Annotated in this window: 71 protein-coding genes, 5 tRNA genes, 4 pseudogenes and 2 other annotated features (1 of these 82 cut by a window edge); of the genes and pseudogenes, 65 read left to right on the plus strand and 15 right to left on the minus strand. The window is 34.1% G+C overall.

The genetic code is table 11. The features are described 5' to 3' along the window. Positions 1–1359, plus strand: partial view of a cardiolipin synthase gene (gene cls / locus GX308_08560; GenBank protein NLK22109.1) — the 3' portion only. 63 nt of this gene lie to the left of the window's left edge; only the last 1359 of its 1422 coding nucleotides appear in the window; its start codon lies beyond the left edge, outside the window; it ends in the stop codon at positions 1357–1359. Between the two features lie 90 nt (positions 1360–1449). Here the strand turns inward: cls and GX308_08565 are convergent, their stop codons facing one another. Then, a complete protein-coding gene (locus GX308_08565; protein NLK22110.1) occupies positions 1450–2163 on the minus strand; it encodes a 1-acyl-sn-glycerol-3-phosphate acyltransferase in 714 nt (237 codons plus the stop codon). Positions 2164–2303: 140 nt separating this feature from the next. Here GX308_08565 and GX308_08570 point away from each other — a divergent pair, with 140 nt between their 5' ends. Further along, positions 2304–2723, plus strand: a complete 420-nt coding sequence (locus GX308_08570; protein ID NLK22111.1) for a hypothetical protein — start codon at positions 2304–2306, stop codon at positions 2721–2723. 54 nt (positions 2724–2777) lie between these two features. Here the strand turns inward: GX308_08570 and GX308_08575 are convergent, their stop codons facing one another. Then, a complete protein-coding gene (locus GX308_08575) occupies positions 2778–4241 on the minus strand; it encodes a nicotinate phosphoribosyltransferase (protein ID NLK22112.1) in 1464 nt (487 codons plus the stop codon). A gap of 364 nt (positions 4242–4605) precedes the next feature. Beyond that, positions 4606–4822, plus strand: a binding site (T-box leader). Positions 4823–4867: 45 nt separating this feature from the next. Here GX308_08575 and GX308_08580 point away from each other — a divergent pair. The 4 genes and pseudogenes from GX308_08580 (at position 4868) to GX308_08595 (ending at position 12178) form a co-directional block, all read left to right on the plus strand. Further along, positions 4868–7984, plus strand: coding sequence for an isoleucine--tRNA ligase (locus GX308_08580; GenBank protein ID NLK22113.1), 3117 nt, complete (start codon positions 4868–4870; stop codon positions 7982–7984). Between the two features lie 126 nt (positions 7985–8110). Then, entirely contained in the window at positions 8111–9403 is a 1293-nt protein-coding gene (locus GX308_08585) for a M18 family aminopeptidase (protein NLK22114.1), read from the plus strand. Positions 9404–9478: 75 nt separating this feature from the next. Beyond that, a complete protein-coding gene (locus tag GX308_08590) occupies positions 9479–11926 on the plus strand; it encodes a glycogen/starch/alpha-glucan phosphorylase (GenBank protein NLK22115.1) in 2448 nt (815 codons plus the stop codon). A 153-nt stretch (positions 11927–12079) separates the two neighbouring features. Beyond that, positions 12080–12178, plus strand: a pseudogene (locus GX308_08595) (DUF4212 domain-containing protein). Positions 12179–12720: 542 nt separating this feature from the next. On the opposite strand, the gene GX308_08600 reads toward GX308_08595, so the two are convergent. Then, positions 12721–13827, minus strand: a complete 1107-nt coding sequence (locus GX308_08600) for an HD-GYP domain-containing protein (GenBank protein ID NLK22116.1) — start codon at positions 13825–13827, stop codon at positions 12721–12723. 194 nt (positions 13828–14021) lie between these two features. Between GX308_08600 and GX308_08605 the strand changes: the two genes are divergently transcribed. The 19 genes and pseudogenes from GX308_08605 to GX308_08695 all read left to right on the plus strand — a co-directional run bounded on the left by GX308_08605 (position 14022) and on the right by GX308_08695 (position 43343). Beyond that, positions 14022–14576: a rubrerythrin family protein gene (locus GX308_08605; protein ID NLK22117.1), complete on the plus strand. Its 555-nt coding sequence runs from the start codon at positions 14022–14024 to the stop codon at positions 14574–14576. Between the two features lie 357 nt (positions 14577–14933). Beyond that, positions 14934–15192 (plus strand) — a binding site (T-box leader). A 72-nt stretch (positions 15193–15264) separates the two neighbouring features. Beyond that, positions 15265–17223, plus strand: a complete 1959-nt coding sequence (locus GX308_08610) for a class I tRNA ligase family protein (GenBank protein NLK22118.1) — start codon at positions 15265–15267, stop codon at positions 17221–17223. Positions 17224–17470: 247 nt separating this feature from the next. Next, on the plus strand, positions 17471–19177 hold the full coding sequence (locus GX308_08615; GenBank protein NLK22119.1) for an SGNH/GDSL hydrolase family protein: 1707 nt from the start codon (positions 17471–17473) through the stop codon (positions 19175–19177). A 25-nt stretch (positions 19178–19202) separates the two neighbouring features. Next, complete coding sequence (locus tag GX308_08620; GenBank protein NLK22120.1) at positions 19203–22631, plus strand: DUF4982 domain-containing protein; 3429 nt, start codon at positions 19203–19205, stop codon at positions 22629–22631. A gap of 119 nt (positions 22632–22750) precedes the next feature. Then, positions 22751–24529 carry a LysM peptidoglycan-binding domain-containing protein gene (locus tag GX308_08625; protein NLK22121.1) on the plus strand — a complete coding sequence of 593 codons (1779 nt, stop codon included), beginning with the start codon at positions 22751–22753 and terminating at the stop codon, positions 24527–24529. Positions 24530–24619: 90 nt separating this feature from the next. Beyond that, positions 24620–25048, plus strand: a complete 429-nt coding sequence (locus GX308_08630; GenBank protein NLK22122.1) for a universal stress protein — start codon at positions 24620–24622, stop codon at positions 25046–25048. Positions 25049–25393: 345 nt separating this feature from the next. Further along, positions 25394–27133, plus strand: a complete 1740-nt coding sequence (locus GX308_08635) for an ABC transporter ATP-binding protein (GenBank protein ID NLK22123.1) — start codon at positions 25394–25396, stop codon at positions 27131–27133. Then, positions 27133–28923 carry an ABC transporter ATP-binding protein gene (locus tag GX308_08640; GenBank protein NLK22124.1) on the plus strand — a complete coding sequence of 597 codons (1791 nt, stop codon included), beginning with the start codon at positions 27133–27135 and terminating at the stop codon, positions 28921–28923. The genes GX308_08635 and GX308_08640 overlap by 1 nt, the downstream gene beginning before the upstream one ends. Positions 28924–29090: 167 nt before the next feature. Then, positions 29091–30026 carry a MoxR family ATPase gene (locus tag GX308_08645; protein ID NLK22125.1) on the plus strand — a complete coding sequence of 312 codons (936 nt, stop codon included), beginning with the start codon at positions 29091–29093 and terminating at the stop codon, positions 30024–30026. 21 nt (positions 30027–30047) lie between these two features. Further along, positions 30048–31157, plus strand: a complete 1110-nt coding sequence (locus tag GX308_08650; GenBank protein NLK22126.1) for a DUF58 domain-containing protein — start codon at positions 30048–30050, stop codon at positions 31155–31157. Then, positions 31154–32458, plus strand: a complete 1305-nt coding sequence (locus GX308_08655; protein ID NLK22127.1) for a hypothetical protein — start codon at positions 31154–31156, stop codon at positions 32456–32458. The genes GX308_08650 and GX308_08655 overlap by 4 nt, the downstream gene beginning before the upstream one ends. Continuing rightward, entirely contained in the window at positions 32455–33372 is a 918-nt protein-coding gene (locus GX308_08660) for a transglutaminase domain-containing protein (GenBank protein ID NLK22128.1), read from the plus strand. The genes GX308_08655 and GX308_08660 overlap by 4 nt, the downstream gene beginning before the upstream one ends. Positions 33373–33480: 108 nt before the next feature. Continuing rightward, the gene (locus GX308_08665) at positions 33481–33969 is read left to right on the plus strand and encodes a QueT transporter family protein (GenBank protein ID NLK22129.1); all 489 of its coding nucleotides are present in this window, start codon (positions 33481–33483) and stop codon (positions 33967–33969) included. A 241-nt stretch (positions 33970–34210) separates the two neighbouring features. Then, on the plus strand, positions 34211–35854 hold the full coding sequence (locus tag GX308_08670; GenBank protein ID NLK22130.1) for a PAS domain S-box protein: 1644 nt from the start codon (positions 34211–34213) through the stop codon (positions 35852–35854). Positions 35855–36062: 208 nt separating this feature from the next. Beyond that, the gene (locus GX308_08675) at positions 36063–36896 is read left to right on the plus strand and encodes a sulfide/dihydroorotate dehydrogenase-like FAD/NAD-binding protein (protein NLK22131.1); all 834 of its coding nucleotides are present in this window, start codon (positions 36063–36065) and stop codon (positions 36894–36896) included. Next, positions 36889–38277 (plus strand): NADPH-dependent glutamate synthase, encoded by a 1389-nt coding sequence (gene gltA / locus GX308_08680; GenBank protein NLK22132.1) that lies wholly within the window; start codon positions 36889–36891, stop codon positions 38275–38277. The genes GX308_08675 and gltA overlap by 8 nt, the downstream gene beginning before the upstream one ends. 167 nt (positions 38278–38444) lie before the next feature. Next, a pseudogene (locus GX308_08685) lies at positions 38445–39650 on the plus strand (N-acyl-D-glucosamine 2-epimerase). Between the two features lie 15 nt (positions 39651–39665). Beyond that, complete coding sequence (locus GX308_08690; protein NLK22133.1) at positions 39666–40853, plus strand: glycosidase; 1188 nt, start codon at positions 39666–39668, stop codon at positions 40851–40853. 30 nt (positions 40854–40883) lie between these two features. After that, positions 40884–43343, plus strand: a complete 2460-nt coding sequence (locus GX308_08695) for a glycoside hydrolase family 2 protein (protein ID NLK22134.1) — start codon at positions 40884–40886, stop codon at positions 43341–43343. A gap of 40 nt (positions 43344–43383) precedes the next feature. On the opposite strand, the gene GX308_08700 is transcribed toward GX308_08695, so the two are convergent. Beyond that, positions 43384–44454 carry a diguanylate cyclase gene (locus GX308_08700; protein ID NLK22135.1) on the minus strand — a complete coding sequence of 357 codons (1071 nt, stop codon included), beginning with the start codon at positions 44452–44454 and terminating at the stop codon, positions 43384–43386. Between the two features lie 210 nt (positions 44455–44664). On the opposite strand from GX308_08700, the gene GX308_08705 reads away from it, so the two are divergent. Then, positions 44665–44736 (plus strand) — tRNA-Gln (locus tag GX308_08705). Positions 44737–44745: 9 nt separating this feature from the next. Next, positions 44746–44829 (plus strand) — tRNA-Leu (locus GX308_08710). Between the two features lie 174 nt (positions 44830–45003). Here the strand turns inward: GX308_08710 and GX308_08715 are convergent. The 7 genes and pseudogenes from GX308_08715 to GX308_08745 all read right to left on the minus strand — a co-directional run bounded on the left by GX308_08715 (position 45004) and on the right by GX308_08745 (position 49738). Then, complete coding sequence (locus GX308_08715) at positions 45004–45528, minus strand: hypothetical protein (protein NLK22136.1); 525 nt, start codon at positions 45526–45528, stop codon at positions 45004–45006. A 118-nt stretch (positions 45529–45646) separates the two neighbouring features. Beyond that, positions 45647–45916: pseudogene (locus tag GX308_08720) on the minus strand (DEAD/DEAH box helicase family protein). Positions 45917–45989: 73 nt separating this feature from the next. Next, the gene (locus GX308_08725) at positions 45990–46997 is read right to left on the minus strand and encodes a virulence RhuM family protein (protein ID NLK22137.1); all 1008 of its coding nucleotides are present in this window, start codon (positions 46995–46997) and stop codon (positions 45990–45992) included. Between the two features lie 22 nt (positions 46998–47019). After that, positions 47020–47445 carry a DUF5301 domain-containing protein gene (locus tag GX308_08730; protein ID NLK22138.1) on the minus strand — a complete coding sequence of 142 codons (426 nt, stop codon included), beginning with the start codon at positions 47443–47445 and terminating at the stop codon, positions 47020–47022. Positions 47446–47573: 128 nt separating this feature from the next. Continuing rightward, positions 47574–48056, minus strand: coding sequence for a hypothetical protein (locus tag GX308_08735; protein ID NLK22139.1), 483 nt, complete (start codon positions 48054–48056; stop codon positions 47574–47576). A gap of 322 nt (positions 48057–48378) precedes the next feature. Then, the gene (locus tag GX308_08740) at positions 48379–48885 is read right to left on the minus strand and encodes a helix-turn-helix transcriptional regulator (protein ID NLK22140.1); all 507 of its coding nucleotides are present in this window, start codon (positions 48883–48885) and stop codon (positions 48379–48381) included. A 212-nt stretch (positions 48886–49097) separates the two neighbouring features. Further along, positions 49098–49738: pseudogene (locus GX308_08745) on the minus strand (type I restriction endonuclease subunit R). Between the two features lie 101 nt (positions 49739–49839). Between GX308_08745 and GX308_08750 the strand changes: the two are divergent. The 4 genes from GX308_08750 to GX308_08765 all read left to right on the plus strand — a co-directional run bounded on the left by GX308_08750 (position 49840) and on the right by GX308_08765 (position 55504). Continuing rightward, positions 49840–50571 carry a hypothetical protein gene (locus tag GX308_08750; GenBank protein ID NLK22141.1) on the plus strand — a complete coding sequence of 244 codons (732 nt, stop codon included), beginning with the start codon at positions 49840–49842 and terminating at the stop codon, positions 50569–50571. A gap of 245 nt (positions 50572–50816) precedes the next feature. Next, positions 50817–52133, plus strand: a complete 1317-nt coding sequence (gene xylA, locus GX308_08755) for a xylose isomerase (GenBank protein NLK22142.1) — start codon at positions 50817–50819, stop codon at positions 52131–52133. A gap of 64 nt (positions 52134–52197) precedes the next feature. Beyond that, positions 52198–53685 carry a xylulokinase gene (gene xylB, locus GX308_08760; GenBank protein ID NLK22143.1) on the plus strand — a complete coding sequence of 496 codons (1488 nt, stop codon included), beginning with the start codon at positions 52198–52200 and terminating at the stop codon, positions 53683–53685. A gap of 130 nt (positions 53686–53815) precedes the next feature. After that, entirely contained in the window at positions 53816–55504 is a 1689-nt protein-coding gene (locus GX308_08765; GenBank protein ID NLK22144.1) for a methyl-accepting chemotaxis protein, read from the plus strand. A 15-nt stretch (positions 55505–55519) separates the two neighbouring features. Here the strand turns inward: GX308_08765 and GX308_08770 are convergent, their stop codons facing one another. From GX308_08770 to GX308_08785, 4 genes are all read right to left on the minus strand, one after another. Further along, positions 55520–56218 carry a L,D-transpeptidase family protein gene (locus tag GX308_08770; protein NLK22145.1) on the minus strand — a complete coding sequence of 233 codons (699 nt, stop codon included), beginning with the start codon at positions 56216–56218 and terminating at the stop codon, positions 55520–55522. Positions 56219–56314: 96 nt separating this feature from the next. After that, the gene (locus GX308_08775; GenBank protein ID NLK22146.1) at positions 56315–57310 is read right to left on the minus strand and encodes an ATP-binding protein; all 996 of its coding nucleotides are present in this window, start codon (positions 57308–57310) and stop codon (positions 56315–56317) included. Positions 57311–57315: 5 nt separating this feature from the next. Then, on the minus strand, positions 57316–58404 hold the full coding sequence (locus GX308_08780) for a DnaD domain protein (protein ID NLK22147.1): 1089 nt from the start codon (positions 58402–58404) through the stop codon (positions 57316–57318). Between the two features lie 244 nt (positions 58405–58648). Further along, entirely contained in the window at positions 58649–60091 is a 1443-nt protein-coding gene (locus tag GX308_08785) for a UDP-N-acetylmuramate--L-alanine ligase (GenBank protein ID NLK22148.1), read from the minus strand. Positions 60092–60387: 296 nt separating this feature from the next. Here GX308_08785 and purR point away from each other — a divergent pair, with 296 nt between their 5' ends. The 34 genes from purR to GX308_08955 form a co-directional block, all read left to right on the plus strand. Further along, positions 60388–61197: a pur operon repressor gene (gene purR, locus GX308_08790; protein NLK22149.1), complete on the plus strand. Its 810-nt coding sequence runs from the start codon at positions 60388–60390 to the stop codon at positions 61195–61197. A gap of 190 nt (positions 61198–61387) precedes the next feature. Continuing rightward, positions 61388–62665 (plus strand): glucose-1-phosphate adenylyltransferase, encoded by a 1278-nt coding sequence (locus tag GX308_08795; GenBank protein ID NLK22150.1) that lies wholly within the window; start codon positions 61388–61390, stop codon positions 62663–62665. After that, complete coding sequence (gene glgD, locus GX308_08800; GenBank protein ID NLK22151.1) at positions 62662–63771, plus strand: glucose-1-phosphate adenylyltransferase subunit GlgD; 1110 nt, start codon at positions 62662–62664, stop codon at positions 63769–63771. Before GX308_08795 ends, glgD begins: the two co-directional genes overlap by 4 nt. Before the next feature lie 147 nt (positions 63772–63918). Beyond that, positions 63919–64227 (plus strand): septation regulator SpoVG, encoded by a 309-nt coding sequence (gene spoVG, locus GX308_08805; protein ID NLK22152.1) that lies wholly within the window; start codon positions 63919–63921, stop codon positions 64225–64227. A gap of 126 nt (positions 64228–64353) precedes the next feature. Further along, positions 64354–65727, plus strand: coding sequence for a bifunctional UDP-N-acetylglucosamine diphosphorylase/glucosamine-1-phosphate N-acetyltransferase GlmU (gene glmU, locus GX308_08810; protein NLK22153.1), 1374 nt, complete (start codon positions 64354–64356; stop codon positions 65725–65727). 258 nt (positions 65728–65985) lie between these two features. After that, positions 65986–66939 carry a ribose-phosphate pyrophosphokinase gene (locus GX308_08815; GenBank protein NLK22154.1) on the plus strand — a complete coding sequence of 318 codons (954 nt, stop codon included), beginning with the start codon at positions 65986–65988 and terminating at the stop codon, positions 66937–66939. A 91-nt stretch (positions 66940–67030) separates the two neighbouring features. After that, complete coding sequence (locus GX308_08820; GenBank protein NLK22155.1) at positions 67031–67603, plus strand: aminoacyl-tRNA hydrolase; 573 nt, start codon at positions 67031–67033, stop codon at positions 67601–67603. Positions 67604–67607: 4 nt separating this feature from the next. Continuing rightward, positions 67608–71141, plus strand: coding sequence for a transcription-repair coupling factor (gene mfd / locus GX308_08825; GenBank protein ID NLK22156.1), 3534 nt, complete (start codon positions 67608–67610; stop codon positions 71139–71141). A gap of 58 nt (positions 71142–71199) precedes the next feature. Then, positions 71200–72207 (plus strand): hypothetical protein, encoded by a 1008-nt coding sequence (locus GX308_08830; protein NLK22157.1) that lies wholly within the window; start codon positions 71200–71202, stop codon positions 72205–72207. A gap of 143 nt (positions 72208–72350) precedes the next feature. Then, positions 72351–72902, plus strand: a complete 552-nt coding sequence (gene spoVT, locus GX308_08835) for a stage V sporulation protein T (GenBank protein ID NLK22158.1) — start codon at positions 72351–72353, stop codon at positions 72900–72902. Positions 72903–73018: 116 nt separating this feature from the next. Next, the gene (gene mazG, locus GX308_08840) at positions 73019–73810 is read left to right on the plus strand and encodes a nucleoside triphosphate pyrophosphohydrolase (protein ID NLK22159.1); all 792 of its coding nucleotides are present in this window, start codon (positions 73019–73021) and stop codon (positions 73808–73810) included. Positions 73811–73891: 81 nt separating this feature from the next. Beyond that, a complete protein-coding gene (locus GX308_08845) occupies positions 73892–74167 on the plus strand; it encodes an HU family DNA-binding protein (GenBank protein NLK22160.1) in 276 nt (91 codons plus the stop codon). Between the two features lie 87 nt (positions 74168–74254). After that, positions 74255–74494 carry an RNA-binding S4 domain-containing protein gene (locus GX308_08850; protein ID NLK22161.1) on the plus strand — a complete coding sequence of 80 codons (240 nt, stop codon included), beginning with the start codon at positions 74255–74257 and terminating at the stop codon, positions 74492–74494. A gap of 142 nt (positions 74495–74636) precedes the next feature. Continuing rightward, the gene (gene yabP / locus GX308_08855) at positions 74637–74924 is read left to right on the plus strand and encodes a sporulation protein YabP (GenBank protein ID NLK22162.1); all 288 of its coding nucleotides are present in this window, start codon (positions 74637–74639) and stop codon (positions 74922–74924) included. Between the two features lie 12 nt (positions 74925–74936). Further along, positions 74937–75458, plus strand: a complete 522-nt coding sequence (gene yabQ / locus GX308_08860) for a spore cortex biosynthesis protein YabQ (protein ID NLK22163.1) — start codon at positions 74937–74939, stop codon at positions 75456–75458. Positions 75459–75548: 90 nt separating this feature from the next. After that, a complete protein-coding gene (locus GX308_08865) occupies positions 75549–75854 on the plus strand; it encodes a hypothetical protein (GenBank protein ID NLK22164.1) in 306 nt (101 codons plus the stop codon). Between the two features lie 57 nt (positions 75855–75911). After that, positions 75912–75988, plus strand: a tRNA-Met gene (locus GX308_08870). Between the two features lie 4 nt (positions 75989–75992). Next, positions 75993–76069 (plus strand) — tRNA-Met (locus GX308_08875). Between the two features lie 3 nt (positions 76070–76072). Next, positions 76073–76145: transfer RNA gene (locus GX308_08880), tRNA-Val, on the plus strand. Between the two features lie 270 nt (positions 76146–76415). Then, entirely contained in the window at positions 76416–78812 is a 2397-nt protein-coding gene (gene spoIIE / locus GX308_08885; GenBank protein NLK22165.1) for a stage II sporulation protein E, read from the plus strand. Positions 78813–79402: 590 nt separating this feature from the next. Continuing rightward, on the plus strand, positions 79403–80791 hold the full coding sequence (gene tilS / locus GX308_08890; GenBank protein ID NLK22166.1) for a tRNA lysidine(34) synthetase TilS: 1389 nt from the start codon (positions 79403–79405) through the stop codon (positions 80789–80791). A 32-nt stretch (positions 80792–80823) separates the two neighbouring features. Continuing rightward, complete coding sequence (gene hpt / locus GX308_08895) at positions 80824–81348, plus strand: hypoxanthine phosphoribosyltransferase (protein ID NLK22167.1); 525 nt, start codon at positions 80824–80826, stop codon at positions 81346–81348. Between the two features lie 128 nt (positions 81349–81476). Further along, positions 81477–83303, plus strand: a complete 1827-nt coding sequence (gene hflB, locus GX308_08900; protein NLK22168.1) for an ATP-dependent zinc metalloprotease FtsH — start codon at positions 81477–81479, stop codon at positions 83301–83303. Between the two features lie 95 nt (positions 83304–83398). Beyond that, the gene (locus tag GX308_08905) at positions 83399–84379 is read left to right on the plus strand and encodes a biotin--[acetyl-CoA-carboxylase] ligase (GenBank protein ID NLK22169.1); all 981 of its coding nucleotides are present in this window, start codon (positions 83399–83401) and stop codon (positions 84377–84379) included. 9 nt (positions 84380–84388) lie between these two features. Beyond that, on the plus strand, positions 84389–84745 hold the full coding sequence (locus GX308_08910) for a hypothetical protein (GenBank protein ID NLK22170.1): 357 nt from the start codon (positions 84389–84391) through the stop codon (positions 84743–84745). Between the two features lie 215 nt (positions 84746–84960). After that, the gene (locus tag GX308_08915) at positions 84961–85560 is read left to right on the plus strand and encodes an ECF transporter S component (GenBank protein NLK22171.1); all 600 of its coding nucleotides are present in this window, start codon (positions 84961–84963) and stop codon (positions 85558–85560) included. A gap of 59 nt (positions 85561–85619) precedes the next feature. Further along, complete coding sequence (locus tag GX308_08920) at positions 85620–86387, plus strand: type III pantothenate kinase (protein ID NLK22172.1); 768 nt, start codon at positions 85620–85622, stop codon at positions 86385–86387. Positions 86388–86396: 9 nt separating this feature from the next. Then, positions 86397–87359 carry a tRNA dihydrouridine synthase DusB gene (gene dusB / locus GX308_08925; protein ID NLK22173.1) on the plus strand — a complete coding sequence of 321 codons (963 nt, stop codon included), beginning with the start codon at positions 86397–86399 and terminating at the stop codon, positions 87357–87359. A 118-nt stretch (positions 87360–87477) separates the two neighbouring features. Beyond that, positions 87478–88425 (plus strand): hypothetical protein, encoded by a 948-nt coding sequence (locus GX308_08930; protein ID NLK22174.1) that lies wholly within the window; start codon positions 87478–87480, stop codon positions 88423–88425. A gap of 114 nt (positions 88426–88539) precedes the next feature. After that, a complete protein-coding gene (gene greA / locus GX308_08935; GenBank protein NLK22175.1) occupies positions 88540–89016 on the plus strand; it encodes a transcription elongation factor GreA in 477 nt (158 codons plus the stop codon). Between the two features lie 27 nt (positions 89017–89043). Further along, on the plus strand, positions 89044–90543 hold the full coding sequence (lysS, locus tag GX308_08940) for a lysine--tRNA ligase (protein ID NLK22176.1): 1500 nt from the start codon (positions 89044–89046) through the stop codon (positions 90541–90543). Between the two features lie 194 nt (positions 90544–90737). Then, the gene (locus GX308_08945; protein NLK22177.1) at positions 90738–91955 is read left to right on the plus strand and encodes a putative glycoside hydrolase; all 1218 of its coding nucleotides are present in this window, start codon (positions 90738–90740) and stop codon (positions 91953–91955) included. Positions 91956–92140: 185 nt separating this feature from the next. Continuing rightward, positions 92141–92602, plus strand: a complete 462-nt coding sequence (locus tag GX308_08950; GenBank protein ID NLK22178.1) for a hypothetical protein — start codon at positions 92141–92143, stop codon at positions 92600–92602. Further along, a partial coding sequence (locus GX308_08955) for a hypothetical protein (GenBank protein NLK22179.1) occupies positions 92556–93288 on the plus strand: 733 nt, incomplete at its 3' end. The genes GX308_08950 and GX308_08955, both read left to right, overlap by 47 nt.

A 93288-nucleotide genomic window follows, 5' to 3' on the forward strand; every position in this document is an offset into this window, starting at 1 on the left:
AACCCTTCTGTTACTTGGGCATGGCTTATGATTTTGTTTTTTGTACCCATTTTAGGTTTTTTATTATATCTTTTTTTGGGGCAGGATTTAAGGAAGAAAAAGCTCTTTGCCCTAAAAGAAGAAGAGGATCAAATAGAGAGAATGGTCCATAGGCAGGAGGAAATATTAAGCCAAAAAGACATAGAGCTGGACTATCCTAATATCAAAGAATGTAAAGATATAATATACCTTCATTTGGTCGGACATAATGCTTTATATACTCAAAAAAACAATGTACAGATTTTTAATAATGGTAATGATAAATTCAAAAAGATGATTAAAGATATAAAAAAAGCAAAAAAATTCATTCATATTGAATACTATATCATCAGAAATGATTGGCTAGGTAGAAAGATTGTGGAATTACTAACCCAAAAAGCAAGGGAAGGGGTAGAGGTAAAACTACTTTACGATGGTATGGGATGTATTTGGCTTCCTAAGAACTTTTTTAAATCTCTCATAGAAGCCGGGGGACAAACCAGCTGTTTTTTTCCACCATTTTTGCCCTATATAAACCTTAGGGTAAATTATAGGAATCATAGAAAGCTTTGTATCATTGATGGGCAAATATCATATGTTGGAGGAATAAATATAGGAACGAAATACCTCGGGTTATCTAAAAAAATGGGATTTTGGAGAGATACCCATCTAAGGATATGTGGCAGTGCTGTTGATAACTTAGAACTTAGGTTTTTATTAGACTGGCGATTTTCTACAAAGGGTTCAAAAATTATCGAGAAAAAATATTTTCCAGATAAAAATATCAATGGTAATACAGGAATTCAGATAGTTTCTAGTGGACCCGACTCTAAATGGAGTTCCATAAGAAATGGCTTTTTAAAAATGATAAGCTTAGCAAAGGAAAAGATATACATTCATACACCTTATCTTATTCCTGACGATAGTTTATTAGAGGCTCTTAAAATTGCTTCCTTGTCGGGGGTAGATGTAAGAATAATTATTCCCAATAAGCCAGATCATATGTTTGTATACTGGGCATCCCTATCTTATGTAGGAGAACTTCTCCAAGCAGGGATTAAATGTTATACCTATGAAAAGGGATTTATGCATAGTAAAATGGTCTTAGTAGATGATTTCGTCAGTACCATAGGAACTGCTAATTTTGATATTAGGAGTTTTAAAATGAATTTTGAAGTGAATGCATTTATATACGATAAATCAACAAATATTAGATTGCAAAAACAATTTATAAGAGATTTAGAGGATAGCAAAGAAATAACCCTAGAAATTTATAAAGACAGATCCTTTGGAGTTAAGTTTAAAGAATCGGTATCAAGGTTATTATCGCCAATGTTATAACTTAATAAAACCTTTATCATTCTGAGCGTAGCGAAGAATATTATACCTTATAGGCACTTTAGGATTCTTGCTACAATCAGAATGATAATATTAATTTCTTAATGCTTCAACCTTATCTTTAACGTACCCAGCCAAGTCCTTCTTATCTTCAACCTTAAGTTCATCTAAAACGATAGGCTCCCCTATATTAACGGTTATATCCCTAGCCTTAACCCAAGGAAACTGGGTTTCTAATATCCTATAGGAATTCCCAACATAAACAGGAATGATGGGCACATTAGATTTCGTGGCAAGCTTTAAGCTTCCCTTTTTAAATTCTCCTATTTCTTCCCCGATTATTCTTGTGCCTTCTGGAAATATTAATAAGGACTGGCCCTTTTTAAGAAGTTCAATTCCTTCTGTGATGGATTTAAGGGACTGCCTTATGTCATTTCTATCCATAAAGATACAATTGGTTTCTTTCATCCAAAAGGATACAATAGGTGTTTTTTTTAGTTGTATCTTTCCGATAAAAGATATAGGGACATTGATTATACTGACTAATATAGGAATATCAAAAATGCTTTTATGATTACCTACAAATAAAACCGATTGATTTTCTGGGATATTTTCTTTTCCTTTTACGCTAAGTTTGGCCCCCGAAAAAAACATTATTCCTTTAGATAAAGTTTGGAGCCAGCTATAGGCATATTGCAATTGTTTTTCCCTTGTACCGTATTTTTTTAAATAAACAAATTTTACCATGAAAAAAAGAGAAAAGAACCTATGAATACAAATATATAAAATACAAAAAAATGACCTCATAAAGTCCTCCTTTAATTAAAGTCAATACTATACTTCAATTATTATATCATATTATTTTGTTTCTTTACCAAAAAACATACAACATTTTTATTTTAAATAGAGAAACAATAATATTGAAACTAATAAAAGGAGGTATTACTATGAAAAGAACAATACAAGTGACTTTCATTGGTTTATTAGCTGTATTAACTTTACTTGCAGGTTGTGCTAGCAACAGATATACAAGAAATATGGATGATGGCATATTAGATAATGGTACAAACAATCTTGATGGAAATCGTATAACAGGAAGAACCTATAATGACAATATCAATGATGGGCTATTTAGAAATGATACAGCCTATGATAGGAATCTCATGCCTGGAAATGATAATATCTTAGATAGAGACTACACCATAAGAGAAGATAATGTAAGAAGAGGAATAACAACTCAACTTCCAAGCACAACCCTCCCTAACTTAACAAATAATAACACAACAGGAAATGTAACAAGGGGAAATACCCAAGATCAAGTTAGAACAAATACCAATAAAGCAGCTGGAAAAGTAAATACAAGATAAATAGAATAACCTCCCATAAGGAGGTTATTCTATTTACAATGTTTTGACAAGGATTTAATCTAAATTGCTGCCCCTAATATCATCAATCATTTGTTTTTTTAAATCATATAATTCTTTAGATAAATCCACGGGTATAATATGTGGATTGGTTAATCTTTTTGATTCATCCCATAAAGTATTTAATTCTCTTTTACAATAATCCCTTATGTCCATGACTGAAGGAAATTTATATACACATTCACCTTTGATAAAGACAGGAAGTAGTAATTCTCTTAAGGTATAAGTATTGGGTTTTAAATTCATTTGTTTCCATGTATTAATAGGATCAAACAATTTTAAGGGTTTATTTTCATCGAATTCTTCATCTTCTAAGGAAATTAAATCAGCCTTGATTTTACCTGAGGTTTTATCATAAACCCTAATAATTTTTTTGATACCTGGATTTGTTACTTTGTCAGGGTTTTCGGAAAGCTTTATTTTTGGAATAAAGCCGCCCCTACCATCGGATTCAGCAGCTAATTTATAAACCCCACCAAAGGAAGGACAGTCCTTAGAAGTAATAAGGCGTGTACCGACTCCCCACATAGTAATTTTGGCACCTTGACGTTTGAGATCCGCGATAAGATATTCATCAAGGTCACTAGAGGCACTGATGATTGCCTCTTTAAACCCTGCCTCATCCAGCATTTTTCTTGCTTTTTTAGAAAGATAAGCTAAATCTCCGCTATCAAGACGGATTCCTATTAACTTCGAGTTTATATTTTTTTCTTTTAATTCCTTAAATACCTGAATAGCATTAGGGACCCCAGACTTTAAAGTGTCATAGGTATCCACAAGAAGAATACAGGCATCGGGAAATATTTTTGCATATTCCCTAAAGGCACTCAATTCATCGGGAAAACTCATAACCCAACTATGAGCATGGGTGCCCTTAACAGGAACATTAAACAATTTACCGGCAAGCACATTGGAAGTTCCACTGCATCCACCAATTATTGCAGCACGAGCTCCATAAAGTCCTGCATCAGGTCCTTGTGCCCGCCTTAACCCAAACTCTAACACAGAATCTCCTTCTGATGCCCAATATACTCTAGCTGCCTTAGTGGCAATAAGGCTTTGATGGTTTATGATTGTAAGAAGGGCGGTTTCTATAAATTGGGCCTCGAAAATAGGAGCTCGAACCCTAAGAAGAGGTTCCTTTGGAAATACTACGGTACCTTCAGGGATAGCATAAATATCCCCTGTAAACTTTAAATATGATAATTCATCAATAAATTCATTACTAAAAACATTGATACTTCTTAAATAATCCAAATCCCCTTTAGAAAACCTTAGATTTTTAATATAATCGACTGCCTGTTCAAGTCCTGCAGCTATAGAAAACCCACCATTAGAAGGATTGGAACGATAAAACAAATCAAAAACTACTTCGTTATTTTTTACATTGGTTTCTTTATATCCTTGCATCATTGTCAGTTGATACAAATCAGTAAGCAAGGTTAAATTACGTTCATCCATAGTATAAGTCCTTTCCATTTTATTTTGAAACCATTATACCACAAACTATAAATATAAATAAAAATAAAAAGGATAGTTAAATCATCTATCCTTTGAGAAAAGCTTAATAAGTTCTTCACCTTTTTTAATAGAATGGCGCTCATACTGAGAGGAGAGAAGAAGAACAGTTGATAAAGAAAATAAAGAGACAAATATAACCGCTATAGTTTCCATAAAACTCCCCCTTTATGAATTTAAAATTATGATATATACTTTAAAAATATGATGGGGATCAAATAAAATGCTAGATAAATTCAAAAAACCCTTTACAAATTCAAAAAATCTTTCTATAATTATATATTGAGTTGTATATTGGGATATTTGCATAAACACGAAGAAAAGGACAAGTATGTATTTTTGGAATCTATAGCGAATTGGGGATGGTGGAAGCCCAAGATAAGGAAAATACAGAAGATCACCTTGGAGTGGCAGACTGAAAATAAAGTAGGCTCTGACGGCATTCCACCGTTAATAGGGAGACATATAAATGTATGTAATAGGTTTTCAGGTGGTATAGCGAAAGAAGCCCTTTCGTCCTGTTAAAGGATGAAAGGTTTTTTTATTTATATAAGAATGGAGGAAATACGGTGTATAACAAAGTCTCGACGGACCTTAATTTTGTGGAACGGGAAAAACAGGTATTAAAGTTTTGGAAGGATAACAATATCTTTGAAAAAAGTATTTCATCAAGGGAGAAAGGAACAACTTTCACATTTTATGATGGGCCCCCAACAGCTAATGGAAAACCTCATATAGGACATATCTTAACCCGTGTTATGAAAGATATCATTCCTAGATATAAAACCATGAAGGGATATAAGGTTTTAAGAAAAGCAGGTTGGGATACCCATGGGCTTCCCGTGGAATTAGAGGTCGAAAAAATGCTCGGTATCAGTGGTAAGCCACAGATAGAAAGCTATGGGGTAGAGCCGTTTATTAAAAAATGTAAAGAAAGTGTTTGGAAATATCAAAGTGAGTGGGAAAGAATGAGTGATAGGGTAGGATACTGGGTGGATATGGAGGAACCCTATGTAACCTATCATAATAATTATATAGAATCGGTTTGGTGGTCCCTAAAGAAAATATGGGATCAAGGATTATTATATAAGGGACATAAGATAGTGCCTTATTGTCCAAGATGTGGAACATCCTTGTCAAGTCATGAGGTTGCCCAGGGCTATAAGGATGTTAAAGAAGCTTCTGTTTATGTAAAATTTCCGGTAAAGGATCAAAATGGGGTTTTCCTAATGGCATGGACTACCACCCCTTGGACTTTGCCATCTAATGTTGCCTTAGTTGTAAATCCCAAGGAAACCTATATACGAGCTAAATGTGCTGATGAAGTGTATGTTTTGGCAGAAGCTTTAGCTTCCACAGTTTTAAATGAAGAATATGAAGTTTTAGATACAATGGTTGGGCAAGATTTAGTGGGATTAGAATACGATACAATATTCGACTTTGCTCAAATAGATAAAAAGGCATATTATGTTGTAGCAGATGATTATGTAACCTTAACTGATGGAACAGGTATCGTTCATACTGCCCCTGCCTTTGGGGAAGACGATGCCAGGATAGGTCGCACCTATGATCTTCCATTTGTGCAGTTAGTTAATGAACAAGGGAATTTTATAGAAGCGGTAACTCCATGGAAGGGTGTATTTGTAAAAGATGCAGATCCACAGATTATAAAAAATTTAGACGAAAGAAATCTCCTCTATAAATCTCAGGATTATGAACACTCCTATCCCTACTGCTGGAGATGCGATACACCCCTTTTATATTATGCACGGGATACATGGTTTATAAAAATGACAGAAGTAAGGGATAGATTACTTAAAAATAACAAAAAAATCAATTGGCTACCTGAAAATATCCGTGACGGTCGATTTGGTAAATTCTTAGAGAATGTTATAGATTGGGGCTTAAGTCGTGAAAGATACTGGGGAACGCCTTTGCCTATTTGGGAATGTAACTGCGGTCATCGCCATGCCATAGGAAGCATAGAAGAATTAAGGCAAATGGGTAAAAACGTTCCAAAAGATATAGAGCTTCATAAACCTTATATTGATAATGTGCATCTTACTTGCCCTAAGTGTAATGGTGAAATGAAAAGAGTATCAGAGGTAATCGACTGTTGGTATGATTCGGGTTCCATGCCTTTTGCACAGTGGCATTATCCTTTTGAGAACAAGGAGATTTTCGAAGCTAATTTTCCTGCTAATTTCATCAGTGAGGCAGTGGACCAAACTAGGGGATGGTTTTATACCTTGCTTGCTATATCCACACTTTTATTTGATGAGCCGGCATATAAAAATGTAATTGTTTTAGGGCTCGTTCAAGATAAAGATGGCTTTAAAATGAGTAAACATAAAGGGAATGTAGTAGATCCATGGACTGTTTTAGATAATCAGGGGGCTGATGCAGTTAGATGGTATTTCTATACTAACAGTGCTCCATGGCTTCCAAGTAGGTTTTATGGAGATGCAGTAAGTGAGGCCCAAAGAAAATTCATGGGAACTCTTTGGAATACCTATGCTTTTTATGTGCTATATGCAAATATTGATAGCTTTAATCCAATAGAATATAAACTTGAATATGATAAATTGTCATTGATGGATCAATGGATTTTATCCAAGCTCCATTCATTGATAGAAATAGTAGATAAAAATCTTGGTAATTATAAAATCATAGAATCCGCAAGGGGATTACAGGATTTTGTAAGTGATTTAAGTAATTGGTATGTAAGGAGAAGTAGGGAGCGCTTTTGGTATAAGGATATGCCACAGGATAAAATCAATGCCTATATGACCCTTTACACCGTACTAATAGAACTGACAAAGATAGTAGCTCCGTTTACTCCGTTTATGGCAGAAGAAATCTACCAAAACCTTGTGGGTAATGTGGATAAGTCTGCTCCAGAAAGTGTCCACTTATGTTCTTTTCCACAAGTAAATACCGAATTTATAAATAAGGACTTAGAAGAAAACATGAATGAAGTGCTTAAAATAGTGGTTCAGGGAAGAGCCTGCAGAAATACTGCAAATATCAAGAACAGACAGCCCATTGGAAAAATGTATGTAAAATCCTCTAAGGAGCTACCGGAATTGTTTAAAGATATAATTGCCGAAGAATTAAATCTAAAAGAGATAATATTTACAACAGATGTGGCGAATTTTACAACCTATTTATTCAAGCCACAACTAAAAACCGTAGGTCCAAAATATGGCAAATTAGTGGGCAAAATCCGCAAAGCCTTAGAGGAGCTTGATGGCAATAATGCTATGGATGAACTTAAAAGTAATAAGCCACTGACCTTTGATTTTGATGGAGAAAAGGTAGAGTTATTCGAAGAGGACCTTCTAATAGAGACCCAGCATAAGGAAGGATATGTAGCTGAAAGTGAAAAAGATATAACGGTAGTATTAGACACAAATCTTACAGAGGAACTTATAGAGGAAGGATTCGTAAGAGAAATCATCAGTAAAATCCAGACGATGAGAAAAGAAGCTAAGTTCGAGGTACAAGATAATATTAACGTTCACCACTGGGGAAATGAAAAATTAGCCAAGATTATAGAAAGAAACAAAAATGAAATATCTGGAGAAGTATTGGGCAAAACAATAGCAGAAGGAGAAAAGACAGGCTACCAAAAAGAATGGAAAATAAATAAAGAGGATATTAATTTAAGTATAGAAAAGGCATAAAAAGCAGGGGGCATTGCTCCCCACTTTTTTTAAATTCTTAAAGTTAAAGTTATAAATGTAATGCTTTTGTGTTACAATAGTAGAGCATTTATTGATGGATTCAAAATCTTTAAAAAGGAGGAAACCATGGATAATACCTTGGCAAAGGAACTGATTTCTTTCATAGATAATAGCCCGTCGCCATTCCATGTGGTAGATAATATAAAAAGAACCTTAAAGGACAATGGATTTATTAGCTTAGATACAAGGAACCGCTGGGAAATCCAAAAAAATGGACGATACTTTGTAACTACTAACGATTCCGCAATTGTTGCTTTTGATGTAGGAGAAGGCAGTGTGGAAGAGCAGGGATTTAAAATAATAGCCGCCCATACTGATAGTCCTACATTTAGGATAAAACCTACACCTGAAATGAGGGTGAAAAACTATATAAAACTAAATACAGAAAGTTATGGAGGACCCATATTACACACATGGCTTGATAGACCCCTATCTGTAGCAGGAAGAGTAGTACTAAAAAGTAATAATATTTTTAAGCCTGTTGTTAAGCTAGTGGATTTAAAAGACCCCATTGTAATAATTCCTAGTCTTGCAATTCATATGAATCGCAAGGTCAATGAAGGAATACAAATAAATAAACAAAAAGACACACTTCCACTTCTGGGAATTGTAAAAGAGGATTTAGAGAAAAACAATAGAATTGTTAACCTATTAAGCCATGAGCTGGAAAACGATACAAAAGAAATCATAGATTTTGATTTGTTTTTATATACTGTTGAGAAGGGAACAATTATGGGTATGAATAGGGAATTTATATCTTCGCCCAAACTGGACGATTTAGCCATGGTTCATGGGGGGCTTAAGGCTATCGTTCATACGAAGCCCAAATCTGGTATTAATGTTTTAGTTTGTTTTGACAATGAGGAAGTGGGAAGCGCCACAAGGCAAGGGGCAGATTCTCCAATGCTTTATAATATATTAGAAAGAATATTGATTTCCTTGGGGAAAGATAGAGCAGATTATTTTAGGGCATTAGCTCATTCTTATATGATTTCTGCAGATATGGCCCATGCTCTTCACCCGAATTATGAGGAAAAACAAGATCCGACCCACCATCCATTAATAAATGGAGGACCAGTTATTAAAATCAGCGCAAATCAAAAATACACCAGTGATGCAATCACAAGTAGTATTTATGAACAAATATGTAAAGAAGCAGGGGTTCCCGTTCAACGATTTGTAAATCGTTCTGATGAAGCAGGAGGCTCTACCATAGGACCGATAATCTCAACACAGCTAGGAATACAATCGGTAGATATAGGAAGCCCTATGCTTTCTATGCATTCGATAAGAGAATTAGGGGGAGTACTAGACCATGAGTATATCATAAGATCCTTTGAAAGATTCTATTGTTCATAATATATTTGTAGCTATAAGATTTATGCTATCCATAACAAATAGCTGCAAATTTATAATACAAATGGAGGGATTTAATTGAATTTTATTTTTAATAAGGAAGAATTCAAAAAAGAAGTCATTGAGAATATCAAGACCTTATCAAGGAAGACAATTAATACAGCTTCAAAGCAAGAAATTTATCAGGCGGTTGCCTTTGTGCTTAGGGATCTAATTGTGGATAGATGGATTGCTACCCATAAGGCTTATGAAGAACAAGACGGCAAGGTGCTTTATTATTTATCTATGGAATTTTTGATGGGTCGCGCCCTAGGAAATAACATAATTAATATAATGGCAAAGGAAGAAATAAAAGAAGTCCTAGAAGAATTAGGTATTGATTATAATGATATAGAAGAAGAAGAACCTGATCCAGGTCTTGGAAATGGAGGACTTGGAAGGTTAGCTGCATGTTTTTTAGACTCCCTTTCTACTTTAGGGTATCCGGCTTATGGCTGTGGAATAAGGTATAGATATGGCATATTTGAGCAGAGAATTATAGACGGATATCAGGAGGAGTATCCCGATAATTGGCTGGAATACGGCAATCCATGGGAAGTGATGAGACCAGAGTATTCCTGTGAAGTAAGATTTGGGGGTAATGTTAGGGTAGAAAAAAAGGAAAATGGAGAAGACAAGTTTATTCAAGAAAATTATCAATCGATAATCGCCATCCCCTATGATATACCTATTACAGGCTATAATAATTATACGGTAAATACTTTAAGAATATGGGATGCTAGAGCAGTTAATAAATTTGACTTAAAGAAATTTGAGCAGGGAGATTATCAAAAGGCAGTAGAAGAACATAATCTGGCAGAAACCATAGTAAAAGTATTATATCCTAATGATAATCATATAAAGGGAAAAGAGTTAAGGTTAAGGCAGCAGTACTTTTTTATATCTGCCAGTGTGCAACAGGCGGTTAAAAAGTTCAAAGTAAACCATACCGATCTTAAAAAAATGCCGGAGAAAGTAGCCATCCAAATGAATGACACTCATCCGTCTATGGCAGCGGCAGAACTTATGAGAATTCTCTTGGATGAGGAGAACCTATCTTGGGGTGAAGCATGGGAGATTACCCAAGGAGTTTGTGCTTATACCAATCACACCATAATGTCCGAGGCCTTAGAAAAATGGCCTATTGAATTGTTTGAAAGACTTCTGCCAAGGATTTATCAAATAATAGAAGAAATTAACCGAAGGTTTTGCCTTAAACTTATGGAAACTTACAAATTTGATTCCGAAAAAATAAGAAGAATGGCTATTATCGCCGATGGGCAGGTTAAGATGGCATACCTTGCCATAGAGGGAAGTCACTCCGTAAATGGAGTAGCAGCCCTTCATACCGAAATCTTAAAACATCAAGAATTAAAGGATTTCTATGAGATATACCCTCATAAATTTAATAATAAAACTAATGGAATTACACAAAGAAGATGGCTACTAAAATCCAATCCAAAATTGGCAGATTTGATTACCAATACCATAGGAGATAAGTGGATTACAGATTTATCAGAACTAAAGAAACTTATGATTTATAAAGAAGATGAAACCTTTAGAAAAGAGTTCATAGAAATAAAAAAACATAACAAAATAAAATTGGCTGAATACATAAAAAAACACAATAACATAGATATTGACCCCGACTCTATTTATGATATCCAAATAAAAAGACTTCATGAATATAAAAGACAGCTTCTTAATATATTGCATGTTATGTATTTGTATAATAAACTTAAGGCTAATCCTAATATGGATTTTCATCCCCATACTTTCATATTTGGGGCAAAGGCATCCTCTGGTTATAGAAGTGCAAAATTAGTCATTAAATTAATTAATACCGTGGCAGATATTATTAATAATGACGTAGGCATTGGAGGTAGAATAAAAGTAGTATTCATAGAAAACTATAATGTATCCAGTGCAGAGAAATTATTCCCTGCAGCCGATATTAGTGAACAAATATCAACTGCAAGCAAAGAAGCATCCGGTACGGGGAATATGAAATTTATGTTAAATGGAGCTGTTACTATAGGAACCCTTGATGGAGCCAATGTAGAAATAAAAGAAGAAGTAGGGAGCGATAATATATTCATATTTGGTCTAACAGCTGAAGAAGTAATAAAATATTATAAGAACGGTGGGTATAACCCCTGGGATATTTATAATAGCAATGAAGATATTAGATTGGTATTGACTCAGTTGATTAATGGATTTTTATGCAAGGAAAATCCAGAACTCTTTAGAGAGATATACGATAGTCTTTTAAATAATGGTGATTATTATTTCATATTAAAAGACTTTGAAAGTTATGCTGCTACTCATAGAAGGATGGCTGAAGTTTACAAGGATAGAAACCAATGGGTAAAAATTCAAATAGCAAATACAGCCTCAAGTGGAAAATTTTCTAGCGATAGAACCATAGAGGAATATGCGAAGGAGATATGGAATCTAAGGCCTATTCCAATAGAATATGATAATTAAATCCCCTAAATTTTAGGGGGTTTTTTATTGCTTCTATTATTAATATGAACCAAACGGGCCAAAGGGCATATATTATTATTGGATACAAAACATATATAAAGGAGGATAAAGAATGTCCCAAGAATTTGAACAAGATAGAGTAAATTGTAAAGAGCAAAAGGCGGTGCAGCAACCGATGATGCAGCAACCGATGATGCAGCAACCGATGATGCAGCAACCAATGATGCAGCAACCGATGATGCAGCAACCAATGATGCAGCAGCCAATGATGCAGCAGCCGGGTATGCAGTGCCCGTCGACACATCAAGGAGCATGTCCTAATATGCATCAAGGAATACAACAGCCGATGATGCAGTGTAATATGTCTGGTATGGACGATTTAGATGAAAGAGATATGGTATATATGAAGAAAATGTATCCTGAATTATGTCAAAGGATACAAGGATATGTAGAAGGCGAATGTGATAGGATGGATTACAGTGGAAGTCCTATGTATGAAGACTATCCTGACCAAGAGAGTGTAGAACAGATGGTAGATAGGGTATACGAAAGAATAAAAAGTGAAATGCCAGAAGTTCTAAGCGAAGGGGATATGGATAGACAGGGCGTTCCAAGAAATAGGTTAGTTCGTTCATTAGCAGGTGCATTATTACTTACAGAGTTATTTGGAAGAAGAAGGGGGTATAGGAGAAGGTATCCTTTTTATTATGGAACCGGCTATGGTTATCCATATTATCAATATCCCTACCCATATTATTAAAAATTACGGGCGGTTTTAGACCGCCCGTAATTAATTATAATTTCATTGCCCTCAAAATGGATGGATTGTTTATATATTCTTCTGAAATTAATTCCCTTTGTATTGTTATTGTATCATTTAGAATCAAATCTACTCTTTTAAAAACTTCTCTTTGACTTCCCAAATCATATATAACTCTTACAACCGGCTGGGTGATAGATTCTATTCTATTTTGTTCAACAATTGCAATGGTATTATCAGATAATAAGACGGTTGTACCTACAGGATAATAGCATATAATGCTTCTAAATATCTTAAATATATCCTCATCTAGATGATTTTTTGTCATTCGTTCCATTTCATTAAGAGTATCCACTATGGTAAAAGGGTCCCTATAAATTCTTTTACTGGTCATAGCATCAAAGACATCACAAATAGCACAAATTCTGGCCCCTTCATGAATTTGTTCTTTTGATAATCCAAGGGGGTAGCCTTCGCCATTTAACTTTTCATGATGCATAAGAATCATAACCTTACTTATTGGTGTAAGCTGGGGGTGTTCTTTGAAAATTTGGTATCCCTGAAAGGGGTGCTGCTTGACAATGCTGAATTCATCGTAGGACAATTCTGTTGGCTTACTTAGTATTTCATCAGGGATTAATATCTTCCCAAAATCATGGAGGAGTCCCCCTAAGGCCAACTTTTTCAAGTAAGGCCTATCTGCCCCCATTTTTCTTCCAAGCATCACGCATAATACCGCCACATTGACACAGTGAGCATAAGTATAATCATCTTTTGATTTGATATCTACCATATCATAAAGAAGATCTTTATGGTCTAAGATATCTTCTATTATATTAATAACGGATACTTCTAATCTATCTACATCTATTTGCTGGGTTGTTTTAAACCTTGATAGGGTATCTTTTACTAAATCAATAGTTTCTAATCTGACTTTTTCCGAGATGACATCCTTTACTTGAATCCCTTCAGAGAGGTTATCGGCAATGTATATCTGATCAATTCCCCTATGTTTTAGTTTTTGTTTATAATATATTTTAAAACTTGTATTCGTCGCTAAAAGCCTACTGCCACTTTCATCAGTAACAGTTTTTGCTATGATTTCTCCACCTTTTAAGCAATCAACCGGGATTAAGCGCATATATATATGCCCTCCGTTTCATATATAGCCTTTTTATGATAATTAATATTATTATAAGATAAAAGTGCCCTATTTTCCACATATTTAGCCGAACTTAATAAAATTTGTTTAAAAAGATACGTATAAAATAAATAGTATTGCATAAAATAATCAAGTCAAGGTATAATAAGGAAGGCAAAAGAAGGAGGATTTTTATGGTTAATAATGCAATGACTGCTGATTATTTACGTTCTGCTTATGGGGGAGAAAGCATGGCCCATATGCGTTATCTTATTTGGGGGGAAGCCGCAGAAAAAGAAGGCTTTAAAAATATAGGTATTCTTTTTAAAGCTATAGCTTATGCTGAATATGTTCATGCTAATAACCATTTTGAGGTACTAAAAGAACAAAAGGGTGATTACACTGTTCCGGCAGGGGGAGTTTTTGGACTTACCAATACTGTAGAAAATCTCCAAGGAGCAATTGATGGAGAACTCCATGAAATTGAACAAATGTACCCAGTCTATTTAAACACTGCCGAATTTCAAGAAGAAAAAGGAGCAAAGCGTTCCTTCCATTATGCGTTGGAGGCTGAGAAAATTCATGCTAAAATGTTCAAGGAAGCCCAAGAAGCAGCAAAAGCGGGCAAGGATTATGATCTTGAAGCTGTTTACATATGCCCTGTTTGCGGGTATACAGTATTGGATGAAGCACCGGACAAATGTCCAGTCTGCGGAGCTAAAAAAGAAGTATTTAAAGAGTTTAAATAACTTAAACAATTAAAGGGCGGTCTATTGATATGGCCGTCTTTTTGTGTGTCTAGAAATAATATGTCTTAAAACCCAAATAGGATAAGGCCTAAGGGTACAGTCCATAATAATTTATAGCAATGTTTAAGTAGGATATCATAAAAAAGTATTTTTATTATTTTTTCTGAAGGGGAATAAAAATGGCTTCAGCTAAACCAATTATTAGACAGATTAGCTGTATTGGAAGAATTTCCAGATAGTGGAATGACTAAAAAGGGATTAAGGATGATAGAAACAGTAAAGAATATATAAGGACTACCGTATGAATATTATTTACAATACGTATACATTATGATATTATAATAAGCATAAATAATCATAAAGGCTATGAAAAGAAGAGTAGTAAATTATTCTTTTAAAGAGAGCTCCATTAGGTGAAAAGGAGTAAAGAGTAATTTGTCGAACCAAGACTTGGAGCCGCATACGGATTTTTATAATTTTTTATAGAATGATGATATGTCGGGAGTTCCCGTTATAGAACTAGGGTATAAGTATACAATACCGTACCCAAAAGATTAATATGGCAACATATTAGTAAAATAAGGTGGCACCACGAAGCAGCGCTCTCGTCCTTAAGATGATAAATCTTGGACGGGGGCTTTTTTATTCTTGAGATTTTTTACAATTAATATAAAAGGAGATAGATATAATGAAAAAAGATATAACCAATACAACAAGGCCTACATTTCCCAAAAGAGCTATAATCACCGGGGGAATGCCCTATGGAAATAAGGAGCTGCATTTTGGACATATAGGAGGAATGTTTGTCCATGCCGATGTATTTACAAGATTTTTAAGGGATCGTATAGGAAAAGAAAATGTTATATTCGTTTCAGGAACAGACTGCTATGGTTCCCCTATATTTGAAAATTATCGTCGTTTGATAAAAGAAGGTGAATTTACGGGCACCATCGATGAATTTGTAGAACAAAATCATAAAAAACAAAAGGAAGTATTAGATGCATATGATATTTCTCTAAATTTTTATGGGGCTTCAAGTTTTGGTGATGCTGCTGATATTCATAGAGAAACCTCTGATGAATTTATTAATACTTTGTATAGGAATGGGTATTTATCCAAAATTACAACCTCTCAATTCTATGATTCGGAATTAGATGTTTTATTAAATGGCAGACAAGTAATAGGACAATGTCCTATAGAAGGCTGTTCTTCGGAAAAAGCGTATGCCGATGAATGTTCCTTAGGTCATCAATACATGCCAAAGGATTTGATTAATCCCAAAAGTACATTAACAGGGAAAAAGCCTGAGATGAGAGATGTGATTAATTGGTACTTTAATCTAGAGGATTTTAACGAAAATATAAAGGAATGGATAGATGAGATTAAGAAGAAACCTAACACCCGTAAACTATTGATAAAGGCCATAGAAGAATTTATTAAGCCCCCTATGATTTATGTAAAAAAGGACCAAATAGATGAATTAAATGCTATTACGGATATGCCTCCGTACACCCTGTCGGAAGAAGGAAAAAGCTCTGTTACCTTAATTTTTGATAATTTAGATGATAGGGATAAGGCATCTCAGGCTTTATCGGATAAAGCAATCCGCTTTAGAACAGGAAAGACCCTAGTGCCTTTCCGTCTTACAGGAAACATAGAATGGGGAGTGCCTGCTCCAGCTATCGAGAACATAGAAAACTTAACCTTCTGGGTATGGCCTGAATCCCTTTGGGCGCCCATTTCTTTTACTAAAGCTTATTTAAACCAATCCGATAAAGATTTAGGCAGCTGGGAAGATTGGTGGTGCTCTAAGGATTCATCTATTTATCAATTTATAGGGGAGGACAATATCTATTTTTATGGTCTTGCAGAAATAGGTATGTTTATGGGGATGAAAAAAGAGCTCAATCTTCCCATATTGGTCCCTAATAGCCATATCCTATTTTTAGATAAAAAGGCAAGTAGCAGTGGTAAAGTAAAACCTCCTATGGCAGGAGAATTATTAGATTATTACACTGCTGAACAACTAAGAGCTCATTTTATAAGTTTAGGCCTTGCTAATAGAAGTGTGGGATTCCAACCAAAACCCTTAAATCCAAAGGCCACAGAAAAAGATAGCGATCCAGCTCTTAAAGAGGGTAATCTCCTTACTAATGTATTCAATAGGGTTATTCGTTCTAGCTTCTATACGGTTCAACAACACTACGATGGGAAAATACCCGTAGGAGAAGTTAGTAAAGAAGTATTAGAAGATGCAAAAAATATCATTCTTGAATATGAAATGCTGATGTACAAATACGAATTCAATACTCTAACCTACTCAATGGATATTTATATCCGTAATATTAATAAATATTGGGTAAAAAACATAAAGATAGCAGAACAAACCAAAGACAGCGAATTTCATAAGCAGGTAATAATAGATACCTTCCATATGATTCGAACTGCAGCAATCCTTATGCATCCTATCGCCCCAGAAGGCACAGAAATGCTTAGAGACTACCTTAACTTCGGTGAGGAATTTTGGAGCTGGGATAGAATATTTGATACCATATACAATTTTATGGAAGACAAGGAAAATCACCCCGTAAAATTCTTAGAACCTAGGGTAGACTTTTTCGAAAAACATCCAAGTCAGCTAGGATAGATTAAAATCTAATAGTACCTCTTTCAAAGGGGTGGGTATACCTTTTGGGATTTAGAATTTTAAGCTGGTAGCAGTAACTCTTTTGCTATGGTATTTAATAATAAGGCTATTGATGAATGATGTTCATCAATAGCCTTATTAATTATATTATAAAGTGTCAGTATCAGTTGATATGTATTTGGGTCTAATATATTATTGTATTATAGGAGAACAATTTTTAAGTAATTTTTCATAGGAGGAATTGAGAATGGATAAAGGACCAAAAGCACCAAAAGACCCAGTATCAAAAAGAAATGGATTTTATATTATGGTAGATACGATTGTCGAGGCAACAGAAAGACAAAAGACAAGACCATCCCAAGAGATTTATTTAGATGATGGAAGACTTATTAATAAGGCTCAGATTGTGGGTGGCATAGAAGATGAAAATATCCTAGAGCTTTTAAAAGATTGTAAGGGATTTCGCCAATTGGTTCATAGTATAGGGGTATCTGTAACAGCCTCTAAGGATACAAAGTCAATAGAATTTGTGTTTCATAACTATGGGGAAACCAATAAATATGATGGGGGTACAATGATTCGTATTCCCTGTAGTAATAATGGAGAAGAAATAATTATTCCCCTAGGGGATATAAATTGGTCAGAGGATGATAATATTCCCGGAAAACTTGCTTTTGAATTTTTAAATCCTGGTGAAAGTGCCAAAGTAAGTGTAAAACTATATTTACATGATGGATACAAGGTTCCCGAATTTAATATTGATCCTCCAATTGACTTTGAAGACTTTCAATATAAAGAAATGATTACTAAGTCCCTTATGAATATGGGTAATAATTTAAGATTAAAAAGGGCCATAAAAAAGGCCAAAAAAGGTGAAGACCTCACAATAGCATATATCGGAGGCTCTATAACTCAAGGAGCTGGGGCTAAACCTATTCATACGAATTCCTATGCATATAGGTCTTACCTAAGCTTCAAAAAGATATTTGAAAAAGAAGGGGCAAATAATGTTCATTTTCTAAAGGCAGGGGTAGGTGGAACTCCTTCAGAATTGGGTATGATAAGGTATGAAAGAGATGTTCTTAGGGATGGAACAGTATCCCCAGATATAGTTATAGTAGAATTTGGAGTTAATGATGATGGGGATGAAACAAAAGGAGAGTGCTATGAGAGCCTTGTACTCAAAATTCTAAATGCTCCCAATAAACCTGCCGTAATCTTGTTATTTAGTGTATTTGCTAATGATTGGAATTTACAAGAACGGCTTAGTCCCGTCGGAAAATTATATAACTTACCTATAGTTAGTGTGCTAGATGCAGTGGTAGAACAATTTTCCCTAAAAAGAGGGGAAGGCAATGTAATAACAAAAAGACAGTATTTTTATGACACATATCACCCAACCAATGATGGACATAGGATAATGGCTGATTGCCTTACTTATCTTTTTAAAAGAGTGGATGAAACAAAATTAGATGAACAGGATATTATAATAGATAAAAACCCTGTAATAGGTAATGCTTTTATAGAAGTTAAACTTCTTGATAGAAAGGATTTTACAAAAGATATAGAAATAAATTCAGGTAGTTTTTCAGATGTGGATAAGGAGCTTCAAATGGTTGAAATAGATAAGGAGCCTAAGCCAGTTCCACAATTTCCATATAATTGGATGCACACCCCTGCAACAGGTACAGATAGTTTTCGCATGAAAATCAAAAGTAAAAATCTCCTTTTGATATATAAGGATTCAGGTAGGGAAGACTTTGGTAAAGCAGATATATATGTGGATGGAAAGCTAGTGCTGACAGCTAACCCCCATATTAATGGTTGGACCCATTGTAATACAGTTATATTATATAAGGAAGATATCTCAAAAGAACATATGATAGAAATAAAAATGACAAAAGGCAATGAAAATAAGTATTTTACAATATTAGGATTTGGGTATACCCTATAATATTAAAAAAGCGAGGATATCTAAAATGAATAAAAAAATACTTTTTAATGATGGATGGGAATTTTCAAAAAGCGAAGTAGAGCTTAATGAAAATAAGGATTTGATTTTTGAACCTATAGATATTCCCCATGATTGGTTAATATATAATACCTTAAACCTTTATGAAAACAGTATAGGATGGTATCGAAGAAAATACAATTATATAAATTTAAAGAAACAGATTTTTTTATATTTTGAAGGAGTTTATATGGATTCTTCCCTATATGTTAATGGGAAACTTATAGGGGAATGGAAATACGGATATTCTTCTTTTGAATATGATATAACCAAAGCATTGATTGAAGGGGAAAATGAAATCCTAGTTAAAGTAATTCACCAAAGTCCTAATAGCAGATGGTATTCGGGAGCAGGGATATATCGTAATATTTGGCTAAAAGAAAGAAACAAAAACTATATCATAAGTGATGGCATATATATAACAACGAGGAAAAAAGAAAAACAATGGGAAGTTGAAGTTGATACAACAATAAAAATTAATCAAAGGGTAGAAATTTCTCATATCATAATGGATAAGGATGCGATTATTTCATCTTCTAAAAATATCATAGAAGTAGAAGATGCCAATATATATTCTCGTACTGATAGACAAAAACTCCTAGTAGAAAACCCCTTATTATGGAGTACTGATAAACCTAATTTATATAAGATTATTACTATACTATCCCTAGTTGGTGATGAGGAAAAGGTCGAGGAAATCGAAAGAATAAAACAAAACCTTGGTTTTAAGGAAGTAATTCTAGATCCAGATGAAGGTTTTATTTTAAACGGTAAAAAGACAAAATTAAACGGAGTTTGTGAACACCATGACTTAGGTGCCTTAGGCTCTGCTTTTAATAGGTCTGCTTTAATGAGGCGTTTTAAAATACTTAAAAATATGGGGGTTAATGCCATAAGAACAGCCCATAATATGCCCGCAGTAGAATTTATGGATTTAGCTGATGAGATGGGTTTTCTTATTATTTCAGAAGCATTCGATATGTGGGAAAGATCAAAAACTACTTATGATTATGCAAGATTTTTTAAGGAATGGGCAGAGAAGGATATAAAAAGTTGGATAATAAGAGATAGAAATCATCCAAGCCTTCTTTTATGGAGTATAGGTAACGAAATTTATGATACCCATGCAGATAAAAGGGGACAAGAACTTACGAGAATGCTTATGGATTATGTATCAAAATACGACCCAAAACAAAATGCTAGGGTTACCATAGGTTCCAATTATATGCCTTGGGAAAATGCTAGAAAATGTGCTGATATTGTAAAAATTGCAGGATATAATTATGCTGAAAAATATTATAACCAACATCATAAAGAGCATCCTGATTGGATAATCTATGGCAGTGAAACGGCCTCTGTGGTACAAAGTAGGGGGGTATATCATTTTCCCTTCGAAAAGCCTATTCTAGCCGATGATGATGAGCAGTGTTCAGCCCTTGGTAATAGTTCAACCAGTTGGGGAGCAAAATCACCAGAAGCATGTATTATAGCCGAAAGAGATACCCCATTTTCTCTAGGACAATTTATTTGGACAGGATTTGATTATATAGGAGAACCAACTCCTTATCATACGAAAAATTCTTATTTTGGACAAATTGATACTGCTACATTTGAAAAAGATTCATATTATATATATAAAGCAGCTTGGACTGATTATAAGACAGACCCAATGGTGCATATTTTCCCTTATTGGGATTTTAATGAAGGACAGATGATAGATGTAAGGGTATGCTCTAATGCCCCAAGAATTGAATTATTATTTAATGATAAACAAATAGGAGCATATGATATTGACCATAAAAATGGGACACAGCTTTTAGGTTGGTGGAAGATACCTTATAAAGAGGGAGAATTAAAGGCTATAGCCTATGATGAAAATGGCAATATAATTGCAACGGATATAAGAAAATCTTTTAAAGATGCTAGGAAAATTTGTCTTGATTGTGATAAAGATAAGGTTATGGCTAATGGCTTAGATTTGGCATTTTTAGAAATTACGGTAGAAGATGAGAATGGTAATACAGTAGAAAATGCAAATAATAGGATCCATGTATCGGTTACAGGTGAAGGCCGACTTATTGGTCTTGATAACGGAGATAGTACAGATTATGATCAATATAAGGGATTAAGTAGACGACTTTTTAATGGAAAGTTAATGGCAATCATAGCACCAACCTTAAATTCAGGTAAAATCCAAATAGAGGTTACGGGAAAAGGTCTAGAAAGTGAAAAATTACAACTAGAAGCCATAAAGTCAGAAGACAAAGAAAACAAAGGAATTATAGTCCATACTAAAAATAAAGAAATGCCTTGTACTATGGGAAGTTATGATGAGATACCCCTTAGAAAAATTGAGATTATTTCCAAAGAAAGGGAGTTTAATAAGTTAAGAAAAGAGATAAATGTACAGACAAAACTATATCCCGAAAATACCACCTATAAAGAACTAGAATGGAGTGTAGTAAATGATATAGGAGTTGCATCAAATATTGCCAAAATAGAAGCAAAGGGGGATAAAGCTAAGATAATAGCCTTAGGAGATGGTGTATTTCGAGTTCGTTGTATGAGTAAAAACGGTACCGATAAAATTAAATTAATTTCAGAACTAGAATTTAAGTCAACAGATCTTGGGATAGCCTATAAAAACCCTTATGAGTTCATTTCTGCGGGACTTTATGATTATAGTAAAGGTGAAATTGGAAACGGTAATGAAAGGGGAGTAGCTACGGCTAGGGATGGGGAAACCCAGGTAGGTTTTAGAGGAATTGACTTTGGTCCTTATGGTTCTGATAGTATAACCATTCCTATTTTTGCCCTGTCTAGTGAAGCTTATGATTTACAAATTTGGGAAGGCATGCCCGAGGAAGAGGGAAGCATGTTATTAGCTGATGTTATTTACCAAAAAGAAACTAAATGGAATGTGTACCAAGAAGAAACTTATCAATTATCAAAGAGGCTTAAGGGTATTACTTCAATTTGTTTCATACTTAATCAAAAAGTTCATATTAAAGGTTTTTACTTTGAAAAGAAAAACAGAGCCTTTGGTAAGAATATGGCTTTAGAATGTGAACATATATATGGAGATACATTTACAATAAAAGATGATTGCGTTAAAGGCATAGGGAACAATGTTTCTCTCGAATTTAATGAAATGGATTTTACTGATAAGGGAATTAAAAGAATTAGGATTTTTGGTAAATCTCCTATTGATAAAAATACGATTCATATTAGATTTAATGATGGAAAGGTTGATAATAGTCAAATAGTAGAGTTTATGTACTCGGATGATTATGAAGAACAAGTTTTTGATCTGGAAAAAATAACTGGGGTACAAAAGGTGACATTCGTATTTCTTCCCGGCTCTAATTTTGATTTTGGATGGTTTAGATTTGAATAATAACTTATGGATAAAAATACTAAAGGTGTATAAGTTTCTTTCTTCTTTCCATAATAAGAATATAAGTAAAAAAACCACTTTAAATAAAGTGGTTTTTTTATAGAGAAAGAAGGGAAAAAGTGAACTGGGATAAATATAAACAAAAACTTATACACGAAAATGGAGAATATCATCTTATATTTTATTTACCGGAAGATGTTGAGTTTTCTAGGGAATTTGATGAAATTCCTATAGAAAAAAAGAAAATAAGTATACAGCTTTATATTCAAAAAGCATATCCAAGTATTAAGATTGCATCAGTAAAACTTATGGTAGGTTCTATGGTACTAGGCACCCTTGTCCTTCAAAATCCAAATTCTGATGTTTATGGAGCCCTAACTAGTAAGACAAATCCTATTCAAATTCGTATAAATAATCAATATGTACAATCTGATACCTCCCCAGTAATAGAAAACGGTCGGGTCTTAGTTCCCATCAGAGTAATAGGGCAGTCCATGGGAGCTTTTGTCCATTGGGAAGAAAAAAATAAGGTTGCTATAATTAAAAAAGAAAATACAACTATTTATCTTCAAGCTAATTTAAATCAGGCCTTTGTAGATGGGAGGCTTCACTTTTTGGACACCCCACCAAAGATTATTAACGGTAGGCTAATGGTTCCTATTCGTTTTGTTTCAGAATCTTTTAACACCCCTGTGAATTGGGATAATAAGTCAAAGACTGTCTTAATAAATAGCACTCTACCTACAGTTTCTGATTATGTTGTAAAAAAGGGGGATACCCTGCTTGAAATAGCCCTGAAGTTTAACACATCAGTTTTAGATTTAAAAAAATGGAATAATCTTAAAACAGATATGATTTATGTAGGACAGCTTCTTAGGGTTATTCCCCCTTCAGCAATTATTGAGGGGCCTTCTATGGAAGAGATAGAGGTTATTCCTTATAAATTTGATACGGTTTTAGGGTTTACTGTTAAATATTATGAAGGTCATAATAGCTCCTATAATTCATTGAGGGATAATAATAAAAAAATAACAGATATATCAACCTTTAGTCATGGTATAACAAAAGAAGGAACTTTAGAGTCAGATTATTCCCATATAGATATGATAGGTTTTTCAGATAAAAACAATATAGATTCATTTATGTTGATTCATAATGCCCAAGGGGGTAATTTTGATAAAAACTTGGCTGAAGATGTATTGGAAAACCCCATTCTTAGAAGAAAACTGATACAAAGCATATTAGAGGGGGTGGAGCAATATGGGTATAAAGGAGTAGAGATAGACATAGAAGGGTTAAGCTCCGATGTTAGGGCTGAATATAGTTCTTTTATTAAGGAATTAAAAGCAGAATTAGGTCCTAAGGGGTATCTGGTTTCAGCAACTCTTCCCGCCAAAAGCTTTGATAATCCCAAGGATAACTGGGTTGGGGCTTATGATTATAAGGCTATAGGTGAGTATGCAGATAGGGTAGTTCTTATGACCTATGACGAACATTGGGCCGGGGGAGATTCAGGGCCCGTAGCGTCTTACGGCTGGGTGGAAGGGGTAATTGATTATGCGGTAAAAGAAATTCCCCCGGATAAATTAGTTATGGGTATCGGTGCATATGGTTATGATTGGCCAACAGGAGAAAAAGGGGGAAAGGCCGTTACGGTTTTTGAGATAGATGGATATCTCAAAAAATACGGGGGTAAAATTTTATGGAATGATACCTATAAGGCTCCTTATTATAGGTATAAGGATGATAAGGGAAAGAACAAAATAGTCTGGTTTGAAAACGAAAAAAGTGCCCAGTATAAATACAAATTAGCAAAAGCAAGGGGACTTCAGGGTATAGCGATATGGCGCCTTGGCCTTGAGGATAATAATTTTTGGAGTGGGATATCTTACAAATAAATTTAAAAGACTAATCTATAGTAAATTAAAATCACCTATGGTATAATAAAATAGGGTAATAAGGATTATATCTCCAAAGGAGGGGATTTGGTGTCAGAGAAAGTACTAGCTTGCATTACGATCCAGCAGAATAGTCGAAGGCTTATTAAAAAAGGTGCGCAATTAGCATCACAAATTGGAGGGGAACTCCATGTACTACATGTCGAACATGGGAATAATATTCTATCCCAAAACAACACGGCAGAGCTACTGCAAGAATTGTTTGACTATGCCTCGGATATAGGTGGGGAAGTCCATGTAGTTTGTGACGATAATGTACCGGAGCGGATAGTAGAGTTCATTAAGGAAATGGACATCACCCAGTTAGTGTTAGGGGAAACCATGAGAAATAAAATCCATAGACTTATTGCCAAAGATATAGAAAACTATATTACATCAACAACCCCGGAAGTAGAAATTATGGTTCTAGAAAGAGAAAAGAAATTAAATATAAAAGACAAAGAAGCATTTTCTTCATAGTAGAAACTTATATTAAGATTTGATTACATTCCTTGACAAATTTCTAGGAAAAAACTATCCTACAATAGGAAACAAAAATTTTGAAAAGGAGGTAGGACTATGTTTTTAAAAAACATTAATATTCGATTTACCAAAATTATTCAACTTAATATGGATTTTCATAACAATAACCCTACCTCAAATGAATATGCCGCTCACTAATGGTGCATTCATTTTCATATAAAGATTAAGGTCATGGGTAGTGTTATCCATGGCCTTTTTATGCTTTCCAATAGATTTCTAATTGATTTATTGCATAAAACGTCATGGCCTTCATGGCGTTTTTAGGTTATTAGGAGGAAAATTATGAGACGTTTATTTGTATATGTTAAAAGATATGGAAGTATTTATATTCTAGGGTTTTTTATTATGTTATCTGCTTTAATACTTGATATGTTTAATCCCCACTTAACTAGGCTCATCATTGATGATGTCATTACTGAGGGTAATCTTGGAATTTTTAAGCAAGTACTTTTAGGATTGATTGCGGTGACAATCGGTAGAGGGATTTTGGGTTATGGTAAGGAAATTGTATTTGATATAGTTAGTGCAAGAGTAGTAGTTAACATAAGAAAGGATTTATTCGATCATATTCAAAGCCTGTCCTTTTCATTTTTTGATGGCATGAATACAGGGGAACTAATGTCTAGGATTAAAGAAGACGTGGATAATATATGGAGAGCATTAGGCTTTGGTATTATGCTTTTTTTAGAACAGATATTTTACCTTATTATTGCCTCTTTTATGATTTTTACTCTTAACTGGAAGCTGGCTATTGTTACTTTAGCCCTTATGCCGTTTATTGGGTACATTGCCTTTAAACTAGAAAAAAGAATAGGAAAAACCTATGGAAAAATCAGTGACCAAGGGGCAGTACTTAATACTACGGCCCAAGAAAATATCGCAGGGGTTAGGTTGGTTAAAGCTTTCGGAAGGGAAAAATACGAGATTCAAAAGTTTTTAAGACAAAATGAAAAGAATTTTGATTTGAACCTCGATCAGGCATATATTTGGGCAAAATATAACCCTATGATTGAATTTTTATCTAATCTAGTTGTTGTAATCGTAACAACTATAGGTGGAATATTTGTTATCCAAGATAGGATGTCCATAGGAACCTTAGTGGCCTTTAGTAATTATGTATTCATGCTTATATGGCCCATGAGAATGTTAGGATGGCTTACAAATCTTGTGGCCCAAGCCTTGGCATCTACTAAGAAATTAGAAAAATTATTTAGGGAACAAGCTGTAATAAAAAATCCTGAAAATCCTATAATCCCAAAAGAAATAAAAGGACATATCATCTTTGATAATATAGGTCTAGAATTCGGAGGCAGTAAAGTTTTAGAGGGAATCTCCTTCGAAGCTAAGCCGGGGGGTACTATTGGGATTATGGGGGTAACCGGTTCAGGTAAGAGCTCTATTATAAACTTAACAGGAAGATACTATGATAGTACCGAGGGAAGGATTTTGATAGACGGAATTGATATAAAGAAAATGGATATTAAAACCCTAAGAAAAAGCCTGTCTGTTGTTATGCAGGATACATTTCTATTTTCTGATACAATTAAGGAAAATATTAAATTTGGAAATAAAAAGGCTTCTGACGAGGAATTAATAGCTGCAGCTAAGGATTCAGATGTTCATTCCTTCGTGATGGAGATGCCGGAAGAATATGATACTGTTATTGGTGAAAGGGGTATCGGCTTATCGGGGGGACAAAAGCAAAGAATTTCTATTGCCAGGGCTCTTCTTAAAAACAGCCCGATATTAATCTTAGATGATGCTACATCGGCCCTTGACATGGAAACAGAATATCAAATTCAAAAATCCATAGAAGAAAGGGAAAATATCACTAAGATAATCATAGCCCATAGAATTTCAGCGGTAAAAAATGCCGATGAAATACTAATACTAGAAGATGGCAAGGTAGTAGAAAGAGGTAGTCATAAAGAACTCTTAGAAAATAGAAAGGAATACTACAATATATACCAAGAACAGTTTAGAGGGCTTGAAAATGCAGCAGTTAAAGAGGTGATAGGTTAATGGCAAGGGATAATTATAAAAAAGATGAAGTATTAGAAGAACAATTAAATACAGAGATTATAGCTAGGCTACTGACTTATTTGAAACCATATAAGGTAGAGGTTTTAAAAACCTTATTCTTCATGGTGATAGTTATAGCGGTAGAACTGCTAAATCCCTACTTTCTAAAGAGGGGAATAGATTATTATATTGTGGAAAGAGATAGTGGAGGATTAATTTTACTAGGGATTTTAATGGTTATTATAAATATAGTAGCTATGTTTTGCAGTAGAAAGAGAATAATAGTTATGGCAAAGGTAACTAATCAAATACTTTTAACCATAAGGCAAGAGCTATATACCCATATCCAAACCCTATCTTTCTCATTTTTTGATAATAGACCTATAGGAAAAATATTAGCTAGGATAATAGGTGATGTAAATTCTTTGAATGAATTATTCACCAATAGTGTAACAAATCTTATTCCTGACTTTGTCAAAATAGTGGCAGTTATACTCATTATGGTAACGATGAATTTTAAACTAGCTCTCATTTCCCTTACAACCCTGCCCTTTTTACTTGTTGCTATGTTTATTATCCAGGGGATATCACGAAAAAGATGGCAGCTCCATAGAAAGAAAAATTCTAATATGAATGCCTATACCCATGAGGATTTTTCAGGAATCAAGGTGGTCCAAAGCTTTACTCAGGAGAAACATACAAGTACCATTTTTAAGGGTTTACTAGAGGAAGTAAGAAAAACCTTCGTTTCTGCCATTATGATGAACAATATGTTTTGGCCTTTGGTTGAACTTTCTTGGGGAATCGGTTCAGTAATCGTATTTTGGTATGGTGTTAAAATGTTAAATAGCGGGGATATTACTGTGGGGCTCTTGGTTGCTTTTACAGGATATGTTTCGATATTTTGGCAACCTATTATGAACATCAGTAATTTTTATAATGTACTCATAACCAATATGGCAGGGGCAGAAAGAATTTTTGAAATAATGGACATAGAACCAGATATAAAAGATAAGGAAGGAGCCAAAATACTTCCTAAAGTTAAAGGAAGGGTATCCTTTAGGGATGTATCTTTTGCTTATGACGATAAAAATCTTGTTTTAAATGATGTAACTTTCCATGTAGAACCTGGAGAAACTATTGCCCTAGTCGGTCCGACGGGAGCAGGTAAAACAACTATTATTAATTTAATCAGTAGGTTTTATGAAAATCAAAAAGGAAAGGTATCTGTTGATGGTTATAATGTTAGTGAAGTAACCCTAGAAAGTTTAAGGGGACAAATGGGCATCATGACTCAAGATACCTTTATGTTTTCAGGAACTATAAAGGATAATATTAGATATGGTAAATTAGATGCTACAGATAAAGAAATTATAAGCGCGGCTAAGGCAGTCTGTGCCCATGATTTTATTATGAAGCTAGAAAAGGGTTATAATACGGATGTAAATGAAAGGGGGTCAAGATTATCTGTAGGTCAAAGACAGCTTCTTGCTTTTGCAAGAGCCCTACTAGCTGATCCTAGGATACTAATTTTAGATGAGGCAACGGCGAGTATCGATACACAAACAGAAAGGCTCATCCAGAAAGGAATCGGAAAGCTTTTGTCAGGAAGAACCTCCTTTGTCATTGCCCATCGTCTTTCCACTATCCAGAATGCCGATAGGATTATGGTGATAGACGATGGGAAAATAAAAGAAATAGGGAGCCATGAAGAATTAATGGAACAAAAGGGATTATATTATGAACTGTTTAATGCCCAATTTAAATTTTTGGCTGGAGAGGCAATCTAGATCTACAATAGTCCTTCTAATACAATTTTCTGAAGAAGAAGGAAGTATTTAAGCTTTATGCTTAGATACTTCCTTTAATTTTATAAATTCAAAAGGTAATATCATATTGTTATTATCAGACAATAACTATATAATTGAAATCAGAATATACAGAGGGAGTATTGTTTATGTATACTATTATAAATGATGTGATTGAGTCTGTGGAAAAGGTGATTATAGGAAAAAGAGAAGTAATAGAAAAGCTTTTGGTTGCTCTTTTAAGTAATGGTCACGTATTAATTGAGGATATTCCGGGAGTGGGAAAAACTCAACTGGCAGCAGCCCTAGCCCGTTCCCTAAATGGGGATTTTAATAGGATTCAATTCACACCGGATGTTATGCCTTCGGATATTACAGGGTTTTTCATGTATAATCAGGATACAAAGAAGTTTTATTACCATAAGGGGGCTGCTATATGTAATTTCCTTTTGGTAGATGAAATCAACAGAACATCTCCAAAAACGCAATCAAGTCTTTTGGAGATTATGGAAGAGTTTCAGGTAACGGTAGATGGTAAAACATTTCCTCTGCCTAAACCATTTATGGTATTGGCAACTCAAAATCCCATAGAAAGTTCAGGAACATATCCACTGCCAGAGGCACAAATGGATAGATTTTTTCTAAAAATATCTCTTGGTTATCCCAGTAAAGGTGAGGAGAAAAAGATATTAGATAGATTTGAAATAAATAATCCTTTACAGGATTTAAATGGGGTGGTAACAACAGAAAACATTTTAAATCTACAAGAGGAAGTAAAGGGAGTAAAGGTCCACGATGGTTTGAAAAATTATATTGTAAGCATTGCAGAAGCTACCCGAAATAGCCCCCATGTAGTTCTTGGAATAAGTCCAAGGGGAAGTATAAATCTTCTAAAGGCTTCTAAGGCGTGGGCATTTATTAAGGGGAGGAGATATGTTATACCGGATGATATTAAGGAAATAGCTCCCCATGTCCTATCCCATAGAATTATTACAAAGCCTGGGAAAAATATTAATGGGGAAGAAATTATAAGACAGATTATAAATAGCATTACGGTACCGGTATTTCAAAGAGATATTATATAATTAGTTTTAAGGATGTATATTATGAAAAATTTTATGGCATTTCTTACTATGATTTTTTGTATTTACACATATGCATACATTTTTAAGGAAGAAACGGCTATATTGCTCTTATTTATGTTTATGACAGCATTTCTTCTATCAATAATATCTATTTTAATACCTCTTAGGAAACTTTCCATCTCCTTTAAAATTCCCGAGGGGGAAGTAGAAAAAAAAGAAAATCTAAATGTTGATGTACATATTAAGAATAATTCATTTCTACCCATTCCAAGGTTGGATATAATATTTCTAACGGCTTCTAATCTTAAGGAACTGTCATCTACTCATTTAAGATTATCACTAGGTCCGATGCAGGCTAAAACTGTTTCTATGGGATATATGAGCAAGACGAGGGGGAAAGTCTATCTTGGAATAGATACTATTGTAGTACGGGATTACTTAAACTTCATAAAGATGGAGCCCCTTAAAAATATAGAGGAAAGTGATTATAGAAAAACCTTGCTAATCATTCCAAGGATTTACTATAAGGATGAGAATTTTAATAGTAAAGGCTTAACCGAGGATACAGGATATCTTGACGGAAGATTTACTTATATTGTAGAACCCGGATATGAATTAAGAGATTTTGTTGGTGGGGATTCCCTTCAAAAAATACATTGGAAGTTATCAGCAAAAAAGGGTAAACTCATGGTCAGAAAAGATGAGTATATAGCTGATTTAAGGCCGTGTATTGTGGTAGATTTTATCCTTCCCCAAAAAAACATTATAATAGAAGAGAATATACTAGAAGCAGTACTGGCTACGGCCTGGGGCTTGGCTAAACAAGGAAAAGAATTAGAAGTATGGCTTTTTGAAGGTAGTAATTGGAATATGTACTACATAAATGATAGGCAGGGAGTTGTAGAACTACAAAGAATATTTGGGGAATATGAGTTTATGTCTGCTAAGAAGTGGATAGAGATTGAAAGACTACCCATATCTCATATGAAAAGACAGAATTTAAACCTAAGCGATAGGGAATTTGTTGTTTTTACGGGATGGCATGATGATGAGTTATCTAAAATAATGGGTGCATGTAGGCAGAAAAAGATAGCGATAGATATGGTTTTACTGGAAGGCGATGAGATATGAAAAATATCATACAGCAACTAAAAAATGAAGGAATAGCCTGTTTGTTTTCTATCTTATTAGTATATTGGATGATGGGTATACTTTGTGATAAATATAAATTAATAGGTTTATTTTTGGTTGCTATGATTCATATTGTATTATTTGCATTTTTTTTATACTGTAAGTGGCAAAAAGAAGTAGGCAATAAAGGTGTTGAAATATTATTCGTCTTTGTATTTATAGTTTATATATCCATAGCGATTTTTATAATAAAGACTACTTCCCTTGCTAAGGGAAGTAGCTATGGGTTATGGTTTATATATGGGTCAAATACGGGTAATATAGATATAGGATATTGGGTGGGAAGCATCCTCTTGGTATCTTTTTTATTTGGAGGAACTGTTTTTTACTTCACAAATATAAGATTTAGAATATGGGTTATTTTACTCTTATCTATGATTGTATTCATTATGGAAACGACAAAGGGAAGCCTAGGAATAACATTCGATTTTATTATTTTTTGTTTCTTGTTTTTTATATTATATACAGAATACGAAAATAAAATGAAGGGGAATAGTATACTTTTTGTTTTTATTACTTTAGGAATTACTTTAATAATACCAAAACCTGATGTTCTTCCTCAAATTCCAGTGATGGATGCTATTATTTATGGAACGGTAAAAACCTTAGGAGGTAATGTACAAATCCTAACTGGGGGAAACGGTATCAATAGGCTAAATGGATCTATTCTTACAACAAAAAGATTTATTAATGGTGGTTTGGTTCCTGATGGGAAGGAAGTTCTTTTCGAAGTCGAAGGTAAAGAACCTCTTTATCTAAGAATGCAGAGCTTTGATCAATATGAAAAAAACTATTGGTACACAGGGGAAGGAAGTCTAGATAATGGGGGAATTTTAAAAAAAGAATACTATAAAAGAAATGCTCAAAAATTTAATACTATTATTAGCATTCTTGATAAGCTAAAAGATGAGGGATGGATGGAGGAGAATTTTTCAAATATATATAAATATCTTGAATATCCCTCCTACCCCCAAAGAGTTAACCGTGCCCAAGTAATATTGAAAAATCACTATACGAAGTCATTTTTTAACCCATTAGGGGTTTTTGGTATCAAGGAGATGGGAAGGGAGAGAAATATATACATATCACAAAGCACCATATGCTTTTTAGGTATGGGGGAGTCCATTGATCTTAATTCTAAATATTACATAGATTATATTTCCCAAGGGATTACCCCCAATTCAAGAGAATTTGGGGTAATGACACAAATGAATAAAAAACTTTTAAAGATATATCCATGATGCTTTCAAAGAAAATTAATTCCTTAACAGAATATGAGCAAGATACATTATCTATAGCTGCTTTAGAAATGAAAGATGCTTATGACTATTATACAAAACTAGATAAAAATACATCTTTAGGGGTATATGAGTTGGCACAGGAAATTACAGATGGAAAGGATACAGACTATGATAAAGCCCTAGCTATACAGAACTTTTTTCATAATTCTAGCTTTATCTACACTAAACAACTCCCAAGGGTACCAAGAGATATTGATTATAACGAATACTTTATATTCGAAAGCAAAAAGGGGATTTGTGTTCAGTTTGCTTCTGCTATGGTAATTTTGGCAAGAGCATCAGGGCTTCCGGCACGGTATGTGGAAGGATATGTAGTCAATGAAAAAGACCTTAATACTGATAGATACCTAGTTAGAAGTGAACATGCCCATGCTTTTCCGGAGGTTTATATAGCAGGATATGGCTGGATGACCTTTGAACCAACGGCGGGTATAATAGAGGAAAATAAAGAAGGAGTAGGTTTATTTAAAAAACTTTTGGAAGACTATTTCTCAGTACTGGTATATATTGCAGGTATATTGGTATTTGCCCTTATAATTTTGATTGCCCTTAAATATCTAAGGGAAGTATATTGGAAAAGGAAAATCAAAAGAATTAATAAAAGCCAGGCAGTTCACGATATCTTACAAAGAACTGCTAAGAATCTAGATAAAATAAAACTTGGCAAAAAAGACTATGAAACTATGATGGAGTTTCTTACCCGTATCCATGAGATAACAAAGATTCCTATGATGGACTTAGGAAAAGTATTTGATCATGCTATATATGGGGAGACGGAGCCAAAAAAAGAAGATATAGAAAAGGCAATGGCTGTATATGAAAAGATAAAGGTATTTATTAAAAAGTATAAATAGATTACTAAATTTTAAAATAAGGCTTTTACTTATACAAAAAATATGTTATATTACAAACTGAGTCAGTTCGAAACCATCCTGACTATAAATAAAACTAGGAGGAGAAAGATGAATAAGAAGATTTTATTTTTGGTGCAATCAGCACTTATTGCTGCAATTTATGTGGTACTAACCCTGCCCTTTGCCGTAATCAGTACGGATTACTTGCAGGTACGTATTTCAGAAGCTCTAACCGTACTGCCGTTTTTCACCCCAGCGGCAATACCAGGATTATTTATTGGATGCATGATATCCAATATCTTTATAAGCAAATTTGGTATGGCAGATATTGTCTTTGGCAGCTTAGCTACATTACTGGCGGCTTATCTATCCTATAAAATGCCAAAAAAGATATTGGTTCCAATTCCACCAATCATTGTTAATGCCGTAATTGTGGGATTGCTTATTTACTATGGAACCTTTGGCAATATCAAGTGGAACCTAACCCTTCTTATATTTATGGGAGGAGTGGGATTAGGACAGCTTATATCTTGTTATATATTTGGGTATCCGTTAATGTTAGTTTTGGAAAAATATAAAAAATATATCTTTAAATAAAAAAGAACAAGAAAAACTTCTTGTTCTTTTTATATTGTGCGATTAATATGGAGCAAACTAATCAGCAAAGGTCTATTATGGAGGCTTATAGTGTTAATATTAACTTAAGATAGGGGTTTTTAATTATAATCATACCTATGGATTAAAAGTTGTTTGAAGATTCTCTCGAAAACGTGTATAATATTATTATTAAAATTAAAACCTTAATAAACTAATTCTTAAAATTTTTAGGAGAGATAGTATGGGTGTAGATGATTATACAAAAGATATTTTCTTAAATGAAAGGGACAAGGTAGAAATATTTCTTGAACTAGCAATACAAGGATCTAATGATGGAATTTGGACATGGGACATTACCGATAATAAGATATATTATGCTGGAACCCTCAGAAGTTATTATGATGCTGACAGCTCCCCTGCACATATCCCCTATGATTTTTTGGCAGAATTTATTTGCCCCTTAGACATTGATGCATTTTACAATTATTTAAAAAAATATTTAGAAAAGGAAATTCCTCATTTTAAAGTGGAGTGTAGATTTGGAAATTCCCCTGAATATGAACCAGTTTTAGTTCAAGGTAAGGCAATGTGGAATGAGAAAGGTGAGCCCTTGCTTATGGCTGGCTCTTATACCTTAATTGCAGATTTTAAAAAAACAGCAAATGAACACAATAATGTAAAGAACAGGTTAAAGGAAACATCAGCCCTTTTAAATGTTATATTTGATAATATTCCAGATCCAATATGTATAAAAGATATTGAAGATAAAATCCAGCAGTGCAATTCGGCAGCCCTTTCATTCTGGGGTAAATCAAGGGGAGAGATTATAGGAAAGACATGTGAAGAACTGGAAATATGCAGCGACCCCTGCAAAGAATCCGCAACAAGGAAGGCCCTTAAATATAAAAAACCAATAAAGATTCAAAAATATATATATTTACAAAGCAAATGGGTGGATATAATGGCATACCCAGTACTGGATGAAAACAATAATGTTAAAAGCGTTATTGAACATATTAAAGATATTACGGAACTTAAAAGGGTAGAGATGATTCTTCAAAAGAATATAAAATCTCAAAAGGAACTTATTAAAGACGCAGAGAAATATGATAAAATAAAAACAGAGTTTTTTGCAGATATATCTCACGAAATAAAAACTCCATTAAATGTTATCTTATCCAGTCTTCAGCTTCTAGAAATTTATTATACATCGACGGATGCTGTGGCAAAATATATAAAAGTTATGAAACGAAACTGCTATCGACTTCTAAGGCTTCTGAATAATCTTATCGATATAACAAAAATTGAATCAGGATATTATAAGCTTCATTTACAAAATAATGATATTGTAGATATTATAAAACAAATTACCTCCTCTGTTAGCCAATATATAGAAAATAAGGCTATAAGATTTGAATTTCAAAGCAAAGTAGATAAGAAGATTATGGCATTTGATACAGAAAAAATTGATAGGATTATGTTAAATCTTTTATCCAATGCTGCTAAGTTTACTCCGCGAGGGGGAAAAATTATGGTAAACATAGAACAAAAGGGCAATTCCATTATCGTATTTGTAGAAGATACTGGAATAGGCATTCCCCTCGAAAAACAAAAGGTTATTTTCGAGAGATTTGGACAAGTCGATTCTGAGGAAACAAGGGAGAATGAGGGCAGTGGTATAGAATTATCCCTTGTAAAATCTTTAGTAGAAATGCATGGAGGTACAATCGGATTTAGCAGTATGGAAAATAAGGGAAGCAAGTTTATAATTGAACTTCCTATTAAGGTCGCAGACGAGGAGATTAACGAAAGCAGTATAAACGATACGAAAAAAATAAAGAATATTGAAACCTTGAATATAGAGCTTTCAGATATTTATTCATAACTATATGTATTAATTAATGCCTAGTTTTTGTTTTTATGATTTTTTATTCAATAAATTAATTCAGATTATAAGAAATGTAGGGCATAACGCCCTACATTTCTACTTAAAATTGATTTTTCAATTTGGTTTGTATATAATATAAAGATGTAAAATTTGAGCTATGGGAAAAGGCTTATTATGGATTGATTATTTGAAAAGGAGAGGGACAATGTATCAAATTATAGATAAAAAAAGGTTAAACGAGGCTGTAGAGCTTATGGTAATTCATGCCCCTTTTGTTGCGCGAAAATGCGAGCCGGGACAATTTGTTATTCTTAGGGTAGAAGAAAAAGGAGAAAGAATTCCCCTAACCATAGCAGATTATGATAGAAAAAAACAGACAGTAACCATCATATACCAAATAGTAGGGTATACCACAAAACTTTTAAGTACAAAAAACATAGGAGAGAGCATTTTGGATTTTGTTGGTCCTTTAGGAAAACCCTCCGAATTAAAAAAATATAAAAGAGTTTTAGGAATAGGCGGAGGAGTTGGAGCTGCCCCTTTATACCCGCAGATTAGGAAACTTAAAGAAATGGGTGTTGAGGTAGATGTAATACTAGGGGGAAGAAATAAGGAATTCATTATATTGGATAGAGAATTTGAAACAATATGCGATAATGTTTATTATGCAACTGATGATGGTACTAAGGGAACAAAAGGTTTTGTAACTGATGTGCTTAATAGGCTCCTAGATGAAGGCGGGATATACGATGAAGTAATTGCTATAGGTCCCCTTATAATGATGAGAGCCGTAGTAAATATTACAAAGCCTAAAAACATTCCAACTGCTGTATCCTTAAATCCTATTATGATTGATGGAACAGGGATGTGTGGGGGATGCAGAGTGACCGTTGGGGGAGAGACTAAATTTGCCTGCGTAGATGGGCCGGATTTTGACGGTTTTCTAGTGGATTTTGATGAATGCATGAGAAGACAGGGAATATATAAAGAAGAAGAACATTCCTGTCGTATTGGACTAGGGGGGGAACATCATGCCTAATATGAGCATAAAAAAAGTAGCAATGCCTGAACAAGACCCCAATATAAGAAATAAAAATTTTAGGGAGGTAGCCCTAGGATATACAAAGGAACAGGCTATAGAAGAAGCTAAAAGATGTCTTAATTGTAAGCATAGGCCCTGTGTAACTGGATGTCCTGTGAATGTACCAATACCGGAATTTATAAAAGAGGTAATAGAAGGAAACTTCGAGAAAGCATATGAATTGATTTCTTCAGAAAATAATCTCCCAGCAATTTGTGGAAGGGTATGCCCCCAAGAAGAACAATGTGAAGGGAAATGTGTTAGAGGAATAAAAGGTGAATCTGTGGGAATTGGAAGACTTGAAAGATTTGTTGCTGACTATCATATACAAAAAGAGGAAATCAAAGAGTCAAGGGCGAAAAAGAACGGGATTAAGGTGGCAGTAGTAGGGGGAGGGCCAGCAGGGCTCACCTGTGCTGGAGATCTAGCCAAACTAGGATATGATGTTACGATATTTGAAGCCCTACATGCATTAGGGGGGGTACTCATGTATGGTATTCCGGAATTCCGTCTTCCAAAAGATTTAGTTGAAAAGGAAATAGAAACTATAATCAACCTAGGGGTCAAGATAAATAAAAATGTAGTGGTAGGTCGTTCTATTACCATTGATGAGCTTTTTGAAGAAGGCTATAAGGCAGTTTTTGTAGGCAGTGGTGCCGGTCTTCCTAAGTTTATGGGTTTAGAAGGAGAAAGTTTAAATGGAGTTTATGCAGCCAATGAATTTTTAACAAGGGTAAATCTTATGAAAGCTTATGATTTTCCTAATAGTTCTACCCCAGTAAAAGTAGGGAAAAAAGTTGCCGTGATTGGTGGGGGTAATGTGGCAATGGATGCTGCAAGAACTGCAAAAAGGCTTGGGGCAGAGGAGGTTTATATAATATATCGTCGTAGTGAAGAAGAACTGCCCGCAAGGAAGGAAGAAATACATCATGCAAAAGAAGAGGGTATAATATTTAACCTTCTTAATAATCCCAAGAAAATCCATGGAGAAAATGGCTGGGTAAAACAAATAGAGTGCGTTAAGATGGGTCTTGGTAAAGAAGATGAAACAGGAAGAAAAAGACCTATAGAAATAGAAGGAAGTAACTTTATTATGGATATGGATACAGTGATTATTGCCATAGGACAAACACCAAATCCATTAATTCGTCAAACGACCCCCGGGCTTAAGGTCCATAAATGGGGGGGGATTATAGTAGAAGAAGAAACGATGCATACTAGTAAGGAAGATGTTTATGCAGGGGGAGATGTAGTGACTGGGGCTGCAACAGTTATTTTGGCTATGGGAGCAGGGAAAAAGGCAGCAAAAGCAATTCATGAAAAACTTCAAATCAAATAGGCGAAAAAGACCGTATCTTATTAGGCATGAGATACGGTCTTTTGTATAATCAGAAACCTTTAGAGTTTATCTATTAATTATATTGACATATTAATTAAGCATAAGTATAATTAAATATAAGCTAATCGTTTAAGTAAATTAATTAAAAAACTTTTGGGGGGGATAAAATGATTGATATCGATATTGAAAGAGTTCTCAAAGAAGAAGCAGAGGAAGAGGTTAGACAAAACATCCTTAGATTTTGGCAAAGTCGCGGTGTGGATAAAGAAAATGGTGGATTCTTTGGATATATAGATAATGATTTAGGAGTAGACAAAGAGGCTCCTAAGGGCGCTGTATTAAATGCGAGAATCCTTTGGACTTATTCTAAGGCGTACAATATTTTCAAAGAAGATGAATATCTTAAGATGGCAAATGTAGCTTATGAATACATTAAAAACTATCTATGGGATAAAGAATTTGAAGGTCTTTTTTGGCTGGTAGACTATAAAGGGGAGCCCCTTAATACAAAAAAGCAAATATATGCTCAAGCTTTTGGAATATATGCCTTAGTCGAATACTATAGGGCGGCTAATAGCAAGGAAAGCCTAGATATAGCAATAAAGCTATACAATCTAATAGAAAAGCATAGTTATGACATAGATTATAAAGGATATTTTGAAGCTTGCTCGAGGAATTGGGAACCTACAGAGGATTTACAATTAAGCGAAGTGGATATGAATGAAAAAAAATCTATGAATACTCATCTACACGTTTTAGAAGCCTATACTAGTCTTTATGGGGTATGGAAAAACAAGGATTTTAAGCTAAGATTTAAGGAATTAATTGAAATTACCTTAGACTATATAATAGATAAAAGTAGTTTTCACTTTAAATTGTTCTTTGATGAAGCGTGGAATTCGAAGTCAAAGGTTATTTCCTATGGTCATGATATAGAAGGGAGCTGGCTTTTAGTTGAAGCAGCGGAGACTTTAGGGGATAAAGATTTATCGAACTATATAGAAAAAATATCCATATCAATGGCTCAAAAGGTATATGAAGAGGCTATAAATAAGGATGGCTCAATAATAAATGAAATGACACAAGAAGGAGATTTGGATAAAACTAGGGTTTGGTGGGTACAGGCAGAAGGGGTGGTAGGATTTTTAAATGCCTATCAATTAACTAAAAAACAGTACTTTTTAGAAGCGGCATATAATACCTGGAAATACATTAGGGACCACATTGTAGATAAAAAAAAGGGAGAATGGTTTTGGGGACTTTCAGAAAATAATGAGATAAAAAATGAAAAACCTAAAGTGAGTCCATGGAAATGCCCTTATCACAATAGTCGGACCTGTTTTGAAATAATTAAAAGAACAATGAAAGGCAATACTTCGGAGATTAATATGAATCCTGGAAAAGAATTCGATGAAAGATTAAAAAAATTATTGCGTCAATATGAAAAATTAATAAATTGTCAGAATGAAAAACTAGAAGATACGAATGGCGTTTTTTTCCGTTATAAATATCCCGTCCTAACTAAAGACCATACGCCAATTTTTTGGAAATATGATTTAGATATGGACACCAATCCTTATTTGATGGAAAGGCTAGGAATCAATGCGGTATTTAATGCAGGGGCAATTGAACTTAATAATAAATTTTATTTAGTTGCTAGGGTTGAGGGTAATGATAGGAAATCATTTTTTGCTGTGGCAGAAAGTGATACAGGTATAGATGGCTTTAGGTTTTGGGATTATCCCATATTGATGCCTGAGACAAAGAATCCAGATACAAATGTTTATGATATGCGTTTGGTAAAACATGAGGATGGATGGATTTACGGTCTTTTTTGTACTGAAAGAAAAAATCTTAATGTCCCTCTTGGAGATACTTCCAGTGCCATAGCCCAATGTGGCATAGCAAGAACAAAGGACCTAAAGCATTGGGAAAGACTTCCGGATTTAGTAACCAAATCTCCACAGCAAAGAAATGTAGTTTTGCACCCTGAATTTATTAATGGTAAATATGCATTTTATACAAGACCACAAGATGACTTTATAGAAGCCGGCAGTGGCGGGGGGATAGGCTTTGGATTTTCAAAGAGTATGGAAAATCCTATTATTGATGAGGAAAGAATTATCGATGAAAAAGTATATCATACAATAAAAGAAGTGAAAAATGGCCAGGGGGCAGCACCTATTAAAACGGCCAAGGGGTGGCTTCATATTGCCCATGGTGTTAGGAATACTGCTGCAGGCCTTAGGTATGTGCTATATGCCTTCTTAACCGACTTAAAGAAGCCTGATGAAGTAATAAGCGCTCCCGGAGGGTATCTTATAGCCCCAGAGGGAGAGGAAAGAATCGGGGACGTGTTAAATGTAGTATTTTGTAATGGGGTTATTGCAAGAAAGAGTGGAGAAATATACATATATTATGCTTCTTCTGATACACGCACCCATGTGGCAACAACAACAGTAGATAGACTTTTAGATTATGTACTTAACACACCGTCTGATCCGCTTTATTCCTATGCCTGCGTAAAGCAAAGGTATGAATTAATAGATAAGAACCTTAAGCTTATGAAGAGTTAGACGGATTAAATATTTATTGGGGGGAAAATTATGATTGAAATGACTTTAAACGGACAATGGTTAATGAAAAAAGTTGATGATAGCAAATGGATGGGGGGCGAAGTACCCGGCTCCGTTTATAAAGATTTTTTAGATAATGGTATAATACCTGACCCCTATTACAGAGATAATGAAGAAAGCATTATGAAGCTTTCTGATTATGACTATGAATATAAGAGAAATTTCAAGATTGATTGCGATATGCTCTCTTATGATAAAGTTTATTTATCCTGTGATGGTATTGATACTCTAAGTACCGTGGAGATTAATGGTAAAGAGGTATTAAAGACAGATAATATGCATAGTCAATATGAAATAGAGATAAAAGATTTTTTGATAGTAGGTGAAAATGAAATAAGGGTGGTTATATATTCTCCAACAAAATATATAAAGTTAAAAAACAAAGAACAGTTCCTGTGGAATACGTCAGATGCTCTAAAAGGCATCGGACATATCAGGAAAGCCCATTATATGTTTGGATGGGATTGGGGACCAAAGCTTCCTGATATGGGAATTTGGAGAGATATTAGCCTTAAGGCATATTCCAAAAAAAGAATAAAAGATATATATATAACCCAACACCATAAGAAAGAAAAAGTAATATTAGATTTGGATATTTCATGTGAAAACTGGGAAAACAATTTTAATGACATTACTATACAAGTTACTTCTCCTGATGGAGAAAGCATAGAATTTAAAAAAGAAAATATGAGTAATAAAGATAAGATACAGATAGATATTTTAGACCCTAAATTATGGTGGCCTAATGGATATGGGGAGCAGCCACTATACAAAATCGAGGTAATCTTAAAAGAAAATGCAAGAATCCTAGACAAAAGATTCTTAAGAATTGGTCTTAGAACCCTAACCATTAAGCAGGAAAAGGACAAATGGGGTGAAAGTTTTGCCTTTGAAATTAATGGGATAATGATATTTTCTAAAGGGGCAAATTATATCCCAGAGGATAATATCCTTGGGCGATGCAATAAAGAAAGAACAAAAATGCTCATAGAAGACTGCATTGATGCAAATTTTAATACCATAAGGGTATGGGGTGGAGGAATATATCCAGAAGATTACTTTTATGATTTATGTGATAAATATGGTCTAATTGTATGGCAGGATTTTATGTATGCTTGCACAGTTTATGATTTGAACGGGGATTTTAAGAAAAGTATAGAAAAAGAGACTATAGATAATGTAAAGCGGATTAGGCATCATGCTTGTTTAGGATTATGGTGTGGGAATAATGAAATGGAATCCGCTTGGGTGGAATGGAATTTTCCTAAAACCCCAAAATTAAAATGTGATTACATTAAGCAGTTTGAGGTATTGATTTTCGATATAGTAAACGAATATGACCCTAATACCTTTTATTGGCCTTCATCTCCATCTTCAGGGGGGAATTTTGATAATCCTAGTTCGGAAGCAAAAGGAGATATGCACTATTGGGGGGTATGGCATAGCAGGGAACCTTTTACGGCATTTAGGAAGCATTACCCTAGATTTATGTCTGAATTCGGTATCCAGTCCTTTCCGGGAATTAAGACTATAGAAAGTTTCACACTACCGAAAGATAGGAATATTTTTTTCTATGTAATGGAATCCCATCAGAAAAATCCTACAGGAAATGAAAAGATATTTTATTACATAGCACAAAACTTTAAATATCCCAAAGACTTTGAATCCGTTTCTTATACTTCCCAATTGGTTCAGGCTGAAGGAATAAAATATGGGGTGGAACATTGGAGAAGGAATAAGGGAAGGTGTATGGGGGCTATTTATTGGCAGCTTAATGATTGTTGGCCTGTAGCTTCTTGGTCTAGCATCGATTACTATGGTAGATGGAAGGCCCTACATTACTATGCAAAGAGATTTTTTAATCCCGTGCTGATATCTGCGAAAGAAGAGGGTACCTTAGTAAAGCTTCATATTGTAAATGATAGGTTAGAGGATATTAAAGGAAAAATCAATTGGAAATTAAGGGATAATAGATTCAACATTTTAGAAGAAGGAATAAGGTCTGTGGAAATCCCTAGGAATAGTACGGGTATGTATGAAGAATTGGATTTTAGAAAGAGTTTAAGTAACTTTAATCAAAAATCAAAAACATATTTAGAGTATGAATTAATCATTGATAGAAAAATAGAAAATGCAGGAACCTTTTTATTTGTTCCGCCAAAGCACTTTGAATTATTAGATCCTGCCATCAAATGGGATATAGAAGAAACTACAGATGAATTTATTTTTAGTATATATTCTATAGCTTTTGCAAAGGCTGTAGAGATTGATACTAAGGAAATAGATATAAAAGTAGAGGATAATTATTTTGATATATCTAGTGGTAAGGTTTACAAGGTAATTTTACAAAAGAAAGACATTTCAAAACCGATATCCATGAAAGAATTAAGAAATAAAATAACGATAAAAAGCTTATTTGATACATTTTGATAAATATCTTCCCTCATTTTAAAACGCAAAAGAGCCCCATCTATGATGCGGGCTCTTTTGTGTTATATATTTTCAAAGGAAGGTTCACCCTGTTTCTTCCAAATTTTTTAGCCTTATAAAGGGCATCATCGGCAGATTTTATAAGGTCGCCTTTATTTTTTGCTGTATCGGGATAAACGGATATTCCTATGGAAACAGTAATATTAACAGGGGGGCCAATGTCGATATCAAAAGGATTTTCTTGAACAGCTATACGAATTTTTTCCGCCATATCATAGGTTTTAGACATGGAAGAATTAAAAAGTAAAATGCAAAATTCTTCTCCGCCTATTCTAAAGACATTTTGGGGGGAACAGTTATTTTTTAATATAGATGCAAATTGTTTTAATATTTTGTCCCCAGCAGGATGACCATAGGTATCGTTTATATGTTTGAAATAATCAATATCCAGCATTATAAGAGAGAGTTTTGCATTTTCTTTAGAAACAGATGAAAATGCCTTTGAAAATTTCAGGTGAAATTGTCTAGTATTATTAATCCCTGTTAAAAAATCTTGGGTGGCTTGGGTTTTAAGATGAAAAAACAAATGATAGTTTTTCCTTATTATATTTAGAAGAATATATATATAAGAACTTAGTAATATACAAATGATAATAAAAAGATATAAGGGAGGGGATATGGATTTCGAATAAATAAAAAATGTTATAAAACAAGAAACATTTAAAAATATCCACTTTTTTAATAGAGAGAAAGGAAGTCTACCGATAATTGTGCAGAAAGCTATAATAAGTATACTTATTATAGCTTCTTCAAAGGAAGGGGTGGAAATAAAACGAAATCCAAGAAGTATAACTCCCCCTATTAAAGAAGAAATATAGCCACCTAATAGGCTTAAGGGGGAAAGAATCGTCCATAAAATGCCTAAGTACAATAAGGAATTTGCAGGGAAATTAGGATAAAAAAGCAAGAATATTCCGGTAAATCCTCCTACTAGGCCGAGAGTTTGTTTTTTATATTCATTTTCCTTAAACCAATAATCCTTAAATAAAATACTGCCAAGGGTTACAACAGAAGTAACCAAAAGTAGTTTACTTAAAATTTCATAGGGCATATGAATTCCTTCTTTTTCATAATTTAGAATTATAGCTGTATAATACTATTATAAGTATTTTCACATAAAATACAAATAGAAATGGTTCGAAATTACTACAAAGATATAATATTATCGGATTAGCATGAAGGTTTTAGATATTTATTCCTACTGGACAAGTGGTAGATTCTATGTTAAAATAAGTTGTTGTTTGGACAAGTAAATAAGTGATGGGTAGTTGCCAAGCGGTAAGGCTCAGGATTCTGACTCCTGCATGCGAAGGTTCGAATCCTTCCTACCCAGTCATCGCGAGCGGGTGTGGCGGAATAGGCAGACGCAGCAGACTCAAAATCTGCCGGTGGCAACACCGTGGGGGTTCGACTCCCTTCATCCGCATTAAATAAAGTAGAGTACATATGTACTCCACTTTTGCGTTGGTTGCCAAGATTGTTCTATAGGCTTTACGGCTATTCTAATGCATTTTTACCCTATAATATCTTTTAGAGAGCAATAGATAGCAACCTTTATGACCATCTTAAAGTTTACCCCCAAATAAAGCCAAGAAAAATTTTAATTGTATTTTCCTTTTATCTCTAAAAAGCATTCTGGTATCTCTTCGTTTATTAGATACATCATATGAGCCAGTTGGTTACTTGCCTCTTGGTTTTCTGCCTTATTATAATCAATGCTCGCTTGAAGTTCGTCGATGTAGGGGATGACATCTCTTTTAGAGGGCTCAAATTGCTCTAAGGATTTAGCCAATATTTTACCGTCTACGCCCCAAGTTTTTGCAAAATTGGCTGTTTCCTTTTTGACCCTTGCTCGTTTCCAATTTTCAAAGTCTTGGTCAAAATCCAATTCCGCTCTTATATGCCCGGTCAATAGTTCAGTTTCCACAAACTCTTTAAGCAGTTTAGCCTGTTCCGCCTGACCCATATCACTTAGTTCCTGTATTTCTTCATAAATTAGCCTAAGAGTTTCATCGTCTACGGTTTTAAAACCCTTCTCGTTCTTTATTCTAGAGCCTATAAGGCTTAATATATGCTCATCCATTTTAAATCGCTCGTTCTGCCACACATATTCATAGTACTGCATAACAGTCCCCAGTTGTTTAGAAGTATCCACAAAACATAAAATAAAATACTCCTTTGCTTTGGCATCAGATTTTAGACTTTCCCATTGCTACTATATCCTCAAAATATGCTTCTTTGCCTTCCATAAGCTCTTTGACTAAATTGTTAAGTTTAAAGGTTGTGGTTACTATGATGCCTCTCTTTGGTGATATTAGTTGCTTCTTTAGCTGGTAGGTATGTTTAGTATCATCAACTGATACGGCTTCATAGGCGGAGTAAGCTTTAAAGTTTTCACTAGTACTTTTATCCAGTTCATTTCTGTCTACTAGGAAGATAACCTTATCAAAACCACCACGGGTAGAGAGAAAGAGGGCGGTCTTAAAGCTGGTAATTGTCTTGCCCGAACCTGTGGCAGAATAAGTACAGCTGTAAATGATAAACAAGGATTTACACCTATAGCACTATTATTATCTTAATAAAATCCTATTTTTTATCTTCTACACTTTGCAACTTAGTTTCCATATCCTCCAAGGCCTTGATATAATCCTTTTCTACTTTTGAAATATCATCGATGTATAGTTCCTTATATTTTTTATATTCTTCCTTTGCCTTAAGCTCAGCTGTTTTAGCACTAATCTTTCCAGCATGAGTTAGAATTTCATGCTTGGACAGTTTAAGAAATCCATCCAAGGTCTCAATCCAATCTAACATATACATAGGTATTCTTCTTCTTGCTTGCATTTCAGCAAATTCAAGATAAGCAGAAACTATGCTATTTAGTGCAGATAATTCCTCTTCTGTACAATAGTTTTTTGCAACTAATGCATCCGCTTGTCTTGGTTGTTCTCCTTTAAAACTTAGCATTCCCATATAAGGCTTGTCTGCATCTGCTGAGTAATATATCTTTTCTGCAGCAGTTTGCCCATGAGCTGCCCAATGCATTTTGTTCTGTACTGTTTTAAAAAACAAAGTTGATTCACCAGTTTTAGGGTTATAGTCAACACTTGTTGCATAAATATCAAGTATTTTTCTCCAGAATACCTTTTCTGATGAACGTATATCTCGAATACGTTCTAACAACTCATTAAAATAGATTCCGCCACCATTATTTTTAAGAAGATCATCATTTAGGGCAAACCCTTTTTTCATATATTCCTTTAAAACATTGCTGGCCCAAATTCTAAACTGTGTACCTCGCAGAGATTTCACACGATAACCCACAGAAATAATAACATCCAAGTTATAATAGTCTACTTGGTATGTTTTTCCATCGGTTGCAGTTGTTGCAAAATTTGCAACAACTGAATCTCTTATCAGCTCACCCTCATTAAATATATTTTTTATATGCCTCGAGATAGTAGATTTATCACGCTGAAATAATTCAGCCATCTGATCTATAGAAAGCCAAACCGTATCATCCTCAAAAGTCGTTTCTATTTTAGTCAAACCGTCTTCTGTTTGGTACATTATAATTTCAGAGCTCATATTCATACTCCTTACATGATTTTATTTTTTATTTCAATGGTTCAATATAAGAAAGGAAGTCCACTAATCCTTTTTTTAGTTCATAGACCCCAATATAAGGCTGCTCTATATACCACATTGAATTTTTATTATAAATAAATATTCTATATACCCAATCCTCACTCATTGTATTGAGGTTAAGAGTATAGTAATCTCTTACCATGGGCCTATCATGTACTGTCATTATTCTTGTAGGTTTCGCACCTGATAGAATGTTTAATATTTCTGTAATTTCTTCATTATTTGTATACTTTACTAGAAGATTATCCTTATCTATTTCTACAACATTAACCTCATTTGCTAGGGGTAATTTTATAGGTTTGGCTAAAGGAAAAGTATTTATATAAATCACTGATACACTAATAATTATAATAAAAATAACAACTATACCAATACGTATTATTCTTTTCTTCAAATTCTTCTCTCCTAACTTTTCGATTAAGGAACCTGGTACTTTACAAAAAGTTTTTAATTAGAACTACCCTTCTTTGATTTCCTTGTCCGAATAATCAACCAGAGTTTTCCTACATTTCTTACAAAACCTTACATAATAGTTGGATCCGCCGCATACCATGTTTGAACTTCATTTGCTTCATTACGTCCCTTTATCCAAGCTACTCCAAAAATAAGTTTTTGTGATTTTGTGGTTGGAAGTATGTGATATCCCAAACCATTGTGAAGGTTAACGCTATCGTAATCATAACTACTAATCCTTTTACCATCTACGTAGATAGTATCAGCTGCAATTCCAATGGATAATTTAATGTCATCTTGATAAAAAGCTTTACATTCCAGCCCTTCTCCTGACTCATCATAAGATTCAATACTACTAAAATCAATTCCTTCCAAGGTACAATAAATTAGTTGAGGAAACATATCATTTTCATATTCTACAATTATCTTATATCTACCATCGATATCTGGAAATATATTTGAATTGCAATCAAGTTTAACTATCTTATATTTTATTTTGTTAGCATTATTATATATAGCTACAACTCCTAATGGTGTTATTAGTTTTTCCATTTAATCACCTAACCTTTAGTTCATGGATATTTGCTACATATTTATCTACATATACGCAACTGATTACCATTTCAAATATATTTATACTATATAATCTTAAATGATTAAAGAACAAGCTCCTACCTCATGCACTACTTACAACAATTATACCTAATTCCTCTAAGCAATGCATGGATTATTTTCAATAAAAGCCTCTGAAGCCCTTGATATTAAAGCATCTATGCACTCTGTCACTATTATGACACGAGCCCCGGTGGCAAAATAAGAGCTAGATTAAACAATCTAGCTCTTATTGGAAGTATTGTATCTATTGGTTATTTTTCTATTTGGATTTAAGAACTCTTTTCTTAAATGAGCTGAATTTTGAAATATATTTACTGGTATATAATAGAGCAATTATAAGCATTCCAAAAGCTAACCCCAAGCAAAAATCTGCAATATTTTTAGTAATACCAAGTCCAACTAAATCAGTATATTCCAAAATCATAAAAACAATAAAACTCACTACACCAATCCAGGAAAAAACATGTAATTTCCTCATCAGTTTTATTTTTTCATCATTAGTAAAATCAGCAACTTTCAATACAGTTTCTTTTAATTCTTCATTCATTTTTTCACTTCTCCTTTCCCCATCTAATAATTCTTCGAGATCCACATTATAATAATCTGCCAATTCAATAATTATGCATATATCTGGCAAGTTTGAGCCGGTTTCCCATCTGGATACGGTTCTATTGGATACACACATAATTTCTGCTAATTGTTCTTGGGTAATACTTTTCTCTCTACGAAGTTCTTTCATAAATTCGCCTATCTTCTTTTGATTCATTAATTTTTCCTCCTTTCTTTTTTAGGCTAAGGGAAATAAGTGAGATTTAACAGGACATAGATAAGGAAATAGCTTGTATTTCATAACTGGACACAAGATGTCTAGCTATTTTATTTGTACCAGTTCCATATGCTTCTATCGGTATCTGCCAGTTAGCATATGATATTACAAGTTTCTTAATCTTTGCTTTTGTAATTCTATGCAAAACCAAGTTAACTTTTAATAATAGTTCCTGAAGCCCTTGATACTAAAGCATTTATGCACCCTATCACTATTATGACACGCTCCTCTGTAGTATGCCATACATAGCCACCATGGGGGATTTTATCTTCATTGTCAAGACCAAAGGCTGCCAATTCCACTGCTTGCAGGGCATATACCTGATCGGGTCGCATTATCATATGTTTGCTGTTTTCTTCGTCTTCGTCGATAATTAAGTAGTCACCAACTAGCTGGTGAGCCATTGGTATCATTAGAAAACTGGCTATAACCTCTTTCCAATCGTTGATGGGTTATTGTCTCTATCTGCCCAGCCAAAGACAAACTTTGGATTAAAGTCATTTATAGTCTTTGGAGTTGCAAAATACCTTGTGGCTACTTCTGAAGTGACAACCATTATTTAGGAAAAAGCCATAAAGTTATTGGTATATTCGCCATCTCCATAGTATCTTTTAAACTGATAAAATGCCTCTGTTAAGGACTTGTCCGTTCTCTTTTGCTCAATATTAATTAAGGGTAAACCATTGATTAAAAGGACTATATCAAAACGGTTACCATTAGGTGTAGATACTTCACGGGCTATGGTATAGCTGGAATCACCACCGCTGACCTGTGCCTTTTTAAATATAGTCACTTAGTGTAAAATGATTGTAGGAAAAAAATAAAAGAGAATAACTCCTTATGTTATAATGCAAGTGCCAAAACCCACAAATAACAAAGAAAGGAATCATTCTCATGAATACTATTGTACATCAAATTATCGAAAAAATCATTAGTGGAAGTAACGAAAATTTAGAAAGTCTTTTTAAAAAGGATAAAGATATATCAACCTATATATTAAACACAAAAGGAATGTTAAATGGAATAGGGACAGATCTTGTCAAGATGGCATTAGAAATGGCAGATGAAATAGTCAAAGAATCAAGCAGCAGAAAAGAAAACTGGAATGTTCAAAGAAAAGCTGATGAGAAAGTATTATTAACACTGTTTGGAGAAGTTAATTATAAGCGAACCTATTATAAACATAAGCACAATAAGGAATATAGCTATCTATCAGATGAGATACTTTGCCTATCCCCTCATGAACGAATGGATGCTTCTCTTGAAGCAGAATTAATCACAAAAACCACCGATTTATCTTATGAAAAAAGTGGGAAAAGGTCAGCAACAAATTTACGTATTAGTAAACAAACAGTAATGAACAGTATTAGAAACTTAGGAGCGCTAGATTATGATGCATTGATCCCAACTACTAATTTGAAAGATCAAAAGAAGGTCAAAATTATATATATAGAAGCAGACGAAGACCATGTTGCTATGCAAGATGGTAGTAATAGACAGGTAAGATTAATCTATGTTCATGGAGGAAGAAAAAAACAAGCTCAGGGCGTACGCCGTGCAATAGTAAGTTCATCCGCATTGAAGTACGTGGAGTACATATACTCTACTTTTGTATATCGTGCATAATTTTCTAAAACACGGGGATAACTATGGAGAAGAGCATACTCCAATCCTAAATAGGAAATGACCTATTTAGGATTCTATCTAAGAATAGGTAAAACAAGGAATCCACACGAAGAATGGAAATAGTATTAAAGGTAATTTAAGATTTTAAGAAACAACTTATTAAAATGGGTTGAAAAAGTTCTAAGAAGAGTATATAATTAAGATGAAGTTATTAAAATGCATTTAAAAAGTTTAGGAGGGATCTTATGAAAGAATATTTTGAAGGTGTAAGTAAGATTCAATATGAAGGACCAAATTCTACTAATCCTTTAGCATTTAAATATTATGACCCAAATAAAGTAGTGGCAGGAAAACCAATGAAAGATCATTTTAGATTTGCCATGAGTTATTGGCACACTCTAACAGCTATGGGTACTGACGTATTTGGTGAAGGAACAGCCCAAAGACCTTGGGCGGGCAAAGAAGGAATGGAATTAGCTAAGGCAAGGGCTGAGGCAGGATTCGAATTTATGAGTAAACTAGGCATAGAGTATTTTTGTTTTCATGATCTTGATATTGCCCCAGAAGGTAACTCATTAGAAGAAAAATTTGCTTACTTAGATGAGATTTCCGATTATATTTTAGAGTTAATGCAAAAGACAGGTATAAAATGCTTATGGGGAACAACTAATGCATTTGGAAACCAAAGATTTGTTCATGGGGCATCTACCTCTCCTAATGCCGATGTATTTGCTATTGCTGCTGCACAGGTTAAAAAAGCAATGGATATTACCAAAAAGCTCGGTGGAGAAAACTATGTATTTTGGGGTGGAAGAGAAGGTTATGAAACCCTGCTTAATACGGATACAGCCTTGGAGCAAGATAATTATGCAAGATTTTTGCAAATGGCAGTGGATTATGCTAAGAAAATAGGTTTCACAGGACAATTCCTAATTGAGCCTAAACCAAAAGAGCCTACAAAACATCAATACGATTTTGACGTTATGACTGTTTTAGGTTTTCTCAGAAGATACAATTTACAAGATTATTTTAAGGTGAACATAGAAGCTAATCATGCGACATTGGCAGGCCACACATTCCAACACGAACTTAACTTTGCTAGAATCAACGGTGTATTGGGAAGTATCGATGCTAACCAAGGAGATGTAATGTTAGGCTGGGATACGGATCAATTCCCAACTAATATTTATGATGCAGTTTTAGCTATGTATGAAGTACTTAAAAATGAAGGTATAGCTCCGGGAGGATTTAACTTTGATGCTAAGGTAAGAAGGGGTTCCTTTGAGGTAGAAGACCTATTTATCGGATACATTGTTGGAATGGACACCTTTGCTAAGGGACTTATGGTAGCGGATCAAATGCTTTCTGATAAGGCATTAGAAAGTTTTGTAGAAGAAAGATATAAAAGTTACACAGAGGGTATCGGAAAGGATATCGTAGAAAATAAAGTTGGGTTTGAAGAATTAACAGCTCACGCTCTTAAAAATGATAAAGTTGTTAATAAATCTGGTAGGCAGGAAATGTTAGAAGATATCGTTAACAAATACATCTACACTGTATAATCCATTAAACATAGGGTCGTCTTCCATGGCGGCCCGTTTTATATCAAAGGTGAGGAGGAATATAATGATATTTTTGGGGATTGATTTAGGTGCTTCTTCTGTAAAGGTATTGGCAGTAGACCAAGAAGGAAACATTCTAGGAGAAGCATCAAGGGAATATCTGGTACATTATCCTAAAAGCAATTGGGCGGAACAAAACCCTGAGGATTGGTGGGTTAATACCAAAGAAGCAATAAAAGAATTAATAAGTAAAAGCAATATCCCGTCTGATAAAGTCCGCTCCATAGGCTTTAGTGGTCAGATGCATGGATTGGTAGCTTTAGATGAAAGTAATAATGTGTTATTTCCTGCTATATTGTGGTGTGACCAAAGGACCACAGAAGAATGCGAGGATATTACCAATCATTTTGGACAGGAAAAATTAACAGAACTTGTAGGAAATAAAGCCTTAACTGGCTTTACTGCTCCTAAAATATTATGGGTTAAGAAAAATAAACAAGAGCTTTTTGAAAAAATTCGCCATATACTTCTTCCTAAAGATTATATTCGTTTTAAATTGACAGGAGATTATGCAACGGATGTTTCTGATGCCTCGGGAATGCTTCTTTTGGATGTTGAAAACAGAACTTGGTCCCAGGAAATGATAGAATACATGGGAATTGATAAGGATTGCCTCCCCAAATTGTATGAATCCTATGAAATAACAGGGAATCTCACAAAAGAGGTTAAAGAGGAACTAGGGTTAAGTGGAGATGTGTTAGTTGTTGGTGGGGCTGGAGATAATGCTGCTGGTGCTATAGGAACGGGGACTGTAAAAGAAGGGACTGTAATGGTTACCTTAGGAACATCTGGGGTTGTATTTGCCGCCCATGATGAGTATGCAGTAGATAGTAAAAACCGACTTCACGCTTTTTGTCATTCCAATGGAAAATATCATTCTATGGGGGTTATGCTTTCGGCAGCTAGTTGCCTTAAATGGTGGGTGGAAGAAGCAAATAAAGGAATGGATTTTGATGAACTTTTAAATGAAGCGGCGCTATCTAAGCTGGGATGTGACGGTGTAATATTCCTTCCCTATCTGATGGGAGAAAGAACCCCATATGCGGACCCTAATGCCAAGGGAACATTTTTAGGACTCTCTATGACGAGTACAAGGGGGGATATGACAAGGGCAGTTTTAGAAGGAGTTGCCTTTGGACTTCGAGATTCCCTTGAAATTTTGAAAGATATAAAGGTGAATATATCACAAATAATTGCCATTGGAGGGGGTTCAAAAAGCCCTCTTTGGAAACAAATTCTTGCAGATATTTTCGGTCAGACCATAGAAGAAATAAATACAAATCAAGGAGGAGCCCTAGGGGCTGCCATACTGGCAGGAGTAGGAGCAGGGGAATTTAAGACTATTGAAGAGGCCTGCACAAAGTTCATAAAGGTTGTTGGTTCGGTTAAACCTATAGATGAAAATGTAAAAAGATACAATAAAATTCATAAGATTTATACCAAAGCTTACGAATCCTTAAAGGATTGGTTTGAATTAAGTGCTAATATATAAATATAAAAGAAGATGATTTTTAAATCATCTTCTTTTGCTATAAATATATATTTGTTGAGTATCCAAGGTATGCTATAATTTAGTTATAACAAAATATCAATCACATAAACAAAACTTGGGGAGGAATAGTATGAAGGGCTTTCAATTTAGAATAAGGGGAAAGATGACTGTTTTTTTTGCCGCTCAGTTGTTGCTATCAGGGATTATAATTTTTATGTTTATTTGGAATGGCATTAATGAATTAAATGATTACAATATGAATAAACAACTTCAATCTATTATTGACTTAGAATACAAGATATTTTCCCGTCAGTTTGAAGGGGAATGGAATATAAAGAACGGTAACCTTTATAAGGGAGATATTCTTTTAGAAGGAGATAGCGAAGTAGTAGATGCTGTAAGTGGTGCTACAAAATATTCGGTTGCCCTATTTTCAGAGGATAAGGCTATAGTAACTTCCATTAAAGACTCTAGGATTTCAGGAAAAACCTTAGAAGAATTAGGAGCAAAAAGGGAAACTGTAATGGAAGAAGTTCCATTAGAAAACGGCACATATCAGGCAATGCATAAACCTATTTTTGATGGAGAACAAAATTTAATAGGGACTTTTAGCATATGGGTTTTAAAAGAAGATGTTACAGATATAAGTCGTAGGATATTAATGAAAATTATGATGATTACTTTAGTAACGATTCTTATAGTTATTACTGCCGCATTTGCCTTTGGAACTATAATTAATAAATCTCTTTCTAGGGTAATTAGGGATGTTTTAAAAATATCCAATGGGGATTATTCGATAGATACTAAAAAATATAATACCAGCAAAAGAGATGAGGTAGGGGATTTATCCCGAGCTATTGTAGAGATGAAGGAAAGACAAACTAATATATTGATAAATATGTCAGAAAATGCAGAGAAGATGAATACTTCTTCAAAAAATCTCCATGAAACTGCTGAAGTTATTACAGCCCAGGTAGAAGAAATTACTTCTTCTACAGAAGATATAGCCTCTGTTATGGAAGAAATTGATGCCTCTGTTATGGAAGTCAATAACACTAGTGCAATGGTTACGGATAATATTAGAAATTTAGCAGAAGACATAAAAGAAAGCAATTTTACAGTAGAACAGATTAAAGGCAGAGCGGAAAATATGAAAGAGGCATCACAAAGATCTCAGGAAGAGACCAGTATTATATACACACAAAAGCAAGAAAAGATTCTAGAAGGAATCAGAAAAGGAGCAATAGTAAAAGAAATAAAAAATATGGCCCAGCTTATTTCAAGCATTGCTCAGCAGACAAACCTTCTTGCCCTAAATGCCAGTATTGAGGCATCAAGAGCAGGGGAATCTGGTAGGGGATTTGCCGTTGTAGCGGAAGAAATTCGAGTTTTAGCAGAGCAATCAGCAAAAACGGTTACCAATATAGATATTATAATAACTGAAGTATATGAAGCTTTTGAAAGCCTTTCAAGTAGTGGTAAGGAAGTATTAGAATTCATCAATGAAAGGGTTATAAAAGATTATAATTTGATGCTTGAAACCAGCATACAATATCAATCAGACTCTAAATTAGTCGATGAATTGGTACAAAATTTCATACAAACTACACAGGAGATAGCTGCTTCAGTTGAACAGATAAAAGGACAAATACAAAATGTATCCCAAGCAATATCAACAGCTACTCACAATACCCAAAGCATTTCTTTCGGGTTGAGGGAGACCACTGCAACCGTAGAAGGTATAGAATCCGTTGCGGCAATGCAAGCAGAGCTAGGAGATAAATTAACAGCAATCTTAAGTGGATTTAAAGTGAATTAAGAAAAGGGTTTATACCTACTCCATAGGTATAAACCCCATTTTTTCATACATTGCATAGCTAATCTTATTGCTAATGGGAAGTTTATTATCCTTTTGGAACTTATGGATTGCCCCTTTCATTCCATCACCGTATTTCCCATCGCAATAGCCATTATAATAACCCAAATCATTTAGCCTTTTTTGTATCATGAGTACATCAGAACCCGCATCCCCAGGTTCTAACACCCTAAAGTAGTCCCCAAAGGGTCCTAGTATCCCCTTTACTATAGTAACTTTTGTCCCATGGGGAATCGTTTTTTTGAGTTCTTTTGCATCTTTATTTTTCATACGAATGCAGCCATGGGACATAGGTCTGCCAATAGACCAAGGCTCATCCGTACCATGAATACCATATTTACCCCAGGGTACATTAAATCCCATCCAGGTTCCTCCAAAGCCTTCTCCCCAATCGGCCTTAGATATAATGGTCCAGGTTCCAAGGGGAGAAGGGGTACTTTGTTTCCCGCCTGACACAGGATAAACCTTTATTACTTCTTGGTTTTTAAATATATACATTTTATAGTAATCTAAATCGATGTGAATGGAGTATGTGTTTTTGTTTTGCTTAGAAAGAGCATGATAAAGATGAGTATAATTATAACGGTAATACACCATGTCACATAAAATCAAGCCCAAAATTAAGACTGGTAAGATCTGTCTTAGCAATGACTTCATAAAATTCCCCCTTAATTTGGGTAAGGTTAAACATTATATGATATGAAAAAAGGGGGATGGTATAGAACCAAAAAAGACCAAAGTTTAATTTGGTCTCTAAATGTATTTCTTAACTATTCTTATATCTTTTCCAATTAGTTTTAATGCTTTGTAATTACCAAATACTCTAGAAACAATTCTTTCTGAATATTGATTTTGCCAGTTGTTTGGAGAGAGATTGGTGGAAATGATAGTATGTTTTTTGTCTAAAAGCCTGACGTTTAGGCAGTTGAATAATTCCGCTCCTGTAAGGGCTGTGGAAAATTCTGTGCCCAAGTCATCGATTATAAGTAAGTCAACCGTAAAAATCGAATCCAAATAGGCTTTAGAATCTTCTGTTTCTTTATCTTTATTAAATCTTGCCTGTTCAAAAAGTTTAAAAAGCTGGAAGGCTGTCAGATATATTACAGTCTTTCCCCTGTCCAAAAGGTCCTTGGCAATACAGTTACATAGGAAGGTTTTTCCAAGGCCGGGATCTCCATAAAATATAATATTATTAAATTGCTCGTCAAACTGTTCTACAAAGCGAATGCAGTGACTAAAAATCTGTCTTATGTTTTCCTGTGGGGATATACCCGTTTTAGGATCAATCTCCCTAGGGTAATATTCAAAATTAAAGGTATCAAAATTCTCTATGGACAAAATATCTTTTAAATTGGATTGGTCGTAGGCCATGTTAATAAGAGTTTGTTTTAGACAACTACATGGAATAGTATCAATATAGCCAGTATCCTTACAGGAGGAGCACTCATAAAAGGGTTTTAGATAGTTTTTATTGTATCCATTAGTATGTAGTAACTCTGCTTTTTCAATAATTAAATCTAGATTTTTTTGTTCAAGGGATTTTAGAAGTTCTTCAGCCTTTTCAGGATTTTGCAAAATTGTCTTGGAAATTTCTATTCCTGTAGAAGCTAAAACTTTATCAATTTGAAAGATGCGGGGGATTTTATTATAGATTTCTTCCTGTCTAAGTTTAAGTTGCTTAAGAGAATTATCTCTTTTAATTTCATAATTTCTTAAGATGTTTTTATATTGATTTTCTTTTATAGTCATTTATATTATCCCTCCCCAGAAAGCTCTTTCTTTAGATATTCCCTTTCTAATCTTTCCAGCTCCTCAAAATCCCATTCTCTTTGTTTAAAATTAACAAACTTACTAGGCTTATTGTAGTATGCCTTATTTTGTGTATTGTTTGAAGAAATATCAATTTGCATATTTTTCTTTTGCTGATACGCATTATCCAATATCCCTATGTCTTCTAGGGTTTTTACATTATTTTTATTCCAGCTTGTTATTATAGAATCAGTATATTGAAAACTTGGCTTTTGGGTTTGGGAAATTGTTCTTTTGCAGGCTTCTAGTATAATTTCCATTGGGGTATTTAAGTTTTTTATCCATTTATCCATAAGCTCTATTTCCAAAGGTGCAGGATCCCTATTAAGCCCAAAGGATTTCATTATTTGTCTATAATCTTTATTGAAAATCTTCATTCTATTTTTTGCTTTTTCAACCGTATTAATGCCTTCCTCGGCCCAAGTGATAGCTACCTTTTCGATATATCTAACGCTTCTATGGTTATTGGATATACAATGTTCAAGAACTAGTTCAATAACATCAAGGGGAAGTCTTAACCAATCATAAAGGCTATACAATACCCTTAAATCATTATGATTTAACATACGCCCAAGATACCTTTCTGCAATTTTGAAAAGTCTTGAGATTTCGGGGTTTTTCATATATATGGTTAATTCCTCAGGACTATAGTTTGGTTTTGTTTCAAGACGAATATGTACATTTGTATTTTCTGGGATAGTCTTGGATAAATCCTTCTTAAAATCTTCCTTGTTAGAGGTTTTAGGCATTTGATAAACAATATAGATAGTATCATCTTCGTTCCATTCAAATTCCATTAACCCTTGTTCTTTCCAATACTGGAATGCATTTATTACATCAGATTCTAAGAGGTCCAATCTCTCTGCCATTTCCTTTGAGGTAAGGGTTTGCTTTTGGTGATAACAAAATCTATATCCGTATAAATAGACCTTAACAAAGTTCCCATTGGCTTTAGGCATATAGCTATCTATAAATTCATTTGATATTGGAGTTGTAAATAAATCTAAGCTGTTTTTTATATTTAGAATTGCCACCACCATGCTCCTTTCTAAGGGGTAGAATTGTATTGATATTATAACACATAGTTTTAGTATTGTTTACAAAAGAAAATTTAGACTTTTAAAAGATTCATTAACAAAGATTATGTTAATAACTATGTGGATAATGTGGATAAGTATAAAATAAAATCTCTATTCATAGATAAAACTCCCAAAAGGCAGACCTTTTGGGAATTGAAACCAATGTAAAAATATGGAATGAAGGTATTTTGTTAAAAAGTTATTCACAAGAACTTATTTGTTTTTCTGTTGAAAACTTTGTGGATAATGTGGATAAGTTTAATCCTAGAAGGTCATCCCCAATAGTATTAACATCTCCAGCCCCCATAGTTATCAACAAGTCCCCGGGGACACAATTTTCTAAAATAAAGTTTTCTATATTTTCAAAGTCGGAAAAATAATAGGCTTCTTTACCAAGGATTTCTAATTCATTTAGTAAATCTTTAGAATGGATTTCACCCAAATCTTTTTCTCTAGCGGCATAGATATCAGTTAAAATTATTTTATCAGCTTCTTTTAAGGCTACGGCAAAATCTTTTAGAAAGGCCTTTGTTCTTGTATAAGTATGAGGCTGAAATACACACCAAAGAGTATTGTGAGGATAATGATTAGCAACTGCTAGGGTAGCTTTAATTTCAGTAGGATGATGGGCATAGTCATCTACCACAGTTACTCCTTTTAGGTTTCCTTTTATTTCGAATCTTTGGCAAGTCCCTGTATAGTTTTTTAAACCTCTTATAATATCTTCTATAGAAATATTTAGTATATATGCAGCGGCACAGGCAGCTAAGGCATTATAAATATTATGAATACCGGGAACACTTAAAGAAACTCTACCCATACATTTCCCGTCATAAAACAAGTCAAAACTTCCCCAAGCTTTTTCAGTATATTCGATATTAACGGCAGTCCACATTACCCTATTTGAATCCGTACCAAAAGTTATGATTTTGCAATTAACTTCATCTAGGATAGAATGAAGGTTCTCGATATCTCCGTTTATAATCAAGGCTCCACTTTCTGGTATTCTCTTAGCAAAGGTTATAAATGACTCTCTGATATGATTTATATCTTTAAAATAATCCAGATGATCTTCATCAACATTTAATATAATTCCTATATAAGGGTGAAGTTTAAGAAAACTATCATAATATTCGCAGGCTTCCGTGATAAAATATTCAGAGTTGCCAGTTCTTATATTTCCCTTTATAACATCTAAAATTCCACCTACAGATATGGTAGGATCCTTTTTAGCTTGTAATAAGATATGGGAAAGCATAGATGTAGTAGTAGTCTTTCCATGAGTTCCAGAGACAGCTATGCTATATGGAAAGTTTTTCATGATTTGCCCAAGAAGTTCAGCTCTATCTAATACCTTAAGATTTCTTTGTCTTGCTTCGATTAATTCAGGGTTATCGTCTTTAATAGCGGCAGTATGTACTACAAAATCTATATCGTTTTTAATATTCGAAGCTAAATGTCCTAGATGGAAATTCACCCCCACTTCCTCTAGGTGGTTGATTATTTTAGAATTCTTCATATCAGAGCCTGAAACCTTAAAGCCTTTTTTTAGAAGAATTTCCGCTAGGCCACTCATGCTAATACCGCCAATGCCTATAAAATGAACCTTTTGATTGACTTTATCAAAATTAATGTCTATCATAATATCCTCCATTCTGCCGCTGTGGCATAAATTCAAGAAATAGAATCAAAGATGAATAATTAAGTCTTCGAACTGTGAACCCTGTAATAAAATATATTTCAATTCCCAAACATATTATATGCTTTTTAAAGAATTCTATAAATACTTATAAATTTATATTATACTATATTCCCAAGAAAGAAAAAAGCAATACCCCAAATCTGAATATTTTATGGAAAAGGGTTTAAAATATTCGATATATTGGTGTATAATATATTAAAGGATTGTTTTCCTTTATAAATGGAAGGAGTATGAAAGTGAACCGAGTTCATAAGAATGAAAGAATAGGAACAATAATTAAAGTTCTTACAGAAAACCCCCAGAAAATATATACCTTAAATCAATTTGGGGATATGTTTCAATGCGCTAAATCTACTTTAAGTGAAGATATCGATATCATAAAAAGCCTATTTGAAAGATTCGAGTTAGGTGAAATTGAAACAGTTGCTGGGGCAGCCGGAGGCGTGCTTTATAAACCGGTTATGGCAAAGGAGCAGATTAAGGACTTTTGTATAGAACTTTGTGGGAACATTAATCAAACGGATAGAATTATCCCAGGGGGATATATATATCTTAACGATATTCTTTATTCACCGGACGTAAGTTATAATATAGGAAGGGCATTAGGTAGCTTTTTTCAAAATCAAACCTTTGATTATATTGTTACCATTGAGACAAAAGGCATACCCATTGGACTTATGACTGCTAGAGTATTAAATAAACCCCTAGTTGTCATAAGAAAGGAAGGGAAATTAACGGATGGGACAGCAATACATATGAATTATCTAAGTGGCTCATCTAAGAGGATTCAAACTATGTCTTTGGCAAAAAGGGCCATACCTAAGGGGTCTAAAGTTATTTTTATTGATGATTTTATGAAGGCTGGAGGAACAGCTAGAGGAGTTATTGACTTAATGAAGGAGTTTGAAGCGGAGGTAGTTGGGGTAGGTGTTCTAATGGCAACTAAAGAACCTGAAGAAAAACTCATTGAAGAATATGTAAACTTGTTAATCTTGGAAAAAGTAGACGAGGAGAAAAAAGAAGTTTTCGTACAATCTTATTTATAAGGCTACCATTTAGGCTGCCTTTTTATTTTTTTACTGCAGAGATATATAGAAATATAAAGTAAATTTGGATTGTTAAGATATAACATATTATGGTATTATATATATACATTAAAAATTTACAAATATAGATTTTAAATTGCTTCATTTAATGTTTAAAATCTATAAATAACAAGCAGAGGAAGTGGGGGCTATGCGTAAAAAGGAATTTATTGCCATGATACTAGCGGGGGGGCAAGGGAGTCGTTTAGGAATATTGACTAAAAATATTGCAAAGCCGGCGGTAACTTTTGGGGGTAAGTATAGGATTATCGATTTCGCCCTAAGTAACTGCATCAATTCGGGAATTGATACAGTCGGCGTTTTAACCCAGTATGAGCCATTGCGTCTAAATCAGCATATAGGAATTGGAATTCCCTGGGACCTAGACAGGAGAACAGGGGGGGTTACAATTTTATCTCCTTATGTAAATGAACAACAAGGGGCTTGGTTTTCTGGGACAGCCAATGCGATTTATCAAAATATAAAATTTATTGACGACTATAACCCAGAGTACGTTTTGATTCTTTCAGGAGATCATATATATAAGATGGATTATAGTAAGATGCTTGATTATCATAAGAAAAACAAATGTGATGCAACTATTGCAGTTTTGGAAGTACCCCTAGAAGAAGCTAGCCGTTTTGGGATTATGAACACAGGGGAAGGGGACCGCATTGTTGAATTCGAAGAAAAACCTAAGGAGCCAAAGAGCAATCTAGCTTCTATGGGGATTTATATATTTACTTGGAGTAAATTGAGGCAAGCTCTCATTGAAGACAATGCATGTAACCCGGACAGTGATTTTGGAAAGCATATCATTCCCCGAATGATAAATAATGGAGATTCACTTTTTGCTTATCGTTTCAAGGATTATTGGAAAGATGTAGGGACAATAGAATCCTATTGGCAGGCGAACATGGAGCTTATAGAAACCCTGCCTAGTTTTAATTTATACGAAGAATTCTGGAAGTTCTATACAAACCTAGATCACCAACCACCTCAATACATAGGAAGTGAAGCAGATATTCAAAGGAGTATTTTATCCGAAGGTTGTGAAGTTTACGGAGGAGTTTATAATTCTGTATTAGGCCCTGGGGTTGTTGTCGAAAGCGGCGTCGTTATAAAGGATTCCATTGTAATGGCCAATACCATAATCGGGAAAAACTCTACCCTTAATCATTGTATTGTGGCGGAAGATTGTATAATTGGTGAAAATACAAAAATTGGCGAAGGCGAAAATATTCTTAACCGAGATAAACCTAATATATATAGTACGGGTATTAGTGTTATTGGCGAACATACTAAGATTCCAAAGGAGACCTGGATCGGAAAGAATTGTGTAGTATACGGTAATACTAACGAAAACCATTATACAAAGGGAAGATTAGAAAGTGGATATTCTCTTGTTCTGGAAGGGGTGGAAGCATGAGAGCTATCGGAATAATACTAGCAGGGGGCAGAAGTGAACATCTAAAGGGACTAGCCACCAAGAGAGCTATTCCGGCTATGCCCATAGGAGGGTGTTATAGAACGGTAGACTTTAGTATGAGTAATATGTCTAATTCAGGGGTAAATAAGGTAGCAGTTATTACCCAATACAGTTCCCGTTCTCTTGTAGATCATTTATCCTCGGCAAAATGGTGGGATTTAGGGAGAAAACAAGGAGGACTTTTCGTATTTTCTCCTTACATTACCAGTGATAATCCCTTTGGATATAGAGGTACCGCTGATGCCATTTATAAAAATATAAATTTTTTAAAGAGAAGTAATGAGCCCTACGTGATTATTGCCTCTGGAGAGCATGTTTACAAGATGGATTTTGATAAAGTTTTAGAATACCACAAGGAAAGACAGGCGGATATTACGATTGTTTGCAAGGATATGAGGGATGAGGATATTTCAAATTATGGAGTAATGACATTAGATGAGAATAATAGATTAAAAGAATTTGAAGAAAAACCAATAGACCCCCAGACTAGTACCATATCCCTTGGTATTTATATTATACAAAGGACATTACTCATTAAGCTTTTGGAAGATATAAATTCTGAAAGTCGCTATGATTTTGTAAGTGATATTATCATACGATATAGGAGAAGACTTAGGATATATGGATATCCTTTCGAGGATTACTGGAGAAGCATAAGAACAATTCAAACATACTTTGATGCAAATATGGATTTCTTAAAGAAGGGTGTAAGGGACTTATTTCTAAAGCAGTATCCTTATATTACATCTAAAGTAAAGGATGAACCCCCAGCAAAGTATAACTACAGTTCTTCCGTAAGGAACAGTTTGGTGGGTGGAGGTTCAATTCTGAATGGATATGTAGAAGACTCGGTTTTGTTTAGGAAGGTTTTTACAGGGACAGATTCTACAATTAAAAATTCTGTCATAATGGAAGGAACATATATTGGAAATAATTGCAGGATAGAATATGCTATTTTAGATAAAGAAGTGGTGGTTTCTGACGGAAGGGAATTAATAGGAACTAGGGAAAAGCCTGTTATTTTGGAAAAGGGGAGCGTTATATAATACGCCATATATTATTTTGTAAAATTAGAATATATAAAACATATTGATATTTGGATAAATATGTTTTATAATAGTAGCATAAATTCCAAACGGTATCCGGGGGGCTACTCTAGGACTGCATCATGTTACAGAGAGGGGTTTACAAAAATGGAAATCACAGATATTCGCGTACGCAAAATCAACAAGGATGGTAAAATGAAGGCGGTTGTTTCTGTTACTTTTGATAACGAGTTTGTTGTACATGATATCAAAGTAATCGAAGGAGACAAAGGCCGTTTCATTGCAATGCCAAGTCGCAAGACTATGGATGGAGAATTTAGAGATATCGCTCATCCAATTAACTCCACAACAAGAGACAAAATCCAAACAGCAGTTTTGGAAAAATATGAAATGGTTCTTCTTTCAGAAGGAGAAGATATGGCAGGAGAAGAAATTGCTGCCGATATCGAATTGTAAGTAGTATATAGAATGGTGCCAGGCACTGCAGTTATGCAGTACTTAGCACCATTTATTTTTTTGTTGAAAAAATTTATTAAACGTGAGAGAATAAATAAGATACTATGAATCAAGGATGGGATATAAATGAAAAATTTAGAAGCAAAAGAATTATCAGCTCTTATTTTAGCTGCAGGTGAAGGAACTAGAATGAAATCTAAAAAATCAAAGGTTTTGCATAGGGTCTTGGGGAAAAGCCTAGTACAACATGTAATAGATGCTGCAAAATATGCAGGGAGTGGTAAAGTTTGCGTAGTGGTTGGATACAAAGGGGAAGAAGTTAAAAAAGAGATTGATGAGGCAGTAGAGTATGCCATACAAAGTGAAAGGTTAGGAACAGGCCATGCTGTAATGCAGGCTGATTCTTTTATCAAGGAGGATGGGGATATTCTTATATTATATGGGGATACTCCCCTTATTACAGGGGAAACCCTTAAAAATTTAATAGAAATTCATAGAAAGGAAGATAACGGGGTAACAATTTTGTCTGCATTGGTTGATGACCCCACGGGATATGGAAGAATTATAAGGGACAAAGATGGAAACTTTATAAAGAATGTAGAGCATAAGGATGCTACAAAAGAACAATTAAAGGTAAATGAAATCAACGGAGGCATGTACTGTTTTAAGTCTAAATTACTAAAAGAGGCCCTAGCAGAACTTACAAATGATAACACTCAAGGGGAATACTACCTAACAGATACTCTCCATATTATTCTTTCTAAGGGATATGGGGTAAATGCGGTAGTAGCTCAGGATAATAATGAAATACTAGGGGTTAATTCAAGGATACAATTAAGTGAAGTAACTCAGATTATGAAAAGGCGTATTAACAAAAGACATATGGAAGCAGGGGTTACTATCATAGACCCTGAAAACACTTATATAGAACCCGATGTAATTATCGGAATTGATACAATAATAAATCCGGGAAGTAGCCTTCAAGGAAATACCGTAATAGGTGAAGATAGTATTATAGGACCCAATACAAGGATATACAACTCTAAAATCGATAATAATGTCAATATTGAATCCAGTGTTATATTAGAAAGCAGTGTAGAATCAGAGACTACCATAGGGCCTTTTGCTTATATTAGACCAAATAGTAAGATAGGAAGTCATGTGAAAATAGGGGATTTTGTTGAAATAAAAAATGCAACCATAGGAGACAATACAAAGGTATCTCACCTAACTTATATAGGAGATGCAGACATAGGTAAAAAGGTTAATTTTGGATGCGGTACAGTGGTTGTAAACTATGATGGAAAAGATAAGCATAGAACCATTATACATGATGGAGCTTTTATAGGTTGTAATACCAATTTGATTTCACCGGTTACAATTCATAAAGAGGCATTTACTGCAGCAGGATCTACAATTACTGATGATGTACCTGAAAAAGCTTTGGGTATCGCTAGGGCAAGACAGATTAATAAAGAAAATTGGTTAGATAAAAAATAAAACCATAAAAGAATAATGTATAATGTATGAGAAATACACAAAAATAGAGAATGTCCTTTTTTAGTTCAAAAAGTTATGATATAATTGAGCCGAAATAATGAAGAGAAGCATCGGCAAAAATGGATAGATGCACTCAATGTATAAGGCTTCTCTTAGATAGATTCCAGTAAGATTAGTAACATTTATTAGGCTTTATAGGTGAGAATTTATAGGGGGCGCAGTATAAGGATTATTAATCTAAGGAGGATTTTTTGAAAAATGAGGAGTAGCAACAGTGAAATTAAAATTTTTTCGTGTAATGCCCATCCTAGTTTGGCGAGGGAAATCGCAAAGGAATTGGGATTGAAATTAGGGGCTTCAGAGGTTGGAAGATTCAGCGATGGAGAAATTTCTGTACGGATTGATGATAAGGTAAGAGGAGCGGACGTATTTATTATTCAGCCTACTTCTACTCCGGTGAATGAACATTTAATGGAACTGCTTATAATGATAGATGGATTAAGACGAGCTTCGGCGGGAAGAATTACTGCAGTTATACCTTATTATGGATATGCAAGACAGGATAGGAAAGCAAGGGCAAGAGACCCTATTAGTGCAAGATTAGTGGCGGATTTAATCCAAACTGCAGGGGCAGATAGGGTGCTCACAATGGATTTACATTGTGCCCAAATCCAGGGATTTTTTACTATCCCCTTAGACCACTTAGTGGGAATGCCTTTATTAACAAAGTATTATCTAGAAAAATATGAGAGTTTAGATGATTTTGTTGCAGTATCTCCGGATCTTGGGAGTGTAGGAAGAACACGAGCTTTTGCTACAAAATTAGATATACCTATAGCTATCATTGACAAGAGAAGACCAAAGGCTAATGTATCAGAAGTTATGAATATTATCGGAAATATAGAAGGGAAAAAAGTTATATTAGTAGATGATATGATAGACACTGCCGGGACGATTACAAATGCAGCCAATGCCCTAAGAGATAGAGGGGCAACAGAAGTGATGGCTTGCTGCACCCATCCGGTACTTTCAGGTCCTGCCATAGAAAGAATAGAGGATTCAGTTATTTCTGAGTTGCTTGTACTTAATACAATCAATCTGGTAGAAGAAAAAAGAACCCCCAAAATAATGGAAATTTCTGTTGCCGCAATTGTGGCAGATGCTATTAATAGAATTCATGAAGATTTATCAGTTTCGAAATTATTCGATTAAAACACCCTTACATTCAAGCCCTAGTATTACTAGGGCTATTTAATATTTAATAATATTAGAGAATTCATTTTTTATCACACGGAGGTGCACAATGTTTGCAATTATAGGTTTAGGAAATCCAGGGATGCAATATGCAGCGACTAGGCATAATGTTGGCTTTGAAGTTATTGAACGGTTTGCATATGAAAACAGTATTGATATAAATAAGAAAAAGCATAAGGCCCTAATTGGTGAGGGGCTAGTAGGAGGAAAGAAGGTAATCCTTGCAAAACCCCAAACCTATATGAATTTGAGTGGTCAAAGTGTTATAGAAATCATGAATTGGTATAAGGTGGAGAGAAGTCATATAATTATAATATATGATGATGTAAGCCTCCCCATAGGAAATATAAGAATCCGAACAAAAGGCAGTGCAGGGGGGCATAATGGGATAAAAAGTATTATAACCCATTTAAATTCTGATGAATTTTTGAGGGTGAAAGTAGGTGTAGGTGAAAAACCGCCAGGATGGGATTTAGCAGATTATGTACTAAGTCGCTTTGCTAAAAATGAAATAGGAGAAATAGTGGAGTGTGTTAAAATGGCATCTGAAGCCACTGATGCTATTTTAAAAGAGGGTATTAATAAGGCAATGAATAAGTATAATCAAAAAGCAAGGGAGTGATGGCTTGAATAATGCTAACTTTAACGGGATTATAGAACCACTTCTTGAACTGGATGTATATCAAAAGTTATTAGACAGCTTAAATAAACGGAAAACTCCTGTGCTTGTGACGGGGGTATTGGATTCCCAAAAGATACATCTTACTTACTCTTTGCAAAGTCATAGTAAAAGACCTGTCATTATTCTCACATCCGATGAACTTAAGGCAAAACAAATATACGAAGATATGCAATTTTTTTTAAAGGATAAAGTGCATTTATATCCTGCAAAAGACATTCTTTTTTATAGTGCAGATGTCCATAGTACAGATATAATAAAACAAAGGTTATATATCCTAAAGGAGTTAATAGAAGGGAAAAAGCCTATTATCATTTTATCTATTGAGGCTATGCTAGATAGACTGGTCAAAAAAGATATATTTAAATCATTTATCTTAAAACTAGAAGTAGGAAATATCATAAATATTAAAGAATTAACAAGACAACTGGTCTTAATGGGTTATGAGCATACAGAATTAGTAGAAAATCCTGGTCAATTTGCCCTTAGAGGGGGGATAGTAGATATTTACCCAGGGATATCCTCGACCCCTTTTAGAATGGAATTTTGGGATGATGAAATAGATTCCATAAGGGAAATGGATGCCCTTACTCAAAGGTCAATAGAAAAACTAAATAAAATAGAAATATTTCCGATGAGGGAATTGGTATTTACCGAGGAAATAATCGACCAAGGGATTTTTTCTATTGAGAAAGAAGCAAAAAATACATTTAAAAGATTAGAGGATAAGGGGTTTAGAGAACAAAAAGAAGCTCTTACTAAGACGATAGCAACCCTTATTGAGAAGTTGAAAAATCAGAAGTCTTTTCAAGGGATAGAAGGGTATATTAGATATTTTTATGAAGAAACGGTTACTATATCAGATTATCTGGATAAAGAAACAATTTTTATAATAGACGAACCTATTAGAATAAAGGAAAAGTCTAAAAAGGCTATACAAGAATTTGAGGAAAGTATGAAAGGGAGATTAGAAAAGGGGTATATTTTGCCCCTTCAACTAGAGGCCATTTTTGGGTATGAGGACATATTAAGCTCCATAGAGAAATTTGATATCGTTTTAATGAGTATGCTCACCCATACTATAAGGGATTTTAATATAAAGAATAATCTTCAGTTTCCTGTTAAATCTATGAATTCTTTTTATAGACAATTGGATGTTCTTGAAAAGGATATATTATTTTGGAAGCAAAAAAAATTTAGAATAATAATTCTCGCAGGACCCAAGAGTAAGGGTGAGAGACTTCAAAAAGAGCTATTAGAAAGAAATATTTTATGTAGCTATAGAAATGATTTATCAGACCCTATTGAAAAAGGAGAAATAGTTATTTCCCGTGGTAGCCTCCATAGGGGGTTTGAGTATGGGATGTTGGATTTTGTAATCATATCAGATAAAGAAGTTTTTGGCGAAGACAAGAAGAAGAAAAAGATAAAAAAGAAAAATAAATCGGCAAAGATAGAGAGATTTACTGATCTTTTGGTAGGGGACTATGTCGTTCATGAAAATCATGGTATTGGTGTATACCAAGGGATAGAGAAAATTATAACAGATAATATAAGCAAAGACTATCTAAAAATTCGTTACTCCGATAATGGAAATCTTTATGTGCCTATTAACCAGATGGACATAGTACAAAAATATATAGGGGCAGAAGGAAAAGGGCCCAAGATTAACAAACTTGGGGGAAATGAATGGTCAAAGGCAAAATCAAGGGTTAGAAGGGCTGTAGAAGAGTTAGCAAAAGAGCTTATAGTCTTATATGCCAAAAGACAAAATGAGAGAGGTCATAAATACAGTTTTGATACAGTTTGGCAGAAGGAATTTGAAGATATGTTTCCCTATGAGGAAACGGAAGACCAAAACAATGCTATAGAAGAAGTAAAAAGGGATTTGGAGAGTGAAAAAATAATGGATCGCCTCCTTTGTGGGGACGTTGGTTACGGCAAAACGGAAGTAGCAATAAGGGCAGCTTTTAAAGTGGTTCAGGATGGTAAACAAGTAGTATACTTAGTACCCACAACAATATTGGCACAACAACATTATAATACTTTCATGCAAAGAATGAAGGACTTTCCAATTAAGGTAGGACTATTATCCCGTTTTCGCACCCAAAAGGAGCAAAGGAAAACCATAGAAGGCCTAAAGAGGGGCATGGTTGACATAGTTATAGGGACCCATAGGCTTTTATCTAAGGATATAGTTTTTAAGGATTTAGGTATGTTGATTATAGATGAAGAACAGAGGTTTGGAGTAGCTGCCAAGGAAAAACTAAAGCATCTAAAAGAAAATGTAGACGTATTAACCCTAACAGCCACCCCAATTCCTAGGACCCTTCATATGAGTCTTATAGGTATTAGGGATATGAGTGTTTTGGAAGAACCGCCAGAAGAAAGATATCCGGTTCAAACCTATGTGATGGAATACAATCCAGAATTTGCAAAGGATGCCATTCGCCGTGAAATAGGAAGAAATGGACAGGTATATTATTTGCATAATCGTGTAAAAAATATTGATAAGGTAGCTGCTAAAATTCAAGAGTTAGTTCCGGAGGCAGTTGTAGCCTTTGCTCATGGACAGATGAGCGAAAGGGAATTAGAAAATATAATGATGGATTTTATAGATGGGGAAATAGATGTTTTAGTCTGTACCACCATTATAGAAACCGGTCTTGATATATCTAATGTCAATACGATTATCATTCAGGATGCAGATTATATGGGACTATCCCAACTTTATCAATTACGGGGAAGGGTAGGTCGTTCTAATCGAATTGCCTATGCCTATTTAATGTACCGAAAGGATAAAGTATTACAAGAGGGAGCAGAAAAAAGGCTTCAGGCAATCAGAGAATTTACGGAGTTTGGCTCGGGATTTAAAATAGCTTTACGGGACTTAGAAATAAGGGGGGCAGGCAATTTGCTTGGTTCTGAACAACATGGACATATGGATGCCGTAGGATACGACTTATACTGCAAGCTCCTAGAAGAGGCAGTAAAAAGAGAAAAGGGAGAAAAAATTAAAGAGTCTTTTGAAACTTTTATAGATATTAATATAGATGCTTATATTCCGATTAAATATATAAAAGATGAGTTGCAAAAACTAGATATATATAAAAAAATTGCAGCGATACAAGGGGAAAAGGATTATTATGATATTCAGGAGGAGATAGAAGACAGATATGGGGATTTGCCAAGAAGTGTACAGAACCTACTAGAAATATCTCTCATAAAATGGGAAGCTCATAATCTAGAATTATTATCTATTTCCCAAAAGAACCAAAACATTTCATTAATCTTCAAAGAGGATGCCCGAATGAATCCTATTAAAATTCCTGAACTCCTTAAAAAATACGGTAAAAGGCTTAGTTTTGCTGCAGATAAAAATCCGTATTTTGTATACCGATTGGTAGATGATAAAAGGGAAGAAGTTATCAGACATATTAAGAGTTTATTACAGGATTTGAAAGATTTGAAGTTAGTCTAGAAGTACATTATAATAAACATAGGAGATTTTAGTTTATAAAAGGGATGAGGTTGAAGTCATGAGTTATAAAAAGCAAATGATGGCTATATTATCCGTAATAGTGGTTATAGGTTTTTTCTTCACAGGATGCCAAAGATTCAATTTAAGCAAAGAAGAATATGTGGCGACTATCAACGGTGAAAAAATAGGCATAGAAGAGTACAATATCTACCTATGGAAAATCAAACAAGTATACCAAAGTGTCGGACAAGAAGATATTTGGGAAACCAAATTCGATGGGAAGCCAGCGGAGGAAGTTGCAAAAGAAAGGGCATTAGAAACTATTAAAAATATAAAAATTCAAGTACATGAAGCCAAAAAAATCAAACTATCTCTCACTGAGGAGGAAAAAAGTCAAGTAAAATTAGGTACAGATACATTAATAACTCAAGTTGGCGAAGAAGAAATGAATAGATTAGGAATTTCAAAACTGACCGTTGAAAAGGTCATGGAAGAAAATGTACTATGTGAAAGGTTATTTGTAGAGCTTACAAAGGATTTTGTAGGAAACAAAGAAGAATTTGAAAAGTTTTTCGAAGAAAATGGAGAAAACTTTAAAAAAGTGAAGGCAAAGCATATATTACTTAAGACCCATGATATAGTAGATGGGAAATTAACGACTCTCTCAGAAAAGGAACAAAAAGATGCGAAAAAGAAAGCAGATGAAGCCCTAGAAAGAGCGAAAAGTGGAGAAGATTTTAGTGATTTGGTGCAAGAATATTCCCAAGATGAGGCATCCCTTCCTACTAACGGGGAGTACACTTTTGGAAAAGGCGAAATGGATAAGAATTTTGAAGATGCTTCCTTTGCCTTGAAAACAGGGGAAATAAGTGATTTGGTAGAAAGCGCCTATGGATATCACATTATAAAATTAGAAGAGGAAATTGAACCTGATAAGGATATTATTGAAGACAATTATTATGAGATAAAAAAAGAGGAATTTTATAATTCAAGGGTACAAGAATGGGTAAATGATGCGGATCTTGAGATTAATGAAGAAGTATGGAAGACCATAAAAATTAAATGACAAATAAAAAAGCAGCTAAAAACTGCTTTTTTATTTGTCATTTTTAAAACAGAATAAAAATGGAAAACATGCATAAAAAAGTAATAATACATTCATACTACTAATGATATTATGAATGCTAGAAAACAAGGGAGGAATAGAATTTGAAAGCTACTGGAATCGTAAGAAGGATAGATGACCTAGGTAGAGTTGTTATCCCAAAAGAAATAAGAAGAACTCTTCGTATTAGGGAAGGAGATCCTCTTGAAATTTTTACTGGTCATGACGGACAAGTCATACTTAAAAAATATTCTCCGATAGGAGAACTGGGTACCTTTGCAAAAGAATATGCAGAAGCTTTATCCCAAACTACGGGGCTTATTACATGCATCGCTGATAAAGACCAGATTATTGCTGTTTCTGGGGGATCTAAGAAGGAATTCCTAGATAAAAATATTAGTCAGTCCCTAGAAAAGATTATTGATGAAAGAACAGTATTTGTTGCAACTAGGGATGAAGACAAATTTGTCCCCATAATAGCCGATGAATCTATGGGAAGTTATAACTCAGAACTTATATCCCCTATCATTGCAGAAGGTGATGTGATAGGAGCAGTAATATTATTATCCAATGAAAAGAACATGAAAATGGGAGAGGTAGAAACAAAAGTAGCACAATCGGCATCGGGTTTCTTAGGAAAACAAATGGAACAATAATGCAGATAGTAAATCTATCTGCATTTGCAAAAAGCCTGCAATTAAGACAATTTTACTATTTTCCTATTTTTTATTTTATGATATACTCATTTTAAAACCAAATGGAATGGTGAGAAATGCAGAAAAAAGAAAGATATAGTTATGATGATTTGCTGGAAATTATTAAAATTTTAAGAGGCAAGGACGGTTGTCCATGGGATATGGAGCAAACTCATGAAAGTCTTCTTTCTAATCTTCTTGAAGAAACCTACGAAGTAATAGACGCTATAAAAAAGAAGAATAAGGAAGCCTTGAAAGAGGAATTAGGGGATTTATTGCTCCAAGTCATATTCCATGCCAGAATTTCAGAAGAAGGTAATGAATTTAACATGGAAGATGTAGCTGATGGAATTTGTAAAAAGCTGATTCTGCGTCATCCCCATATTTTCGGTGATGTGGTTGCAAAATCCACAAAAAAGGTCTTACAAAACTGGGAGCAAATAAAGAAAGTAGAAAAAGGATATAAAAGCCAAACAGAAGTTTTAAAAAGTGTTCCAGAAGTGTTGCCGTCATTACTTAGGGCATATAAGGTTCAGTCTAAAGCAGCCCATGTAGGATTCGATTGGGATGATATTAAGGATGCTCTAGAGAAGGTAAATGAAGAATGGAATGAACTTATGGAAGCATACAAAAATGGAAATAATAACAATATAATAGAAGAATATGGTGATTTATTATTTTCTTTTGTAAATATTGCAAGATTTTTAAAAATAAATCCTGAATTCGCCTTGACAAATACAACAGAAAAGTTTATAAATAGATTTGAATACGTTGAAAATACTGCAATTTCTAAGGATAAAAGATTAGAAGATATGACTCTTGAAGAAATGGACAATTTGTGGGATGAGGCTAAACTCATATCTCCGTGAAAAGGTAGTATTTTGACTATAATATTTATTTACAAGAGTTTCATTGCATTATTTTAAAAAGAAATATGAGGAGGAAGGATTATGAACAAATCCGAATTAGTAACAGCAATGGCTGCGAAGGCTGAAATGAGCAAGAAAGACACAGAAAAAGTATTAAAAGCATTTGAAGAGGTAGTAACAGAAGAACTCGCTAACAATGGAAAAGTTCAACTGGTTGGATTCGGTACTTTTGATGTAGCAGAAAGAGCAGCAAGAGAAGGTAGAAATCCTCAAACAGGAGAAGTTATGCATATACCAGCTTCTAAAGCACCAAGATTTAAAGCTGGGAAGGTATTAAAAGACGCCGTAAATAAATAAAAACGCTCGCTGAGTTATTAGAATACATACTATAATTAAAAATCTACACTTTTATGAGTGTAGATTTTTTATATTAGGAGGATTGCTATGAGATTGGATAAATATCTTAAAGTTAGTCGGTTGATAAAAAGGAGAACCATCGCTAATGATGCCTGCAATTCCGGGAGAGTTTCGATTAATGGGAAAGAAGCAAAAGCTGGAACCCCTGTAAATGTGGGAGATATAATAGAAATAAGATTTGGAAGTAGTATTACAAAGGTGGAAGTTTTAGATGTGAGGGAGCACATAAGAAAAGAAGAAGCAGGTAATATGTATAAGCATCTATAGGTTTTTATCATCTTTTAATACAACCCCCAATATATATAAAGAGAAAGGATTATGAACTTTAACCTTTTATATACAAGGACACTACCTATAGTTAGGTTGATGAATATTATTAGGGATTATAAAAAAGATGGGGGTATGTAAGATGGATGATAAAATGAACAATACAAAAGGGCATAATATTATTATGCGGGATAGGCAAGGTTTATCTATTACGGGGGTAGTTGATGTATTGTCTTTTGATGAGGAAAACGTAGATATTGAAACAGAAATGGGTATGCTCGCGATAAAGGGCACTGATCTTCAAGTAAATAAGCTTAATTTAGAAAAAGGGGAGCTAGAAGTTGAAGGAGAAATAGAAAGCTTGGCTTATAGTGACGGGGAACTTTTTTCAAAGAAGGGAACCTCAATTCTTGGAAAACTCTTTAAATAGGAGTTGATATCTTTGATTGTATCTATTAGTGAGCAGGCACAGATATTTCTTGTTTCAATTCAAGCCGGAATGGTGATAGGGGTTTTTTATGATATGTTTCGGATAATAAGAAAGATAATTCCCCATCCCGATTGGTTAATTCATTTAGAGGATCTAATCTACTGGATAATCGTATCGAGTTTTATGTTTTTTGTACTTTTTAGTAAGAATTATGGAGAGATTAGAGGATTTGCCCTTCTAGGGGCGCTCCTTGGAAATGTATTTTATTTTTTCACCATTGGTATTTTGGTTATGAAGTTTTCAGATTGGATTATTAACTTAATTAAAAAAATTATCCATATCATAATAAAAATTATTTTTATCCCTATAAAATTTACACTTAAAATTTTATATTATCCATATAAGTGGATTTCTTTTCCCTTAAAAGTAATAAGGGTAAGAACTAAGATAGTAATGAATAAATCAAAGAATAGGATAAAAAGAAAGACAAAACAAACCCTAAGGGAACTATATATAATGTATAAAAAGATTTAAAATTATTTCTAATAAAAAGGGTATATGATTTGCATGTAGAATATTATAGATATAATCGATGTTTGTCTACAATTAAAGCGGGGGATTAAATTGATTAAAAGAAAAAAGAATAAAAAAGCTATTGGCTTTGGCTGGAATACCTTTTTTATAATTTTATTTTTTTCTATAATTGCATTAAAGACCTATGATTTGCAAAAAATAAATAGGGGATTGATAGAGCAAAAAAATGAATATCAGAAAAAAATATATGAACAAAATGAGGAAAAATCCCTGCTTCTAGAAGAAAAGGAATACAATCAGTCCGATAGATACATTGAGAAGGTTGCAAGGGAAAAGCTAGGTCTTGTAAAAGAAGATGAAATTGTATTTATGGAAATGAACGAAAATGAATTTTAGCCGTTGACAAACCTTTAAAGCTTATATATAATATGTTATTGTTAGTCCATATTTTGTCGCGGAGTGGAGCAGTATGGTAGCTCGTCGGGCTCATAACCCGAAGGTCGGTGGTTCAAATCCATCCTCCGCAACCAATTCGGCGGAGTAGCTCAGATGGCTAGAGCATACGGTTCATACCCGTAGTGTCGGCGGTTCAATTCCGTCCTCCGCTACCATTAGGGCGCATAGCTCAGCTGGGAGAGCACCTGCCTTACAAGCAGGGGGTCACAGGTTCGAGCCCTGTTGCGCCCACTATAAAGGATATATCACAGAGATTACTGTGGTATATCCTTTTTTTGTTTGGGACACCATATGTTTTAAACCACTATCCAAAGAAGGTAGATACCGCGCCTGTCATTCTTCATTTTATGACGATATAATACTAGGGACTAGCTATGCAGTCAGCTTTCCATGGCTACCCGATTTTTTTGTAAAAAAATTTTTAAGCTGAGTTCCATATAATGACAAACAATTTATCCTTTCTTTATTATAATAAAAAAGCAGAAATTAGGGAGGGGTAATATGGAACGGGTAGAATATGGCACTTTTAAAAGAGTAGATGTACCAAAGACAAGAAAAAGTTCAAAATTAAAAGAAATGTTTACAGATGTGTCCTATAAAGAATTATTAATAGATATTATAGGATTTATGATTTGTAGAGTAGTACTTTTTACAAATTTACTTCCTTTGGGCACTGCTTATTTTGCTGCAGGACTTTCTACAAAGGCAAATCGAATTTGGATGTTCCTATTTGCAATAGCAGGTGTTATAAGTGTAAGGCCGCAAGTTTCTTCATTAAAATACATAGGAATATTCGGACTAATATTAGCTATTTTAAATCTTGCAGAATCTAAAGGGTATAAACAATCCAAAATTGGTCAGGCAGTCATTGCGATGGGTTCTAGTTTTTTGGTAGGAATACTTGTAACGATACTTAATGGATTTACAGGATATCATTTAATCGTAGCCCTCTTAGAAAGCATCTTTGTTTTTACAACCACATACATATATAGTAGTGGCATATCTTCATTTAAAAACAACCTTAGAAGAACTATATTAAGTCCGGAAGAAGTAATTAGTATTATTTTACTTTTTGGCACTGCAATTGCAGGGGTTATAGATTTCTCTATCTACGGCATCTATTTTAGAGAGGTAATTAGTATTCTTATTATTTTAATACTTGGCTTTGTTGGGGGACCCACTATTGGGGCGGCTATTGGAATTATTATTGGTACTATTCTTACTCTAGTAGGGGCAAATCCTGCAGTGTTTATAGGCATATTTGGGATATCGGGAATGATTGCAGGGCTATTTAAAGATATTGGAAAAGGTGGAAGTAGCATTGGTTTTTTGTTAACCTATTTGCTAATAAATTTTTATTTTGGGGACAAGCCTGTTACTTATGGCCTTATAAAGCCTGTAATAGCGGCTGTTGTCCTTTTTATTACAATGCCTAATACAATTTTATTATATATAAGGGGATTTATATCTTTTGGCCCTAAAATCGGCCAAGAGATATATTATAAAAGGATTAGGGATATTACAGCACAACAGCTACAGGATTTTTCGCGGGCATTTCTAAAATTATCTAAGACTTTTACTAATCTTTCAAAGAAAAAGAGTGGTCTAAGCCAAAAAGACATATCACTACTATTTGATGATGTTGCATCGACAGTATGCAGTGATTGTGGACTTTGTTCCCATTGCTGGGAAATAGACTTTTATAATACATACCAAACTGCCTTTAGCATTTTATCTGCTGCAGAAAAAAAACCTAGAATAGAGTTAAGTGATATTCCAAAAGATTTTTTGGATAAATGTTTAAGAGTAGAACAATTCGTAGATACAACCAATAGAATGTTTGAATTATATAAACTAAATCTCTTATGGCATAATAGGATTGTAGAAAGTAGGGAATTAGTTTGTGAGCAGCTAAGGGGAGTATCGACAATTATCGAAAATTTGGCTACCGAAGTGTACGGACAAGTCTATTTTAAGGATGATTTAGAAAGGGCAATTAAAGTAGAATTAGATAGGGAAAAAATTATGTTTTCCGATATAATGGTAGTTTATAATAGGCAAAAAAAGTATGAGATTACAATAGAGCATTTTCCATGTAAGGGGAGAAGACTCTGTATAAAGGGGATTGCTCCTTTAGTGAGTAAGGTCTTAGGAAGGAAAATGAAAATAGTAAGCAATGGGTGTGCAGGAATAAGTGGTAAAGATCAGTGTAAGATTAAGTTGATTGAGGAAGAGAAATATAGAATAATAACAGGGGTTGCAAAGAGAAGCAAAGATAATACCTTTGTTTCAGGGGACAGTTATTCTTTTATGGAATTAAAGGATGGGCAGTTTTTATTAGCATTATCCGATGGTATGGGTTCGGGTAGCAGGGCCTCAGAAGAGAGTAGTGCTGCAATAGAATTATTGGAAGATTTTATGGAAAGTGGATTTGAAAAGGATATTGCAATCAAAATGATAAATTCCGTATTAGTCTTAAAATCTAATGAAGACTCTTTTTCTACCTTAGATATGACTATTATAGATTTATATAGCGGTATTACGGAATTTATTAAGATAGGCGCTGCATCTGCATTTTTAAAAAGGAAAGGAGATATAGAAATTATAGGCTCTTCCTCATTACCGGTAGGAATATTAAATAATGTAGATATAGACATTAGCAAAAGGAAATTAAAGAGTGGGGATATTATAATAATGGTGACTGATGGGGTTTTAGACTCCAATAGGGAAGTTATAGAAAAAGAACAGTGGTTAAAAGGAATATTAGAAAATATTGAAGGCAGTCAACCGCAATACATTGCAGACTATATCTTAAATATAGCGAAAGAAAATACAAATAATGAGATACAGGATGATATGACGGTATTAGTTGCTAGGATATGGGAAAAGTATTCATAAAGTATTTTTTTAACGTATATACAAAAGGTAAAAGGGAAAACTATCCATAGTAAGATCACAATGGAGGGTTTCCCATGAATAATTATTCTAATAACAGAATTGTATTTATTGAGAACAAAGGGGGGGCTGGTATGAAAAGGCCATCTTTATCTTAAATAAAGATGTCTCTACGAGGCAAAAACCAAAAGATATAGTACAGGAAGCAGAAAAGATTATTGGTGATTATATGAAAAGGTCTAGTCCACAAAAAAGTGGATTTTCAACAATGATTAAAACAAAAAGTATCACTAATAAATACAAAAGAAGATTTATCAATAGGATTTTAAATCTTTGTTTAATCGTCAGTATAGCATTATTTGTATACTGTGTAGTTCAAGTATTTATATAGTATATAACCAGGCGGTGTGAAGTTTATACATCGCCTTTTATTCTTTTCCTTGCATTTGCATTGTATTTTTTGTATCATTTATAAGAGAAACGCAAAGGAATATATTATCGTATCTACATAGGAAATTAATCTAGAAGAGTCAAAAATTTTGGTAATTTAAGTCAGACTATGAGAATTTTAATTAAGATTGGTGTTAAAATCTATGATAAGAAAAACCCTAAAAATCATAAAACAATATAATATGATAAAAAAAGATGATAAGATAATAGTTGGCGTGTCAGGGGGGGCAGATTCCATGTGCCTTCTTCACGTTTTAAAAGAGATTTCTATAACATATCCCTTTACCATTAATGCTATACATATTAACCATGGAATAAGAGGGAAAGAAGCAAAGAAAGACGAGAATTTTGTCCGAGATATGTGTAAAGAATGGAAAATAGCATTTAGGGCATATTATATAGATATAAAAAAAGAGGCTCTATTAAGAAAATGTAGCGAAGAAGAAGCAGGTAGATTAGTAAGATATGAGACATTTGAAAGGGTTAGAAAAGAAATCAATGGAAGTAAGATTGCAGTAGCCCACAACATGAATGACCAGGCAGAAACTGTACTAATGAAAATATTTAGGGGTACAGGTATGAAAGGCTTAGGGGGAATTCCTTATATAAGGGATAATATAATAAGACCTCTTCTAGATATTACTAGGGAGGAAATTGAGAATTATTGTATCCATCATAATATAAATTATAGGCAAGATTATACTAATGAACTAAATATATATACAAGAAATAGGATACGCAATGAACTAATTCCTTTTGTTGAAGATAAATTTAATCCTAATATTATAAAAGTCCTATATAATATGAGTAATATCCTTAGGGAAGAGGAAGATTTTTTAGAAGAACAGGCAGAAGATAGTTTTATGATATGTAAAAAAGATGAGGGTTTAAATGTTTTAAAATTAGACAATGTTTTACTTAAGTCCCTACACCCTGTGCTTCAAAAAAGAATCATAAGAATTGCCCTAAAAAATTTATCTGGTCATATAAGAAATATAGAATATGGTCATATTCAAGATATTATAGATTTATCTGAGAAGCCTACAGGGAAAAGGCTGAATCTTCCTAATCAGGTGATTGTAAAAAAGGAATATGAAGAATTAATATTTCAAATAGGGGAAGAAGACTTTTTACCATTTTCATATGAACTCCCGGTTCCTGGAGTTTTATTTATTAATGAATTAGGAATAAGTATAGAAACAAAAATATTAGATAACAAAAACTTTACCTTAACTAATAAGAATAACTATACTAAAATATTTGATTATGATAGAATAGGGAATACTTTGCATATAAGAACCAAAAATAAGGGGGATAGAATTTCCCTTGGGAATGGTAATAAAAAGTTAAAAGATTTTTTCATTGATGAAAAAATTCCAAGAGATATTAGAGAAAAAGCTCCCCTTTTAGCGGACGGAAATAAAGTTTTATGGGTTATAGGCTATAGATATAGTGATGCCTATAAGATTACCCCATCTACTACTAGGATTTTACAGGTAAGGGTAGCTAATATGGGTGAACATGAGGTATAGTGTATTTATTTGTAATGTGGGAGGATAATTGTATGAATCAGCTAGAAATATTGCTTTCAGAGGAGAAAATCAGAAGTCGTATTAAGGAATTAGGAAGCCAAATAACAAAGGACTATAAAGGAAAAGAAATATGTCTAATCTGTGTTTTAAAGGGTGGAGTCATGTTTATGGTAGACTTATCCAAAGAAATCAACCTTTTAGTAGAAATGGATTTTATGGCAATTTCAAGCTATGGCAATGAATCAACCAGTAGTGGCATCGTAAAGATTATAAAGGATTTAGATGAGCCTATAGAGGGAAAACATGTACTAATTGTAGAAGATATTATTGATTCGGGCCGTACCTTGAGTTATTTAGTAAAGATATTAAATGATAGAAACCCAGCAAGTCTCCGTATTTGTACCCTTTTAGACAAACCGGAAAAAAGGATAACGAATGTTAAAGTGGATTATGTAGGTTTTACTATTCCTGATAAGTTTGTGCTAGGATACGGTCTTGATTATATGCAAAAGTATAGAAATATTCCTTATATAGCGGTTATGAAAGATTTGGACTAACATTTATTGTCCTATAAGTTGCACTGATAAAACTAGTATGATATCATATTTAAATGGTATAATCCTATTTTTAGGTAGAGGAAGGAGGAACATGTTTGAACAAATATTTTAAGGGTCTTAGTTTATATATGTTAATTTTTATTATTATTATTCTAGCAGTAATTTTTAGTACTAACGGTATTCCAAGAAACCCTGAAAAACAGGTTACTTATGATCAACTTATAACCAAACTAAAAAGTGGTGATGTCCAAAAATTAGATATTTATCCTGAAGCTGATTCTAGAGGTGCAGAAATTAAGATAACTTTAAAAAACGGCGATTTAGCAGAAATTAATGTTCCAAGTGTGGAACATTTCATGGAAAGAATTAGGGAGTTTGAGGAAACAACGGAAATTGAACCCCATGAAATAGCCCGTTCTAATTGGTTCTTGAATCTTTTGCCATCTCTCGTAATCATGGTTTTAGTTGTTATTTTATTAATATTCATTATGCAGCAGATTCAAGGAAGTGGCGGAGGAAGCAGGGTTATGAGCTTTGGAAAAAGCCGTGCCAAAATGGTTGTTGATGATAAAAAGAAAGTTACTTTTAATAATGTGGCAGGGTTAGATGAAGAGAAAGAGGAATTAAAAGAAATTGTAGATTTTCTGAAGCAACCTAAAAAGTTCGTTGAACTGGGAGCTAGGATACCCAAGGGCGTTTTGTTAGTGGGTCCACCGGGGACGGGGAAAACCCTTCTTGCTAAAGCTGTAGCTGGAGAAGCAGGAGTTCCTTTCTTTAGCATATCCGGTTCTGATTTTGTGGAAATGTTTGTAGGAGTGGGGGCATCCCGAGTAAGAGATCTCTTTGAACAGGCTAAGAAAAATTCTCCATGTATTATATTTATTGATGAAATCGATGCTGTAGGGCGAAGACGTGGAGCCGGACTCGGAGGAGGCCATGACGAGAGAGAACAAACCCTTAACCAATTATTGGTTGAAATGGATGGGTTTGGTGTCAATGAGGGAGTTATAGTGGTTGCTGCCACTAATAGAGCTGATATATTAGACCCTGCTCTTTTACGTCCCGGTCGTTTTGATAGGAGAGTAGTAGTAGGCAGACCAGATGTAAGAGGGAGGGAAGAAATTCTTAAGGTTCATGCAAAAGGCAAACCCCTAGAAGAAGATGTTGATTTAAGGATAGTTGCACAAACGACTGCCGGATTTACAGGGGCTGACCTTGAAAGTCTTCTTAATGAAGCGGCGCTATTATCAGCTAGGGAAGATAAAAGGGCCATTAATATGGAAACCATACAAAAAGCATTTGTGAAGGTTGGAATAGGAACTGAGAAAAAAAGCCGTGTAGTATCTGAAAAAGAAAAGAAAATTACAGCATATCATGAGGCGGGTCATGCTGTAATCCATCAAGTTCTTCCTGAACTAGACCCCGTTCATAGTATTTCCATTATTCCTACAGGTATGGCAGGAGGATATACAATGCCTCTTCCAGGGGAAGATAGAATGTACATGACCAAAAGGCGCATGGAGCAAGAAATAGTGAGCTTGCTTGGAGGAAGGGCGGCTGAAAAAATTATATTAGATGATATAACGACAGGGGCATCTAATGATATCGAAAGAGCAACAGCCATAGCAAGAAATATGGTAACCAAATATGGTATGAGCACCCTAGGGCCACTTCAATTTGGAAATGATAATGATGAAGTATTCATAGGAAGAGATTTAGCACACACAAGAAATTATGGGGAAGAAGTTGCATCTGCCATAGATAAAGAAATTAGATTAATTATAGACGAATCTTATGAAGAGGCTCAAAATATTCTTAAAAATCATATGGAAATACTCCATAAAACAGCCAAATTACTAATAGAAAAAGAAAAAATAACCGGCAAAGAATTCAGTGAATTATTTGAAGACCAGGAAATTAGTGATGGTAGCTTAAATCTAGACACTACAGTATAAACTGTAGTGTTTTTTAACCTAGTCAGGGGCGGGACCTATCCCATAGCAGTTATTTGTTATAGGGGGCATACTGACCTATAAAGTAAGGAGGAAATATGAAATCAAAAATTATACAACTTCTAAAATCTGCCGATGACTACATCTCGGGGGAGGAAATGAGTAAAATCTTTGGGGTTTCAAGGACAGCAATTTGGAAAGTAATAACCCATCTAAAGGGTCAGGGTTATATCATAGAGTCTGTCACTAACAAAGGCTACTACCTGAAAAGTAGCCCTGATTTATTAACCGAAGAAGAAATCATCTATGATTTAAAGACAAGATATATAGGAAAAAAAGTATACCATTATGATAAAATTGATTCAACTAACAAAGAAGCAAAAAAGTTGGCATCCAAAGGTGAAAAGGAAGGGATTGTTGTAGTTGCGGAAGAACAGTTGCTAGGAAAGGGTCGACTAGGAAGAACCTGGTCATCCCCCACAGGGGTTGGGATATGGATGTCTATTATTCTCAGGCCTGAAATTTCTCCTATAGATGCTTCCAAAGTAACCTTAATAGCAGGGCTTGCAGTATGTAGGGGTATAGAAAGTGTTACAGGTCTAAAATCGCAGATTAAATGGCCTAATGATATAATTATAAATAACAAAAAAGTATGTGGTATATTAACAGAAATGAGTGCTGAAATAGAAAAAATAAACTACATTATTTTAGGAATAGGCATGAACGTAAATACATATTCATTTCCAGAAGATATAATGAACAAGGCCACATCTTTAAAGATTGAGGGAAAAAAGAATTACGACAGGAAAGACATTTTACAGCAAATTTTAGTAGAGTTCGAGAAAAATTACGATGATTTTATCAAAAACAATAATATGGATAAAGTCTTAAGGGAGTATAAAAGGAACTGTTTAACCCTTGGAAAAGACGTTAAGATAATTGAAAGAGCCGGTGAATTCACAGGAAAAGCATTAGATGTATCAAAAGAAGGAGAACTTATAGTGCAAAAGGAAAATGGAGAAATGGTAACAGTGCTTTCAGGAGAAGTATCGGTTAGGGGTATGTACGGATACATTTAGGAGGGAATTATGGAAAAAGAAGTTATGGCATCAGCTTCATATTATGCACAAAAATATTACAGCAATCCAGAATTTGACGAAATACCCATTGCTATTAAGGATGATATCAAGTTTATTTGTATATCCTTGGCAGAAAAACTACAAGGAATTTTTTCCATGGGTTTTTATAAAAATGGAGATATTTATTTTGAAATAAAATCAGATGAAAAAGACTATGATTTTGATGAGATAGGGGCGTCCCTGGAAATCAAAAAACTAGAGAAGGAAAATAAGGAACTTATAAGAATGCTAAAGATATGGTACAGAATATATAAAACAAAAGAAGGAGAAGCTATAAAAGAAACAATATTAAAAAGAGATAAATAGATAATAAAAAAGGCATTGCCTATTAAAATTGTATTGAATTATTTTTGTTTTTAGATATAATACTTACATAGCTGAAATTCTATTTAAAAGGATTGATTTTGATAAGAACTTAAATCAACCTCGGTTTCAATTCTGTGAACCAAGAATTCAGACTATATAAAACTAAAAAGAATATGCGTCTTGTATCCTTTTGGAACGAGAACGGAGGTGAAGAAATGAGTCAAACAGCAGTGGTAAAACAGGGCTCTACCAAAAGATTGGTTACTGCAGGTATGCTTGTGGCGATTTCTATTCTTCTTGATGCAACACCCTTTGGTACCATTAGACTTCCTTTAATCAGTGCCACTATTGCCCACATTCCAACAATTATCGGGGGAATTTTGTGCGGACCCTTAGTAGGAGCTATTATAGGATTATCCTTTGGGCTTGCTAGTTTAATCAGGAATTTAACTCAGCCTACAAGTATATTATCATTTGCCCTTATGAACCCCCTAATATCTGTGCTACCAAGAGTATTAGTAGGGATATTATCTTATTACACCTATCACGGAGTAAGAAAGTTTGCAAATGATTACCTATCAATCATAATAGGAGCGGTAATCGGGAGTTTTACAAATACTGTGGCGGTCTTGGGTATGATTTATATAGTCTATGCCAAGGATGTTGTAGAAAAGTTTTCAGAAGTAGGAAAGATAGGCAGTGCCCAAACTATTCTATTGGGAATTGCAAGTGCCAATGGACTTCCGGAAGCTATAGTGGCTGCAATTTTATCCGTTATCATTGTAAAAACACTGAAAAAAATATATAATATTTAAAGATTACTAAGCAGACACTGTAGTGTCTGCTTTTCCATATTAAAGAAAGAGGGAGAGTTATGATATTAGCTATTGATGTCGGTAATACAAATATTGTATTAGGAGCTTATGAAAAGGAAAAACTAATTGCTTATTGGAGAATGACAACCCATGCCTATAAATCTGCCGATGAATTAGGGATGTTTATATACGATTTATTACAGCATAATGATGTAGATACAAGAAAGGTAGAGCAGGTGGTAATTGCATCGGTAGTCCCAGATATTATGTATTCCCTAGAACACGGAATAAGAAAGTACCTCAAAGTTAATCCCTTAATAGTAGGACCAGGGATTAAAACTGGTTTGAATATTAGAATAGATAACCCCAAGGAACTAGGAGCTGATAGGATTGCAAATGCAGTGGCAACTCTTTCACTTTATGGTGGGCCTGCTATTGTCATTGATTTTGGAACGGCAACTACTTTTGATATAATTTGTGAAAGCGGGAGCTATGTAGGTGGTGTCATTTCCCCAGGTCTTAGTATTTCTGCCGATGCCCTATGGCAAAGGGCAGCAAAACTACCTAAGGTTGAGATTCAAAAACCAGAAAAAATTATAGGTAAAAATACTGTAGATAGCATGCAAGCAGGTCTTGTATATGGATATATAGGACAAATCGATTATATTATAAAACGCATTAAGAAAGAAATGAAGGCACCAAAGGTTAAAGTTATTGCCACTGGAGGATTAGCTAAGGTTATAGCCCCAGAATCTAAGACTATAGAAGAGGTTAATGGATTATTGACCCTACAAGGACTTAAAATTATCTGTGAAAAAAATAAGTAGGAGGATTTCATGAAAATTAAAAATATAATTATTCAAAATCCGGTTTTTTTAGCACCTATGGCAGGAGTTACAGATTTACCCTTTAGACTCCTTTGTAAAGAGATGGGTTGTGGATTGGTATATACGGAGATGATTAGTGCTAAGGGACTCTTATATAATAATGAAAACACAAAACTTCTTCTTGCAGTAGACAAGAAAGAACATCCTGTGGCGGTCCAACTTTTTGGTTCAGATCCAAATATCTTAGCAGAAATGGCAAAAAAAGTAGAAGAAAGCGATGTAGATATCATAGATATAAATATGGGATGTCCTGCTCCAAAAATCACAAAAAATGACGAAGGCTCCGCCCTTATGAAGAATCCAAAGGAAATTGGAAAAATAGTTAAGGCAGTCTCCATGGCAGTTAAAAAACCAGTGACAATTAAAATAAGAAAAGGTTTTGATGAAAATACCATTACAGCTATAGAAGTTGCTAAGATAGCTGAGGAAAATGGTGCATCAGCCATAGCAGTCCATGGAAGAACTAGGGAACAGTATTACAGTGGAAAGGCTGATTGGGATATCATAAGACAGGTGAAAAATACAGTAACTATTCCTGTTATAGGCAATGGGGATGTATTTGAACCAAAGGATGCAAAAAGATTAATGGATGAGACCCAATGCGATGCTGTAATGATTGGAAGAGGGGCACAAGGGAATCCATGGATTTTTAAAAGGATAAGTCATTATTTTAAGACGGGGGAAATTTTAAAAGAGCCTACACCTGAAGAAAAAATAAGTATGGCCCTTCGTCATGGCAAGATGCTGATTGACTTTAAGGGGGAATTTATAGGTATAAGGGAAATGAGGAAGCATGTATCTTGGTATACGAAAGGATTAATAAAGGCAGGAGTTTTAAGAAACAAGATTAATGAGGTGGAAAGTTATATGGAATTAGAAAAACTATTAAAGGAATACATTATATCATCCTAAGAACCTTATAAGACTTTACTATTGAATTAAGGTTATCTATAGCAGTGACGAAAGAGATATCCACATAATTTCTCTTGTCCTTTCATACAATCATATAAAAGGACAAAGGGGGGATAGTTTGAAGAAGTTTGCTTCTTTAAAATGGGCAAGCAGCCCAGAGGATATAGTATTCCAGCATAAATGGATAAAGGATTTACCTTCATTTTTGAAAGATAGATATATTCTCAAAAAATGCCCGATTCAAATAAAGGAAGTATCCATATTAAAAGCTCATGGATATGAAGTGGTACTTCCCGTAACAAGAGAAGAAGTAAAGGGAAAGTCCCCGGAATACATACAAAATCTTATGGATAAGACTATAGAACTTTTAAAGGAGAATAAGGTTATAGTTATTAATCCCCCAAGGGAATATGGAGATAAGCTTTCCTATTTTATCAAAAAAGCCAATGGAAATAGTATATTGCCTATTTTTATTTTACCGGCAATTATAAAGGCTGCAAGCAGACTAAATAAAGATTTAAAATATGTAGATGTTACAATAATTGATGGGCAAAATGCCAAAACTGACTTAGTTCTAGATATCTTATATCCTCAACTTAATTATCTAAACATTGTAACCAGTAATCTCCATAGATTTAAAGATAAATCTATAGAAATTTATGAGGATGTAGGGTTAAATTTACAGATTTCATCACATAATAAAAAAATGGTTCTAGGGGACTCCGATATAATAATAGATTGCACAGATGAACCCCATATACATTTTTATCACTGTAAAAGAAATGCTGTATACTTTTATATAGGCAATGACAATGATACAGTAAAAAATATACTCTTAAAGAGAGAAGATTTAATAGTTATAGATGATTTTATATTATCTGTACAGAACAAAAAATTTACTACCAGCTTTTGTAAAATGATTTGGTATGTTTCAAAGCCTTGGCTTAATAAAATACTATCGAATAAATATGATTTAGAGTCCTTAAATAAGATTGCAAAGGATATAAAACGAGATGGCTGGAAAGTGGAACATTTTTGTCAATATGGTAATATTATTAAAATCTAAACTACAATCATATTGACAAGATATTATAGGTAGGCTATAATCCTATGAATATGGAACTTTAGATGTCTTTATATCAATTTATTAAATTAATCGTAACAGAAAGGGAGTTGCATTATGGCAGAAAAGAAAGTAATTTTAACCTATGAAGGATTGCAAAAATTAGAAAATGAACTTCAAGAGTTTAAAACAGTCCGAAGAAAAGATGTGGCAGAGAAAATAAAAGAAGCAAGAGGTCAAGGGGATCTTTCTGAGAATGCGGAATATGATGCGGCTAAAGAAGAACAAGCAGAAATAGAAACGAGAATAATGGAGCTTGAAAAGATTCTTCGCAACGCCCATGTGATAGATGAAGATGAGATAAATGTGGATGCAATAAATCTTGGCTGCAGGGTTAAAATATTTGATATAGAGTTCGGTGAGGAGTTAGATTATGCCATTGTAGGTTCAACAGAGGCTGATCCTTCCGAGGGTAAAATATCCAATGAATCCCCAGTAGGAGCTGCATTAATAGGACATAAAGTAGGAGATATAGTTGATGTTGAAGTTCCTGAAGGAAAACTTCAATTTGAAATATTGAACATATACAGGTAAAACCAATCAAACCAAGGAGGAATAAGGATGTCTGAGGAAAATCAATTCCACTTAGAATCAGAGGAACAAGATATTAATGAATTATTAAAAATTAGAAGAGAAAAGCTTAAAGAACTTCAGGAAAATAATAAGGACCCATTTAGGATAGTAAAATACGAGGTTGTAAATCATAGTAGTGAAATTCATAATGGATTTGATGAAATGGAAGGACAAACCGTTTCGGTTGCAGGCCGTATGATGTCTAAGAGAATCATGGGAAAGGCCTCCTTTTGTGATGTGCAGGATAGGGAGGGAAGGATTCAAGTATATGTTAGAAAAGATGGCATAGGAGAAGAAGACTATGCAGATTTTAAACATTTTGATTTAGGGGACATTATAGGTGTTAAGGGTGAAGTATTTAAGACCAGAAAAGGTGAGATTTCTATTAAGGCGGAGGAAGTAGTACTTCTTTCAAAAAGCCTTCAAATTTTACCGGAAAAGTGGCATGGTTTAAAAGATACGGATCTTCGTTATCGTCAAAGATATCTTGATTTAATCGTTAATCCGGAAGTTAAAGATACCTTTGTAAAAAGAAGTGCAATAATAAAAGAAATAAGAAAGTTCTTAGATGATAAGGGATATATAGAAGTGGAAACCCCAGTACTCCATACCATTCCTGGGGGTGCTGCTGCTAGACCTTTTGTTACACATCATAATACCCTAGACATGGATATGTATATGAGAATTGCCCTTGAACTCCATCTAAAAAGACTTATTGTTGGTGGGATGGAAAGGGTTTACGAAATAGGTAGGGTATTTAGAAATGAAGGGATGTCTATTAGACACAATCCTGAATTTACCCTTATGGAACTTTATGAGGCATATACAGATTATCACGGTATGATGGATTTAACCGAAAACTTAATTAGAACAGTGGCAAAGAATGTTTTGGGTACGACCAAGGTTACTTATGGAGAATGGGAAATAGAATTAGAAAAACCCTTTAAAAGACTCACTATGTTAGATGCTGTAAAAAAATATGCTAATGTAGATTTTAATGAAATAACTACTTTAGAAGAGGCAAGAAACATTGCAAAGAAACATAATATCGAATTTGAAGAACGCCATAAAAAGGGAGATATACTTAACTTTTTCTTTGAAGAGTATGCTGAGAAAAATTTAATTCAACCTACATTCATTATGGATCATCCTGTAGAAATTTCGCCATTGGCTAAGAGAAAACCTGAAAACCCTAACTATACAGAACGTTTTGAATTATTTATAACAGCTAGGGAATTCGCCAATTCATTTTCTGAGCTTAATGATCCGATTGATCAAAGAAGCAGGTTTGAGTATCAAGAAGAATTAAGGGCGGCAGGGGATGAAGAAGCCAATATGATAGATGAGGATTTTATAACTGCTCTAGAATATGGAATGCCTCCAACGGGAGGACTTGGAATAGGTATAGATAGGCTTATAATGCTTCTTACTAATTCTTATTCTATAAGAGATGTACTTCTATTCCCGACGATGAAACCAAGAGACTAATAAAAAAACCTAGGCATTTTGTAATTGCTTAGGTTTTTTATTGATATTCTTTACCAAGCTAATTTGTAGTTACATATAAAAGAATTTATAAACATATAATAAAATATAAGTGGATTTTGTTGAAGGAATATACTTTGTATGATATAATGTAAAAATTAAAGGTAAAATCTATAACATGGGTTGGAGGAAAAGGCATGAATTCAGGCAGGAAAATAGCAGTAATCACATTGGTAGTTATTATAGGAGTAGGGTCATTATTCCTTTGGAAATACGGTTATTCTAGTTTTTTTGGGAAAAGGGTAGCAGAAGATAAAAATATCTCTAAGCAAGAACAAGCAATCAAAAAAAGTGCAGTATTTTCCTTTGAAAGCTATATGGAGCAACCGCAGATTAATTATGCAACTTTTCTAGAACCCAAAAAACTAAGGGCAATTTATGTAACAGGTTGGAAAGCAGGCGTACCTAAGTATATAGATGAGTTGATTGAAGTAGCAAATGCTACAGAAATAAATGCTATGGTTATAGATGTTAAAAGTGATGATGGATGGATTACCTTTGACGCAGATGTACCTGTTGCAAAGGGGATAGGGGCTACTAGTAAAGTAGGAATTAGGGATATTCATGGACTGATGGATAAGTTAAGGGAAAATAATATATATCCCATAGCCCGGATTGTTGCATTTAAAGATCCATATCTAGCAGAGAAAAGACCGGATTTTGCAATCAAAAATCAAGATGGGAGTATCTTTCGCGCTAAAGGCATTGCATGGGTAAACCCTTATAATAAGGATGTATGGGAATATGTTTTAGATATTTCAAAGGAAGCGGCAAAAGTTGGATTTAAGGAAATACAATTTGACTATATAAGATTTGATACTTCATCAGGCATGAAATCTGTAGATCTAGGACCTCTAGCAGAGGAAAAGACTAAAACAGAGATTATTACAGAGTTTACACAATATGCAATGGAAGAATTAAAGCCCTATGGGGTATTTGTCTCTGCCGATGTCTTTGGAACTATTATCACTAGTAAGATAGATGCGGATATAGTAGGACAGGATTATGTAGAAATGGCTAGGCATCTAGATTATATCTGTCCGATGGTATATCCTTCCCATTATGCGGATGGTTCCCTGGGGATAAAATATCCAGATTTGCAGCCTTATGATATGATTTTAGCTGCTATGAATGCATCAAATGAAAAACTTGCAGTTATACCCGAGGGGGAACATAAGGCCATTGTTCGACCTTGGCTTCAGGATTTTACGGCATCTTGGATTAAGCATTATCAACCCTACGGGCCTAAGCAGCTTAGGGAACAAATACAAGGTACTTATGATGCGGGACTTGATGAATGGATTTTGTGGAGTCCGTCCAATCGTTATTCCATAGGAGGATTATTGCCTGAATAATATTAAAAACCCGAAGCCATTCGGGTTTTTAATATATAAGATATATACAAAAAAATAAAAAATAAAACAATTTTATTGATTATTATGTTATAATAAATAAATGTAAAATACAAACTATTGTAAAGGAGTTTTTTATTAGGGGATGAATATAATACTTATTAGGTTTTAGAAGGAGTGGTAGATACTTGATTGAGGAAGAAAAGATTAAATTAATGTCAAAACTAGCAGTTTACGAAAAAAGCTATGGGACATCGGATGAAAAAATTAATAAATATTATAAATCAGATTATGTATACATACAAAATTGGTGGTCTAGGATTTCAGCAGTGGTAGGGGGTATCCTGCTCATAGGATTGATGCTGTTTCATAAAATTGTTGCACAGGAAATCAATGTTTTTGATATAGACTATAGGGTATATGGAACATGGATAGGCATTTTTATGGTTATTCTTATAGTTTTTTACTCCCTTTTATCTACATATGTTTACGGAAAAAGATATGAAAATGCACAAGGAAGGATAAACAATTATTTACAAATGTTAAGACAGCTGGACGAATACAAGCCATCAAACCAGCAGGAGGAGGTAAAAGAAGAAGCCTATGAACCAAATTTATCAAATTCGAGAGACGATAATCGGCTTTTATAAAACCTATGAAAAGGTTATATTTTCAATACTTAGGTTTATACTTTCATTTATAATTTTTCAGTTTATAAGTAGGATGGGTTATGCCGTAGTTCTAACGAAAATGCCCGTAGGTATTTTGTTTGGTATCATTGGAACTATTATTTCAGTCCAATGGTTTTTTCTGCTTATTGTAGTTGTTATCTGTACCCATCTAGCCTTTGTATCTATTGAAGCTGCAGTTTTGGTATTTGTACTATCTACCATTATTTATCTTTTATATATCAGGTTATTTCCAAAGCAAAGTTTGCTTATTATAGCCTTGATATTAGGATTTTATTTCAGGATTCCTTATGTAGTACCGTTATTTGCGGGATTATTTGTAGGTGTTTCAGGTATTGTTCCTATTATTTTTGGGACTTTAATATGGCATTTTATTCCTCACATTCAAAGTCTTATTGAGATGAAATCATCAGAGCTAATGGAAATGCCCAATACCCTAGCTAACATGTATATTTCAACTATTCAGTGGCTTGCAAAGGATCAGACAACAATAATTACCATCATTATTTTTTGTGTCACCGTTATAACAGTCCATTTAATTGCAAAACTTTCTATAGATTACTCTTGGTATATAGCTATAGGAATTGGAGCAGTAGTCAATCTTATAGGTTTTTTAATAGGACTTTTAATAGTTGATATAGATATTA

This window comes from Candidatus Epulonipiscium sp. (genome assembly GCA_012519205.1).
Classification (GTDB): Bacteria; Bacillota; Clostridia; order Lachnospirales; family Defluviitaleaceae; genus JAAYQR01.

Bases quoted from the DNA above. Each gene is read 5' to 3' on its own strand.
- GX308_08565 (NLK22110.1), bottom strand. From the start codon at position 2,163: ATGAGGTCATTTTTTTGTATTTTATATATTTGTATTCATAGGTTCTTT.
- GX308_08570 (NLK22111.1), top strand. From the start codon at position 2,304: ATGAAAAGAACAATACAAGTGACTTTCATTGGTTTATTAGCTGTATTA.
- GX308_08575 (NLK22112.1), bottom strand. From the start codon at position 4,241: ATGGATGAACGTAATTTAACCTTGCTTACTGATTTGTATCAACTGACA.
- GX308_08585 (NLK22114.1), top strand. From the start codon at position 8,111: ATGGATAATACCTTGGCAAAGGAACTGATTTCTTTCATAGATAATAGC.
- GX308_08600 (NLK22116.1), bottom strand. From the start codon at position 13,827: ATGCGCTTAATCCCGGTTGATTGCTTAAAAGGTGGAGAAATCATAGCA.
- GX308_08605 (NLK22117.1), top strand. From the start codon at position 14,022: ATGGTTAATAATGCAATGACTGCTGATTATTTACGTTCTGCTTATGGG.
- GX308_08610 (NLK22118.1), top strand. From the start codon at position 15,265: ATGAAAAAAGATATAACCAATACAACAAGGCCTACATTTCCCAAAAGA.
- GX308_08615 (NLK22119.1), top strand. From the start codon at position 17,471: ATGGATAAAGGACCAAAAGCACCAAAAGACCCAGTATCAAAAAGAAAT.
- GX308_08620 (NLK22120.1), top strand. From the start codon at position 19,203: ATGAATAAAAAAATACTTTTTAATGATGGATGGGAATTTTCAAAAAGC.
- GX308_08635 (NLK22123.1), top strand. From the start codon at position 25,394: ATGAGACGTTTATTTGTATATGTTAAAAGATATGGAAGTATTTATATT.
- GX308_08640 (NLK22124.1), top strand. From the start codon at position 27,133: ATGGCAAGGGATAATTATAAAAAAGATGAAGTATTAGAAGAACAATTA.
- GX308_08645 (NLK22125.1), top strand. From the start codon at position 29,091: ATGTATACTATTATAAATGATGTGATTGAGTCTGTGGAAAAGGTGATT.
- GX308_08650 (NLK22126.1), top strand. From the start codon at position 30,048: ATGAAAAATTTTATGGCATTTCTTACTATGATTTTTTGTATTTACACA.
- GX308_08655 (NLK22127.1), top strand. From the start codon at position 31,154: ATGAAAAATATCATACAGCAACTAAAAAATGAAGGAATAGCCTGTTTG.
- GX308_08660 (NLK22128.1), top strand. From the start codon at position 32,455: ATGATGCTTTCAAAGAAAATTAATTCCTTAACAGAATATGAGCAAGAT.
- GX308_08665 (NLK22129.1), top strand. From the start codon at position 33,481: ATGAATAAGAAGATTTTATTTTTGGTGCAATCAGCACTTATTGCTGCA.
- GX308_08670 (NLK22130.1), top strand. From the start codon at position 34,211: ATGGGTGTAGATGATTATACAAAAGATATTTTCTTAAATGAAAGGGAC.
- GX308_08675 (NLK22131.1), top strand. From the start codon at position 36,063: ATGTATCAAATTATAGATAAAAAAAGGTTAAACGAGGCTGTAGAGCTT.
- gltA (NLK22132.1), top strand. From the start codon at position 36,889: ATGCCTAATATGAGCATAAAAAAAGTAGCAATGCCTGAACAAGACCCC.
- GX308_08690 (NLK22133.1), top strand. From the start codon at position 39,666: ATGAATCCTGGAAAAGAATTCGATGAAAGATTAAAAAAATTATTGCGT.
- GX308_08695 (NLK22134.1), top strand. From the start codon at position 40,884: ATGATTGAAATGACTTTAAACGGACAATGGTTAATGAAAAAAGTTGAT.
- GX308_08700 (NLK22135.1), bottom strand. From the start codon at position 44,454: ATGCCCTATGAAATTTTAAGTAAACTACTTTTGGTTACTTCTGTTGTA.
- GX308_08715 (NLK22136.1), bottom strand. From the start codon at position 45,528: ATGCAGTACTATGAATATGTGTGGCAGAACGAGCGATTTAAAATGGAT.
- GX308_08725 (NLK22137.1), bottom strand. From the start codon at position 46,997: ATGAATATGAGCTCTGAAATTATAATGTACCAAACAGAAGACGGTTTG.
- GX308_08735 (NLK22139.1), bottom strand. From the start codon at position 48,056: ATGGAAAAACTAATAACACCATTAGGAGTTGTAGCTATATATAATAAT.
- GX308_08740 (NLK22140.1), bottom strand. From the start codon at position 48,885: ATGAATCAAAAGAAGATAGGCGAATTTATGAAAGAACTTCGTAGAGAG.
- GX308_08750 (NLK22141.1), top strand. From the start codon at position 49,840: ATGAATACTATTGTACATCAAATTATCGAAAAAATCATTAGTGGAAGT.
- xylA (NLK22142.1), top strand. From the start codon at position 50,817: ATGAAAGAATATTTTGAAGGTGTAAGTAAGATTCAATATGAAGGACCA.
- xylB (NLK22143.1), top strand. From the start codon at position 52,198: ATGATATTTTTGGGGATTGATTTAGGTGCTTCTTCTGTAAAGGTATTG.
- GX308_08765 (NLK22144.1), top strand. From the start codon at position 53,816: ATGAAGGGCTTTCAATTTAGAATAAGGGGAAAGATGACTGTTTTTTTT.
- GX308_08770 (NLK22145.1), bottom strand. From the start codon at position 56,218: ATGAAGTCATTGCTAAGACAGATCTTACCAGTCTTAATTTTGGGCTTG.
- GX308_08775 (NLK22146.1), bottom strand. From the start codon at position 57,310: ATGACTATAAAAGAAAATCAATATAAAAACATCTTAAGAAATTATGAA.
- GX308_08785 (NLK22148.1), bottom strand. From the start codon at position 60,091: ATGATAGACATTAATTTTGATAAAGTCAATCAAAAGGTTCATTTTATA.
- GX308_08795 (NLK22150.1), top strand. From the start codon at position 61,388: ATGCGTAAAAAGGAATTTATTGCCATGATACTAGCGGGGGGGCAAGGG.
- glgD (NLK22151.1), top strand. From the start codon at position 62,662: ATGAGAGCTATCGGAATAATACTAGCAGGGGGCAGAAGTGAACATCTA.
- spoVG (NLK22152.1), top strand. From the start codon at position 63,919: ATGGAAATCACAGATATTCGCGTACGCAAAATCAACAAGGATGGTAAA.
- glmU (NLK22153.1), top strand. From the start codon at position 64,354: ATGAAAAATTTAGAAGCAAAAGAATTATCAGCTCTTATTTTAGCTGCA.
- GX308_08815 (NLK22154.1), top strand. From the start codon at position 65,986: ATGAGGAGTAGCAACAGTGAAATTAAAATTTTTTCGTGTAATGCCCAT.
- GX308_08820 (NLK22155.1), top strand. From the start codon at position 67,031: ATGTTTGCAATTATAGGTTTAGGAAATCCAGGGATGCAATATGCAGCG.
- GX308_08830 (NLK22157.1), top strand. From the start codon at position 71,200: ATGAGTTATAAAAAGCAAATGATGGCTATATTATCCGTAATAGTGGTT.
- mazG (NLK22159.1), top strand. From the start codon at position 73,019: ATGCAGAAAAAAGAAAGATATAGTTATGATGATTTGCTGGAAATTATT.
- GX308_08845 (NLK22160.1), top strand. From the start codon at position 73,892: ATGAACAAATCCGAATTAGTAACAGCAATGGCTGCGAAGGCTGAAATG.
- GX308_08850 (NLK22161.1), top strand. From the start codon at position 74,255: ATGAGATTGGATAAATATCTTAAAGTTAGTCGGTTGATAAAAAGGAGA.
- yabP (NLK22162.1), top strand. From the start codon at position 74,637: ATGGATGATAAAATGAACAATACAAAAGGGCATAATATTATTATGCGG.
- spoIIE (NLK22165.1), top strand. From the start codon at position 76,416: ATGGAACGGGTAGAATATGGCACTTTTAAAAGAGTAGATGTACCAAAG.
- tilS (NLK22166.1), top strand. From the start codon at position 79,403: ATGATAAGAAAAACCCTAAAAATCATAAAACAATATAATATGATAAAA.
- hpt (NLK22167.1), top strand. From the start codon at position 80,824: ATGAATCAGCTAGAAATATTGCTTTCAGAGGAGAAAATCAGAAGTCGT.
- hflB (NLK22168.1), top strand. From the start codon at position 81,477: ATGTTAATTTTTATTATTATTATTCTAGCAGTAATTTTTAGTACTAAC.
- GX308_08905 (NLK22169.1), top strand. From the start codon at position 83,399: ATGAAATCAAAAATTATACAACTTCTAAAATCTGCCGATGACTACATC.
- GX308_08910 (NLK22170.1), top strand. From the start codon at position 84,389: ATGGAAAAAGAAGTTATGGCATCAGCTTCATATTATGCACAAAAATAT.
- GX308_08915 (NLK22171.1), top strand. From the start codon at position 84,961: ATGAGTCAAACAGCAGTGGTAAAACAGGGCTCTACCAAAAGATTGGTT.
- GX308_08920 (NLK22172.1), top strand. From the start codon at position 85,620: ATGATATTAGCTATTGATGTCGGTAATACAAATATTGTATTAGGAGCT.
- dusB (NLK22173.1), top strand. From the start codon at position 86,397: ATGAAAATTAAAAATATAATTATTCAAAATCCGGTTTTTTTAGCACCT.
- greA (NLK22175.1), top strand. From the start codon at position 88,540: ATGGCAGAAAAGAAAGTAATTTTAACCTATGAAGGATTGCAAAAATTA.
- lysS (NLK22176.1), top strand. From the start codon at position 89,044: ATGTCTGAGGAAAATCAATTCCACTTAGAATCAGAGGAACAAGATATT.
- GX308_08945 (NLK22177.1), top strand. From the start codon at position 90,738: ATGAATTCAGGCAGGAAAATAGCAGTAATCACATTGGTAGTTATTATA.